This is a genomic window from Corynebacterium sp. UD i78, from assembly GCF_056280545.1.
Map to the genome: position 1 here is coordinate 2458523 of NZ_JBWCED010000001.1, position 113228 is coordinate 2571750.

Consider the following 113228-nt stretch of genomic DNA (forward strand, 5'->3'; position numbering starts at 1 on the left):
GTAGTCATGGTGACCAGGGTAGCCCCCTCCCGGTAGGAAGGTCAGGGACCCGTGGCTGCCGTGGACCGGTGGCTTCATCCCGAAAGTATTCTTCCCCGAAACGTTGCCATTCCAGTCGAACGGGTGTACTATCATTGTCAGAAGCACAGGATCCGGAAACCGCATCTCTGGGGAGGGGAAGACCATGGACGACACGACCGGAACAACCACCGCCGACCCCTGGTCCGATCTGCCTGATGGCCAGTTCATCCAGGAAGAAATCGCACCACTTCCCTTCGGCAGCACAGCCGACCTCGTCAATGCCGTCGCCGCACTCGACGATGCCGTGGAGATTATCCTCGCCCAGGGAGAGCACACATGGTCACGCATCAGCACAGGTGAGCGAGAGGAGCTCTACCGCCGACTGGAACGCTCCCGCCGGAAACTCACCGCCGCGGACGCAGCGATGGTCACCAGTCTCCGCACCGACTTCGCCATGCCGTGCGGACCCCGCGGTCCCCGCTGGCTCGCCCGCACCTTCGGGCTCACTCTCCGCGAAGCGAAGACCAGGGTGGCTGCCGCAGACCGGATAACCACCACCGAAATCACGAACCTCGCGGTACCGACCTCGACGCATCTTCCCGTCCTGGGCGACGCTGTCCGGGACGGCGTCCTCGACGCCGAGCCTGTCGCCCGCCTCGATCGCCTGCTGCGCGCCCTGCCCCACGAGGTCCAGGACCGCGTCGCCACCGCCGCCGACGCCCCGGTCGCCGAGCTGGTCCGCACTGCCGGCCCTGATGCAGTGGCCGACCTACGTCCGTTCCTCATGGGCATCGCCGGAATCGACGAACCCTACACCGACGATGACCGGGCCCGCCTCCGCGGTGTCACCATCGGCCGACAGCGTGATGACGGTATGTCCCCGATCTCCGGTGACCTGACACCGGAACTGGCCTCGATCCTGCAGCGGCTCATGGCAGACCACGCCAACCCCGGCGACCTCACCGCCGACGCCGATGCTGCCGATGCCGGAGAGCGTGGCACAGTGCAGGATCCCGCTGAGGCGGATAGCCGCAACCCCGCCCAGCGGCGTCATGACGCACTGTTCGCCGCCATAGCCGCGGGTTACGGGCGTGGTAAGGAACTTGCCCCTGGACGGGGTACCACCACCATCGTCGCCGCAGTGACTCTCGAGCAACTGGCCGCACGCGCCGGTACGGCAGTGACCGACGCCGGGGTCCGGATGACTGTCGACCAACTGGTGGAAACCTGCGATGCCCGTGACCTTTTCCTGCAGGTCATGGACTTCCACGGCCGGTCACTGTTCCTGGGCCGGTCACGACGGCTGGGGTCGGTCGACCAGTATCTCGCCCTGGTCGGCGAAGAAGGGGCGAGTTCCGCACCCGGACCGGCGACACCCCCGGCGTTCTCACAGATCCACCACATCACGTCCTGGCTCTTCGGAGGACGCACCGACCTGACGAATCTCACCCTCGTCGGCCCCGAGGCCCACGCCGGGATCGACGATTCCCGCACTGATCCACGGAAATGGCAGACCATCCCACCGCCGAAAGGGTGTCCCGACCGGGTGTTGTGGACCCCTCCGGAACAGGTGGACCCCTCCCGGGCACCGACGATCACCGTGCATCCGGCGAGTTGGACGACACCGGGGCAGGTCCTACGCCGACAGTCACGGGCATTGCTGGGCCTACTGACCCCGGCCCGACCCACCGGCTGACCACCCACCCGACCTCACTGCCTGTCTGTCACGGCCTGCCTGTCACGGCCTGCCTGTCACGGTTTGCCCTACCGACAACCGCGGGCTCCGGCGTCTCCCTCCAGCAGACCGCCCCGCGGCATACAGCCATGCCCGCTCCCGGAAACGACCCTTCACAACCCAAGGTTCAGCCCTCCGGAGCGGTAGCGGTGACCCGGAATGGCGTCCAGCAGTTTCTCCGTGAACTCATCCTGCGGGTGCTCGAAAATCTCCGAGGTCAGGCCGGATTCGACCTGCCGCCCGTGGCTCATCACCGTGACAGTGTCCGATATCTCACGCACCACCGACAGGTCGTGGGAAATGAAGAGGTACGTCAGCCCGAGGTCGCGCTGCAGCTCATCGAGCAGGCTGAGGATCTGCGCCTGCACGGTCACATCCAGTGCGGACACCGCTTCATCGAGCACCACGAGCTCCGGGTCGAGGATCAGGGCGCGAGCGATAGCCACGCGCTGGCGCTGACCACCGGACAGCTCCGCAGGACGCCGCTGCGCGACATCTCCGCTCACCGATCCCGCCCCGGAGCCCAGGGCCACCCGGTCGAGAATCGCGTCGACCTTCTCCCTGATCTGCGACTTCGACAGATCGGTGAGGTTGCGCAGCGGTTCGGCGAGAATCCTGCCCACGGTCTGCCGCGGGTCCAGCGAACTGTAGGGGTTCTGGTAGACCATCTGGACCCGACGCCGCAGGTCGCGGCGTCCTGCCCTGGAAAAGGTGCTGAACTCGTCGATACGCAGGTCAGCGGCATCACCGGAGGTTCCCGCCAGGGTCACATTGCCGGAGGTCGGCTCCTGGAAAGCGGTGATCATCCGGGCGAGCGTGGACTTGCCGGAGCCGGACTCCCCCACGATGGCGTGGGTCGTGCCGGGCGCGACGGTGAAGGAGACATCGTCGACGGCTACGAAGGAGTCAGAGTCTCTGCCACCGCCACCGAACTCGCGGCGCAGCGTGTCCACGGTGAGCAGTGGCGTGGCGTCCGGCGCGGGGCCGGTCCGGTAGGTCGACTGCTCCACCGCGCTGACCAGAGACGGTGCGTCCGACAGGAGGCGTTGCGTGTACGGGTCGTGCGGGTCAGTGAGGATCCGGTCGGTCGGGCCGGTCTCCCTGACCTCGCCGCCCTGCATGACGACGAGCCGGTCGGCGCGGTCACCGGCGACGGCAAGGTCATGGGTGATGAAGAGGATGCCGAGGTCGAGTTCGGTCCGCATCCGGTCCAGCAGATCCAGGATCGTGCGCTGCACGGTGACGTCCAGGGCACTCGTCGGCTCATCGGCGATGATGAGCTCCGGCTCGGTCGCGACGGCCGCGGCGATGAGTGCGCGCTGCTTCATACCGCCCGAGAGCTGGTGCGGGTACTGGTCGTAGCGCACCTCCGGGTTGTCGATCCCGACCTGTTCGAGCAGGTCAAGGACCTTCCTCTTGCGCGCGGACGCGGACAGCCGCACCGCCTTCGGCGCGATGCGCAGCCCCTCCCCCACGGACGCGCCGATGGTCTTCACCGGGTTCAGTGAGTTGTTCGGGTCCTGCGGGATCAGGCCGACACGGGTGCCGCGGATGCTGCGCCACTCGCGCTCGGAGAGGTTGGTGATCGACCGGCCGTCGAGCTTGATCGTGCCGCTGACCTCGGCGTTGCCGGGCAGCAGGCCGAGGGTGGCCATGGCGGAGGTCGACTTGCCGGAGCCGGACTCGCCGACAATGGCGGTGACCTTGCCACGCTCGACGGTGACGCTGACGTTCTTCACCGCGGGGACGCCACCACGGCGGGTGCGGTAGGTCACCGCGAGATCGCGGATCTCGAGCAGCGGGGCAGCATGGTCGGCCCCGGACGCCGCAGCAGTGCCGGAGGCCTCGTGGGTGTCCGGACGCCAGGAGCCGTCGTCCCAGTTCATGTCTGGCTTCTCAGTCATCGGATCGCCTTCCCGCCGGAGCGCTGCAGCGCCTGGCTGAGATAGTTGGTGGCCAGGACGACGAGGACGATCGCCAGGCCGGGCAGGACGGACAGCCACCAGGAGGTGGCGATGAAGTCGCGTCCCTCGGAGATGATCAGGCCCCACTCCGGGGTGGGCGGCGGTGCGCCGTAGCCGAGGAAGCCGAGGGTGGACAGCTGCAGGATCGCGCTGCCGAACTGCAGGGCGGCGAGGGCCAGCACCGGGGTCAGCGAGTTCGGCAGGATGTGTCGCCACAGCACCGACCAGGCCGTTCCGCCGGAACCGTAGGCGGCCTCGACGAAATCGGCGGCGGCCACACCGAGGACCTCGGAACGGGCCAGGCGGGCGAACATGGCGACATTGGTGACACCGACGGCGATGGCGGCGTTCATCGTGCCGTAGCCCAGCAGGATGATCACCGACAGGCTCAGCAGCAGGGCCGGGATGGAGAGCAGCACGTCGACGATGCGCATGATGAGCGTGTCGAGCCAGCCGTTGCGTCCTCCCCGGACCGAGCCGGCGACCAGGCCGAGCAGGGTGCCGACGACCATGCCGACGAGCACGGCGACCAGGGCGCCGGACAGGGAGTGCCGGGCACCCCAGACCACACGGGTGTAGAGGTCACGGCCGACGGCGTCGGTACCGAACCAGTGGTCCGCCGACGGGGCGAGCAGCGGTTCGGTGGTGCCGGATTCGGTGGGGTCACCGGAGGCGAACAGGCCGGGGACCAGGGCCCAGGCGACGGCGAGGAGGACGACGAAGCCGGCGAGCCAGACGCCGGGACGGATGCGTGTCAGGGTCTTCATGCCTTCACCTTCTTCCCGCTCTTGCCGGTCTTCTGCCCGGCTTTCTGCCCGGCCTTCTCACCGGTGCGGAGCCTGGCGTCCAGCACCGGGTAGAGCAGGTCGACGACCAGGTTGATGACGACGTAGACCGCCGCGGCGAGCACGACCACTGCCATGAGGACGGGGGTGTCTCGGTTGGCGACGGCGTCCACCGTCATCGCACCGACCCCGGCGCGGGAGAACACGGCCTCGGTGATGACCGCACCGCCGACGAGTTCGCCGAAGGTCAGCCCGGCGATGGTGATCGCCGGCAGCACCGCGTTGCGCAGAACATTCCGCCACAGCACCCACTGGGCACCGGCGCCGCGGGCCTTGACCACGGTGATGAAGGGCATGTCGGTGACATCGTCGATGCTGCGGATCAGCACCTGGGCCAGCGGTGCAGACAGCGGCACCGCCAGCGCGATCGACGGCAGGATGAGGTCCTGGACGCTGGACGCGTGGATCACCGGGATCCACTCCAGGGTGAAGCTGAACACCTGGATGAGGATGATGCCGAGCCAGAATGCCGGCAGGGAGACGAACAGGGGCGGAAGTGCACGCAGCGTCGTCGAGATCCAGCGGCAGACCCGGTTGTCCGGCAACGAGGTGGCGGTCACCGCCACGAGCACCGCGATGACCAGGGCAACCAGGAAACCGGTCACAGCCAGGGCAAGGGTGCCGGGCAGGGCGTCAGTCAGGGAGTCCATGACATCGGCACCGGTCTGCAGGGAGTTGCCGAAGTCGAGGTGGAGGACGCCGGTCAGCGAGTTCCAGTACCGCGACAGGACAGGCTCATCCGAGCCGTAGGCCTGCTGCATATCGGCGATCTCGGAGGCCGAGAGGCCGAGCTCGGGATCGGCGTAGCGGGTGGAGACGGCGTCCCCGGGCAGGGCGGTGAGCAGGATGAAGGCGAGGGTGAAGCTGGCCCAGAGGACCAGGACCGCTGCGCCGATGCGGCGGAGGACAGTCATGGTGGTCATCTACTCGTCCCCTTCCACGCTGGTGAGGTAGAACCAGGGCCGGCCGATGGACTCGGCGCGGAAGCCGTGGACATAGGACTGCACGCCGTAGACCTGCGGTTCCTCGAACATGGGCAGGACGTAGGCCTGCTCGGTCAGGTAGTCCTGGACGTCGCCGGAGGCGTCCGCCCGGTCCTCGGGTGTGGCCGAGGAGGACACCTTGCGCAGCAGTTCCTCGAGGTGTTCGTCGCCGATCGAGTCATCACCGAGCAGGTTGAGCAGCTGGTTGCGGTTGTCGGAATAGTACTGCGACTTGATGACGTCGTAGTCGGCGCGTCCGACCATGGTGACGTTGAGCTGGATCTTGTCGATGTCGGTCTGCGCGGCCTTCTGTGCCGCGACATCGCCGGGGTAGAGCTGCACGTCGATGCCGATCTTCTTCAGCTGCTCCTGGACCATGGTGACGACCTCGCGCGTGCGGGGCTGTTGTTCGGCGTCATTGGCGGTGAGGCTGAGCCGTTTCCCGTCCTTGACGCGGATGCCGTCGGAGCCCGGCACCCAGCCCGCCTCGTCGAGGAGCTCCTTCGCGCGCTCGGGGTCGAAGGTGTAGGCGTCCTTCTGCTCGCGGTAGCCCATGGCGGTGGACGCCAGGGCCGAGGTCGCCAACGGGTAGGACTCCGAGAACAGCGAGGTCAGGATGCGTTCCCGGTCGACTCCGGCGATGATCGCCTGGCGGACCCGGATGTCCTCGAGCAGCGGGTGGCGGAACCGCAGCGCGATCTGGTTGTTCACCCCGGAGGTCGGTGCGGAGAGGATGTCCACCCCGGCGTCCTCCAGGTGCTTCTCCTCGGGGGCCTCGATCTGGCGGGCGACGTCGCCCTGGCCGGACCGGATACCGCCGACGCGGACGCTGTCTTCCTTGGCGACCACGACGTGGATCGTGTCCAGGTCCGGACGTCCCGTGTTCTCGCCCCGGTTGCCGAGTTCCGGCGGAGCCCAGGCGTAGTCCTCCCGGGCGGAGAGCGTGAGCTCGGTGTTGCGCTCCTCGTCGGTGATGACGAAAGGGCCGGAGCCGATGACGCGGCGGGCGTTGCCGGGGGCGAATCCTTCGTCGGTCATGTCGAGGGAGGCGTCCGCCAGGAGTCCGGCATTGAAGGAACTGGTGGCCTGCGGGAAGCCGGGCTCAGGGTCGGTGAAGTGGAAGCGGACCGTGTGGTCGTCGAGGACCTCGCCGCGGTCGTAGGTGCTGATCTGCTCGGAGGAGGTCAGCTTCCGCTCCTTGTCACCCTTGCCGAAGAGGTCGAAGTTGCGGACCACGTTCTCGGCGGTGAGCGGGGTGCCGTCGGAGTAGGTGACGTCATCGCGCAGGTGGAAGGTGAATTCGGTGGCGTCCGCGTTGATCTCGGGCAGGTCGGTGGCGATCCACGGGTAGAGTTCGAGGGTGTCCGGGTCCTGCCAGAGGAGGCGGTCGGTGATGTTGTTCACCACACCGCCGTTCGGGTAGTAGCCCGCGGTCGGCGGGTAGAGGGTCTGGAAGGGCAGTGACTCGAGGTAGGTGAGTTCGCGCGGGGCGGGCCCGTCGCTGCTGCTGCAGGAGGCGAGGCCGGTGGCGGTGGCGAGAGCGGTGACGACCGCGAGGGTCTTCACTGCGGGCCGTCGACGTCCCCGGCGGTGACGATCGGGAAATAGTGACATGTACAGACCTGTCTGTTCTAGGCTCAGGGCGTCATCGTAGCACCGGCCCTGCCTGACTACGATGGGTGGCTATGAGATCATCGGGCACCATCGCGATCATCGGGGGAGGCCCCCGCGGCATCTCCGTCCTGGAACGTCTCGCCGCACAGCATGCGGCCGAGGCAGGAGGGCCCGGTGACGCCTCCGACTCCGGCCCTGTCACCGTCCATCTCGTCGACGACACCGAACCCGGCGCCGGCCGGGTCTGGCGCACCGACCAGACCCGCACGCTGTGCATGAACACCCTGGCGGACGCGGTGACGCTGTTCACCGAGCCCGGATCCACGGTCACGGCGCCGGTCGTCGAGGGTCCGACGATGTACGAGTGGATCCGCCTGATCCGCGGCGATTCCCTCCCGGACCAGGCCGATCCGAACGGCGCGAAGACCGCCCTGTTCCGCGGTCACCCGGCGATGGTCCGGGGCGAGTTCCACAGTGAGATCGCGGCGACGGAGCCGGAGTCCCACCCGTCGCGTGCGCTCTACGGTGAGTACCTGCGCTGGGTCCTGTCGGTGGTGCTGGCAAGCGCCCCCGAAAGCCTGAAGGTCGAGGTCCACCAGGCCCGCGCCACGGAGATCACGCAGGTCACCGGGGATGACGGGATCGTCCGCGACGAGATCACCCTGGAGCACCATACCAGCGGAGACGCCGCCCACCTGGCGTCCTCCCCTGTCACACTCACGGCGGACGCCACGGTGCTGGCGCTGGGCTGGACCGGCAATGAGCCGGACGCGCTGGAGGGGTTCACCGCCACCAGCGTGCAGATGCACCCCACGCTGCACTGGGTCCGGCCCGGCAACCCGGCCGACCAGGCGGTGGATGCCGTCGGCGCGGGTGAAGAGATCGTGGTCCGCGGCCTGGGTATGGGGTTCTTCGACCTCATGGCGATGGTGACCATCGACCGTGGCGGAAAGTTCGTCACGGACGCCACCTCCCGCTCGGGCCTGGCCTACCGGCCGTCCGGACGCGAGCCGAAACTGGTGGTCGCCTCCCACCACGGCTACCCCTACCAGCCGAAACCCGTGCTCCACGCACTGCCGTCGCCGGCCCCGATGCCCCGGTTCCGGGCTGCGCTGGCCGCACTTGCGGAGGACGCCCCGGCGGGGTCCGTCGATTTCGGCGAGACCCTGTGGCCGGCGATCCTGCGGGACGCCCAGGCCGCCTACTACACGGTCCTGTTCAGCGGACGCTGCCCGGGACATGCCGAGGACTCCGACCGGCTGGCCGAGGTCCTGGCCGTGGTCGACGATCCGGCACTGGACCCGTGGCGACTGCACACCTACCCGGAACTGCAGGCCCTGGTCCCGGAAGACGACCGCTTCGACCTGGGCTTCTACGCCGATCCGGTGGCGACCTTCTCCGGCTCCACGATCGCGGAACTGACGACCTTCCTCGGTGACCGGCTCGCCGCCGACCTCCACGAGGCGAACCTCGGCCAGGATTCCGCGGTGAAGGCGGGGCTGCAGGTCATCGGTGCGGCACGCAAGCCCGCCCAGGTCGCCGACGAGCCCGGCCGGTTCACCACCCGGTCACGGCGCGCGGAGTACGCCGAGCTGCGGCGCGTCGGCCAGATGGTCGGGTCCGGACCGCCTGCGTTCCGTACCGCCGAACTGCTCTGCCTGCTGGACGCCGGCTATGTGCGCTTCCTCGGTGCCCACCCGACCCTGGTCGTCGATCCGGAGCAGCCGGCCTTCGCCATGAGTTCGCCGACGACCGGTGACGAGGCGGTGTTCTCCACCACGCTGGTGGACGCCTGGCTGCACAAGCCGGACGCCCGGACCTCGGCCGATCCGCTGACCCGGCAGCTGCGGCTCGAGGGGCGGCTGCGTCCCTTCACTCTCGCCGACGGCTCGGTGACGACCGCGCCGGAGGTGGATCTGGCGACAGGTCTGCTGGTGCACCCGGACGGCGAGGTGGATCCGCGGGTCCACATGCTGGGTATTCCGCTGCTGGCTTACCGGGCGGACATGACGATCTCGCCGATGCCGCGCACCGATCCGCTGATGCTGCAGGAGACGGACGGGGCGGCGGTGTCTGCACTGCGGATCGCGCAGAGCTCGCCGGATGTGCAGGGCACGCAGGATTCTCGGAGCTGAGCATGCTCGACCTCACCGCGTCCCCCGAGGTTGTGGCGCCGCAGCTGCTCGGCGCAGTGCTGCGTCGGGTGACTCCTGACGGCGTCGGCGGCACCGGCACAGTCGCCGTGCAGCTCACCGAGGTCGAGGCATATCCGGGGGTCGGGGACCCGGCGTCCCACACGGCCAACGGGTGGACGCCCCGGTGTGCGACGATGTTCGGCCCACCGGGGCACATCTACGTCTACGCGAGCTACGGGATCCACCGGGCCGGAAATATCGTGTGCCGGCCGGCGGGGACCGGCGCGGGGGTACTCATGCGGGCCGGGCGCGTGGTCGAGGGGCTGGAGGTCGCGCGGCGCCGACGGAGGAAGGTGAAGGACGGGGTGGCCGTGGTTCCCACCGATGAGGCACTGGGGCGCGGGCCGGGGAATCTCGGCGCTGTGCTGGGCCTTGACCTGGATCTCGACGGCGCGACATTGGCGGTGGTCAGTGGTGATGCCGCCACCGACGCCACCTTCACCCTCACTCCCCCGGCGTCCCCGGCGGACTATGTCAGCGGCCCACGGATCGGCATCTCGAAGAATGTCGAGGCACCACTGCGGTTCTGGATCCCCGGCGACCGGACCGTGACCACGCCACGGGGGCGTCCGAAGGGTATCCGACCGCCACCACCCCCGGAGTCAGGTGAGGTATCCCACACTTAGGTTCTCCTGCCTTCATGTCGGTTATTATGAGCATGATCATCCTCATAAATAGCCGACTACATCGCCGACGGTGCCGTCGGCGCTACCGACGGAGGTTCCTGTGACCGACACTCTGCCCATGTCCGAACGGCCCATCGAGGATCTGCCCGGCCACTGGCTGCTGGCCCGGCTCGGTAAGCGCGTCCTGCGCCCCGGCGGCCGGGAGCTCACCGAACGGCTCATCACCGCCGCGTCCCCCGCCGGCAAGGACGTCGTCGAGCTGGCCCCCGGTCTCGGCAAGACCGCCAAGCTGCTGCTCGACACCCACCCGGCGTCCTACCGCGGTGTGGACGAGGACGCCGAGGCCGTGACCCTGACCAACCAGACCATCGGCAACACCGGAGAGATCACCGAGGCGAAGGCGGACGCCACGGGCCTGGACTGCGACTCCGCCGACGTGGTCCTCGGCGAAGCCATGCTCACCATGCAGGGCGCGAAGGGCAAGGACGCCATCGTCGCCGAAGCCCACCGCGTGCTGCGTGACGGCGGCCGCTACGCCATCCACGAGCTCTGCCTCGAGCCCGACACCCTCGACGACGACGCGAAGACCGAGATCCGCAAGGCCCTCGCCCGCTCCATCAAGGTCAACGCCCGCCCGCTGACCACCGAAGAATGGACCGACCTGCTCACCTCCCACGGCTTCACGGTCGAGTCGGTGCAGCACAACGGCATGGAACTGCTCAAGCCGCGGCGCAACCTCGCCGATGAAGGCCTGAAGGGTGTGGCCACCATCGTGGTCAACCTGCTGCGCAATCCGGGCGCCCGCAGGCGCGTCCTCGGGATGCGCAAGGTCTTCAACAGGTACAGCGACAACCTCGCGGCCATCGCCGTCGTCGCAACGAAGAACCCGACAGGAGAAGACAATGAGTGACACCCCCGGCAGTGTCCCCGCGGACGCTCTCGTCGACGACCGTTCCGGCGACGGCTGGACCCTCGTCGACGGCCTGCTGGACGCCCATCCCGGTACCGTCCCACTGGCCGGTGACCGCCCCCACCAGCGCCGCGAACGGGCGATCCCCGCGGTGAAGAAGCTGGGCGAGCTCGAGGGCGTCACCGCCGTCCGTCTCGCATTCCGCGCCGGTGACGTCATGGCCGACCACTCCGCGGTCTGGCCGATCCTCATCATGGGACAGTCCGGCCGTGTCGAGGTGACCGTCGCCGGTCCGGACAATGCCGACCTCTCCGGGGAGGACGCCGCCACCGTGGAGCTCGCCCCGGGCGCCGCGCTGAATGTCACCGCCCGGCGCGTCCACTCCCTCACCGCCACCGAGGCGTCCACCGTCACCCTGCTCGTGCTGCACGGCGGCGCAGATGCCCCGGTTTCCGACTCCGATGAGTGAGGGGGCAGGATCATGACATGAGTTCCGTCACCGAGCCGTCGCCCCGCGGTCGCGTCCTCGCCGCTGTCGAGGACACCCACACCCGCACCGGGGACGCCGTGACCGCCGCCGAGCTCGCCGACACCCTGGACCTCCATCCGTCGACCGTGCGGTTTCACCTGCGCAAACTCCTGGACGCCGGCCAGATCGTCGAAGAGTCGGCGGATACGACTGACGGGCGCGGCCGCCCTCGCAAGCGCTACCGTCCGGCTCCTGCGACACCGACCGACACCCTGCTGATCGCCCTTGTGGAAGCGCTCGCCGACACCGACGACGAGCGTGAGGAACGGGCCGCACAGGCGGGCCGGATCTGGGCGTCCAGTGTGGTGGGTTCTGCGGTCGATTCTCCAGTCGGTTCTGCGCTGGACGCCGCCGATCCGCTGGACGCCGCAGCTGCCGTCCTCACCGCGCTGGGCTTCGAGATCCAGTCGATGAGCAGCATCTTCGGTACCAGCGAGATCCGGGTGTGCTCCTGTCCGCTGCGGATCCTGGGGCAGCGTCATCCCGAGGTCGCCCGTGGTATCCAGCGCGGTGCCGTGGAGTTCGCTCTCACCGGCCTCGCAGGTTCCACCGGATCCACCGCGGCCGGAACGCCGGACGGCTGGACCGTGACATCCCGCCCCGACCCCCGTTTCGGCGACTGCGAGGTCACGCTCCGCCTCGCACCCACAGCCCCCGCGTCCACCGCCCCCACTGTTCTCCCTGTCCCCACCTCCCCCACCAGCTGACACCCCGGGTCCGAGCCCGGGGAGAACGGAAACCCCGATGCCCGGACCAGCCTCCACCGACCTGAAAAGCCGGACCACCGTCCTCGTCTCTGTCCTGTGCGCCGCACTGGTCACGGCAGTGATCCTCACCGTCGGCGTCATCGCCCTGCAGCGCTCCGGCGGGGACGGCGACACCACGGTGCCGGTCGGCTCCGACGGGCAGTCCGCGGAATCGCAGGCGCCTGCCATGTCCAGCTCCGCCACCTCCACATCCTCTGCAGCACCGTCGGCAACGCCCTCAAGGTCCGCCTCGGGATCGGCGTCCGCCCCGGCACCCGATGCATCGACCGGCGCAGCTACCGACGGGGCCTCGGCCGGCGAACCGGCGGAAGGCAGAGGAAGCACCGGTGATACAGCCGACGCAGGCACCACCGACGGCACAGACAGCGTACCCACCCCGGGCACCGACGAACTCACCGACATCGTCCACCTGCTCACCGCGTCCGACGCCACCGACGCCGAGAAGGAGAAGTACCTCGAGTCCACCGACGCCCTCATCGTCCCGCAGACCGTCTCACGCGTCGGACTCTTCCGCGCACCCCGCGGCGGATCCGAGATCACCGGCCCCGTCGAACGCGACGGCGACACAGTCACCGCCCACCTCAACGCCTGGTCACAGGGAATACCCGATGTGTCGTTGCCGATCACCTTCGTCTACCGCGACGGAACATGGCGACTGTCCAGCGCCTCGGTCTGTACCGGCGTCCGCACCGTCGGCCTGCCCGTCTACTGCAACGCCTGAGCCGCCATGATCACCACCACCGACCTGACCTGTACCTTCGGACGGCGCCGACCTGTCACCCCGCTGCGGGGCATCACCCAGACCTTCCCCGACGGCCGGGTCACCTACGTCCTCGGACTCAACGGCACCGGCAAGTCCACCCTGCTGCGTCTGCTGTGCGGGGTGCGGCGTCCCACCGCGGGGCGCGTCCTCGTCGACGGGAGAGCACCGGACGCCTGGCCCGCCCCGGGGCGCCGGACCGGCATGTTCCTCGACACCGCCGCCGTGCACCCCGGCCACACCGGACGCCGTCACCTCCGGTGGCTCGCCGCCGCCTCCGGGCTGGACGCCGCCGAGGTCGACCGTCGGCTCACCGACGTGGGGCTCGACGTTGTCGCCGATGACGCGGTGTCCGGGTACTCCCTGGGGATGCGCCAGCGTCTCGGCATCGCCGGCGCACTGCTCGGCGACCCGCCCAATGTGATCCTCGACGAGCCGCTCAACGGCCTCGACATCGCCGGGGTGCTGTGGCTGCGCCGTCTGCTCCGTGGACTGGCCGCCGACGGGCGGTGCGTCATCGTCGCGAGTCACCACCTCAGCGAGGTCGAGCTGTCCGCGGACGCCGTCATGCTGCTCGAAGCCGGACACACCGTGGCCGCCGGTCCGCTCGACGAGGTGCGCGGGGAACATTCCAGTCTGGAGGACGCCGTGGTCGCCCTCGTCCCCCGCGCGGCCGGTTCCGCGGAGGTGCGGCGATGAGTGCGTTCCTGCGTAGTGCCCGGGCCGAGGCCGTGCGTCTCGGCGGACGCCGGGGACCGCTGCTCCGGGCGTCCCTCCCCCTGGGCCTGGTCCTCCCGCTGCTGGTCAGTGTTGTCGTCGCCGCCGTCGCAGAGAAGCTGCACGGCGATCCGGGAGACGGGTCCGGTGGACTCGGCGAGGCCCTGATCCGGGTCCGCGAGGTAGGCACCACGAACTCGCTGTACTGGGTGATCTCGTTGGGGATCACGGTGCATGCGGTGGTCGCGGCCTACGCCCAGGCGACGTCCACCCGCGGTGCGGTCGGTGAGCTGCGACGGCACCTCCTGCCCCGTATCCGGTGGGATCTTCCCGCGCGCTGGGCCGTCACGGGTGCGGTCGCGGCCCTGTCTTCGCTGGTGGCGGTGGTCACCCTGCTCGTGACGCTGCCGGCACTGTTCCCCGGTGTGTACGGGACGGTGTCCATCGGGTCGGACGCCGGGCTGCGGTTCCTGTGGACGGTGCCGCTGTACGCGGTGGCCGCGTCCGGCATCGGGGTGGGGCTCGGCGCACTGGTGCGGGTGCCGGCAGCTGCGGTCGCTGTGCTGACACTGTGGTCACTGCTCGTCGAGAGCGCCCTGGTCTACATCCCGAAGGGTGCCGACCTGCTGGGGTGGATGCCCTTTCTCAACGGACAGTACGCGACGGGGCAGGATATCGCCCTGGAACCGGCCTGGGGACCGGACGGCGCGCTGCTCTATGTCTTCCTCGTTGCTGCAGTGCTGGTGGGCACCGGAACAGTGGCACTACGAAAAATACTGTGACGACATAACAGGTGACCGTTCGGCGGTACCTGATGGCGATACTGTCAGCAAAATCACCCCCGGCACCCCCCGGAGGCCAGAAGTGTGGAATGCATCACATCCACTGAAAAAGGTGGGTCTGACATGGTTCTTTGCAGGAAAGATCCGGCGTGGCCGGCGCAGATCCGATGCAGAATGCTCTGGTCGTCACAGCGGGGGTCTTGTTAGCGTCCCGTCACACCTTTTCCCCGACCGGAAGGATCTGCCCCATGACCGATACGTTCACCGGAGCTGTCGTCGAGGAGTTCGGCGCCCCCGTCGTCGTCAAGGACGTCGAACTGCCCACTCCCGGACACAACCAGGCTCTCGTCAAGCTCATCGCCTCCGGCATCTGCCACACCGACCTCCACGCCGCCCACGGCGACTGGCCGGTCAAGCCCGAGCCCCCGTTCATTCCCGGCCACGAAGGTGTCGGTGAGGTCGTCGAGCTCGGACCCGGCGACCACACCGTGAAGGTCGGCGACATCGTCGGCAACGCCTGGCTCTGGTCCGCCTGCGGGAACTGTGACCAGTGCCTGAAGGGCTGGGAGACGCTCTGCCCGAACGCGGAGTACGGCGGATACACCGTCGACGGTTCCTTCGGCACCTACATGCTCGTCGACACCCGCTTCGCCCCGAAGATCCCGGAAGGCGCTGACCCACTGGAGGTCGCCCCGATCCTCTGCGCCGGTGTCACCGTCTACAAGGGCCTCAAGGTCTCCGAGACGAAGCCCGGCCAGTTCATGGTCATCTCCGGTGTCGGTGGTCTCGGCCACCTCGCCGTGCAGTACGCCAAGGCCATGGGCATGCGCGTCATCGCCGTCGACATCGCCGATGAGAAGCTGGCGCTGGCGAAGAAGCACGGTGCGGAGTTCACCGTCAACGCCGCCGAGGTCGACCCGGCCGAGGCCGTGCAGGAGTACACCGACGGCGGTGCCCACGGCATCCTCGTCACCGCGGTGCACCCCCAGGCGTTCGGCCAGGCGATCAACATGGCCCGCCGCGCCGGCACCATCGTCTTCAACGGCCTGCCCCCGGGAGAGTTCCCCGCCCCGATCTTCGACATCGTGCTCAAGGGTCTGACGATCCGCGGCTCGCTCGTCGGTGACCGCCAGGACCAGGTCGAGGCGCTGGACTTCTATGCCCGTGGCCTCATCCACCCGACGGTGACCGAGTGCCGCCTCGATGACGTCAACGAGGTCTTCACCAACATGGAGAAGGGCAAGATCGACGGACGCATGGCGATCCGCTACTGATCCGCTGCTTACCCCCTCCTGCGGATGTCCACCGATGTCCACCGATGTCCGAGATGTCCGCAGTACGCAGCGTGAGGCTGTTCTGACCCGGGTCAGAACAGCCTCACGCTGCGCGTTGCCGACATTGCGTAGTGCCGATACGGCGGGACGGTCGCTGTCACGCCCTGCCCGTGCGCTCGCGGTGCTTGCAGCCCGGCCAGCAGCAGGGACGCCGCTTCCCCTCCTCCAGTTCCTCACAGGTCCGACGGATACGTCGGTTACGGGTCCTGGCCTGCTTGGCGTCCCCGACCCAGCAGATGAACTCGTTGCGCCCCAACGGGGTGCACGCCTCCCACAGATCGAGGACGCTGCGGGCGACCGCCGGGCTGCCGTCGTCGCCCTCGCCACGGTCGCCGCCGAGGATCGCTGCGCGCAGGTCATCGGGCAGTTCGTGGACGACACCACCGGAGACGACCACTTCACTCACGTCACTCATGGACACGACGCTACCGGATCCGGGCGGGATTCACTCACACCCAGTCACACACCCAGTCACACATCAGTGCACGCGGGAACGCTGGCGTGTAATCATTCACACACTCCGCAGATCTGCTGCACGGCGGAAGGCGGGGAGGAGTCACCGAGGAAACGGGAAACGGCAGGCGGAGGAAACACCTACACCCGGTAGCGCTGCACCGCGGTCCAGGTCGGGTCGACCTCATCATCGAGGGACGCCTCGCCGAGTTCCCAGGTGGAGACCGTGGCGCGCAGGGAGTTGAGGATGTGGTCGAGGTCGGCTCCACCAGCCATGTCGGCACTGTCACCTGCGCCGATACCCAGGTAGTAGTGCAGCGTCACCGCGTCCTGCCGGCCCACGCCATCCAGTCCGGCCCCGGGTTCACCGGTCCCGGCACCCTCCTGGTGGACCACAGCGACGAGCAGCCCCGCACGGTTCTCCCGGACGGTGGCCGACAGGGCGTCCTCCAGCGCAAGAACGGTGGAGCGGACCTGCGCGCCGGTGAGCTCCGTCGAGCGGAGCGGGTCGATATGCAGCGTCACCGCGACATGGTGGTTACGGCCCGGGGCGACCGTCGGCGCCAGCGGCACGATCGTGCGCACCACCGCGTCCGCCCCGTTGACCTCCATACGTAGCTCGGTGTGCGTCGGATGCCCGTCCGGATCCTTCGCGGAGGACGCCATGCGCGTCACGAGCCCGCGCAGGTCAGCCATGCTCACGGCGCGGTCCGGGCTATGGTCGGTGACCTCGATCGAACCGATCCAGGTCGCGACAGTCGCGGTACCCAGGGCGTCCTCCAGCAGCTGACGCGCCACCGCCGGGTCCGGGGTGGCGTTCTCGCCAGAAGACATGGCAGAGGGAGCGGCATCCGGAGAAACAGCTGCACCGAACAGTCCCGCACGCAGCGCCGCGGTCTTCGCCGAGCCCCACTGCGGGTGCCACACCGTCACATGGATGATGCTGTGTCCTGCTCGGATGCCGATGCAGCAGTCGGCGGGGTCATACAGGCGCTCACTCACAGAGCGTCGAGCGCCTGGGTGAGGTCGGCGATCAGGTCGTCGATGTCCTCGATGCCGATGGAGATGCGCACAAGGTCATCGGGCACCTCGAGGGCGGAGCCGGCGGCGGACTGGTGGGTCATCTTCGACGGGTGCTCCAGCAGGGACTCCACACCACCGAGCGACTCCGCCAGGCAGATCAGCCGGGTGGACTCGCAGAACTTCAGGGCGGCGTCCTCCCCTCCGGCGAAGCGGACAGAGACCATCGCGCCGAAGCCCTTCATCTGCTGCGCGGCGATGTCGTGGCCGGGGTGGTCCGGCAGGCCCGGGTAGAGGACGGTGTGGATCTCGGGCCGGGACTGCAGGAACTCGGCGACAGCCTGGGCGTTCGCACAGTGGCGGTCCATGCGTACGCCGAGGGTCTTGATCCCGCGGTAGGTGAGGTAGGCGTCGAAGGGGCCGGGCACCGCACCCACTCCACCCTGCAGGAACAGCAGTTCACCGTCGAGATCCTCGTCATTGGTGACGACCACACCGCCGACCACGTCGGAATGTCCGCCGAGGTACTTCGTGGTGGAGTGCATGACGACGTCCGCGCCGAGGGCCAGCGGATTCTGCAGGTAGGGGCTGGCGAAGGTGTTGTCGACGACAAGCTTCGCACCGTGGCCGGCGTCCTTGATCGCGGCGGCGGTGGCGGCGATGTCGGTGATGCCGAGCATCGGGTTGGTCGGCGTTTCCAGCCAGACCAGCTTCGTCTCCGGACCCAGTGCCCCGACAATCTGGGCGGTGTCGGCGGTGTCGACGATGGAGCAGGTGACGCCCCACTCCTTGTAGGTGGTGTCGATGAGGCGGAAGGTTCCGCCGTAGGCGTCGGATCCGAGGATCAGGTGGTCGCCGGGGCGCAGCAGGGCACGCAGCAGGGTGTCGGTGGCGGCCATGCCGGAGCCGAAGGCGCGGCCGAAGCGGGCACCTTCGAGGGCGGCGACGGCCTGCTCGACGGCGGTGACGGTCGGGTTGCCGCAGCGGGAGTACTCGAAACCGCCGCGGAGCTGCGCCACCCCGTCCTGGGCGTAGGTGGTGGAGGTGTAGACGGGCACGTTGACCGCACCGGTCTGGCCGTCCGGCTCGTAACCGGAGTGGATGGCGTTGGTGTTGAACCCGAAGGGGCGGCCGGTGGCGTCGGTCAGCCGGGCCGCGGCCGTGAGTGCGGCCTCGCGTCGCGCGGCGGTACCGGCGTCCGCCCGGTTCTCGTGCTCGGCGTGCTGTGCCTGATCGGCGCTGGTCATCGGGTGTTCTCCTGGGTGCTTCTCGTCGTTGCCCCGGGTCGACGTTCCGGGACAGTGCATGCGCAGGCCATCCTATCGGACAGAGCTGTCTGGCACGGCGTCCGGCATACTGTCTGGCATGGTTGAATCTGATCCTGCCGCCGTGCCCGCTGCTCCGGACGCCGCCCTCCGTGCTGAGGTGGACGCCGATCCGCGCTCCATGTGGGACCGCATGGTCGCCGGGGAGCTGTACCACGCCGATGACCCGGAGATCGCCGCCGCGGGCCTGGCCGCCCGTTCGGCATGCTGGAAACTGGGTCAGACCGACCCGGCGGACGTGGCGTCCTACGAGGAAATACTGAGCGACCTGCTCGGCTCGGTCGGGAAGGACGCCGTGGTCTGGCCCGGGCTGCGGGTGGACTACGGGCCGAACATCCACCTGGGTGATCGCGTGTTCCTCAACGTGGACGCCACGATCCTCGACGTCTGCCCGGTGCGTATAGGTAAGGACACGCGGATCGGGCCGGGCGTGCAGCTCCTCACGCCGCTGCACCCGCTGACCGACCATGCGCTGCGCGCGACGGGCTGGGAGTACGGGGCGCCGATCACCATCGGCGAGAACTGCTGGTTCGGCGGGAATGTCACGGTATGCGCCGGGGTGACCATCGGCGACAACGTGGTAGTCGGTGCGGGTGCCGTGGTGACCCGCGATCTGCCGTCCGGGGTGCTGGCCGTGGGGACGCCGGCGCGGGTGATCCGGGAACTGTAGGACAGCGGGCACCTGCGCGCCGAACGGTTAGGGGTAGCAACTTAACACCGGTGCCGACCCCCGGTAACAGGAGAACCGGGCAACCGGTTGGTGCGGGTGAAGTTTCTACTCCGCCACCGAAAGGCTCCCTGCATGAGCTCCGCCCGCCACCGCGCCGCTTCCCGTTCCACCCGATCCGCCCGCACCGGGCTCGCCACCACCGCGATGCAGCGGAAGAAGTGGCGTACCAGCATCCTCAGTCTCGGCGCGGTCACCGCACTGGGCGTCGGCGTGGCGGTCGGCCCGTCGGCATCTGCGGCGAACTCCTACACCGGCGACTTCAGCATGGATCAGCTCGATGACCTGCTGAACAACGACATGATCCTTGACTACCTCGAGGTCTGCCGCAACGCCGACGGCTCCACCCCGGTGCCCGAGGAGGGTTCGGAGGACGCCCGCCCGGTGGCGGTCGCGGACTGCTCCCGGGCGACCGGCGACGGCATCGCCATTGTCCTGCCGGACAACATTGAACTGGGGTCTGCCGCGGAGAACGTGACCGTTGACCTGGGTGATGACATCAAGATCCTCGGTTACACCTACGAGCTCGGCGAGCGGAACCTCTTCGAGATCCTCAGCGCGGCTGCGCTGGGAAGCGACACCATCAAGAGCGTCGTCGGCGCGCTCGGCCTGCCGCGGATCGACCCGTCGAAGCTCGGTGAGTACAGCTCCTACGAGCAGGTGCAGGCTGATGCGGCGTTGCCGTACGAGGCCGCCTACCGTAGTGAAAGAGGAGAGTGCAACAAGTGGTTTCTCGGGTTATGCATCGGCTGGGAAACCGTCAGCGTCGAGTACGACGCCAACCTCGAGAGGCGCGCCGACGCCCTGAAGATCGCCGAGTACCTCACCGGCCACACCTACGACGCGTCCCGCCCCGTCGAGCTGCCCGACCTGGCGTCCTCCGGCCCCCGCGGCACCGCCACGATCGCCGGCGACGGCATCAGTGTCGCCGCCGCGATGCGCGACGGCAATGCCCTGGCCGAGGCCAAGAAGCTCTTCGGCCTTCCGGCCGCTGCTCTCGCCGGTGCCGACCAGGGACGCAGCTCTATCGCGCACTCCACCCTCGGCATCTCCACCGCACTGAACATGGACACCAACGAGATCGGCCTGACCTGGTTCGGCCAGGCGCTCGACCTCACCAAGCTCCGCGATCTGGGCATCGAGAAGTACGCCGGCGACGAGGTCATGGACCTCCTCGACACCGCCGAGAACCTCGACATCCCGAAGCTCAAGGAGGTCTCCTGCTTCGGCATCTCCGCGTCCGCCACCGCTGAAGGCCTCGGCTCCTGCACAAACATCCTGGGCACCTTCGACCGCTACGAGGACCTGCGCGACCCGGTCGTCGGAGAATCCCGCCAGACCCAGTGGGGCCTGACCGACCTGTCCTCCCTCGTCCTCGGTAATGATGCCCTGGTCAAGCAGCTCACCGGGGACGCTGGATCCACCCCGTTCCTCGACGACCTGATGACCAACATCACCAGCGAGGAAGGACGCCTGAAGTTCGCCAAGGACTTTGTCCGTCTGACCAGGAACGTCACGACCGAGGAGGTCGAGGTTCCGGTGCTCGATGACGAGGGCAACCCGCTCCTCGACGAGGACGGTGACGCAGTCACCGAGAAAACCACGCGGCAGACCACGGCAGCCTGGTTGACCTCGGACTACGGTCTGCGCGAGCCGGTGACCGTGGAGTGGTTCGGCCACCGCGTGGTCTTCTTCCCGGGCGTCGACGTCAACGGTTCGACTCGTCCGAACCTGCTCAGTCTGCCGCAGATCGAGAAGATCGCCGACGATGCCGACACCGGCCTGCTCCCCAAGGTCAGCCTCGTGACCTGGGACAACGCCTTCGGCCTGGGCACGGTCACCCTGGACGATCTCACCCGTCCGGACCGGATCTTCACGAACTGGGCCAAGAGCGTCACGCTGCCGTCCGATCTGAAGTGGATCGGTGATCTGCTGGGTCTCGGCAAGGATGATGAATCCGCCGACGATGCAGAGGACGGCACCGGCACCTGCGACACCGCTGACGGTACAGACGAGTCCGGGGAGTCCGGGGAGTCCGGGGACAACGAGGACTGCGGAGAGGAAGCAGCCGGCCGATCGGCTGACGGCTCAGGTTCCGCTTCCGACGGGTCTTCCACGTCCACCACGCCGGCGGGCCAGGGCCTGGACGAGAACGACGCCACCAGCCGGCGCTCCGGTGAACCCACCGACACGACCGTGGCCCGTCCGTCCGCCGGGACTACGGCACCTGCGGAATCGGGCGGTGCCACCGACCCCTCTCCCGGGTCGACCGCCGCGTCCCCCACCCAGGATGACGAGCCGACTGACGAATCCGGTGCCACCAGCGGCGAGCCGGTCGACGATCCCGCTGAGGACACTGAGGACAGTGAGGACACTGAGGACACTGAGGGCGCCGACGAGGCCACCTCCTAGTCACTCCCCCTTGTCGGCACCAGAACCGAGCGTGCTGCAGTGTCGCTACCGGTACCGGTAGCTGCACTGGTGCCGACACGTGTACCTGCACAGATGTCAGAGAACCACCTCTCGTCCTTCACCGGCTTCCCGGCGGTCTCGTCGCAGTCCTCGGAGAAGGTGTGGCACACGCCGGTGACCTCGTCACCGTCGAGCGCCGGGTAGCCCTGCCCCGCCACTTCACGACTGGAGTAGTCAAGGCCGCCGGACGTCGTGTCCTCCGTCGACGCTGCCTCGGTGGAGTAACTGAGCATCTTCGTCGGCTGCCTGTCGGCGAGAGCACCTTCGACCGAGAAGCGGTCGTCGATGTCCGGCGTCCCGGCGGCGGCGACGGCGCCACGGGAGAGGACGTGTTTGATCGATGAGGTGAACGTCATGGGGAAGAGTAGATTATACGGCTGTTCATCTCATGTTAAGAACCTCGTACTTCTGCGCTCATAACCGATTCACCGGTCGCCCGTAGCGTCCTGCAGCATGACCGTTTCACGAACAGTTCTCGCCGCCCTCGGCGCCTCCACCCTCCTCGTCACCGCCGCCTGCAGCAGTGGGGATGACGACAGCACCGACAGCACTGCCACTGCGGCGTCCTCCGAAGCCGGCGCCCTCGCCGAGCGCTCCGCCGACGGCGACATCACCACCAACGGTGGTGCCCGACGCCTCGACGGCGACCAGACCGACTACATCCGGGACGCCATGCGCGACGCCGGCGCGAAGAACGTCATCCTCCTCATCGGCGACGGCATGGGCGATTCCGAGATCACCGCCGCACGTAACTACGCCGAAGGCGCCGCCGGCCAGTTCGCCGGCATCGACGCCCTCCCCGTCTCCGGCCAGTACACCCACTATTCACTGAACAAGGACGGCTCGCCGAACTACGTCACCGACTCCGCCGCGTCCGGCACCGCCTGGGCCACCGGGACAAAGAGCTACAACGGCGCGATCGGCGTCGACATCCACGGCGAGGCGCAGCAGAACCTCATCGAGAAGGCGAAGGACGCCGGCCTGGCCACCGGCAATGTCTCCACCGCCGAGATCCAGGACGCCACCCCCGCCGTCCAGGCCGCACACGTCGAACAGCGCAAGTGCTACGGCCCGGAGGACACCGAGAAATGCGGCGATGACCTGCTGGAGAACGGGGGCTCCGGCTCCATTTCCGAGCAGATCCTCGACACCCGCGCCGACGTCACCCTCGGTGGTGGCGCCGAAAGCTTCGGACAGACCGCCAAAGCCGGCGACTGGGAGGGGAAGACCCTCATCGAGCAGGCCACCGAACGTGGCTACCAGCTGCCGACGACCGCCGCCGAGCTCGACGAGATCACCGCCGCCGACCAGGACGCCCCGGTCCTCGGCCTGTTCAGCGACGGCAATATGCCGGTACGTTGGGAAGGTGAGAAGGCAGTGAAGGAGGGCTACCTCCAGCCCGCGGAGACCTGCACCGACAACCCGGAGCGCACCGCCGAGGTGCCGCTGCTCGCCGACATGACCTCCAAGGCCATCGACCTGCTCTCCGAGAACGACAACGGCAAGGAGAACGGCTTCTTCCTGCAGGTCGAAGGTGCCTCGATCGACAAGGAGGACCACGCGGCGAACCCCTGCGGACAGATCGGCGAGACCGTCGACCTCGACGAGGCGGTGCAGAAGGCCCTCGAGTTCGCCGAGGCCGACGGCGAGACCCTCGTCCTCGTCACCGCCGATCACGCGCACACCAGCCAGATCGTCGCCCCGGTGTCGGAGGAGGACATCGAGGGCATCGCCGAGGACGCCGGCGTCTCCGTCGAAGAGGCCCGCGCCTCCGTCTACCCGGGTCTGTCCCGCAATCTCACCACGAAGGACGGCTCGGAGATGACCGTCGCCTACGCCACCTCCGACAACCAGGACACCACCGACCAGGGTCACACCGGCACCCAGCTGCGCCTCGCGGCCTACGGCCCGGGCGCGGCAAACGCCACCGGCCTGACCGACCAGACCGACCTGCACTTCACCATCGCGGACGCACTGGGGCTCGAGGACTAGTTGTAGTTCCCCCGGACGCGGTCACCGACCCACACCGACCGCCACACTCTACCCCTGCCACCATGTGAACATCTTGTTTCACATGGTGGCAGCGTCCTACAGTCACCCCATGACGTTCAAGAAACTCAGCGGCATGCTGCTCTTCCGCATTGTGGTCGCCATCATCCTCGGCATCCTCTGCAGCCTGTTCTTCCCGGACTGGCTGGGCCGCGTGTTCGTGACCTTCAACGGACTGTTCAGCAACTTCCTCGGACTGTTCATCCCGGTCCTCATCTTCTCGCTGATCACCCCGGCGATCGCCAACATCGGCCGCGGCGCAGGCAAGTGGCTGGGCCTCACCGCCGGCATCGCCTACGCGTCCACCATCATCTCGGGTCTCGCCGCCTTCGGTGTCGCCTCGGCGTCCTACAACTGGCTGCTCGGCGACAAGTCACTCGACACCCTCGATGACATCGACGAAGGTGCGCTGACCACCTACTTCGACATCGAGATGCCCGCACCCTTCGAGGTGATGACCGCCCTCATCCTCGCCTTCTGCATCGGCCTGGCGATGACCGCGGTGCGCTCCGAGGTCCTCCGTGCCGGCGTGAACGAGCTCGAGGGCATCGTCATGAAGGTCATCAAGGTCTTCGTCATCCCGCTGCTGCCGCTGTTCGTCTTCGGCACCTTCCTCGGCATGGGCATGAACGGCACCCTGCTGGACGTCATCGGTGCGTTCATCAAGGTCCTCATCCTCGCCGTCGTCATGACGGTCCTTCTGGTCATCGCCCAGTACCTGGTCACCGGCGCGATCACGAAGACGAACCCCTTCAAGGCCCTGTGGACGATGATGCCCGCCTACGCCACCGCGCTCGGCACCTCCTCCTCGGCGGCGACCATCCCGGTCACCCTGGAAGCCACGAAGAAGAACGGTGTCTCCCCGAACGTCGCCGGCTTCACCGTCCCGCTGTGTGCGACGATCCACCTCGCCGGCTCGATGATGAAGATCAGCCTCTTCGCCCTGGCCGTGATCCACATGTTCGACATGGACGTCTCCGCCGGGAAGTTCATCGGCTTCCTGCTGCTGCTCGGCATCATGATGATCGCCGCCCCGGGTGTGCCCGGCGGTGCGATCATGGCCGCCGTCGGCGTCCTCGGTGACCAGCTCGGCTTCGACCAGGACCAGATCGCCATCATGATCGCGGCCTACATCGCCATCGACTCCTTCGGCACCGCCGCGAACGTCACCGGCGACGGCGCGATCGCCCTGATCGTCAACAAGATCTCAGGCGGTCAGCTCGGGATGGACTCCCGCGAGGCGGAGATCAACGAGGCCGCCGCCGAGTCCATCACGGACGCCCGGAACTGATCCAGAACTGATCAGGACGCCACGACTGCCCCGTCACGCAGCGTCACCACGGCATCCGCAACATCGAGCTGGCTACGGTCGTGGGTGACGAGGACGGTCGCCAGTCCGAGCTCGTCGGTGAGACCACGGAGCAGCTCGACGATCGTGCGGGAGAGCGCGGCGTCCAGTGCCGAGGTCGGTTCGTCGGCAAGCAGCACCCGGGGGGATCCGGTGAGCGCGCGGGCGATATTCACCCGCTGGCGCTGACCACCGGAGAGCTGGTGGACGCGGCGGTCACCGTACCCGCCCAGGCCGACGCGCTCCAGCAGTGCGTCAGCCTTCCTCTTCTCTGTGGCACCAGGACGCCTGCCCTGGATGTGGTCGACGATGAGCAGCTGCTCACGGACCCGTAGCGAACTGAAGAGATTCGCGGACTGGAAGACCATGCCGGTGCGGTCGCGGTGCACCTGCCCTGCGTCCGGGACGGTGAGTCCGGCGGCGACGGAGAGCAGTGTGGACTTGCCGCAGCCGGACTCGCCGACCACTGCCGTGACAGTCCCCGGCGCGGCGGTGAGAGAGACATGGTCGAGTGCGGTGACGGTGCGGTCACCGTCGGGGTAGCGGACACTGACGTCGGTCAGGGTGAGTGTGTTCGTCATCAGGATGTCGCCTCCATGGCGATGCGGGGATCGGTGGACAGGACGCGGCGGGTGGCGACGAGTGCGCCGACCACACCGAGGATGAGGACGCCGGTCGACGGCACCACCACGGTCGACGCGGACAGACTGAAAGGCACCATGGACCCGGCGACTGTGCCGAGCCCCAGCCCGGCGAGTGCGCCCACCGCCACTCCGGCGGCGAGGACCACGACCGCCTGGCCGAGAGCGTCACGGAAGACATAGGCCTTCGTTGCCCCCAGTGCCCGCAGCACGGCGATGTCGCGGGTCCGCTGAATCGTCCAGACGGACAGGAAGGCCACGATGACCAGCGCGGAGATGCCGTAGAGCAGCCCCTGGATCGCGACCAGGGAACCACGCTCAGAGGTGTAGGCGCTCAACCCGGAGAAGGAGTCCTTCACCGTGAGGGCGGTGGTGCCGGTGGCGGCTGCGGTGGCGTCCCAGTCGGCGGAGGAACCGTCGGCCATGAGCACGGTCGGGTCATCGGTGTGGGCGACGGCCTGCCAGGTGCCGAGATCCACCAGTGCCACCGGCAGGTGACTGTACTGCAGTTCAGGGGCGGTGGAGGGGGCGACCGGCACGTCGACACCACCCAGGTCGACGGAGGTGGCGTCCCCGGTGATGCCCCTGAGAGCCGGGGGCAGCAGCGCGGCGTCGGCGGACACCGTCGCCCCGCCCACCGTGGTCCCGGCGGGCAGACCGAAGACGGCGACGGTTCCGGTGGAGCGTGTCCCGCCGTCACTGGCGGCCATCCTGGTCTGGGTGATGCCCAACGGCGTCACGGCGTCCACCCCGGTGGTCCCTGCCCAGGTGGTCGCGGCGTCCTGTCCGACTGAGGATCCGGTGAAGGAGAAGGAGCCGTCTTCACCGGTGGTACCGATGAACCGGTCGGGGTGGAGAGCCTCGAGGGCGGAGGTGTTCTGCTTCCCCAGGCCCGCGGTGAGTCCGGTGAGCATGACGATGAGCAGGGTGACGAGTCCGACGACGGACCCGATGAGGACGAATCGGCCGGTGGCGGCGCGGATGTCCCGGAATGCCAGGTACACGGCATTCTCCTTTCTGTTGCCGAGTCCCATGCTTCGCCCCGGGACGCTGCGGCACATCGCCCCGGCGGGTGGTCTGTTTCTCAACCGATCGGTCGATCCCCCGGCCCCGTCGCCCGCCCTACGCTGGAGGTCGTGACCACCCCGCTCGCCCAGTTGCTGGAGACCCTCCGGCTCGCCCTGCACCTTGTCTTCGCCGCCCTGCTCGTCGTCTCCCTGGTGCAGTTCTTCGCCTCCGACGCCGCCGACGCCTCCCCCGCCCGCCGGATCGCGGTCATCGTCCTCACCGCCCTGCTGGCTGTCGTGTACCTCGCGGGGACGGTGGCCGGACAGACCAGTCCTGGCCTGCGACGGTTCGCGCTGCCCTGGCTGGCCGTGGCGCTGGGGCTGTGGGCGGTGCTCGTCGGTCTCTCCGCAGACGCCGTGTGGCTGCTCTTCCCCCTCGTCTTCGTCGTCCTGTCGCTCACCGGGTCGGTCGCCGGGGCGCTGGCCGTCGTCGGATGCTGGGTGGTGGCCGCCGGTGTTCCGCTGATCACCGGGCAGCGCAGTGGTGTGGGCGGCGTCCTCGGCCCGGCGATCGGCGTGCTCTTCGCCGGAGTGGCCTACTGGACCTACCTGCGGCTCACCCGGGAGGTCGAACACCACCGGCAGGTCGCCGAGCAGCTCGTCGCCACCCGCGACCGGCTGCTCGCCGCGGAGAACCAGGCAGGACGCCTCGCCGAGCGTGAACGGCTCTCCCGCGAGATCCACGACACCCTCGCCCAGGGCTTCAACTCTGTCCTGCTGCTCTCCCGCGCCGCCCGGACCGCCATTGACCAGGGACGGACCGGGGATGCCACCGACCAGCTCAGCGTCATCACCTCCACCGCCCACGACAACCTCATCCAGACCCGGGCGCTGGTCGCCGAATGTGCGGCCGCCATGACGACGACCCCCTTGTCTCAGTCATTGCGCCAGCTCACCCAGGACGCTGCCAGGCGCGCCCGGGCGCTGGGGGCGTCCACCACGGTCGACCTCGACGCGGAGGAGGCGGAGGCCACGGCACTCCCCGCCCCGGTCAGCGAGGTACTGCTGCGGGTGGCGCAGGAGGCGGTGACGAATGCGGTGGACCATGCCGGGGCGTCCCGCATCCGGGTGACTCTCGGGGTGTGGGACACCGAGGCGACCCTCGACGTCTTCGATGACGGCTGCGGCTTCGACCCGGCGTCCGTGCAGCGTACCGAGATGGGCGGCTACGGCATCGCCGGGATGCGGGACCGGGTGGCCGCTGTGGGCGGCGAGTTCACCGTGGACTCCACCGTGTCCGGCACGGTGGCCGGCACGGTGGCCGGCACCGTCGTCGCCGTGCGCGTGCCGACCGGGGATGTGCAGCCGTGAACGGTCCTGTGCGGGTGATGCTCGTCGACGACCACCCGGTGGTCCGCGCCGGTCTACGGGCAATCCTCGACAGCTTCGGCGATATCACCGTGGTCGCCGAAGGTGCGGACGGTGCCGCAGCGGTGGACGCCGATGCCACGACCCTGGATGTCATCGTCATGGACATCCAGATGGCGGGGATGGACGGCATCACCGCAACAAAAGCACTGGTCGCCGCCGATGGTCCCCCGGTGCTCATCCTCACGACCTATGACAGTGAGGCGGACATCGTCGAGTCGCTCGCTGCCGGGGCCCGCGGCTACCTGCTCAAGGACGCCCCGGAAACTGACCTCCACCGTGCGGTGATGTCCACGGCCCGTGGTGAACCGACCTTCTCCCCTGAGGTCGGCGCTGCCCTGGCCCGACGTGTCGGCCATCCGGACCTGGCCCTGTCGCGTCGGGAGACCGAGATCCTCCGGGCGTTGGCGACGGGGGCGTCCAACCGGGAGGTGGCGTCCTCCCTGTTCATCTCCCCGGCGACGGTGAAGACCCACCTGATACACATCTACCGGAAACTCGGAGTCGACAACCGCACCGCCGCAGTGACCGAAGCGCAGGTCAGGAAGCTGATCTAGCTGATGCCGCCGATGCGGCTCAGCGGCCAGACCTTGAACTGCGCCTTGCCGACGATGTCGTCGACCGGGACGGAACCGCCGTCCGCGGCGTCCTGGTGGTAGCGGGAGTCCTTGGAGTTGGTGCGGTTGTCACCCATGACCCACACGGCGTCATCCGGGACGGTGACCGGCCCGAAGTACGGGCCACCGCAGGCCTCGGAACCGGACCGGGGATCGACGTTGTACGCGGGGGGATCCAGGATGTAGGAGTCGTCGACCTGCTCGCCGTCGACCATCACACCTTCATCACCCTCGAGGCACTGGACGGTCTGACCTCCGGTCGCGATGACCCGCTTGACCAGGGTGTATTCGTCGGGGGCGAGCAATCCGACGGCAGAGAGCAGGTCCTGTCCCGCCTTGATCACCGCATTGTCGGAGCGTCCGGAGGTCCAGCCGTCCTCCCAGCCCTCAGGGGCGGCGAAGACGACGACATCGCCCTGCGACGGATCACTGAAGCGGTAGGAGACCTTGTCGACGACGATGCGGTCACCCGTGCAGCCCTCACAGCCGACCAGCGTGGGCTCCATCGACTCTGAGGGGATCTGGTAAAGGCGTCCGACGAAGGTGTTCACCAGGCCGAGGATCGCCAGGGCCACCACGATGGTGACGGTGTACTCGACCCAGGCGGGGCGCTTCTCTCTCCTTCGCGGGCTTGGCGGACCTGTCGGACGTGTCCGCCGTGGTCGCCTCAGCAGTGTCAGCGGTTCCGTCGGTGTCGGCGTCCGGCACGGTCTTGTCGTTGTCGTCACTCACCCGTGCCACCCTAGTCGGTGCCCGCGGCCGGAACGTGGCGGAACGCCTCAGGGGACTCGCGGGACGTCCCGACTCCGTCGCTGAACGCGAACCAGCGTCCGCGGACGCGTTCAAGCTGCACGTCCATGTCATAGAGGACGCCGAGGTTCTCCGCCGTCATGACCTGCTCCGTCGGACCGGAGGCGAGCACTCCACCGTTCTTGACCATGAGCACGTCGGTGGTCGACGCCGCGACCTCCTCCACATGGTGGGTGATCAGGACGGTGGTGAGCCCCGGCATCGCCGCACGCAGGTCGTCGACGACGCGCAACAGTGTCTCGCGTCCCGGCAGGTCGAGGCCGGTGGAGGGCTCGTCGAGCAGCAGCATCTCCGGCTCGGTGACCAAAGCACGGGCGATGAGGGTGCGGGCCTTCTCGCCCTGGCTCATCTGCCGCCAGGTGCGGTCGGCACGGTGGCCCATGTCGACGAGCGTGAGGAGCTCGGCGGTGCGGACGCGGTGCTCGTCGGTGTACTTGAAGCGCTGGATGTAACCGTTGGAGCCGGAGACACCGGAGAGCACGATTTCCTCGGCGGTGAGGTCGTCAAGCCGCTGTTTCGGGTCGACGTAGCCGATGCGCTTCTGCAGGTCCTGGACGGCGGTGCGGCCGAGTTCCTCACCGAGGATCTGCACCGTGCCGGTCGTCGGGTAGAGGCGCCCGCCGGCCATCTTGAGCATGGTGGACTTGCCGGCGCCGTTGGGGCCGAGGACCGCCCAGTGCGTACCTGTCGGGATGGTGACGCTGAAGCTCTCGACGAGGGTGTTCGGTCCGCGGCGGATCGTGACGTCGTCGATGACGATGGCTGCTGTGGCTTCGAGCGAGTCGGTGGGTGCAGGGGCGGGGGCATCGGTGGTGGTCTCAGTCATGCGGGGCAGGTTACTCCACCTGCCCTTTCCCGTCTAACGGACTCCTAATCTCATTGCTTGGTACGCGGCGGTGCGCATCGCGAGTCCTCCTCTCCAGGTCGGTTGCCTCGGGGTGGAAGGACACCGGCGAACCACCCCGCAGCTCCTGACCCAGGTGCGACCCGAGGGGGTGGAATCAGTCGACCCGACCAACCGGTCGAGTCGTTCCCGGCGCCCACCTTCGGACACGCCTTCACGCCACCACCAGACGGTCACGGAGGTCACCACAGAGGCGCCCGCCGCACTCGCACAGACTGTTACACCGACGTATTTCCCCATTTCACAGCGTCGCGCCAACATACCCGAAAGTATCTTTTCCGAATCGGTTGTTGCGCACAAAAATATCTCGTATGGTCTACAACACAATCTGGAACGTGTGCTACAGAACACAATCTGCAGCCCATCGGAGGTAAGGTCACACTCACCTCCGGAACGCACCACAACCCCCGGAGGGGAACATGACTACGACCGAATCCAAGCCGCTCGCCGGCGGCGGTGACACCGCCGGCGGCAACGGAAGTCCCGACGCCACCTACGAACACCACCTCACCGCCGACGAGCAGAAGTGGATCGACAAGAAGAAGTACGCCTGGATCTTCAGCATCGTCCCGGCCGCCATCCCGATCTTCATCTGGGCTCTCGCCGAGTGGATGATCGCCATCAACGCCCCGGCGTTCTTCCAGCATGCCACCTGGTTCCTCGGCCCCGTGGCCGTGTTCGTCCTCATCCCGATCGGCGACTTCGTCCTCGGCCGTGACGGCGAGAACGCCCCCGAGGAGTTCGTCCCCCAGCTCGAGGAGACGAAGTACTACCGCATCGTCTCCTACCTCTACTTCCCGGTGATGCTCGCCAGTCTCCTCCTCTGCTGCTGGAAGTGGACCTCCGGTGACCTGACCTGGTACGACAACCTCGGCCTGGCCTGGTCCATGGGTATGACCTCCGGTATCGGCATCGTCGCCGCCCACGAGCTCGGCCACAAGAAGACCGGCTTCGAGCGCTGGCTCGCCAAGATCGTCCTCGCCGTCCCCGCCTACGGCCACTTCTACGTCGAGCACAACAAGGGCCACCATGTGAAGGTCGCCACCCCGGAAGACCCGGTGAGCTCCCGCATGGGTGAGAACGCCTACGTCTACCTGATCCGCTCCATCCCGAAGCAGATCCCGCGTGCCTGGAACGTCGAGAAGACCCGCCTGGCCCGCTCCAAGAAGGGCCAGTTCAACCTGGACAACGACGTCTGGAACGCCTGGCTCATCACGGCCGTCCTGTGGGTCGCCCTGGTCGTCGGTTTCGGCTTAGGCATCCTGCCCTACATGATCCTCCAGGCCGTCATCGGCATCGCCCTGCTGGAGTTCGTGAACTACCTGGAGCACTACGGTCTGCTGCGTCAGAAGCTCGAGGACGGACGCTACGAGCGCTGCTCCCCCGAGCACTCCTGGAACTCCGACAACCTCACCACCAACATCTTCCTGTACCAGCTGCAGCGTCACTCCGACCACCACGCCAACCCGACCCGCCGCTACCAGTCGCTGCGCTCGGATGTCTTCGCCCCGGAGCTGCCCGCCGGCTACGCGACGATGATCGCCGCCGCCGCCGTCCCGCCGGTGTGGTCCTGGATCATGGACAAGCGCCTCATGCAGTACTACAACTACGACATCGAGCGGGCGAACCTGCACCCGCCGAAGGCCGCGAAGCTCCGCAAGAAGTGGAACCGCATCGCCGCTGAGCAGGCCCGGGCCGAGAAGGCGACGGTGGCCTGACATGACCACCTCCACTCCTGACCTCGAGGCCCTCCGCGCCGCCGGTGGCGGAAACATCCCCGTCACCGCCGCCCCGCCGCAGAAGAAGACCAACCCGACGTTCCACTACGCGATGTGCATCGCGCTGACAATACTCGGCGTCATCGTCATCGTGCTCGGCACCCTGGGCGCCACGGGCACCGCCTTCCTCGAGGAGGCCTACCCCTGGTTCCTGCTCATCTCGCTGTTCTTCCTCCTCCCTGGCGTCGTCGGCCTGTTCCGCGGACCGGGCGAGCCTTCCACGCACGTCATCCCGCGTCCGAAGAACCGCAAGCCGATCGACCCGACCGCCGGTGCCGGCGGCGCGGCCGGCCCGGCGCCGACGTCCTGACCGGACCGACCGGACCGACCGGACCGGCGTCACGGAACAGCATCCACACCTACGACTGAAGAGAAGAGATCACCATGGCCGTCTACCAGTGTCCCGGCTGCGACTACCGCATCGACACCGCTGTCGGCGACAGTTCCGAGGGCTTCGCACCCGGCTTCGACTGGGACGCAGAGGTCCCCGAGGACTGGTTCTGCCCCGACTGCGGCGTCCGCGACAAGGTCGACTTCGACCAGGTCAGCTGACCCGGCAGACATCAGTACCCCCCGGTACGCCCCAGCACTCCACGAGAAAGGAATCCATCATGAGCACCTCCACCATCACCGACTACAAGGTCTGGGAATGCGCACAGTGCGGCTACATCTACGACGAGTCCAAGGGTGACCCCGAGGAAGGCTTCCCGCCCGGCACCCGCTGGGAGGACATCCCCGACGACTGGGAGTGCCCGGACTGCGGTGCCGCCAAGGTCGACTTCGACATGGTCCAGATCGGCTGACCGGAGGCACTCATGACCCACATCGCGATCATCGGCGGAGGCGTCGCCGCCCACACCCTCGTCAAGTCCCTGCCCACGGCAGCGTCGGCACAGCCGGAAGGCCCCGGGGACGCCACAGACGCCCTCACCATCGACGTCTTCACCACTGAGGCGCATGCCCCGTACCGGCGTCCTGAGGTGAACAAGGGAATCCTCCTCGACGGGAAGTCGCCCGCCGATGTCGCACTGCCCGGCGGAGTCTTCGAGACCCCCGGCGTCACCCTCCACCTGAACACCCGCGTCACCGCGGTAGACGCCGAGGCCCGCACCCTCACCGCCGGGAACACCACACGCCACTTCGACCAGCTGGTCTTCGCCACCGGCGCCGGCCCCCGGCTACTGGAGGTCGAGTGGCTCGACGGTCGCGACGTGCACTACGTCCGCACCCCCGAGCACTCCACTGCGCTGCGGTCCCGTCTGCTCGAGCTCACCGCCGACGAGACTGTGGTGGTCATCGGTGGTGGCGTCCTCGGACTCGAGGCCGCCTCCGCGGCGTCCACCCTCAGCGAGGCGCAGGTCCACGTCCTGGAGCTCGCCCCCGAGGTCTGCGGACGCATCCTCCCGCCGTCGGCGTCCCGCTGGCTGCGGGACCGGCACGGTGAGCACAATGTCACCGTGACCTGCGGTGTCTCCCCCGAGGTGCTGCCCGGCGCGGTGGAAGAGCTGGCACCGTCGGTGGTCATCGTCTCGGTCGGCGCGGTGCGCGACACCATGATCGCCGAGGACGCCGGCCTGGCCGTCGGCGAGGGTGTCGGCGGCGGCATCATCGTCGACGAGCAGGGTCGGACCGGCGTGCCCGGCATCTTCGCCGCCGGCGACTGCGCCGAGATCCACACCGTTGACGGGCGGATCATTCGACCGGAGGACGACGGCTCCGCCCGCACCCTGGCCGGTATCGTCGCCACCCAGCTCACTTGCGGGGACAACGGGCAGGACGCCGCGTCCTTCCTCGACACCCCGCAGAAGGGCTGGACGAAGCAGTACGGTCACATGCTCAACGTCCTCGGCACCACCGGTGCCGGTGACGGCCTCACCGAGCACGTCGTGCTCGATTCACCCGAGGAGCTGGTGGTCTTCACCGTCAGCGACACAGGTGCCGGCCCCACGGTCGTCGGCGTCACCACGGTGGGACGCAGCCCCGAGGTCCGCTCGGCGAAGAGTGCCCTGGGCACCGTCCTCGCCGGGTAGAACACCAGACATCACGGCAAGAACCCCCGGTCCATGACGGACCGGGGGTTCACTCCTGCCATGTCGACGCTGCTAGACCGTGCAGGACACGCGGGCCTGCGAGGCAATGAGGCAGACCGACTCGTCGGTGAGGACCCACTTGCCGTCCTTCGCCACGTAGTAGAGGTCGGTCGGTGGCTTGCTTCCCACACCCACCATCGACATCTGGATGGTGGCGGTCATCTGGTCACCCTCGACGACCACCGGGTCGACCATCTCGTAGCGGAAGATCGGCACTGCGCGCATCGCGGCACCGGCGTCCCTGATCGTCTGCACGCCGGCCGGGTTCTCCAGGTTGGCGGCGATCGTGTCATCCGAGGCACCCTGCGCGAGGATGGTCTCCATCTGGTTCTTCAGCTCGCTGTTGGAGGGCTGGGCCGGGATGTCGGCGCCGCCGGACCGGGCGGAGGCACCACTGTCGCTGTCACCCCCGCTCTCGCCGGCGGAGGCGTCGTCGATCGGGGCGCTGCCGCCACCGTTGATGCGGACGGGCTCGCTGCCGGAGCTGCCGGAGCCCGAGCTTCCGGCACCGGCGGCGCTGGTGGAGGTCGGCTTCGCGCTGGTGGTGGCACGTTGCGCGGTGGTGGTGTTGTCGTCCTTCTTGGAGGTCACACCGGCGTTCGTGGTGCCGTCGCCCTGGACCAGGGTGACCTGCGGATCATTCGTGTTGGCGATCATCACGGCCGCCCCCACGCCGATGACCACAGCCGAGGCCAGTGCCGACAGCCCGACGGACAGTGCGACGGTGGGCCATGCCACCGACCTGCCGGACTTCTCCTGCTGCTCATCGTTGGCGTCGTCGTAGTCGGCGTTGTCGGCGCCGTCGTACCCGGTGTTCTCGGCCATTCAGTTCTCCTTGATGTGCGGGCACGTGCGCCGCAGTCTCCTCTTTCGGAGAGAATTGTAGTATAGCCTTGCCGAATCACAACACAGGGTGACCGATTTTCGGCCCGTGTTGCTGATCACATCGGCAGCGTTATTCTTGAATAATGCGTGACGTGCCCCCGAACCACATCTCCACCAGCGTCTCCGGCCGCGATTCCTGGACCGTCGAAACCTCCACCGGCGCCGTCCGCGGGCACCAGGTCAACGGTGCCGTCGCTTTCCGCGGCGTCCCCTACGCCGAACAACCCACCGGTGACCTGCGGTTCCGTCGGGCGACCCCGCGCGACCCGTGGCGCGGCGTCCTCATCGCGACCCGTCCCGGCGACTACTGCGCGCAGTGGCGCAACAAGAGCATCGGCTGGGTCGGCAGCGAGAACTGCCTCTGGCTCAATGTGGTGGTGCCGCGGCCGGACTCCCGCGGGCCGGTGATCGACCGCGGCGCACAGCGCCCGGTGGTGGTGTACCTGCACGGCGGGTCGAACATCCACGGCTCCGCAGCCGAACCACTGCTCTCCGGCGAGTACTTCGCCGCCGCGACGGACGCCGTCTACGTCGCCGTGAACTACCGGGTCGGCATCTTCGGCCAGCTCGCACTGGGCATGGCCGATGATCTCGACGAGCACCGCTTCGACTCGAACACCGGGCTCTCCGACATCATCACCGCGATCGAATGGGTCCACGAAAATGCCGGACAGTTCGGCGGCGACCCCCACCGGATCACCGTCATGGGCGAATCCAGCGGTGGTGCGATGGTCACCGCGCTGTCCGCGGTCCCGGCAGTCAAGGACCTGGTCCACGGGTTCATCGCCCAGTCCCCGGCCGCGGGGATGGTACACACCCCGGCGGACGCCGCCCGCATCTCGGACAAGGCACTGGAGATCCTGCGCGGACCGGACGGCGAGAAGCATCCGCGTCCCGAAGGCACCGGCCAGGACCTGCTCACGGCATCCGCCGACGGGCTGGCGTGGCTCACCGAGCGGGTCAACGAAGCCTCCTGGGGTCAGTCCGGCATCGCCGGCGGGTTCGCGCCGGTCATCGACGACCTGCTGCCGGCACACCCGTTGGTGCCGGGCGCGCAGTCCGACATCCCGATGCTCATCGGCACGAACCTCGACGAGTACGTGCTGATGCGGTGGGCGTATCCGCGGGCGCGCGTCTTCACCGCGGAGGCGCAGAAGTTCGCCGAGGATGTCGACCCGGCGCACGGTCCCGGCGTCCTCTCGGGGTTGTACGGCAGCGGGAAGCGACGGGCGGACGCCGGACGTTTCATCGGCGACGCCCTGTTCACCGCCCCCTCGATGCGGATGGCCGCGCAACACCCGTCGGGCCGGTCGTGGATGTATCGGCTGGACATGTCCACCCCGTCGCTCAATGTCTCGGGCATCGGCGCGACGCACGCCCTGGACCTGCCGGTTCTCTTCGGCCGCTACGATTCCGGACGCGGGCCCGGGGCTCTTCTGCTCGGCGGGCGCGACCGGATGGCCGCGACGACGGCCGTGATGCAACCGCGGTGGAAGCGGTTCATCCACGACGGCGACCCTGGGTGGGAGCCCTACCCGGGCGACTACGCCACGCAGCTCTTCGACGGCGACGAGAAGACGGTCGCGGACCCCTCCCCTGAGCTGCGCGAAGCCTGGGCCCCGGTGTCACTGACCGGGATGCCGGTGTAGTTCGTCCCGGCATCACGGTCACGCCGAGACGTGGGGGACACGTCTGGTCAGCGTGAGGTGACGTCCGCGGTGGCGGCGTCCGCGTCAGAGGCATCGGCGTCGGAGGTCTCATCGGACGATTCATCGCCGACCTCCAGGTCGAAGCCGTGTTCGCCGGCGGCGTCCCACACGTCCTCCTCCCAGATGCCGGAGCGCTTGGCGACGACCACCGCGACCAGGGACTGACCGGTGACGTTGACCGCGGTGCGGCCCATGTCGATGATCGGCTCAATGGCCAGCAGCAGACCCACACCGGCCAGCGGCAGGCCCAGGGTCGACAGCGTCAGGGTGAGCATCACGGTCGCGCCGGTGGTGCCTGCCGTCGCCGCGGAGCCGATCACCGAGACGAAGATGATCAGCAGGTAGTCGGTGAAGCCGAGGTCGAGGCCGTAGAACTGGGCCACGAACAGGGCGGCGATCGCCGGGTAGATCGAGGCGCAGCCGTCCATCTTCGTCGTCGCGCCCAGCGGCACGGCGAAGGACGCGTAGGCGCTCGGCACGCCCATGGACTGCTCGGTGACGCGCTGGGTGACCGGCATGACGCCCATCGAGGACCGCGTGACGAAGCCCAGCGAGGTCACCGGCCAGACGCGGCGGTAGAACCCGGTGACGGACAGGCCGTTGAACATCAGCACGGCCGGGTAGATGACCAGCAGGACGATCGCGAGACCGACGTAGATCGCCAGGACGAACTTACCGAGGGAGCCCAGGGCGTCCCACCCGTAGTCGGCGACGGCGTGGCCGATGAGGGCACCGGTGCCGATCGGGGCGAGGCGGATGATCCACCACAGGACCTTCTGCACCACGGTGAGCAGGGACTCGGTGATGTTGAGGAAAGGCTCGGCGGACTTACCGGCCTTCACCGCGGCGATGCCGAGGGCCAGGGAGATGATGAGCAGCTGGAGAACGTTGAAGCTCACCGAGATATCGCCGTCGGAGCTCGCCGAAGCGCCGAGGCCGAGGAAGTTGGTGGGCACGACCGAGTCGATGAAGCCCATCCAGGAGCCGGTGTTGGACGGCTCGGCGGCGGAGGACGCGTCGATGTCCGTGCCGGAACCCGGCTTCATGATGACGCCGACGAGGATGCCGACGATCACGGAGAAGAACGCCGTGATGACAAACCAGATCAGGGTGCTGATCGCCAGGCGGGCGGCGTTGGCGACCTTGCGCAGGTTCGCCACCGAGGTGATGACTGCGGTGATGATCAGCGGCGGGACCATGGTCTTCAGCAGGGAGACGTAGATCGAGCCGGTCTTGTCGAGGAACTGGGCGAGCCAGGGGGCGTCGGCGTCGGGGATGTCGGACGCCTGTGCGCGGGCGATGAAGCCGAGGACCAGACCGACGACGAGGCCGGCGATGACCTGCGCGCCGAAGCCGGTCAGCCAGGCGGGCAGGTGCCGACGCGGCGCGGCGGTGCTGGTGGACGCCGCTGCCGGGGCGTCGGTGGTGTCCTGGTGGGACATGGGATTCTCCTAGTGAACAGATCTGTCTATATCGGCCCGTCACTCTACGCCTCTACCTGCGGAGAGACAATACTGCCCGGCCGGTGTTCCTGAGGTCACGTCGGAACCGGACGATGATGCACATCATCCCAGGTCAGTGGGTTCGTGAAGCAATATGCTGGCAGCGACCTGTCAGTTCAGGACGAAGACGGTGATTCTGCCCGTATTCATTAGGTATGCAGGTCGCCGGGCCCGTAGCCTCATAAGGCAATGACCACCACGACTGCACACACCACAGCGGCCACCGGTGCTGACTCCACCGACGCCGCCCCCACCACCATGTCCGACACCATCTCCCTGGGAGGACGCTTCCGCGTCCGACGCGGCGACCTCATCAGCGTCGTCGCCGTCATCATGGGTCTGGCCACCATCAACGTCACCGCGCACCTGACCTCACTGTCGACGGTCGCGGCGATCGTCCCGGTCGGCGTGGCCTGCCTGCTCGTCATCGCCAAAGCACGTGGCATGACCTGGACCGATCTCGGTCTCGGCCGGGCCTATGTCGGCAAGGGCCTGAAGTACGGCATCGGCGCGGTCGTCCTCGTCGCCGCTGTCATCGCCGTGGCACTGGCGATCCCGATGACCAGGGGTTTCTTCTTCAATGAGTCCTATGCCTCGCTGCGCACCGCGCTGATCGCCGCGCTGGTGATCATCCCGCTGCAGACCGTGCTGCCGGAGGAGCTGGCCTTCCGTGGCCTGCTCCACGGCCGGCTCCGTCGCCTCGGCGGCACCAAGGCCGTTTTCATCGGCGGCTCGATCCTCTTCGGCCTGTGGCACGTCGCCAGCTCGCTGAGCCTCACCGCCACGAACGTGGGTCTGACCGCGTTCCTCGGCTCGGGTACCGCCGCCCAGTGGATCGGCGTCGGCCTGGCCGTCGTCGCCACCGCCGGCGCGGGTGCGGGGCTGACCTGGCTGCGTCACCACACCGGCAGCGTGCTCGCCCCCATCGGCCTGCACTGGGCCCTCAACGCCGTCGGCGCGCTCGCCGCTGCCGCCGCGTGGACCTTCCTGTGACCGCTGCATCCAGGTAGGATGCCCGGACGCCGGGGAAGCCCTGAGCAGTTACTCGCAGGCGACGCCGTCGTTGTCGCCGTCCATGCCCGAGCGGTAGCCGGGCTCGCCGCGGTACAGCGGGGTCACTCCCGCAGCACGGGCTGCGGAGCAGTTCGCGTAGTAGACACCGGCCGGGTCGGCCGGCACATCCTCCGCGGCGGGAGCAGCCGGCGCGGCAGGTTCCTCCACCGGAACCTCGGCCGGGGCACCGGCATTGTCCCCGGCCACCGGGGAACCACCCGCGGCGATCCCGTCGGCGCCACAGCCCGAGAGGATACGCACCATGGCGTCCTTCTCCGCCTGCGTGACCCACAGCGCATAGGCGGCCTTCACGTCGATCTGCATCGACACATAGGTGCAGCGGAAGGACTTGTTGGCCGGCAGCCAGGTGGCGGCGTCCCCGTCGCTCTTCTGCATATTCGCCGGACCGTCGACAGCGAGCAGGTTCGCCGGGTCATTCGCCAGCTGCTCGCGGCGCTCCGGGGAGAGCTGCTGTGCACCCTTCTGCCAGGCGTCCGACAGGGCGACGAGGTGGTCGATCTGCACGGCCGTGGAGGTGTCCTGACCACGGACGAAGTTGATGGTCCGGCCGGTGTACGGGTCATCCAGGGTGCCGGTGAGCACCCGGCAGGTCCCGTCCTTGTAGGTGATGTCGGTGAGGTCGCGGGCGAGGATGTCATTGCGGGTGTCGCAGCCGTTGCGGTCCACGTCCGCCCACGCCTGACCGAACAGTGCCCGGTCATAGCCGGTTTTCGGGGCGCGACCCTTGACCTCGAGGGTGGCCAGGGTGGCCAGTGCCGTGGCGACGGCGTCATCGGCGGAGGACGCGGCGCCCCCCTCATCCCCTGGATCTTCCGCATCCTCGGTAGGCTCCGCCGACGGGGTCCCGGCCGGGGACGTCACCACCTCAGAGGTGGAGGTGACGGTGACGACGGTGGCGTCCTCATCCGTCGAACAGCTGACGAGGGCGGACGCAGCGAGAACGGACGCCGAGAGACCGGCGACCGTCCGGAGGGTGTTACGCATCAGTGGTGTGGGGTTCCTTGACTTCAGCGGGTCCAGCATCTTCCGCAGGCCGGGCCCGCCACGCGGCGAGGCACAGCAACGCCAGGCAGATGATGCCTGAGATGCCCTGAATATTTCCGTAGAGGAAGTCTACAATCCCGATGTCGCTGAACGACCACGGGCCGTTCTCCGGGAACACCTGGTAGTGGTGGTTCGCGCTCGTCTGGTAGTCCTCGTCACTGAGCCGCCCGAAGGACAGGTTCGCGACCACGAGCAGCAGGGTCCCGGTCAGCGTCGGCCAGTCCCACCCGTCCCGGCGTCCGGTGACCAGGGCAGAGAGCTGGGCCGCGAGGAGCACGATCGCGACGATGATGCCGGTCCAGTGGTGTGTCACCGCGATCGGCGCCGAGATGCTCACCGCGAGTACCAGGGTCAGCAGGACGCTCACGGGGCGTCCGGCCGCCGACAGCCGCCACACCGCCCAGCCGGAGATCACGGCGATGACCAGCAGACCGGGGATCATCAGGGTCTGGGCGGTGTCGCCGTCCATGCCCGCGCGGGTCAGAATGCCGGTGAGCGCCTGGTTCGCCGCGTAGCCGGGTCCACCACCGCGCTCGCCGTTGAAGAACTCCTCGGTCCAGAAGAACGTCGAGTCCGAGGCTCGGAAGATCCAGCCGAGGCCCGCGGTCACGAGGAAAGCGACGAAAGAGCGGGCGAGGTCACCCCACTTCCTCGTCACGAGGAAGACAAGGGCGTAGGCCGCCGGGGTGATCTTGATGCCGGCGGCGATGCCCACGCCCGCACCGCGCAGCCACTTCGGTGTGTAACCCAGCAGGTCAGCGGCAACGAGCAGGACAAGGAAGACGTTGATCTGCCCGTACATCAGATGCACCTGCAGCGGCTCGATCAGCAGGGCGAAGCCCAGGGCAGCGAGCCCGGTGAGCGGGGCGAGACGACGCCAGAGAGTGGACACACCGGCCAGCACCGTGATCCGGTGGACCGCCATGGTCAGCACGGCCCAGGCCGCGGCCAGTGAGGCCAGCGTCCACACCATCTCCATCGTCTCCTCGCCCATCCAGGTCAACGGCACGAAAAGCACCGCGGCCAGTGGCGGGTAGATGAAGGCGAAGCCCGAGCGGGAGGGGAAATCGTCACCGTAGAGGGCGTTACCGTCGAGGATCGCCTGACCGGCGTCCACGAAGACACCGACGTCGAGCAGGTAGTTCTCCCGGACATGGGAGAAGACGCCGTCCAGCTGCCAGACGAGGCAGACCAGGCCGACGAGGGTGACGACAGCGAAAAGCCCCCGCACCAGCGGTCGGGACGCTGTGCGCGGGGTATCTGCGGTTGTGGTCGGGGATACGGTCGGGGCAGTCATTGCCGGGAGAGTTTACCTGCCCTGACTCCCGTTCCGGGCACCCGCCGAGCCCCGAGGATCTACTGACCGTCGGGCAGGTCGCCGGAGGCGTTCTCCAGGTGGGCGCGGATGAACCACTGGAACTGCTCCATGGCACCGATCTGGCCGATGAACATGTCCTCACTGACCGGGTCGAGCTGGTCGAGGGCGGCATCCGCCTCACGGGAGTCGATGATGACCTTGTCGTAGATCTCGTTGAGAGCGGTGAGGTGCTGGACCGTGCTGCCCTTGTTGACCGGGTACTGGAGCGGCTCGCGGCCCGGCGAGTGGGAGTCCGGGGTACCGATCGGCTCGCCACCGAGGGCGGCGATGCGCTCGGCGACGGCGTCCGCGTTGGCACGGATCGCCTCGACCTCCGGGTCGAGCATCTCGTGGACACCGATGAAGTTCGGGCCGACAACGTTCCAGTGCGCGTGCTTGAGGATGAGGTGGAGGTCGTTGTAGGCGGTGAGGCGCTCCTGCAGGATGTCGATGACCTGCTTGGCATCGCCCTCTGACAGGCCCGGGACAGTGAAGTTACCCATGGTGTCTATCGCTCCTTCGTATGACATGTGGTGATCTGCCGTGTCCGCTGTTCTCAACGGATCACGGCCCAGCCTATTCCAGATCACCGGGGAGCCGGTGGTTGTTCCACCCCCGAACAGGTCCATAAAAGGTAACGTGAACAGAACTATGTTGACTGTGCCGAAGAAGTTGAAGAAGCCGCTCCGCAAGCCGCTGAAGAAGATCGAGAAGACCGTCATGAAGAAGGTCTTCGGGTCCCCCCGTGCTTTCGAGCGTGGCCTGGCGATCTGGCCCCCACTGGCGGGCGACGGCGTGCGCGTCCACAACATCTCCGACGACTGGTCCTACGGCGAGGTCGTGCTGCATTCGGGGCCGTTGACACAGAACATGCACGGTGCAGCCTTCGGCGGAACCCTGTTCTCCATGACCGACTTCCTCTTCGGGACGCTGGTCATGAAACGTCTCGGCCGCGACTACGAGGCCTGGACCCGCACCGGCCAGTTCCAGTTCCTCGCCCCGGGTCGCGACGGTGCCCGGATGACGGTGCGCGTCACCGACGAGCTCTGCGAGGAGATCCTCGCCGGCATCGAGGACGACGGCTACTACAACGTCGCCTTCACCTGCGTCATCACCAACCGGGACGGAACGGTCGTCGGCGTCGGCCAGCAGGACCTGCACGTGCGTCCCCGCAAGGGCCGTGAAGCGTCGAGGACGCCCGGGGCGGCGCGCGAGACCGACGAGTCCATGGCGCCCCGGGAACCGAAGGGGATGACACTGGAGCACCTGGTCACCGCGGCCGCCTGGCGAGCCTGGGGACCGACCGGCAGCGGCGAGCACGGCCTGCTGACCTCGGTGCTCTCCGCGGCACGACGCATCCCCGAGCCCGAGGAGCAGGCCCGCTACGTGTGCGGCGAGATCCTGTCCCGCGACGCGCTGACCACCGGTGAACTGCTGGAGCTGGCGATCCCCCGGCGTCTGCTGGGATAGCACCTCTGCCGCGGGCCGGAGTTCCCCCGATGACCTGGCACGACGGGCCGAGGGCTACGGCCACGCCCGGCACCTCACCGAAGGGCTCCCGGACCTCCTGCCCGGCCGCGGCAACACCGGCCGGGGCGATCTCCCGACCACCTGCCGGCGGCGGGGCTCCTACACCGGTCCGCCAGGAGGTCCCCGAAGGGCCGGAAAACCCGGGCATCGTTCGGATCGGGTCAGACACCGCCCCCATGACGGCTGGTCCTGGTAGACAGGGACACATGGTCGACACAGGTATCCCCGACACAACAAATAACGCATTCGACACCGTCTTGGATGAGTGGTCGCGCAAACACCTCGGATTCACCGGCCGAGGTGGAGACGGCGCACCGTCCCCGATACGTCACCGGTGTGCTGCTGCGCCGAGAATCGACATGGTCACGGCCGGCCCGAGGCCCCGTCCGCCGTTCCGGAAGGCGCTTTCCTGCCACACCTCCACACCTGACGAGTGTCACGTGGAGTTTCGCATGGAGACTGCCACCGCTATCTGCGATGCCGTGATCTCGTCCGTAGGGGCCCCGTCATGAAGTCCCCGGTACCCGACTATCTCTGGGAGATCCTCGGGACCGTACGAACCCGTGACTCCGGGGAGCGGGCCGATTACATCCCTACCCTCGCCGAAGCTGAACCAGGGTATCTCGCCGCGGCATTCGCCACCGTGGACGGCCAGGTCTACGAGGCGGGAGACACGTCAGTTGAGTTCTCGATCCAGTCCATCTCCAAGCCCTTCGCCTACGCCCTGGCCCTGTCGTCCCACGGCAGCCGTCATGTGCTCGAGAAGGTCGGGGTAGAGCCGTCCGGGGAGGCATTCAACGAGATGTCGCTGGATGCCGACGGGCGACCGTTGAATCCGATGATCAACGCCGGGGCCGTCACCGTCCACTCCCTGATCGGGGACGCCGCACTCACCACCGCCGACCGCGACGAGATGGTGGTCGCGGGCCTGTCGGCCTTCGCCGGACGCGTTCTGCGTGTCGATGAGCAACTGGTCTCCGATGAACTGGGCAGCGCCCATCGCAATCTGGGAATCGGATACATGCTCCGAAGTCACGGCATTCTGGAAGAGGATCCCGCCGAGGTCGTCAAAGGCTACATCCGACAGTGCTCCGTCATGGTGACGGTGACGGATCTCGCGGTGATGGCGGCTACTCTGGCGAACAACGGAACCAATCCTTTGACCGGTGAGAACGTCGTGTCCGCAGGTGTCGTACGTCAGGTCCTCAGCGTCATGGCGACCTGCGGCATGTACGATGCCGCCGGCGACTGGTTCACACAGGTCGGCATCCCGGCGAAAAGCGGGGTCGCCGGAGGAATAATCGGAGCCCTGCCGGGACAGCTGGGCATAGCCACGTTCTCTCCCCGTCTGGATAAACACGGCAACAGTGCCCGTGGAGTGCAACTGTTCGAACGGTTCTCCGTTGACATGGGTCTTCATCTCATGGAGGTCCCTGCCCCGTCCAGATCCGTGCTCGGCGGGATGAGGGTGTTCGGTGACGGGGATTCAGCTGTCAGGGTCATCGGGCTGCAGGGCAGTCTGCGGTTCGCCGGCGCCGAGAGACTGGTCCGGGAGATGACCGCCGAGGCCTTCGATGAACCGAGAATCGCCCTGGACCTCACGGATGTGCATTCACTGGATGATGTCGCAAGGAGAATGCTGCTGGAGGTGGTGCGCCGCCTCAGCCTCGAGGACCGGACGGTGTACCTGATCGATCCGACGGCAGTGATACCCGACCCTGACCCGGGCGACGGGGGTCAGGTGACAGTCGTGGAGTCGGTGGCGGATCTCATCGGACGGCAGCCCGCACGGTAACATAGGTTTCATGCGCGAACCAAAGCTGGCACCGGAACCTGTCCGTGACCCCTGCACAGACCATCTGCTGACACCACAGAATTCCGCGGTGGTTTTCATCGACTACCAGGAGGCGCAGTATGCGACTGTGGGATCTGCCACCCGCGAGGAGATCAACCTCGGAGCCGTGACCCTCGCCAAACTCGCCCACTCCTACGAACTGCCCACGATTCTCACTACGGTCGCGGTGGGGATGGGCGTCAACGGGGCCACGGTTCCGGAACTCACTGCAGAGTTGCCCGGCGTTCCCGAGATCGACCGGACCGGTGTCAATTCATGGGAAGATGCCGACTTCCGCACGGCGGTGCATGCGACAGGACGGAGGAAGATCATCATGGCAGGCCTGTGGACGGAAGTCTGCCTGGCATTTCCCGCGCTCGACATGCTCCGGGAGGGCTTCGAGATCTACCCCGTCACCGATGCGGTCGGAGGAGTGTCCGAGGTGAGTCACCGGAGCGCGATAGAGCGCATGCAGGCGGCAGGCGCACAGCCGGTCACCTCCCTGGCAGTCGGATCCGAACTGATGCGTAACTGGGCTCGGGACGGCGCGGACCTGTACCGCGTCATCCTCAACGACCACTTCAGCAGAAGACGCGCCATCGGGGAATCCGGCGGAGGTCATCTCACGCGCTGAGCCGGTCCCGTCGTCAGCTGCGCCAGGTCGGAGTGGTCTTCACGCTCCGATGCATCTCCCAGACAAGTACCTCTGCCGGTCCCCGCCCCTCCTCGTCCGGGCTGGCCTCTATGACGACCGGTCCTTCGTCGGTGAGTCTGGCCGCATCCCCCTCCGTCATGTCGATCACCTCAGATGCCCGGACACGGACGTCGCCGACAACGACGAAAACATGGAGGTAAGGGGCCTCAGCCGTGGTCACCGACTCGCCCGGATGAAGTCGGGAGGCACGCAGTCGAGCTCCGGAGGTCCTGATCGCCATGGCGGCACCAGGGTCACCGTCCCCTGAAGCCACCGTGACCAGACCGCCTGCGTCCAGTGCCTCGTTGAGGTCCGCAACCGAGTGTGCGGGCTCCACACCCGCCGTGTCGGTGGGCAACCACATCTGGACGACGCGGACCGAGTCCCTGGTCGTCGACCCGGCAGCATTGGTCTCCGCATGCCGGACACCGCTGCCCGCGGTAATCGCTTCCGCGCTACCTGCTCCCAGAATCATCACCTCACCGGAGGAATCACGATGCTTGAGCCGTCCATGTGCGATCCAGCTGACGATTTCCACGTCGGCGTGCTGATGCATGTCGAAGCCTTCGCCGGGTTCCACGAGATCATCGTTGTGGATCAGTAGTAGTCCGAACGCGTAATCGGTCATCCTGGTGGACCCGGTGGCGGGGAACGACTGCCTGGAGACAATGTCGCTGCCCGGCCAGGTGCTTCTGTCCGCGGACCTGATGACTTTCACGGTCATGTCTGTGCTCCTCTGGGGGACAACCATCCCCTGCGTAGGTACGGAGTGGGCGCAGATGGCGGATCCCAGGTACTGCGCCAGTGACGCACACGCTACCTGCCCCCACGGGACGGGGCCACCGCATCAGGGCACACACCCTACCCCGCCGGCCCGGGAAGAACGACCGCGAGGATCCCGGACAGGACCACGACACGCGTGGGCATGCTCTCCAGGCTGCCGCTCACCCCGATGATCTGCTCGCCTTCCTCCCGCATCCGCCGGAGCACCTCGTGCACCTGCAGCTCCGGGTCAAGGACCAGCAACGGGCGGACAATACCCGCCTCACTGACCAGGGACGTCCGGTCCAGCGTGAGAGTGTCGCGGACATGGACGAAAGCGCCCGCGCCCACGAGGACGCGCATCTGACCCGAGGCGCGGGCGGCGTCCTGCACCTCACCGACCGTCGCCGCAGCCGGCAGGACCGGGACGGACGCCCCGGGCAGCTCGCCCAGCGTCCGACGCGTCAGATCCAGTGCACCGATCACCCGGTCACGGTCTGCGGCATCCAGTGCACCGGTCTGCGCGGAGTGCTCCACGAGGTGACGCAGTGAATCGGCATCGTGCCCACCGGCGGCGGCACGGTCCACCGGTTCCACGCCTGACCAGCGCACCAGCCGGTTCGCCGCCCGGTTCATGGCGATCAGCAACGGTCGCAGCAACCACGCCAGCCCACGGGCGGGCACGGCGATCAGGCGCACCGCACGCTCCGGGAAGGCGATCGCCCAGGACTTCGGCGCCATCTCGCCGATGACCAGGTGCAGGAAGGTCACGACGAGCAGGGCGAGGATGAAGGAGACGGGGTAGGCCGCGGACGACGGCAGTCCCACCGCCTCGACCAGTGGCTTGATCCACGAGGAGACCGCCGGCTTGGTCACCGCACCGAGGGCGAAGGTCACCGCGGTGATGCCCAGCTGGGCGGCGGCGAGCATGACGGTGAGTTCGTCCATGCCGCGCAGGGCGGCGCGGGCGGTGAGCCGGATGGACGCCTGCTCCTCCAGCCGGTGCCGCTTCGCCCCCAGCAGGGCGAATTCGATCATGACGAAAAAGGCACTTGCCAGTAACAGTGCCAGGGTGACGAGGATGACGGTCACGGTGGTCATCACAGCTCCTCCCCGGGATCGACGGTCTCCACGGACTCCACGGACTCCACGGACAGGGCAACCTCAGCGGGGACATGGCGCTCCACCGACCGGACCTCGGCGACGAGCACACGGACCGGAACCTCGTCCAGGACGTCGCGGGGGTCGGCGGGCAGGGCGATACGCACCACGTCACCGACCTCCGGGAGGTCACCGGTGTGCTCGATGACCAGGCCTGCGAGTGTCTCGGCGTCCGACTCCGGCAGCAGGATCCCCAGCAGGCGGGCGACTTCGTCAAGGTGCTCGTCACCGGGCAGGACGCCGGGCACCTCACCCGGCGTCCAGGCGACGGCGACCTTCTCGTCATGTTCGTCGGTGAGTTCACCGACGATCTCCTCGGCGAGATCCTCGGCGGTGAGGACGCCGGATACACCGCCGTACTCGTCGACGACGCACGCCAGCCGGTCATCACTTTCCACCAGCGCGACGAGGGCGTCCGGCAGGCTCATCGCCTCCGGCAGGACCACCGCATCCCGGACCAGGTCCACGACCGGGGTCGCCGGATCCAGCCCTTCGGCCAGGACATCCTCCAGGTGCAGCACTCCGTGGAGGACCTCGGCGTCCCCGGTACCGGAGACCACCGGGTAGCGGGTGTGCTCGACCGCCATACGTGCGCGGGCCCGGGCGACGGAGTCCGTGGCCGACAACTCACCGGTCTTCGACCTCGGCACCATCGCATGCTCGACCGTGCGCTCCGGGAAGTCCAGGATGCGCTCGACGACGCCGGAGACGTCGGCGGGGAGGTCGCCGGAGGTGCGGGCGTCCGCCACGATGCGTTCCAGCTCCCGTGGGGAGGCTGTCGAGTCGACGTCTTCCACCGGGGTGACGCCGACCATCCTCAGCAGGAAATTGGACGACCAGTCGAAGAAGGCGATGAGCGGGCCGAAGATCTTCAGGTACAAGGAGGTCGACCGGGCCAGGCCCAGCGCGAGAGGTTCGGGGGCCGCGATGGCCAGGTTCTTCGGGTAGAGCTCGGCGGCGATCATCTGCACGACTGTGGCGACCAGGAGGACCAGCAGCGCGATCGTCGCCGCGGAGACCCCGGTGAGTTCGGCGACCACGCCGCCGATCAACGGTTCGGCGAGTTCACCGACGAGCAGGCCGGTGACGGTGATTCCCAGCTGCGCGCCGGAGAGCATGAAGCTGGTGCGCCGGGTGACGGTCAGGGCACGTGCGGCCCTGCGGTCCCCGGCGTCCGCCCGGGCGGCGAGGCGCGACCGGTCGACGGACATGTAGGCGAATTCCTGGGCGACAAACCAGGCATTCAGTGCGATGAGAATGAGAACGGCGAGGACGCCGGCGGTGAGTGCCGCGACTGCGGTGGCGGTACTCACCTGGGTTCACCATCGTCCATGGTGGACGATCAACTCCTTGTGTAGGCGACGGTAGCGGTGAACGAAGTTTACACGATCTCTCCGCGTAACCTCGGATGCCATGAGCGAACCTGCGTACCCCGACATCTACCGCGCCGCCGACACCCGCTACACGGGCACCGACGAACACCCCGCTGTGCCCTACCGGCGCAGCGGTGTCTCCGGTCTGAAGCTGCCGGCGATCACGCTGGGCCTGTGGCACAACTTCGGTTCCGACCGGCCACTGCAGAATCAGCGGGAGATCCTGCGCCGCGCCTTCGACCGCGGTGTCACCCACTTCGACCTGGCCAACAACTACGGACCCGTCCCGGGGGCCGCGGAGGAGAACTTCGGGCGGATCATGGCGTCCGACTTCCGGCCTTACCGCGATGAACTGCTGATCTCCTCCAAGGCCGGCTGGTACATGCAGGACGGACCCTACGGTTTCGGCGGTTCGCGGAAGTACCTCGTGGCCAGCTGCGACGCCTCGCTGAAGCGGATGGGCCTGGACTACGTCGACATCTTCTACCACCACCGGCCGGACCCGGAGACCCCGGTCGAGGAAACCGTCGCCGCCCTGGACCACATCGTGCGGTCCGGCCGGGCCCTCTACGTCGGCATCAGTTCCTACTCCCCCGAGCTCACCCGGCACGCCCAGGTGATCGCGAAGGACCTGGGGACGCCGCTGCTCATCCACCAGCCGAGTTACTCCATGTTCAACCGCTGGATCGAGGACGAACTGCTGGAGACCTGCGCTGACCAGGGCATGGGTGTGATCGCCTTCTCCGCGCTGGCGCAGGGGCTGCTCACCGACCGATACCTCGACGGCGTGCCGGAGAGATCCCGGCTGGGGACGCACAAGATGAACTCCGGGTTCCTCGCCGACGACACCCTGCTCGCCGTCAGGGCACTCAACGACATCGCCGCGGGCCGCGGGCAGACGTTGGCCCAGATGGCGATAGCCTGGGTACTACGCCGCCCGGAAGTCACCAGTGCCCTGATCGGGGCATCCTCTGTGGAACAGCTCGACGATTCCCTGGATGCGCTGAAGAACCTCGACTTCACGGACGCTGAGCTGGCGGAGATCGACCGATACGCCGTCGACCGTGGCATCAACCAGTGGGCGAAAGCGACGGAGTCGACGAGGTAGGTGCGGTATTCGACCGGATGCGGCACTATACGACCATGCGTAGAACCCTTCTGACCCTGACCGTCGCCATCGGCATCGCCGTCGGCACAGTGGCTCCCGCCGTCGCCGGGGACGCGACCTCGTCGGGCGCCGAGCCGAGCAGCGCACCGGGCAGCACGTCAGGTGTTGATCTGCCGGGAATCATCGGCAGCTCCGACCCGATCTTCACGGAGGGGCCTCTCGGCTCCCTCTTCACTGACCCCGACTACACCGCGTTCCTTGTCTCCGCGCTGGCTGCCGGTGCCGGCGCGGCCGGCGTGACCTGGGCTGTCCAGCAGCGCCTCATCGCGAACCCGTTGCCCGGCATCATCCCGGACCCGCCCGTCCGACATCGGTGACGACCCGGGCGGCAGGTACAGGCCGGTAGGCCTCAGGCCTACCGGCCGAAGTTCCCCACGATCGCGGCATTGAAGGCGTCGACATCGGCCTTGGTCCGCGAGGTGATCAGCAGACCCGAGGTCGCGCGCGTCCTCCCCCACGTCGGAGCCGTCATCGACGCACACCTCCTCGTCGACCCAGGTCGCACCGGCATTGACCAGGTCGGTGCGCAAAGTCGGTGACGAAGTGAGGGTGCGCCCCGTCACCACGGCCGCATCCGTGAGAATCCAGGCGCCGTGGCAGATAGCGGCGATCGGCTTGCCCGCCGTCGCTATGCCACGGACCAGCTCGACGGCATGCTCGTCGAGGCGCAGCTGATCGGCGTTGCTCACACCACCAGGCAGGATGAGCCCGCCGAAAGACGCGGCGTCCGCGTCGGCGGTGATCATGTCCGGGGCGAACGCGGTACCGCGTTTACCGGTGATGATGCTGTCCTGAGGCGCGACAATAAGGACGCGGCCGCCAGCCTGTTCCACGGCGTGCTTCGCCCGGCTGACTTCCGTGTCCTCGAAGCCGGTGGTGGCCAGGATCGCGATGGTCCACTTACTGAGATCGCTCATGCCACCTGATGGTACGCCGGGGTCTGGTGATTCCCATCACCAGACTCCCGGGACGTCGCCCCGGACACACCCGGATCGGGGGCCGGGACAGCGGATCAGAAAAGACCGTTGGGGTTCTCGTCGTACGACCAGAGCAGGTTCTTCGTCTGCTGGTAGTGGTCCAGCATCATCAGGTGGGTCTCGCGACCGATACCGGACTTCTTGTACCCGCCGAACGCCGCGTGGGCCGGGTACGAGTGGTAGTTGTTCACCCACACTCGACCGGACTGGATGGCGCGTCCCGCCTGGTATGCGGTGCGACCGTCACGGGCCCAGACGCCGGCACCGAGGCCGTAGTCGGTGTCGTTGGCGATCGCGATGGCGTCGTCGAAGTCCTTGAAGGTGGTGACGGCGAGGACCGGGCCGAAGATCTCCTCCTGGAAGCAGCGCATGTTGTTGCTGCCCTTGAGGACGGTCGGCTCGACGTAGAAGCCGTTCTCCAGGCCCTCGACGGTGCGGACGCTACCGCCGATGAGCACCTCGGCACCTTCCTCGGGGCCGGACCTGAGGTAACTGGAGATCTTGTCCATCTGCTCCAGCGACGCCTGGGCACCGATCATGGTGTCCGGGTCCAGCGGGTTACCGACCTTGACCTGGCGGACGCGATCGACGGCGAGCTCGAGGAACTCGTCGGCGATGCTCTCCTGGACCAGCGCACGGGACGGGCAGGTGCAGACCTCACCCTGGTTGAGGGCGAACATCGAGAAGCCTTCGAGGGTCTTCTGACGGAAGGAGTCGTCGGCGTCCATGACGTCACCGAAGAAGATGTTCGGCGACTTTCCACCGAGCTCCAGGGTGACCGGGATGAGCTTCTCGGCGACGGCCTTGTTGATGATCTTTCCGACCTCGGTGGAACCGGTGAAGGCGATCTTGGCGATGCGGTCGGAGGCGGTGAGCGCCGCGCCCGCCTCCTCGCCGAGGCCGTTGACGATGTTGAGGACGCCGTCCGGCAGCAGGTCGGCGATGAGCTCGGCGACCACGAGGATGGATGCCGGGGTCTGTTCGGCCGGCTTGAGGACGATGGCGTTACCGGCGGCCAGGGCCGGGCAGATCTTCCACGCCGCCATGAGGATCGGGAAGTTCCAGGGGATGATCTGGGCGACGACCCCCAGCGGCTCGTGGAAGTGGTAGGCGACGGTGTTCTCGTCGATCTGCGAGAGGTGCCCCTCCTGGGCACGGAGCGCCCCGGCATAGTACCGGAAATGGTCCACGGCCAGGGGCAGGTCAGCGGCGAGGGTCTCACGGACCGGCTTGCCGTTGTCCCAGGTCTCGGCGACGGCGAGCATCTCGAGGTTCTCCTCGAGGACGTCGGCGATCTTCAGCAGGATGCGGGAGCGCTCCTGGACGCTGGTCCTTCCCCAGGCGGGGGCGGCGGCGTGGGCGGCGTCCAGGGCCTTCTCCACGTCAGCGGCCTTCGAGCGGGGAACCTCGCAGAAGACCTTGCCGTCGACGGGGCTGATGTTCTCCATGTACTGGCCGTCAGCGGGCTCGACCCACTGGCCGCCGATGAAGTTTCCGTAGCGGGGCTTGAACGAGATCAGGGATCCCTCGGTGCCGGGTGCTGCGTAGACGTTACTGCCCTGTGCGGTGATGGTCATGAGACTGGCTACCTCCGTAGTGGACCGGGCTTCTCCCGGATCGAATGGTGATGGATTGCGTGAACCAACCTATCGGGACCGGGATGTGATGGCGACCACTATAAGTTCATATACTCAGCGATATCACACAGGCTCACCTATCACCGCAGGACGCCACCCCTTAACTGTCAAGTTGGCAAAAGAACACCCCCGGAAGACCATCCCGCGACGGGGGTGGCAACCGGGGGTGAATCAGGGATTGCGCGGGCGATACCTAGGCAGTTTTCCGCCGACCGCGGATGAGGTGGTCCAGGCTGTACCGGCCACCGGCCACCGCGCCGACCAGGGCGACACCTGCGGCAATGACGAGAACCAGCTCATAGCCGCCACCGTCGACGAAGATCGTGCCGGCGTCGGAGTGGACGAACCACCAGGCGCCGATCATGTCGATGACGACGAGCACCGCAACCACCGGAGTGAACAGGCCGACGACGAGGAGGATGCCGCCGACGAGCTCGACGGTCGCCGCGAAGATCGCGGACGCGGTGGCCGCCGGGATGTCCATCGACTCAAAGAAGGTCGCGGTTCCGTCGATGGTGCTGGTGAAGAACTTCTGCCAACCGTGGGCCAGGAGGGTCACGCCCAGCGCGACGCGGGCGATGAGGATGACGATGTCAGAGGTGGTACGGGAGAGGGTGTTGCCACCGGCAGCGGAAGGCATGGCGTCCTTTCATAAAGTAAGTAATGATCGCGCACCACACTAGGCCCCAAACTGTTGACGTGTCAACTATGTGTCGGAAGGGTCACACCGGGGAACTTCCACGCACAGCTTTCCGACGCGCACCGTCACCGGCCACGACACCTGCCGCGGCCGACCGTTGTCCCCCCAGATCCGCACGATGTCGGTACTGAAGTTCTGGAACAGATCCGCCCGGCCAGCCTCCTCGGCCTTGCGCACCGCCGACCACGTGCCGATGTACCCGAGGAAGCCTTCCGGGTCGAGGTCCCGGTCGATGCTGAGCTCCGGGGTGTCCAGCTCCTCGAAGGGGAACCCGATGGTGCGGTAGCCCTCGTCGACGTAGCGTCGTTCCGGATCCCAGAACGGGCCGATCTCGTCGTAGTAGAAGCGGCCGAATCGCTCCTGCAGGTCAGCGTCCGCAATGCGCAGCACGCCGTAGCTGACCAGGGCGATCACCGCTCCCGGCGCGGCGATACGGCGGGCCTCGGCGTAGAACTCCGGCAGGTTGAACCAGTGCGCCGACTGCGCGGCGGTGACCAGGTCCACCGTGCCGTCGGCCACCGGGAGGTTCTCGGCGCGTCCGACTTCGTAGGTCACATTGGGCTTCGCCGTGGCCGCCCCGATCTGCGACTCACTGGGGTCGAAGGCCAGTACCTTGTCGAAATTGTCCGCGAGCTGGGTGGACAGCTGCCCTGTACCGCAGCCTACGTCCACCGCGGTACCGGTGGAGGGAGCGAGCCCCGCCAGGAAAGCGGAGACCTGCGTCGGATATTCCGGGCGGTAGATGGCGTACTCGGCGCCGCCGGTGAACCAGTTGCTGGGCACGTTCGCGGCACCCGAGGTCTCCGAGGCATTACCGGATGTGCCGCCGGTGGCGGATGAGTCAGTCATGCCGCCAGCGTACCGGTGGCTTCGACGAGGTGAGCACCGCACGCGGTGTCACCGTGCCGACCCAGTCCACCGGCCCTGTCCACCGGCCCTGTCCACCGGCCCTGTCCACAGGGGCTGATTCCACGTCCGGGTCACGCGTAGCCTCGGAACCATGACACACAGTGAGCTGCAGGCAACCTACGATCACATCATCGTCGGCGGCGGCGTGGCCGCTGACAAGGCCGCCCGTGCCATCCACGGGCGCACACCGGACGCCGCCGTCCTCATCCTCACCAGGGATCCCGAGGGCCCCGTGTCCCGACCGGACCTCACCAAGACCCTCTGGCTCGACGAGTCGACCCGCCTCGAAGACATCGACCTGGGCACCGCCGGGGACACCGGCGCCCAGCTGGTCACCGGTGTGACGGTCACCGCAGTCGACCCGTCCGCCCACACCGTCACCACCGACGGTGGGAACACCGTCACCTACGGGACGCTGCTGCTGGCGACCGGTGCGTCCGCCCGCACACTGGAGGACGCCAAGGGTGGCGACGACAGCCGGGTCACCTGCATCCGCAGCGTCAGCGACTACCGTGACCTGCGGAGCAAAGTCTCGGAGGGGACCCGGGTCGCCGTCGTCGGCGGCGGTTACATCGGTTCCGAGATCGCCGTCGCACTCAACGCCATCGGCGCCACCGTGGACGTCTACACCCCGGACGACCGGTTGCTCGGGCACATGTTCCCGGCCTCGGTCACCGACCATCTCGAGGAGGTTTACGCCGACAAAGGTGTCACCGTGCACCACGGGTTCCTCCTCGACCACCTCGACGCCTCCGGCGGGACGCTGAAACTCGTCCCGGAACACGGGGACGCCGCGTACGCCGATCTGGTGGTCATCGGCTTCGGCGCGGTGTTGGAGACCGGCCTCGCCCAGGACGCCGGGCTCGCCGTCGAGGACGGTGCCGTCGCCGTCGATGCCTCCCTGCGCACGAGCGACCCCGATATCTTCGCCGCCGGCGACATCATCGGATTCACCGATCCACTGCTCGGGCGTCGTCATGTCGAGCACGTGGACAATGCCGAGCAGTCCGGTGAGATCGCCGGAAAGAACATGGCCGGCGACACGGCCACCTACGACTACACGCCGCTGTTCTTCTCCGACATCTTCGACGACGGCTATGAGGCGGTCGGCACGCTGAGCACGGACCTCGACACCCTCGAGGACTGGAACGACGACCACACCGCCGCCGTCATCTACTACCTGGACGGCGGGATCGCCCGGGGCGTCCTGCTGTGGAACACCTGGGACAGCGTGCCGAAGGCCCGCGAGGTCATGACCGCCTCCGCCGCCGGGACGCTCACCGGCGAGGACCTGCGCGGCGCCATCCCCGTCGGGTAGGTGGAACCTATTCCGCAGGCAGCTCCGGCAGCTCCGGCAGCTCCGGCAGCGCGGTGCTGTGCAACCACGCCTGCCAGATGCCGTCGAGCGGTTCGGTGCTCACCGAGTCGGCCAGTGCCGTGAACTCGTCGGTTGTCGCCAGGCTGTGCTTCCTGGTCTCCGCCCAGGTGCGCAGCAGGGCCCGGAACGACAGGTCACCGAGGGTGCGTCGGAGTGTCTCGAGAAGCAGCGCACCCCGCTTGTAGACACGGTCGTCGAACAGGTCGGCGGCGCCGGGGTCCAGAAGCTGTAGATCCTGCGGCAGTTCCGCCAGCCGCGCATGGTGGAAGCCGGCGCACTCCGCGATCGACGGCCCGTCCGACTCCTGCGACCAGATCCACTCGGAGAAGCAGGCGAAGCCCTCGTTGAGCCAGATGTCCTCCCAGCGGGCGAGGCCGACACTGTTGCCGAACCACTGGTGGGCGAGCTCGTGCGCGATGAGTCGCTGCTCGGACTCCTCGCAGTGGTTCAGGCCGAAGGTCGTCATGCCCTGTGCCTCCAGCGGAATCTCCAGGTCCTCGTCAACGACGACGACAGTCAGATCCTCCTGCGGGTAGTCGCCGAACCAGTCCTCGAAGACCGCCACCATGTCGGGTACCGGGGAGAAGGCCTCGCGCACGAGGCCGGAGTGGGCAGGCGGGGCGATGAGCCTGGCGGATCCGGCGCCTTGCGGGGCGTGTCCGGTGAGCGACCGTGCCCCGGCACGCACCGCGCCGACGACGACATCGCCCACGGTCGTGAGGCGGAACGCGTACTCCGTGTACTCCCCCACGTGCGCGGCGAGCAGGTACGTCGCGGTCGGGACATGGCTCTCGAAGTGCCAGGCCTTCTTGCGTCCCGCGGAGGTCACGCGACCCGGCACACCGGTCACCGCGACGAAGAACTCCGGGTCACAGGTGAACTCGATGTCGTAGGTGCCTCGGTCGTCGACCCGGTCGTTGCAGGGGAACCACGTGGGCGCACCGCACGGCTGCGAGGCGACGAGCGCACCGTCGGTGAGTTCCTCCCAGCCGACCTCGCCCCAGTGCGACCGGCGCGGCGCCGGCTTGCCGGCGTAGTCGATGACGACGGTCAGCGAGGTTCCCGGCTGCAGAGACGGACCGAAGCGCACATGCAGCGCGTCCTTCCCGTGCTTGAGCTGCTTGTGCACCTTCCCGTCGACACGCACTTTGCCTACGCGCAACCCGACGAGGTCGAAGCGCAGGTCCCGGGTCTCCTCGAGCACCCGCACGTCGAACTCGGCACGTCCCTCGAGGCGGTTGGTGCGCGGGGTGTAGTCGATGGCGAGCGTCGTATGAGCGACGGAGAACCGCTGGTCACCGGAATGCGGGAGGTAGGGGTGTGGAGCAGAGATGTGGGGCATCGGACCGATCCTATGTCGTTGACTGGTAGGCGCGCACCTTCACGGCCTTCCAGGGGCCGATCGGGTTGCCGCTCCACCGGGAGCCGACGGGCACGCCCTCACCGCGCATCACCAGCGAGGCCGGACCGACCGTCGCATGCGCACCGATCGACGCGGCGGGCAGGATCACACTGTGCGGGCCGAGCGTCGCTCCGTCCTCGAGCTCGACACGGTCCATGCTCATGATGCGGTCGTGGAACAGGTGCGTCTGCACCACACAGCCCCGGTTGACGGTGGAACCGTCACCGAGGGTCACCAGATCGGGTTCGGGCAGCCAGTACGAGTCGCACCACACGCCCTTGCCGATGTGCGCACCGAGCGAGCGCAGCCAGACCGCCATCGCGGGCGTCCCTACGGCGGCACGGGCGAACCAGGGTGCGGCGAGCATCTCGGTGAAGGTGTCACTGACCTCGGTGCGCCACACGAAACTCGACCACAACGGCTTCTCTCCGGCCCGGATCGGCCCCACGATCGTCCACTTCGCGACAGTGGTGACCGCTGCGGCGACAGCGCCGGCGGCGAGCATCACGATGCCGGACAGCAGGAGCGTCCACCACGGCCCGACCGAGGACCAGAGCCAGGTGAAGACGCAGAGCACCGCTACACCGAGCAGGCAGGAGACGATCACCGGCACGATGCGGCACAGCTCCCACAAGGTGCGCGCGACCTTCAGCCGCGTCCCGGGGTTGTAGGTGCGCTCGTCGTCACCGGTCTGCGCCGCGCGGCGCAGGCGGGTCGGCGGGGAGCCGAGCCATGACGAACCCGACTTCGACTTGTCCGGGGCAACCGACAGCACGGCGACCAGCGAACGCTTGGCGACCTTGTGCCCGGGGCCGGCCATGCCCGAGTTGCCGAGGAACGCCCGTTTACCGATGCGCACCGGGGCGATCCGCAGCCATCCGCGATGCAGTTCATAGGATGCGACCATCGTGTCGTCGGCGAGGAACGCGCCCTCGTCGATGCGGGTCATCGTCGGCAGCAGCAGGACGGTGGACGCCTCGACGTTCTTCCCGACCCGGGCGCCCAGCATGCGCAGCCACACCGGGGTGAACAGGCTCGAGTAGATCGGGAAAAGGAAGTTGCGGGATGCATCGAGCAGGCGCTCCGTGGTCCACACCTGCCACCCGATGCGGCTGTGCACCGGGAATGTCCCCTCCGTCAGACCGACCGCGCACAGACGGACGAGCACCAGGACGATCCCCGCGTACACGAGGCCGACGGCGAGCACCGCCGGCACCAACCAGACAAGCGAGCCGAGCAACGCCTGCCAGGGGGTGTCTGCACCGGCGATCCCGATCGAGAGGACGGCGGCTCCCGCCGCGAACGCCACGAACGGCTGCAGGGCCAGACCGACCGACGAGACACCGTAGGCGATCTTCCACGCCGACGACTGCGTCGCCTTCTTCTCCGGCCATCTGCCGGCGATGCGCTTCGCACCACCGGTACGCACGGCGGGAGATCCGCTCCACCGCTGGCCCGACTTCACACGGCCGAACACCGCGGAACCGGGCGAGATCTCCGCCCCGTCGTCGATCCGGGTGCCGGGAGCGAGCGTCGACCGGGCGCCGACGGTGACATTGCGTCCGATGCGCACCGGGCCGACGCGCAGCAGGTCACCGTCGATCCAGTACCCGCTGAGGTCGGTCTCGGGCTCGATCGCCGAGTTCCGGCCGATCTCCAGCATCCCTGTGATCGGCGGCAACGTATGCAGTGACACATCGCGCTCGACCTTCGCGCCGAGCATGCGGGCGTACACCGTGATCCACGGTGCCCCGGCAAGACCGACGGCGTCGATCTGGGCCGCGAACTGCTCGGCGAGCCAGAGTCGCATGTGGGTGGCACCGCCACGCGGGTAGTCCCCCGGGACGAGTCCGCCCAGCAGCAGACGGGCCGCGGCCGCAGCGATACCCATGCGACCGAAGGGCGTCGCCACGACGACGATCATGACGATGAGCAGCCACCAGGGCACACTCGGCAGCACACTGAAGGCGTCGCCGTCGACCGAGGTGAGGATCGTTCCCGCGGTGAGGAGGTAGACGAGCCACCTCACCCCGCCCACGATGAACAGCGGGACGCCGGCGAGCGTCTGCAGCCACTGGGTACGACGCGGTGTCGGAACCGGGCGGTGGTAGGTGTCAGAGGTGGTCTGCGCGTCCGTCGCGGCGACCGCTGCCGCCATCGCCGCCAACCGCGGCACATCGTAGACGTCAGCGACGGCGAACTCGGGCACCCTGGTGCGGATCCGGCTGACGAGCTGGGCGGCGGCGAGGGACCCGCCGCCGAGGTCGAAGAAGTTGGCGTCGGTGCCCGGGACGGGCATGCCGAGGACAGCCTCCCACTGTTCCACCAGCCACTGCTCGGCCTCTGTCCGGGGTGCGTCACCCTCGCCCGTACTGTCGTGTCCCGCGCCGCCGGTCGCCGAGGGCGGCAGCGGCCACGGGAGTGCCGCACGGTCCACCTTGCCGGAGGTCCGCGTGGGCAGTTCCTCGACGACGGCGAGCAACGGCATCACCCCCGCCGCGAGACGGGAGGCGAGATGTTCGCGGGCCGCGGCGCGGTCGAGGTCACGGTCGCCCTCGACGACGAGGTAGCCGACCAGCAACGGCACCCCCGCCTCACTCTTCCGGACCGCAGCAGTCGCGGCCGTCACACCGGGCAGGTCCTGCAGCGCATTCTCCACCTCGCCGAGTTCGACACGGCGTCCACCGACCTTGACCTGGTCGTCGGCACGACCGACGAAGATCAGGCCGTCCTCCTCGTAGCGCACGAGATCGCCGGAGCGGTAGGCACGCTCCCAGCCGAGGGAGGGCATCGGTGCGTACTTCTCCGCGTCCTTCGCGGGGTCGAGGTAGCGGGCGAGTCCGACGCCGCCGATGATGAGTTCGCCCTGCTCCCCGGGCGCGACCCTCCCGCCTTCGGCGTCGACGACGGCGAGGTCCCAGCCGTCGAGGGGAAGACCGATGCTCACCGGTCCTTTCTCGTCGAGTCGGCAACCGCAGGCGACGACGGTCGCCTCTGTCGGGCCGTAGGTGTTCCACACCTCACGCCCCTCCTCCACCAGGCGCGCGGCAAGTTCGGGCGGGCAGGCCTCGCCACCGAAGATGAGCAGCCGGACGTTCTCGATCGCCTCGGCGGGCCACATCGCGGCCAGCGTCGGTACGGTCGAGACAGCCGTGACGTTCTGGCGGACGAGCCAGCCCGCGAGATCCACTCCGCTGCGTACCAGCGAGCGTGGCGCCGGCACCAGGCACGCGCCGTGCCGCCAGGCGAGCCACATCTCCTCGCAGGACGCATCGAAGGCGACCGAGAGCCCGGCGAGCACCCGGTCACCGGGGCCGAGCGGGTCGTCCTGCAGGAAGAGGTTTGCCTCCGCGTCGACAAATGCCGCGGCCGAGCGGTGTGTGACCGCGACCCCCTTCGGCACGCCGGTGGATCCGGAGGTGAAGATGATCCAGGCGTCGTCATCCGGGGTCGGGTCGTGGGACGCCTCGGCGTCCTGCGTACCCTGCTCGTCCCCGTTCTCACGCGGCGCATAGCCGCCGTTACCGACGATGCCGACGGCCTGTGCCTCCCCGAAGACGAGACGGGCCCGCTCATCGGTGTCGTCGACATCGACCGGAACGTAGGCAGCCCGGGCGAGCATCACGGCGAGAATCGAGATGTAGAGTTCCTTCGATCCGGAGTCGACCCGGATACCGACCCTGTCCCCCGGTCGTACCCCCGCCGAGCGGAGCACCGCTGCCTTCGCCTCGACGGCGTCGAGCAGTTCGGTGTAGCTCAACGCCCCCGATCCGTCATCGATGGCGGATGCCTCGGGATGGTCCTGTGCTGTCGCCCGGAGAATGTCGATGAGCGTCCGGGGTGGCGCCGCGAGGGCACCGCGAGTCAGGGGAGATTGAGAATCACCGGTGAGTTTCACGACGTCAGTCAAGCACACGCAGGTGAACTTCTGATGACGTGCACGGCAACTACAGTTCCAGCCGCGCCCCCGACCACCGTTCACGCAGCCACCGGTCGTGGGAGGCGACGACAACCGCCCCCGGGTACTCCGGAATCGCCTCCTCCAGTGCAGTGACCAGGGACAACGAGAGGTGATTGTCCGGCTCGTCGAGCAGCAGGACCTCCGGTGGATCCGCGAGCAGCACCGCCAGGGCCACCCTGCGCTGCTGGCCGAGGCTGAGGTCCACCAGCGGTCGGTTCTCGTCGCGCGGGTGGATCAGCCCGAACGTGGACAGTGGCACCTCCTCGGCCAGCTCCTCACCGACCAGGTCACGGTAGGCGCGCTCGACTGTGCGGTCGTCGCCGCGGTCGTGCGGGCCCGGCAGGTCGACGTCCTGGGTCAGGTAGCCGGTGCGTACCCCGGTGACCGTGAGAGACCCGGCGTCCGGAGTGAGTTGTCCGGCGAGGACCGAGAGCAGCGTGGACTTCCCCGACCCGTTCGGTCCGGTGACCAGGAGCTTCTCGGTGCCGTTGAGGGTCAGCGATGTCCCCGGGAGGCGTCCTTCCACGGAAATGCAGGACGCCACGACGACCGGCCCCTCGGCAGGTTCACGGGTGGTACCGGCCGATGCCGCCGTGAGACCGGCGAAGGTCAGCTCCTTCGGGGGCTTGCGGACCTGCTCCTCCTCGAGTTTCTCCAGGCGCGAGCGGGAATCGTTGACGCGGCGCGAGACGACCTTCGCGTTGCGGTCGGCGTAGAACTTCTTCGCCAGCTTCCCCTCGGTCCGGGGCGGGGCGCCGACGTGCCCGACGGTGTGGTTGTCGCGCACACCGGCACGCAGGCGCTTCAGTTCCGCCTGCTCATCGCGGTACCGGCGTTCCCAACGAACGCGGACGTCTTCGCGGGCGGCCAGATAGTCGCTGTAGTTGCCGGTGTAGCGGGTCACCCCGCCGTCCTGGCCGACCATGCTCGGCGCGGGGTCCAGATCCACGATGCCGGACGCCGCGATGTCCAGGAACGCACGGTCGTGACTGGCGAAGAGTACCGGCCCCTTCCACGCGGAAAGGACGCTGACCAGGTAAGTCGTCGCGGCGTCGTCGAGATGGTTGGTGGGCTCGTCGAGCAGGAGGATGTCCGGCCGGTTGAGCAGCAGCCACGCCAGGGACAGGCGCGCCTGCTGACCTCCGGAGAGTTCCCCGGTGGGGCGGTCGGTCGGGATGTGCGACAGGCCGAGGCCGGCGAGCGTGGCTGAGATCCGGGCGTCGGTCTCCCAGATGTCGAGGCGTTCGGCCAGGTCAATGGCTTTTGTGTAGGCCTGCTCGTCGTAAGGGTCGGCGGCGGACTCCAGGTCACGGGCGACCTGACGCTCGACGGCGACGGCGGACTCCAGAGCCTGCCCGATCGTGTCGGCCGGGGCGAAGGGCGCCTGCTGGTGCAGCAGACCGACGCGGGCCCGGTGACTGCCGGAACCGGTGTCGATGGTCCCGGCGGTCGTCGCACCGCGCGGCAGTGAACCGTGGACGGCGTGCAGCAGGGTGGACTTGCCCGAGCCGTTCTCACCGATCAGACCGATGCGCTGCCCTGGTGAGACGGTGAAGCTGAGGTTTGTGAGGATGTGCGTCCCCGCGATCTGGGCAGACAGGTCGTCGATACGCAGGACGGCGTCCGGGGTGGCGGTGTGCGTGGAGGTGTCGGACAACATGGCGGAACTCCCTGAGTGGAGAAAAGGTGTGCCCCGCCGGGCTGTGCTCACCGGCGTCCGGAGCTGTTCGCTCGACGGGGATCCGGGGGCGCCTCAGGCGCGGGACGGTTCAGGGGTTCTACTTCCGCATGTGACTCACGCTAGCAGCGGTTGTCCGCACCGCGCAACGGCAGGTCGGTCGCATGCCTGCTGAGACGGCCTCATGGTGCGTGATGCGGACGTCACTCAGTCGCGCGGCCGCTCAGCCCTCGACGAGTGACCGGAGAGTGTGGAGCGTCTCGGTGATGCCGTAGGTGGCGGCGTCCCGCCGGTCGGCTTCCTGGGCGGCGGCGTCCTCCCCGTACTTCTCGACGAAGAATGCCTCACCCTGCTCGGTGAAACGGGTGAACTCGGTGAGGACGGTGGCGTCGTCGCGGCGGTTCACCGGCTCCAGGCGGTAACCCCACACCGTGCCGGACGAGGTGACCTGCCAGGAGAACTCGCGGCCGGGCTCGCAGACCACGACCTCGGACACCGTGCTCCACTCCCGGTCCTCGGTCCGGTTGTGGCCGGTGAACGTCGCTCCGACGCCCCGGGCGGCCGGATCGGTGGCGGCGGCGTCGTTCCACTCCGCGTTGTAGCACTGGGCGCTCCATTCGCCGGTGCGGGTGATGTCGCTGACCAGGTCGAAGACCTCGGCCGGGGACGCGGCGATGGTGATGGAGTCGCTGAGTTCGTATGCCATGGCGTCGAGGGTAGTCGGGGCCTGTCCGGCCGGGCGCTTCCCCGCTACCGTGGACGCCATGACCACCACATCACGCCGTCGGCGACTTACCACCACAGCACTCGCCACCGGCCTTACCGGCGTGCTCGCCGTCACCACCGCCGGAACCGCCGGTGCTGCAGACCTCCCGTCCAGCTCGGAGGTGCAGTCACAGGTCAACGGCGCAGTCGAGGACTCGGTCGAGTACGGCGGCTACGTCGCCGGCAGTGTAGGGGCCTTCTTCCGACTGCCTGTCGACCAGGCCATCTACGGCAGTGCGGCCGCCGGAGCGCTCGCGCTGTGCCTGGTTCTCCCCTCCCCTGACGGCAACTGCGTGATCTGAGAACGAAGAGAACACAGAAGGACGCCATGTACATCAAGATGATGAACGAGTACTCGGTCGACTGGCCGTTCTGGAACCCGGCTGGCAGCAATCCCGACCTTGACCTGCCCTATCTGCTCTCCGACATGGATGATCCACTCCCCCACCTTCCGGATGATCTCGCAGCGCAGGTCCGATCCTGGACCAGGCAGTTCGCGGAGAACTATGAGCGGAACTTCCGGTGGCCGTCGCAGGAGATGGCCCGGGCTCACGAGGAGGAGGGACGCCGCCTCCACGCGGAAGTCACGGCAGCTCTCCCCGTGGACACAGTGGTGCTCGACTACTGGGAGACCGGCTACGCCGACGATGCCGAAGACACCGGTGATTCCTCCGCGGGCACCTACACACACTGACGCCACCACCCCCTGGCTCCAGGTCGGGTGCCTCAGGGTGGATCAGGCGGCAGGTGTCGAGTCAGCACCCTCACCGGCAGAAAAACGGGCGGTTCAGCTGCCTGTGAGGGGGCAGAGTCGACATCGGGAGACAACGGGGGCGACGGGAAGTGACGGGAAGTGACGGGAAGTGACGGGAAGTGACGGGGCAGCGCGGGGACGGGTCTACTCCGCGCCCCCTGTACCGGCCGCGTCAGCCGGGTCGACAGTGTCCACGTCATCCCCGGCACCACCGGCGGCGAACTGGCTGCGGTACAGGTCCGCATAGGCGCCGTCGAGTTCCAGCAGCTCCTCATGGGAACCCTGCTCCACGATCGCACCGTCGACCATCACGAGGATCCGGTCGGCGTCCCGGATCGTGGACAGCCGGTGCGCGATGACGAATGAGGTCCGGTCCGCCCGGATCGCGTTCATCGCCTTCTGCACCAGAACCTCGGTGCGGGTGTCCACCGACGATGTCGCCTCATCGAGGATCAGCAGCTCAGGGGCACGCAGGAAGGCGCGGGCGATGGTGATCAGCTGCCGCTCTCCGGCAGAGACCGAGCCACCGTCCTGGTCGATGACCGTGTCATAGCCCTCCGGCAGCGCATGGACGAACCGGTCGACATAGGCCGCCTTCGCCGCGTCGATCACTTCCTGGTCCGTGGCCTCCAGCCGGCCGTAGCGGATGTTCTCCATGATCGTGCCCTCGAACAGCACCGCGTCCTGCAGCACCATGCCGGTGCGCGAGCGCAGGTCAGCGCGGGTCATGGCGCGGGTATCCACACCGTCGAGCCGGATGGACCCACCGGTGACCTCGTAGAACCGCATGATGAGGTTCACCAGTGTCGTCTTACCGGCACCGGTCGGACCGACGATCGCGATCGTCTGCCCCGGCTCCACGGTGAGGTCCAGGTCCGTGATCAGGGGCTCGGCGTCCGCCCCGCCGTAGCCGAAGGAGACGTCCCGGAACTCCACCCGGCCCGGCTTCTGACCGGTGGCGAGCTCCGGCGTTACCGGATCGGCCGGGTCGGCGTCCTCCTCGTCGGCGTCGAGCAGCTCGAAGACACGCTCGGTGGAGGCGAGCCCGGACTGCAGCATCGTCATCATCCCGGCGACCTCCGACAGCGGCTGGTTGAACTCGCGCGAGTAGGTGATGAACGCCGTCGCCGCACCCAGGGTCATCGACCCGCCGGCGACCCGCAGCCCGCCGGCCACCGCGATGACCACGTAGGACAACCAGGTGAGGAACTGCATCAGCGGCATCATCGACCCGGACAGGAACTGCGCCTTCGCGCTCGCCCGGTACATCGACTCATTGCGGCCGGTGAATTCCTCGGCCATCTCCTCCTGCCGACCGTAGGCGACGACGAGGTCGTGCCCGGTGAAGGACTCCTCGACATGACCGTTGACCCGACCGGTCTCACGCCACTGGGAGCCGTACTCCTTCTGCGCCCGACCACCGATCACGCCGACGATCACGGCCGTCAGTGGCAGCACGAGCAGCGACAGCAACGTGAGCTGCCAGGACACGGTGAACATCATGACCAGCACACCGATGATCATCATCACCGAGTACACCAGCTGGCTGATCGCCTGCTGGAGCGCCTGCTGGATGTTGTCGACGTCATTGGTGGTGCGCGAGAGGATGTCGCCACGCTGGCGGGTGTCGTAGTAGTTCAGCGGCAGGTGGTGGATCTTGCGCTCCACCCGCGCGCGCAGCTGGATGACGACCGCCACGACCACCCGGTTGAGCACGAACCCCTGCAGCCAGTTGAACACCCCGGCCACGACGTACATGCCCAGCACGATGCCGATGAGCTCACCGAGCCGACCGTAGTCGATCCCGGCACCGGGCTCGCCGCTCCACATCGCCCTGACACCGTCGTAGATGACGTCCACGGCGTAGCCGAGCACCTTCGGCGCCCACACCGACAGGACCACACACACGGTGAGCAGGAAGAACACCCACGCCATCGCGGCCTTGCGTGCGCCCAGCAGGCCGAGCATGCGCTTCGTCGCCGACCAGAACGACCGGATCTTCTGGGGCTGCTGCATCTCGTCCATTACTCGTCACCTCCGTTCACGGCACCGGTCAACTGCGACTCGACGATCTCCCGGTAGGTGCCGCTGGATTCCAGCAGCTCCTCATGGGTACCGCGGGCGACGATACGGCCGGCCTCCAGCACGAGGATCTGGTCGGCCTCCCGGACGGTCGAGACGCGCTGGGCGACGGTCACCACCGCCGCGTCCGTGGTGCGCGGGGCCAGGGCCTCACGCAACGCCGCATCGGTGCGGACGTCGAGGGCGGAGAAGGAGTCGTCGAAGACGTAGATCTTCGGGGACGCCACGAGGGCGCGCGCGATACACAGGCGCTGGCGCTGACCACCGGAGACGTCCGTTCCGCCCTGGGAGATGGAGGACGCCAGGCCCGTCGCGGCGACCGCGTCCTCTGTACCGTCGGCGTCCTCTCCTTCCCCGGTGGAGCGCTCGGCGACGAAGCGGTCGGCCTGGGCGATGCGCAGGGCGTCCCACAGCTCGTCATCGGTGGCGTCCGGAGCGCCGAAACGCAGGTTGGAGGCCACCGTCCCGGAGAACAGGAAGGCCTTCTGCGGCACCAGGCCGACGCGCTCCACGATCGCGGCACGCGACATCCGGTCAACCGGTGCGCCGTCGAGGAGCACCTGACCGGCGGTCGGCTCCAGCAGCCGCGGAACAAGGTTGACCAGGGTTGTCTTGCCCGACCCGGTCGCCCCGATCACCGCGGTGGTCTGGCCGGGACGGACCGTGAAGGAGACGTCGGAGAGCACCGGCTTGTCCGCACCCGGGTAGGTGAAGGAGACATTGCGGAACTCCAGCTCGCCGCGCAGTTCCCCGGGATCCTGCGCCGTGGCCGGCTCCGCCACGGTCGGCTCATGGCCCAGGACCTTGCTGATACGCCCGGCGCAGACGATGGCGCGCGGCAGCATCATCGCCATGAACGCGCCCATCATCACCGCCATGAGAATCTGCAGCAGATACTGCATGAACGCGGTCAGCGACCCGACCTCCATATTGCCGTCGCCGACGCGGTGCCCGCCGAACCACAGCACCGCCGCGGTCGCGACGTGCAGCAGGATCATGATCACCGGGAACATCAGCACGAAGACCTGGCCGACCTTCTCGGAGACGCGGCCGATGTCCAGGTTCGCGTCCCGGAACCGGTCGGTCTCGTGCTTCTCGCGGACGAAGGCGCGGACGACACGGATGCCGGTGATCTGTTCACGCAGGACCCCGTTGATCCGGTCGACCTTGTCCTGCATGACCTTGAACAGCGGCACCAGCTGGGCGATGAGCAGGGCCACGACGGCGAGCAGCACCGGCACGGAGACCCACACCAGCCACGACAGGGCGGCGTCCTCCCGCAGGGCCATGACGATGCCGCCGATACACATGATCGGCATGGTGACCATGAAACTCAGCGCCATCGAGGTAACCTGCTGGACCTGCTGGACGTCATTGGTACCGCGGGTGATCAGCGTCGGCACACCGAATTCGCCCATGTCACGGGCGGAGAACCGGTCGACACTGCGGTAGACGTCCCGCCGGATGTCGCGTCCGATCCCCATCGCCACACGGGCTGCGCACCAGGTCGCGCCGACGGCGGCGATGACCTGACCGAAGGCGACGGCGAGCATGACACCACCGGTGGACCAGATGTAGCCGATGTCTCCGGTGGAGACACCCTTGTCGATGATCCGCCCGTTGAGATTGGGTAGGTAGAGGGTGGCCAGGGCGGAGATGCCCTGGAGGATGAGGACCGCGGTCAGCAGTCCCAGATAGGGCCGCGAGTAGGCGCGGAGAAGGCGTAGCAGCTGCACATCTTCGAGCATAGAGGCGGGACCGGACAGGTAGGACACGGTAACGGGCGGCAGCTACGCATCACCGCAGGTCAGAGACTCCAACTGTCGTCTGGTAATCTTCGCGTGCCTGCACACCTCCCGTCACCGCCCAGTCACCACACCAGTCACCGCACCAGTCACCGAGGAACACCATGGCCCCGTCCGCACAGTCCCGTCACCGCACCGCGTCCCGCACCCCGCGCTCCGTCCGCATCGCCGCCGCCGTCGTCGCCGCAGCCCTGCCCGTCACCGCGGTCGCGGTCAGCCTCGACGGTGGGACGCCGGGCGCCACGGCGTCCCCTGCCCCGGCCGCCCCGGCGACCGGCCCTGCCGTGATCAACGACGCCTTCCCCACCCGCGACGCCGCGGACGCCGACACCTACGTCCCCTCCGACGAGTCGGTCTGGCGCGACGCGGTCTACGACGATGCCGGCAACCGCCTGCCCAATGTCGAGGAACTCAAGGTCCACTCCCCCGCCATGGACCGCGACATCCCGGTCGTGACGATCCGGGCGAAGGAGGACGCCGCCAACGCCCCGACGATCTACCTGCTCAACGGCGCCGACGGCGGATCCGGCAAGGCGAACTGGCTGTCCCAGACCACGGCGATCGACTTCTACGGCAACCGGATCGGTAACGTCAACGTGGTCATCCCGATGTCCGGCGGCTTCTCCTACTACACCGACTGGCAGCAGGAGTCCGTGCTCGACGGCGACGGCAACGGCAACGGCGGCGTCCAGAAGTGGGAGACCTTCCTCACCTCGGAGCTTCCCGGCGCGATGGAGCAGGGCCACCTCGGGACCAGCAGCGACAAGCGGGCGATCGTCGGCATGTCGATGACCGGGTCGACCTCCCTGGTCTACGCCGAGCACAACCCCGGCATGTACGACGCGGTCGGCTCCTACTCCGGCTGCCCGGCGACCAGTGGTGCCGCCGCGACGGCGGTGGACGCCACGCTGGCCATGAAGGGCACCGGTGTCACCTACGAGCAGATGTGGGGTGACCGCAACGGTGCGACCGCCCGCTACAACGACGCACAGGTCAACGTCGCCGAACTGGGTGATCAGCAGAACATCTACGTCTCCTCCGGTACCGGACTGCTCGGTGAGCACGACGTGTGGTCCTCCCCCGACGTGAACCGGAACCTCATCAACGAGTCGACTGTCGCCGGTCAGGGTGGCCCGATCGAAGCAGTGACCAACGGCTGCACCCATATGTTCAAGGCGGCGGCGGACAAGGCGGGCGTCTCCGACAACATCACCTGGAACTTCCACAACACCGGCACCCACCAGTGGGCCTACTGGCGCGAGGACATGTACCAGTCCTGGCCCACCCTCTCCGCCGGCCTGTTCGGCCCGGAGTCTGTCGCGGATGCCCAGGCGGTCGGAGACCAGGCGTACGACGACTACCACGCCTCGCTCTGATCAGGAGTTGATCAGTCGCCGATTCTCTCCAGGACCACGGATTCCCGGGGTTCCGGTTCTCCACCGGTGACCGTCCAGGCGTCCTCGAGGGACGCCAGTGCCCGGTCGAACCGGGCGGGATCGTCAGTGTGCAGCGAGAACAGGGGCTGCCCGGCGCGGACCCGCTCGCCCACCACAGTGTGCAGCTCGATACCCGCCCCGGCCTGCACCGGGTCCTCCTTGCGCGCCCGGCCCGCCCCGAGTCGCCAGGACGCCACCCCGAATGCCAGTGCATCGGTGTGAGTCAGCCACCCGTCCCGGTCAGCAGTGACCTCGTGGGTGTGCGTGGCGGTGGGCAGGTCGGCGTCCGGATCCCCGCCCTGGGCGGTGACCATGGCCCGCCAGGAGTCCATGGCCCGACCGTCACACAGTGCGTCGGCCGGGTCAGCGTCCACGCGCACGGCAGTGAGCATCTCCCGCGCCAGCGCCACGGTCAGCTCCACCACATCCTCCGGCCCACCACCGGCGAGCACCTCGACGGCCTCACGGACCTCCAGGGCATTGCCGACGGTGCGGCCCAGCGGCCGGCACATGTCGGTGAGCAGCGCGGTGGTCGTGACCCCGGCGTCCTGCCCGATCTCCACCATCGTGGAGGCGAGCAGGCGGGCGCTCTCCCGATCCTTCATGAACGCACCGGAGCCGACCTTCACATCGAGGACCAGCGCGCCGGTGCCCTCGGCGATCTTCTTGCTCATGACCGAGGACGCGATGAGCGGGATGCAGTCGACGGTGCCGGTGACGTCGCGCAGGGCGTAGAGCCGTCGGTCAGCCGGGGCGAGGTCCTCCCCCGCCGCGCAGACCACGCCGCCGACATCACGCATGATCTCCCGCATCCGTTGTGTGCTGAACTGCGCCTGCCAGCCCGGGATCGACTCCAGCTTGTCGAGGGTGCCGCCGGTATGACCGAGGCCGCGCCCGGACAGCTGCGGTACCGCCACCCCGTAGGACGCCACGAGCGGCGTGAGCGCGAGGGTGATCTTGTCGCCGACGCCACCGGTGGAGTGCTTGTCTGCGGTGGGCTTACCCAGGTCATCGAAGTTCAGCCGGGTGCCGGAGTTCACCATGGCGGTGGTCCAGCGGGCGGTCTCCGCCCGGTCCAGGCCGTTGAGGTAGACCGCCATGGCCAGTGCCGCCATCTGCTCCTCGGCCACGACGCCACGGGTGTACGCGTCGATGACCCAGTCGATCTGCGCGTCGGTGAGCCGGCGGCAGTCACGCTTGGCGGCGATGATGTCGACGGCGTCGAAGGGATCTACATGCTGGTCAGGGTCAGTCATGCCACGATGGTGCCATGCCTGCGCCTTCGTCTGCTCCTTCCGACGCCACACTGCTCGACCTCGCCCGCGATGCCGCCACCCGAGCCTATGCCCCGTACTCGCATTTCAGTGTGGGGGCCGCACTGCTGCTGTCCGACGGCACGGTGGTGACCGGGTGCAATGTGGAGAACGCCTCCTACGGGCTGGCCATGTGCGCGGAGCGGGTGGCTGTGGGCCGGGCAGTGGCGGACGGACTGCCGGGTGCGGGTGCTGCCGATGCCACGATCGAGGTCGCCGCGGTGGTGGGCCCCGGGGCGGCGCCGTGCTTCCCCTGCGGGGCGTGCCGGCAGGTACTCCACGAGTTCGGGTGCGCGCGGGTGGTGGTGGAGGGTGAGGACGCCGCGCCTCACTCGCTGTCCTTCGCTGAGCTGCTGCCCCACGCCTTCGGGCCCGATGATCTGTGACACCGTCCTTCCCCTCCACCTGACGCCATCCACCTCGTTCCAGCGCCATCCGGCCGGGACGATCTGGACCTGGAATCGACACAGCCCGATGGCGCCCGGCTCCACCGGACGGCGCAGTTTCCTCCACCCCGGTGCCCTGACAAGGTGTGGGGGGATTAGCCACCCGCGTCGCTTTAATGTCGGTGCCGAGGCGACTAGATTCGTCACTTCAGTCACACCACGTATCCCACGCACCCAACGGAAGTCTTCGCTCGTCAGATGGCCCAGAAAACGCCGCCCGTCATCGTCCTGTCCGCCCAGGTCAGCGCACCGCCGGCACCCCGGTGGACACCGCCGCCGACCGCCGAGGTGAAGGACGAGACGACCCCCACCCCTGCCATCGTGCTGGCAGCGCCGACCGGCGCACCACTGCCTCCGGGGGTGACGCCGCCTGCCTCGGCGTCCGAGGTGGCCACCGAGGAGACGGCAGAGGACGCCAGGGACGCAGCGGACGCCGACGCCTCTGACCCCTCCGACGCGCCGACGGTCTTCTTCGCGATCCAGCAGGCCACGGTCCCCGGGGCCCCGGTCGCCCCGGTGTTCGCCGGTGAGTCTTCCGCGGAGTCGGACGAAGCGGACAAGGCAGACAAGGCAGACAAGGCAGACAAGGCAGACGATGCCGCGGACGCCGACAATCAGCCGACGGAACACTTCGCTGCCCAGCCTTCTGCCCAGGAACCGGCCCAGGAACCGGCCCCCGCCATCGGGCACGCCCCGTCGAGCATGTGGCCCGCGCAGAAGCCGGCGGCCGCAGCCGCAGAGGCAACCGAAGCAGAGCAGACCGGGGACGAGTACGCCTCCCAGGCCGAGCCCGCCTACACCGCCGAGGACCCGGCACCGGTCAAGCCGCTGAAGCCGGGCCGCATCCGCCGCGTCCCCGGTCTCGACGGACTGCGCGGCATCGCCGTGCTCGCCGTGGTCATCTACCACTTCTTCGGCGACGTCCTGCCCGGCGGCTTCCTCGGTGTGGACATCTTCTTCGTCCTCTCCGGCTTCCTCATCACCGCCCTGCTCGTCCGCGAACTCGGCGCGACCGGCCGGATCAGTCTCAAGGAGTTCTGGCGCAGGCGTGCCAGGCGCATCATCCCCGCGTCCGTCACCGTCCTCGTCGTCGCCACCGCCGTCGCCGGGTTCATCGGCGGAGATGTGCAGGTCGGGCTGGTCCCGCAGTTCCTCGGCTCGCTGTTCTTCGCCAACAACTGGGTGCAGATCTCGCAGTCGCACAGTTACTTCGCGGACACGACGCCGCAGATCTTCATGCACTACTGGTCACTGGCCATCGAGGAGCAGTTCTACGTCCTCTGGCCGCTGATCTTCCTCGGGCTGCTCTGGGTCGCCCGCCGCTTCGGCCGCCGCGATTCCTCCGGTGACCGGACCTTCCGCCTGCCGGCCCTGTTCGCGACGGTCGCGGGCCTCGCCTCGCTGCTGGTGATGATCCTGCTGTACAACCCGGACGAGGATCCGAGCCGCGTCTACTTCGGCACGGACACCCACGCCTTCGGGCTGCTCGCCGGTGTGGTCCTCGCACTGCTGGTCACCACCGCGTCCCCCAGGGCCGTGGACTCCTGGCCGCTGCTCAGTCCGACCGGGGCGTCCGGTGTCCCGACCAAGCGCTCCCGGCTGACCGGTGTCGCCGGGTGGACGCTCGGCTCGCTGGCCTTCCTCGGCCTCATCGCGATGCTCGTCCTGCTGCCGGACACCTCCCCGGTGACCTACCGCGGTGGCCTGTTCGGCGCGTCCCTGCTCGCTGTCGCCGTGATGATGACGGTCCTGCGGGACGCCGGCCCCGTCGCCTGGCTGATGCGGATCCGCCCGCTGCGGTACTTCGGCGAACGCTCCTTCAGCCTCTACCTGTGGCACTGGCCGGTCATCGTCTTCCTCGAGGCGAAGATGCAGAAGCCCGGCTCGGACACCCCGGACTGGCTCGTCGGCCTCATCGCCGTGGTCATCAGCCTGGTGCTCTCCGAGGCGTCCTACCGGTTCGTGGAGAACCCGCTCCGCCGTCAGGGCTACCGTCGCGTCGTCGCCGCGATGGGATCGACGAAGCTGCTCATCGTGCCGATCGCCATCCTCGTCATCGCCCTGTTCGCCGGGTCCGCGCTGGGTGGGTCACCGTCGAAGTCGGAGCTGGAGCGCCAGCTCGACGAGATCTCCGACCTGCAGGATTCCCCTGCCCCGCCGCCCCCGCCGAATGCGTCCACCCCGCCCGGGCTTCCGGACGGCACCGAGATCACCGGTGTCGGCGACTCGGTGATGCTGGCATCCACCGTGGCACTGCAGCAGCGGTTCCCCGGGATGCGGATCGACGCGGAGGTCTCCCGCCACTACTCCGGTGGCGAGGGCTCCATCCAGGCGATGGTCGACGACGGGTCCATGGGCGAGTACGTCGTCCTCGGCTTCGGGACGAACGGGCAGGCCTTCGAGGGCGAGCTGGACAAGATCCGTGACATGCTCGGCCCGGACCGGAAGATGATCCTCGTGGTGCCCTTCGGCTACGTCGACGGAATCCAGGACGCCGCGGACCAGGTCATCGCCTATGCGGCGGAGAATCCGGACGTCTACCTGGCACCGTGGTGCCAGCAGGCCGTCGACCACCCGGAGGACCTCATCGGTGACGGCGTGCACCCTGACGAGCAGGGGCAGCAGCTCTACGCCGATGCGGTGGAGGACGCCCTGCGCCAGGCCGTGGCCGGTAAGCAGGACACCTCGATCAGCTGCCCGATGTAGCCGGGCAGCGCAGGTCACAGCTGCGCGGCGAGCTGCGGCGCAGCGGTGACCGGGTCAATGCCGGCACCGCGCAGGGCGGCCATCGCACCCTGGGGGTCGGAACGGAACTGGTCGGCGGTCGCCTGGGGGATGCCCATGCGCACAGCGGCGGCGACAGTGGCGTCCGGGTTGGCGGCGAGCTTGTCGGCGGTCGCCTGGTCCACACCCTCGGCGAGCAGGGCGCTACGGATGCCTTCGTCACCGGCCGGGGCCGGGGCGGCTTCGGGAGCGGGCCCAGGGGCCGGGGCCTCCTCCACGGGCGCGGGCTCCTCGGCGGGGACCTCTTCCTGGGCTTCCGGAGCCGGGGCGGGATCCCCGCCGCAGAACACCGGGAGATTCTCTTCGCCGCCCTCAGCGACCTGACCGACCAGGGTGCAGGCCCAGGCCCGCGAGATCTTCCACTCGCCGTCCTGCTTGACGAACTCGGCGTTGTCCACGGTGATCGGCTCCTGCTCAGGGCAGGGTCAGTGTGGCCGTGGCCAGCGCGATCTCGGGGGTGTCACCGGGCAGCACCGGGTCGACGACCGCGAAGGTCGCTCCGGAGTCCTGGGCGGCCTGGGTCATCTGGGCGAAGAGTTCACCGGCCTCGGCTCCGTCCTGGACAGTGGCGGCCTTCTCCTCCACCGGCAGCTCGGGATCGAGCGCGCGGTTGAGCAGGTCACCGAGTTCCGCAGCGGTGGGCAGGGCGTCCTGCTGTTCCGTCGTGGTCGGGGCGGACGTCGCCGAACTGGTCGGGGCGTCCTCGTCCTCGTCAGAGGAACAGGCGGTGACCACCAGTGCGGCGGACACGGCGAGGGCAGCGGCAATGGTGCGGGTACGGTGACCCGCCGGCGAGGAAAACTTCATCTGGCGAGTCTAACTTAGTCAGCCAGTTTCTCGCGGACGACCGCGAATCCCTCCGCCCAGGCGAGTAGATCGGTGAGCAGGGGGCCGAAGGTGCCCGCGGAGACCTCGGCCGGGGGTGAACGTCCCGTCGGTGAAGTCCGTGAAGGTGGAGAAGGACGCGGTGCCACGCACGGTGGCGGCACGGAAATTCGCGAAGACCAGGCGCCACTGCTCGATGGCGCGCACGCCCTTGTCCGCGCCGTAGGACGCGAAGGCGACCGGCTTGTTGTTGAACTCGGAGCCGATGAAGTCGATGGCGTTCTTCAGCGGGCCGGGCACGCCGTGGTTGTACTCCGGGGTGACGACGATGTAGCCGTCGAAGGGCTCCACGGCCGCGCCCCAGGCCTTTGTGTGCTCGTTGGCGTACATGTGCGCGCCACCCGGGATCTCCTCGTCGAGGACCGGGAGGTCGTAGTCGCCGAAGTTGACGACCCCGTTCTCCACACCCGCCTCGTCGAGCCGGGTCTTCACCCAGGTCACGACCTGGGGGTTGAGGGCGCCGGGGCGGGAGGATCCGGCAAGGATGCCGATACGGGTCATGGGGAGCTCCTTGATCTGGTCACGAACTGGTCGTGCCCTGGTGGTGCGACGGTGGTTGAAACATCAACCACGTTAGTCGGCTACGCGTCGGCCTGCACCCGTCGCCGCGACCAGCGGTAGACGAGCACGATGATCAGCGCGAAGATCAGCGCACCGGCCCACCGGGAGGCGTCCGCCCAGCCGTCGGGCATGATCCCGAGCGCCTCGGAGTCTCCTGTGGCGGCGATGATACCGGCGTTGACCACGCCGAACAGGGACTCACCGACGATCAGACCGGTCGCACCGAGGACGCCGACCCGCTTGGCGTCGGTGGCGTCCTTCACCTTCCCGGACATCGCCGCACGGTCGGTCCAGCGGTTGTACAGCCAGCCGATGAGCGCGCCGAGCGGGATGATCAGGGTGAGCGACACCGGCAGGTACATGCCCATACCGACGGCGAGCGGCGGCAGGGCGAGGCGGCGCGGGCCGGCCTTCGTGGTCCGCGAGAGTACCTCGTCGATGATGATGACGCCGAGGCCGATCAGCACGCCGAGGCCGATCTTGGACCAGTCGAGGGAATCACCGAAGATGCCCTGGGCGATCGAGGACAGCAGGCCCGCCTGCGGGGCGGCCAGGGCGTCCGGACCGGCGTCGGGGGCGCCGACGAAACCGAAGGCGGACGCCATCAGCCCCATGATCGGCGGGATGATCAGCGAGCCGAAGAAGACACCGATGATCAGGCCGACCTGCTGCTTCCACGGTGTCGCGCCGACGAGCTGACCGGTCTTGAGGTCCTGGAGGTTGTCGTTGGAGATCGTGGCGACGCCGAAGACCACTGCAGCGGTGAACAGGGTGTAGGCGACCAGGGAGGTCGGGTCGCCGCCGTTGTCGTTGCCGGTGACAGCCTTGATGAGAAGCGCTGCGAGCAGCACGATGATGACGCCGATACCGGAGATCGGGCTGTTCGACGAACCGATGAGGCCGGCCATGTAACCGCAGACCGCGGCGATGACCAGTCCTAGGACCAGCACGAAGAGGACAGAGAGGGTGATCAGTGAGCCGGTGTGGTGGCTGATGCCGGTGCCGTCGAGGAAGACCCACAGCAGCAGGCCGATCGGGATCATCAGGGCGACGATGACGCCGACGACGGTCTTCACCGGGATGTCGCGCTCGGTGATGTCGACCTCCTGACCGGCACTGCGGGCGCGGGAGGATGCGAGCGATTCGCGGATGCCACGGATCACCGGGCCGAGGATCTTCGCCAGCGTCCACACCGCGGCGACGGCCATGGTGCCGGCACCGACGAAGCGGACATCGTCGGAGAAGGTGCCGGAGACGACCTCGGAGATGTCACCGGTGCTCGGCAGGTCGCCGCTGGTGAAGACCGGCAGCAGGACGCCGAAGGAGATGAGCAGGCCGACGATCATCGCGATACCGACGGTGATGCCGACGAGGTGGCCCACACCGATGAGTGCCAGCGAGAGGCTGGAGCCGACCATGGTGCCGCCCGCGCCGAGTTTGAAGGTGGTGGACAGTTCCGCGGCGCTGACCTTGAGGGCGGCGAGCAGCGCCATCACGGCACTGCCGATACCGCCGACGACGAGGGCGAGGAAGCCGTCGCGGTTGGACTTCGCGGCCTCGGAGTCCGCGTGATCGCCACCCTCGTTGTTGGCGGGGTCGCCGACCTTGAGCACCTCAGCGGCGGCGACACCCTCGGGGAAGGGCAGGTCGGAACCGGTGACCAGGGCGCGGCGCAGCGGGATGGAGTACATGACGCCGAGGATTCCGCCGATGAGGCAGATGAGCATCGTGGTCCAGTAGGGGAAGCCGGTCCACCAGCCGATCATGATCAGTCCGGGGAGGACGAAGATGATCGCGGAGAGGGTGCCGGCCGCCGAGGCGATGGTCTGGACGATGTTGTTCTCGGCGATGGTGTGGTTGCGGACCTTGCGCAGGATCGCCATGGAGATGACCGCGGCGGGGATCGAGGTGGCGAAGGTCAGGCCGACCTTGAGTCCGAGGTACACATTCGCGGCGGTGAACACCAGGGTGATGAGGCCACCGATGATGACCGCGCGGATCGTGAGTTCCCGGACCGGCGAGGGCGGGGTCGGGGACGCCGGGGTGGCGTCGGTACGTGATGTCATTGGTGTGACCTTAGTAGTCCACCTGGTGGGACGCATCACCCCGTCGTCCTCCGCAACTCACCCTCACCGGTAGTCGGAATGGCAGCGAGCCTGCCGGTGAGGGTGAGTTGCGGGCGCCGGAGGCGGCGAAGGGAGCCGGATCAGTCGGCGATGGCCTCCAACGGTGGCGTCCGCGACGCCTTCGCCGCAGGCCACGCCGCTGCGAGGACGCCGATCACACCGGACGCGACGACCATGCCGACGACCTGGCCCCAGGGCACCGCAATGGTGTCGAGGCCTTCACCGGCGAGCACCCTCAGGAAGGCCCAGCCCAGCGCCAGTCCGACAACCACGCCGACCACCGCGCCGTAGAGCGAGATCTGCACGGCCTCCAGGGTGATCATCCGGCGCACCTGACGCCGCGACGTACCGACTGCGCGGAGCATGCCGATCTCCTGGCGTCGTTCGATGACGTTGAGCGCCAGCGTGTTGACGATGCCGAGCACCGCGACGATGACCGCCAGGGCGAGCAGCGCGTAGAGCACGTTGAGCATCTGGTCGACGAACACGGCCTGCGTCCCCGCGAACTCGGACGGGGTGAGGACCTGCACCACGATGAACTGGTCCGTGGCATCCTCCAGGCGGTCACGCAGGTCGTCCAGGGGGATGTCGCCGTTGACGAAGGCGGCGAAGAGCATCGGCTGGGAGTACATCCCGGAACCGAACTCGCCGGCGTCCATGTGGGGTGCGATGGATTCCCAGGAGATGACCTGGTCACCGAGGAGGTCGTTGTCCTCGTAGGTGCCGAGCAGTGCGACGGTGCCGATGTCGCGGGCGTCCGCCCCGGGCACCTCTGTGACCAGCGGAACCTCCTCGCCGATCGTCCAGCCGTTGCGCTGTGCCGCGGACTCGGAGGCGATGAAACCCTCGCCGGTGAGATCCACCGACCCCTGGACTTCGGTGACCTCACCGGTGACCCGCGGGTCACCGACGAAATAGCCGGAACCGAAACCGGAGCTGACGATCGAGTCACTGGCCGTGCCGCCGAGGGTCACCGGGGCCAGGCCGAAGCCGGAGACCTCGGTGACGCCGTCGACATCGCGGGCGGCATCCAGCGCCTGGGTCGGGATGGGGAAGGAACCGTCGGACGGCCCGTAGAGCACCAGGTCAGAGCTGACGGTGTTGTCGACGAGGCCGCTGATCGAGGCCTTCATCGACGCGCCGAGCATCCCGAACACCGCCACCAGGGCGACCCCGAGGGTCAGCGCGAAGGCGGTGGTCGCGGTACGACGCGGGTTGCGGGAGGAACTGGTGGACGCCAGGCGTCCCACCGAACGGAACGGTGCACCGATGACACGGCCGATCGCCGGGACAACCGGCACGGCCATCGCCGCAGAGACCAGGAACGCTCCCAGCAGGACGCCGAGTGCACCGAGCCCGACCAGTGCCGCGCGGGTGCCGGTGCCGGAGCCGTCGAGCAGCACGCCGGCCAGTGCGGCGACCACGCCGAGAACCAGCAGAACCGCACCGGTGACGGTCCGTCCACGCAGGGAGGACGCCGAAGACATGTCACCCGAACGCATCGCCTCCACCGGGCGGACTGCACCGGCCCGCCGGGCCGGTGCCCACGCGGAGACGACGGTGACGAGGACTCCGAGGATCAGCGGGGTGACCACTGAGCTGACGGTGACCTGCACTCCCGTGTCCGGCAACCCGGCGCCGGTGGAGCCGATGACGGTGTAGATGAGTTTCGTCAGGCCGGCGCCGGCGACGACGCCGATGGCCGATCCGAGGACGCCGACCACGACCGCCTCGCCGACGACCGAGCCGGTGAGCTGCCGGGAAGAGACACCCAGTGACCGGAGCAGCGCGAACTCGCGGGTGCGCTGGGCGACGATCATCGAGAAGGTGTTGGCGATGATGAAGGTGCCGACGACCAGGGCCACCAGGCCGAAGGCGATGAGGAAGTAGTTGACGAAGCTGAGGGCCTCGTCGATGGCGTCCGACTGTTCGTCGGCGGTCTGCTGACCGGTCTTGACCTCGACACCGTTGACGCCGGCGTCCGCGAGGTGTGTGGTGACGTCTTCCTTGAGCTGTTCCTGGCTGATGCCGGGGTCGGCGGCGAGGGAGAATCCGGTGGCGGTGCTCCCGTCGGTGAAGGTGGCCAGGTAGGCGTCCTGCTCCATCAGGAGACCGATGAAGCCGCCGCCGTCGACGTCGATGTCGTAGACGCCGGAGACGGTGACTTCGTGGACGCCACCGGTGTCGACGACGGTGAGGGCGTCCCCGACCGAGATGTCCTGGTCATCGGCGACACTGGAGTTGACGACGACCTGGTCGTCGCCGACCGGGGCGTCGCCGTCGGTGACCGTGGACACGGGACCGACCTGGTCATTCCCGGGGTACCAGGCCATGGCGAAAGCGGGCGCCGCCGCCGGTCTGGAGGGTGGTGCCGTCGTGGGCGACGACGACGGTGGTCTGGGTCGAGTTGTTGACCTTCGCGACACCCGGCGCGTCGGCGAGGATGTCGCCGAGCTCGAGCGGGAGGGAGCGTCCGGTGGCCTCGTCAGGGGTGACGGTGACGTCGACGCCCTTCGTGGTGGATTCGGACAGTGTGTCGAAGGTCCTGGACAGCGACGCGGTGAACATCAGCGCGCCGGAGATGAAGGCGGTCCCGAGGACGACCGCGAGGACGGTGAGGACCAGGCGGACCTTGTGGCCGGCGAGGTTGCGCAGGGAGACCCGGCGCATGGTGGCCGCGGCGTTGGACGCCGCGCGGGTCGTGGACATGGCGGTTACAGCTCCTCGATGCGGGACATCACGGAGAGAATGGATTCGACGGTGGGTTGACGCAGTTCCTCGACGATCCGACCGTCAGCGAGGAAGAGGATGCGGTCGGCGTAGGACGCCGCCTTGGCGTCGTGGGTGACGATGACGACGGTCTGGCCGTCGCGGTCGACGGAGGTGCGCAGGATGGCGAGGACTTCTGCGGACGAGTTCGAGTCGAGGTTGCCGGTGGGCTCGTCGCCGAAGATGATCTCGGGGCGGGAGACCAGGGCGCGGGCGCAGGCCACGCGCTGCTGCTGGCCGCCGGAGAGCTCGGCGGGGCGGTGGGACAGCCGGTCGGTGAGCCCGAGACGTCCGGTGACCTCGTCGAACCAGGTGCGGTCGACCTTCCGGCCGGCGATGTCGGTGGGCAGGGTGATGTTCTCCTCGGCCGTGAGGGTCGGCACGAGGTTGAAGGACTGGAAGATGAATCCGAGCCGGTCGCGGCGGGTCTTCGTCAGTTCCTTGTCCTTGAGGGACGCCAGGTCGGTGGTGCCCAGCCAGGCGGCCCCGGAGGTGGGGGTGTCCAGTCCGGCCATGCAGTGCATGAGGGTGGACTTTCCGGAGCCGGACGGGCCCATGATGGCGGTGAATTCGCCGGTGGCGAAGGAGACGGAGACGTTGTCGAGGGCGGTGACCCTGGTGTCTCCGGCCCCGTAGATCTTGGTGAGGGCGTCCGCGCGGGCGGCGGCGGTGCCGGTGGTGCTGGAGGTCGTTGTTGCGGCGGGCATGATCGGTCCTCTCGGGAGGTCTGGAGGGCGCGTCCGCCCGTGGTCATGTACCCACCGTAAGGCCCGGGGGTGGGGGTGCGCCTCAGGGAAGTCCCCTATTCTGACCCCCGTTCCTACCCTGACCTCTCCTATCCTTGTCGGATGAGAATGTCCGGTCCTTCCGCCGCCGTGGCCGTCTCCGCAGCCGTCGCCACGGTATGCCTCGTTCTGGCCGCGTCCTCCTGCTCCACCGGGAGCGGGTCGGATGCCCCGGGGCTGCCGCCGTCGGGCGGGGTCGACTACCAGCTCGGCGGGGCCTATGAGCCGTCGGCGGGGACGGCCGTCGTGGTCCGCGACGCCACGGCCGAACCGGCGCCGGGGATCTACAGCGTCTGCTACCTCAACGCCTTCCAGTCGCAGCCCGGAACGGAAGATTCATGGGGTGAACTGCTGTTACAGGATGCGACGGGGGCTCCGGTCGCCGACCCTGACTGGCCCGATGAGTTCCTGCTGGACACGTCCTCGGCGTCCCGGCGCGCGGAGATCGCCGACCGCCTGGCCCCGGCGATCAGGGGCTGCGCGGACGCCGGTTTCGATGCGGCGGAGTTCGACAACCTCGACTCCTACCTTCGTTCGGGTGACGCTGGCACGGCACTGACCCCGGCGGGCAACCTCGCCCTCGCCCGGCTGCTGACGGGCGTCGCGCGCAACGCGGGGCTGGCGTCCGCCCAGAAGAACGCTCCGGAGCTGGCCGAGGAGGGGAAGGATGCGGGCTTCGACTTCGCCGTCACCGAGGACTGCGGCGCCTACGGGGAATGCGCGGCGTACACCACCGTCTACAGCTCGGTGCTGGACATCGAGTACGCGGACGCCGCGGAGTTCGCCGGGCTCTGCCGGTCCGGTGACCTGCCGGAACAGGCGGTGCGTCGGGATCCCGGGCTGGTCACACCGGATGATCCGGGCTACGCGTTCGACCGCTGCTGAGCGGGGCGGACCCGGTCAGTGATCCGGGTTGAGCACGGCGAAGACCAACGTGTCCGTCCATTCCCCCTTGGAGTACCAGTTGGACCGGAAGTGCGCCTCCTGCGTCATGCCGATGCGCTCGGCCAGCTTCGCGGAGGCGGTGTTGCGGGCGTCCATCTGGGCGACGACGCGGTGCAGACCGCGGTCGAAGGCGTGGGCGATGACGGCCGTGACCGCCTCGGAGGCGATGCCCCGGCCACCGGCGTCCGGGTCGAGGACCCAGCCCACCTCGGCGTTGCCGTAGGTGGTGGTCCAGATCATGACATCGCCGACGGGCGTGCCGTCCTCCTCGATGACCAGCGCGAGCGTGCCGGCGAACCCCAGCAGGTCGGTCTTCATGAGCCGGTCGCCGAGCCGGTTGAGCGTGTACTCCCGGTTCCACGGCTCGTCCAGCAGCAGCTCAGTCACCTCGGGGCGGGAGTAGAGGTCATGCATCCATGTCTCGTCGCCGGGGAGGTAGGTGCGCAGGGTGAGGCGGTCGGTGCGGATCGGCTCCATGCGTGCCACGGTAGGTGACACGGGGCCTGTGCGCAGGTCCGGAGCAGGAGAATTCACCACCTCTTGCATTTAGTTGACACGTCATCTAAATTGAAGGCATCGAACACCGACGGGGCGTACAGCCCCACTAAGGACACACATCATCATGGCCACCACCGCTTCCACCGTCACCGTCTTCGGCAAGGGCAACATGGGCTCCGCCATCGCCGGCGTCTTCACCGACGCCGGGGCGGACGTCCAGGTCCTCGACTCCCACGCCGACGCCGACACCACCGTCACCGGCGAGATCATCGTCCTCGCCGTGCCCTACCAGGCACTGTCCGGCATCGCCGGCACCTTCGGCGCCCAGTTCGCCGGGAAGACCGTCGTCGACATCACCAACCCGCTCGACTTCACCACCTTCAGCCTCCTGCCCGCCGCCGACTCCTCCGCCACCGCCGAACTCGCCGAGCTGCTGCCGGAGGCCCACGTCCTCAAGGCCTTCAACACGAACTTCGCCGCCACGTTCGCCGCGAAGACCAACGGTTCCGAACCGACCACCGTGCTCGTCGCCGGTGACGACGAGGCCGCCAAGGCGTCCTTCTCCGCCACCGTCACCGCCGGTGGCCTGCGCGTCCTCGACGCCGGCGCCCTTTCCCGTGCCCGCGAGCTCGAGGCCGTCGCCCTGATGCAGATGAGCCTGGCCGCCTCCGAGCAGATCTCCTGGACCGCCGGCTTCGCGGTCGTGAAGTGACCACCTCGCCAGCTCCCGCGGCGGCCTTCGACGCCTGGGCACTGGAAGCCATCCAGCGAGGCGACCTCGACACGCTGGCGAGCTTCCGGACGCTGACCCCGGGTATGCCCTATGCACACCCGACAGCGGACCACTTCCTGCCACTGTTCATCGCACTGGGCGCGGTCGACGGACGGACAGACAAGCTGATCGACGGGATGGACGGCTACGCGGTCGGGTTCTCGCGGAGGTCCTTCGCGCTGTACTGAGGTGGTGTTAGTCGCGTCACAAGGGGGTGCAGGTGGGCGGACCGGTCCGGTTACACTCACCGACGGTTGATCCGTCAACCATCTCCCCTACCACGATCACGGACCCCGGAAGGATCCATGACCTCTCCGACAACCACCCTCACCAGCAACGATGACGACTCCTCGGAGGCGGCCACCGACGCAGCCACCAAGAATGCCGCGTCCTCCCGGTCGCGCTTCCCCTTCATCGCCGGACTGCTCGTCGCGGTCATCGGCCTGGCATTCCTCGCCGGCGGCGTCGTCGGCTGGTTCACCGTCAAGGCCGAGCTCGAAGACGAGCACGTCACTGTCTCGGAGGACGCCGACCACTTCGGCGGCGAACCGGCCGACGGGCCCTTCAGCGCCTACTACCAGGCCCAGGCCGTGAAGGGACATGTCTCCGCAGCCACCGGCGGGAAGACCTACGCCGAACTGGAACAGGACGACCCGAACCGGGACATGGCACTCCAGGGCGCGACGGTCCGCTCCTCCCTGATGACGGCCACGCTGTCCTTCGGCGTCTCGGCACTGGCCGCCGGTGCCGGCGTGGTCTCACTGCTCACCGGTGCCGCACTGATGGTGCGCAACCGGAGCTGAGCATGAGCCCTGGGCGTGCCTGTGTCCCTGTACCCTACTGCGGACGCGCCCAGGCAAGCAGCTTCATCGTCGAGTGCTGCCGTTCCGCGCCGTCCTGGTTGACGGTGCGCGAGTTGACGGTGAGCGTGACGCGGTCCGGCTGGGACCGTGACCAGTGGATGTCGTCGATGACGACCGGCATGAGGTCGGTGCCGGCATCGGTGAGGACGAACTCCTGCCGGACCCTCTCCCCTTCTTCCTGGTAGGGGCGCCGCTTCAGCAGTCCCGCTCCGGTCAGCGCCTTGAGGTCGGTGTACGCGGTCGCCGGTGACATGCCGACCCGGCACAGCCTCGCGCCACTGAAGGCGAACACTGTCGGGCACGGAAGCGGTGCCCGGCCAACCCACCAGCGGCAACAGAGCCGCGACTGTTCAGAGCTCTGCATCACCACTGCGATAGCGGAATCAACAGGTAGCAGGTACATGTGACATGATTTCCCCATACCGCCGTTCAATGTATTCAGTGACAACATCCAGGCAGAAAGGGCTTTCGGAAAGTGCCGGCTACCCGAGGCGACAACTACCATCACGGAAATCTTCGACAGGCACTTGTCGAGGCAGCCGTCGCCATGATTGAACGTGGCGACAACTTCTCACTCAGGGCCGTCGCTCGCGAAGCTGGCGTATCTCAGACCGCACCCTACCGACACTTCCCTGACCGTAGCCGACTGGAATCCGCAGTTGCCGCCGAAGGATTTCAGGATTTGAACACGGTTCTGCTCAGCGGAGGAGAGCTCCCCTCAAGCCCCGTAGAGCTGCCAGAGTTCGCGGTCCGCTACGTCCGGTTTGCACTCACAAGGCCACGCATGTTCGGGCTTATGTTCGGAACACAATGCGATGACCGTACCGACGAGAGGGTCCGTGCCTCGACCCAACTGCACGACAACCTGGCATTGGCGCTCCGCTGCGCGTACCCCGGAAGATCAGAAACTGAACTCTCGACCCTGTCGACCGGCCTGTGGGCAACCGCCCACGGACTGGCCTGCCTGCACGTCGACGGCAAGCTCTCCGCCGACGACCTCAGTGAGGTAGAGGACCGCGTGCGCGCCACGTTCGGCGCCGTCGTTCCCCTTTCCTGAACCGGCCCCCGCCGCACAAAGTCCGACCTCTCGGCCAATGTTGACAGTGTGTACTTCCGGACCTAGTGTCAGTGGGGCCAGCGATACCTGCAGTTATCGCGCAGGCCACTGGTACGGACGGCTTCAAGCCTCCTGGCACCACAGGTGCTGTTGCAAAGTGGTGCGGGCAGTGCCCAAGTGCTGCCCACGGTGGGGATCCCCAACCCTGTGGCACTGGCCCCTCAGACGCCGGCGAAGGCCTTGGCAACGATCACCGCATCCGCGTTCGGGCGCCCGAAGGCGAACACTCTGCCCTGGCCCTTGCGCAGCGCATGCATCGCCTCCATGCCCTGCAGTGTCCTGTAGGCCGACACCGGGGTCTTGAACCCACCACCTTTAGGACCCAGGATGCGCTTGAGTCGGCCGTGATCGCCCTCGATCACGTTGTTCAGGTACTTCACCTGACGATGCTCTACCGTCCTCGGCAGTTTCTGCTCTGTGATCAACTTCTCGATCGCGCCAGCGTACGTGGGCGCTTTGTCGGTACATATCACCCGGGGACCGTTGTGAGGACCGCGGTGACCAGCACCGCGCAGTGCTTTACCCAGGAACCGTGTCGCTGCCGTCGTGTTACGTCGGGTGGACATGTAGAAGTCCACGCTACGGCCGTCCTTGGTCACTGCCCGGTAGAGGTAGCACCATTTCCCTCCGACTCGAATGTATGTCTCATCAACCCGCCAGGAATCGGAGGACCAGGGTGAGATTTGACGGTACCAACGGGTTCTTTTGTCCAGCTCTGGGCCGTACTTCTGTACCCACCGGTAGATGGTGGTGTGATCGACCGGCACACCACGCTCGCTGAGCATCTCCTCAAGATCCCGGTAGGACACCCCGTATCGGCAGTACCACCGTACGGCCCAGAGGATCACATCTTGGGGATAATGCCTACCGGAGAAAATGCCCATGCGGGCCGATCCTGATCGATTGCCCCCAACTTTGCAACAGCACCGTCTGAGGGGCCAGTGCCACAGGGTTGGGGATCCCCACCGTGGGCAGCACTTGGGCACTGCCCGCACCACTTTGCAACAGCACCCCGAAGGAGCCCTGGCAGACCGTTGCCGCGATCATTGGTGACGAGGAACCCATCGGATGGGCCAACGACCTTGCCCTCCGGTCCTCCCTGGAATGAGAACCTACGTATCGTGCCTTCCGACCGCAACCTGTCGGTCCAGGAGCGCGTGCAAGCAGACAACTCCGAGCAGCGACTGTCGATGTCACTGGAAGACCTGCCTGAGCAACTAGTTATCATCGACTGCCCGAACCGCCAGGGCGGGATGCTCACCCAGAACGCCCTCGGCGCCGCCGATGGGGTGATCTACGCCGCTAGCGCCTCCCAGGACGGTGTGGACGGCGTCCTGGGAGCCCGCGACTCCGTTGACCGATTCGTTCGATCTCGTCAGCGCATCGGTGCCCCGGTTCCCCTGACTGAGACTGGGATCGTCGTCGGCAATGTCGCCGACACCATCCTCACCAAGGTAGCTAAGGCGTCTCTCGAAGACCTCGCGGAAACCGGTCTGATGCTCTACCCGCCGATCCCACGGCGGACCATTGTTGACCAGGCGCGTATGACCGGAACGTGGTACGGCAACTACGACAAGGGAGCTCCCGTTGCTGCCGCCTACGACCAGATTCTCGACCAGATCCTCACCAAGGCTGGCCTGTCCGCCACCGCCCACTAGCTAGATTGAACGCTAGCAAGCGTGCTAGCGTGCTAGATAGTACGCACGCTAGGACGAACGACTTAACCAAAGGAAACATGAACCATGAGTGACAACGCCCCGGATCTGACCTCCCGACGGACCCGACGAAGCCCTAAGCCGCCGGCAGACTATGGCACGGACTCAGCGGAAGTCACCGGCCACACCAGCCCGACCACTGCGCCAGCGACGCCCCAAGCTGACGACCCGGCCGTCCAGTTCAACACGCGCGTCGCATGGTCGATCAAGAAGCGCATCGACGCCATCAAGGCTGACACCGGCAAGTCGATCCGCGAGATCGTCGAACACGCCATCAACAACACCTACCCTGAGAAGTAGAATCATAGAACGCTAGCATGCTAGAACGCTTGCTAGTGATCACTCTAGCTAGCTTTCTAGCGCGCACTCAAGCATGCCTCGCTAACGCTAGCCACAACCCCGCAACAACGCGGAGAACAAGGAGCAACCACCATGAAGTACATCGGCACCGTCCTTAGCACCGTCGAGCGCAAGAACCGCGCAGAATCCCTCATCCGCATCGAGGGCCTGGACCGGCCCCAACAGATTGCTGTCCTCTGGTCGATCCCACGCTCACCCGACGCACTGGCAGACCTCACCGCCGGCACCCGCATCATCTTCGCCGCCCGCGAGGAAACACTGACCCAGCGCATGCACACCGACGAGACCACCGGAGCGACCTCCACCATTCTCGTGGCCATGGGGAAGTTCTACGACGTCATCGACGATGACGCCCCGGCCGAGGACATCTACGCCACGATCCAGGACCACGACCTGGAGTTCACTGGAACGGTCGCTGACATCACAGACACCGCACGGGGCAACGGGCTGGCCACCCTGGTGATGAAGCGGCATGGCCAGCTCCAGCCACTGACGATCCGATGGCCTGACGATGCGCCCGGATCCGCCCGGAATCTCTGTATCGGTGAGGAGGTGACCATCCGCGCTGCAGAGCGCTCACTGTCCTGGCGCACCGACATCGCACCGACCGGGGTGAGGGCAATCATCCCGCAGGTCACCGTCACCGAGGTCATGGAAGGCGTATCCGACACCGACATGGGCAGGAACGAGCAGCTGTAGTGCCAGAGCGTGGGGGAAGTGGGGGAGTGGGTAACAACAGGGCTGCCGCGGCGCCGCTGCGCTACGCCTTGCCTCATATTCTCCAGGTGGGTCGACGCCGACGGTGGGGGATGAGGAACCGAGGTCAACCGGTAGGAGTGACGAGACTAGGTCAAAACTCAGGTCGGTGATCCGGGGACTGTTGTCTGCCTGGTGCGGTCCAATCCGATGGTTCGTGCGTCACTGGCGAGCTGAGGTCCGCCGAATCGAACAGATCCAAGGCCTGTTGGGGACTCGGCGCCATCGATGTCGGCAGGTCTTGCTCACCGCTGAGGACCGCGCACAGGAGATCGTGGTGTTCGGGAAGGTCTGCAGGTGGGAGAAGTCGCTGAGCGTCGGCGGTCAGCCCGGTGAGCACTGTACGGGTCTGGTCTGTGATCATGTCCGGGTCCAGAAGGCGGGGGACTGCCTCGGCATAGTCCGCCGCCCAGGTGGCTATCGCCGCGGAATCCATACTGGCCTCCCGTCCGGCAATGACCGCTTTAGCAGCGGCCACACCGTCAGCGCCGTGGTAGAGCCGCTGACCTGACCGGTCAAACACATCGAGGGTATCGACAACCCCGTCGACTGCCGCAAGGCCAGCGAGCATCCCGGTGTAGGCGCCGGTGTGGGAGTTTTCAGTGGTCCATCTGGGGAAATCGTCGTGATCAATCCCCGCGAGATACCGGCTGACGATGCCGAGGCGACTGATCGACTCATCAACAGCAAGAGCGGCGACTGAGACCTCGAAACCGGCCTGCCTGAACTTTTCCGCAGTGTTCGCCACCTGGTCAGGGGCGGTCAGAGTGTTTTCGATGATCGTGTTGTACCCACGGCGGGCCGAGTGCTCGATCAGGCCACGCATCCACTCACCGACAGGGCCGTTGGACAGGACATCCATGCGCTGCGGATCAGTGTTCATGATCAGCGGCATGCTCGGATGATTCAGGCGCAGAACATCGGAGTCTAGGACCACCGCGGGAGTATCCAGCTGCGCCGACAAGCGGTCGACAGTTCGTGACTTCCCCGCGGCCGGCTGGCCGGTGACGAACACCAGCTGCGGTGACGATGACGGTTGAAAGTCGAAGTCTATCGTCTTGGTCAGGTCCGCCAGGATCTCTGCGCGGACATCAGCTGGTACCGGGAAATCATCGGCAGTGAGACGACGTGCGCTCACTTGTTTGGCGCTGCCAGCCCGCCGATGCGGTGGTACTCCTCGCGCATCTGCCGGGTCCGGGAAACAAGGTCATCGCGATCAGTGTCGACCGCGGCTCGGAGGAAATGCGGGAGGTTATGGCGCTTGGCGTCCCACCAGTCTCGTTCAGCCTCGGTCGTTGCCGCGCGCACGCGATTGCCGTAGGCGGCAGTCAGGCTTGCGGCGACGGACTTCATCACGTCGTACTCGGCGAAAAAGATTCGTTCCTTGGTCGGGCTGAGCATCACAGGGGTCCTCCTTGGTGGCCTGTAGTGGGCATCATCCTACCACAGAGGGCAGGGGAAGGACAGTGAAAAAGGTGCATTGTGCTGCATATATGTCAGGTTCTTGGCGGGGTCTACGACGGCAGGTGATGAGGTCGAGGACGCCAGTTCCATGTGTCTCGGGAGTGTCGGTCAGGACGATCGGCGACTACGGTGGATCCGGTAGTCACCACACTGAGATTCATACTGAGATCCTTGGGGAAGAAGGCACCTCACCATGACCACCACACATCCGCGCCCGCTGGACAGCAGCCCAACCACCGGCGTCCAGGACACCTTGTTCGACGTCGAGGCCACCACCGCCGGCGCCGAGGCGCCGGCTGGCGGATATCGCGGCCCGCAGGTCTGCCAGATCACCGGTGTGACCTACCGGCAGTTGGACTACTGGACCCGCACCAACCTGATCCACCCCTCAGTCGCCGAGGCCACCGGATCGGGCAGCCAACGTCTCTATGGCTTCCGCGACCTGGTGATCATCAAGATCATCAAGGGACTGCTGGATACCGGCATCAGTCTCCAGAACGTGCGAAAGGCACTGGTCCAGCTCGACGAGCTCGACGCGACGGAACTGTCCGGCATCAACCTGTTCTCCGACGGAAAGACCGTCTACCAGTGTCGTTCGACGGAAGAGGTCATCGACCTGCTCGCTGGCGGTCAGGGCGTGTTCGGTATCGCGGTTCCGGGCCTGGTCGCCCAGCTCACCGGTGATCTCACCAGCATCCAGGCCCACACTGCCGGTGAGGGATCAGCACTCGCCGGCGATGAGCTCGCGGCGCGCCGCACAGCGCGCACCAGCGCCTAGAGGAGGACCCCGGTGCCCAGAAATCCCGATGGAACCGTGACAGAACGGCGGCCCGCGGCCTGCCCGGACGGGCACCCCTGGGACCGTCCGGGAACGTTCCTCGTCGGGTGGACCGGATCCAACCTGCATCGCGGACACCGCTACTGGATCTGCACCACCTGTGACGCTGAGATTCATGCCAAACCCGGCCGATCCCTGCTCGACGCCAACAGGTCTGACTGACGGCTACTCACTTTCGCAGGGCTAGATCGACTCGGCAACGAGGTATCGGCGATCGTCATCCATCGAGGGCACAAGACTAGAGTGCCGGTGGCGCAGGCAACATCTCTTCGCCCCACGCGAGCAGGTCATTGACATCACGAAGCAGGATTCGGCTACCGATAGCCGCCAGTGACCCTTCCCACTGCGCAGTGGTCTGCCGGGCAGTGGCAATGGCCTCTGCGACCTCATCTGGGCGCCTACCGAGTGGATCGTGACCTCCGCCGCGAGGTGCGCGCTTATGCATGATTGCAGCGGGTATCATGTCGCTGTATCTACGCAGTAGGAGCGCCCGGGCGACATTGACGACAAAAATCTTGTCGGCGTCCGCAGGGTCGACCATATCGGCCAGCCGATCCAGATCGGCCAGAGGCACTGTCCAGGACGCATGAGCGGCCCTGGCCTGTGCTATCGCGGCTGGAGAGCATCCTAGGAGATCTGCGGCTTGCTCCGCATCGACGAGCTTCCGGGCTGACTCGGGATCGTCTGACGGAGCTGCCGCGCGCACCACAGCACCGAGGATCCACTCATCGTCGACGCTGTAGCGAGACCGGCGCATGACGGGCTTGTCATCAGGCCACTCTAGACCGTCGTAGATGATGCAGTCGATGAGTGCCTGGTCAGCATCCATCCGTGACCCCCCGCGGTGGTCCCAGAACTCCCGAAAGGCCGCTACCCGGTCCAGGCCAGGTAGAGACGCACCCGATAGTGCAGTGAACGGGCGTGCTGCCACATCGAGGATGACCCTCTTGCGTCGGCCGAGCAAAGAAGCCACCCCGCTTCGAGAAGCGCCGTTGAGGATTAGGCCTTTCACAACAGGGTGGTAAACGAGGTCAAAAAATAGGTCTTTGACCTGGCCTGATTCGTGCTCCGAGATGCTGATGGTGGTCATGATCCGACTGACCGTTGATTCGGTGATTGGGTCCATGGTGCAGACACTACACTGCCGGTTCCCGAATGGGAACCATTGTCTGGGCGGAGGCCAATCTTTGCCTAAGTGGACGGGCGGACGACCGGCTGCCTGTCGACGCGGATGAGTCAGGGCAAGCGTTCGGAGTCGCTGGGAGCGTACTCAAGTGTGACTCGACCTGGAGGCTCGGCTGCAGAGTGTTACTTCGGAAGCTGAACAAGAGCGAAGCGCAGTCGGTCGGTTCCCCCCATTCCCTTCATGGTGATGATCACGGTCGCCTCGGTCTCTGACGTGAACTCGATACGCCCGTGAGTCGTCCACATCTTATCTTGTTCCTGGGCGGCAACACCGAGAACCGTGTGGGGATCGGACAGTAGCTCCGCCGTGGGGATCTCGCGGCCAGAGTATGCGACCTTCTCGGTTGTGGGGAGCAGCCAGGAGCGCAGCTCGGACGTGGACAGAGACGCTTGCCGCGGGTAACTATTCATGACCTCATGATTCCACAGTTCGAGGAACGGGGGTGTGCATGTTGTTGCGGTTGACGATCGTCTGCGGCAACGGCTACGGCACGGTCCTGATCTGCCGAACGGTGCGGACCAGTGCGAGCTGCTGCCTGATAATTACCGTCTGACTACTGACGTTGACATGACCATTCTGTCAATAGTGCTCAACTAGAGATCGCGCTCACTCCGATGCCCTTGCTTAGCATCTCGCTTGGCCTTCTCCGAATGCACGTAACCCTGCACCTCCTCGCCGCGGTACTCGGTACGGTAGTAGGCGTCCGCGGCGTCGTCGCGTCCTTCCGTGAGGCCGGCGAGCATGGAGTTGTAGGCGTCGAGGTCGGCGTCATTGTCGCGCTCGGCCTTGCGGTCGTAGCGGGCAGCCTCCTTGCGGTCCTGGCGCAGCCACTGCACAGCGTGCGCCGTGCTGACCAGCAGCAGGGGAAGCTCGCTGAGCCCCCAGGCGATCGCGCCGCCGGTGTGCTGCTGCTCCATGAGGTCCACGTCGAAGGGCAGCTGCAGCGACAGGTAGTAGGACTCCGCCAGCGGCTGCGCCATCTGCATCATCGCGATACCGAACCAGGCGTGGAAGGCCATGGACGCCAGCGTCATCAGCAGTTTCATAAACGGGCTGAGCTGGCGCGGCGCGGCGTCCACGCCGATGACCACCCAGTAGAAGAGGTACCCGGAGATCAGGAAGTGGGTCATCATGAACAGGTGCCCGGCGTGTTCGGAGGCCAGGTCGTTGAACAGGTCCGACAGGTACAGCGCGTAGAAACCGACGACGAACTGGAAGGACGCCACGATCGGGTTCGTCAGGAACTGTGAGACGGGGTTGTTGATGAAGACCACGAGCCATTCACGGGGGCCCTGCAGACCGTTGCGTCCGGCGGGGCGTAGCGCGCGCAGCAGCAGCGTCATCGGTCCGCCGAGCACCCAGAACACCGGGATCAGCATGGTCAGCGCCATGTGCTGGAGCATGTGCGGGGCGAACATCGCCATGGAGTACATGCCGAGTCCGGAGCAGGTGACGAAGATCAGCACGAGGTTGCCCAATGTCCACCACCCCAGCCGGCTGGTCTTCCACTCCACGCCGCGGCGTCGCAGCGTGATCCACGCCCACATGTACACCACCTGCAGCAGCAGGGCGACGGTGCCGAAGACCAGGTCGAAGCGCCAGTTGGTGAGCACCGCGGCCAGGCTGAAGGGTTCGGAGACGTCGAAGCCCATGATCAGCTCGGCCGGGGTGACGTCGGCGACGGCCTCGACGGGCGGCGGAATGCGGGTCAGCGACAACGCGACGCCGACCGTGGCGGCCATGACGAAGATCTCGACCAGCGCCAGACGGACGAAGGGACGCCGCCACCAGGCGGTGGTCTTCGCGCCGGACGCCTCGGCCGCCTCGAGCTGCGGCAACGTCCAGCGCCGGTGGGCGAAGCCGAAGAAGGCGAGGATGAGCGTGAGCACGGCCTTCGCCACGATCACACGGCCGTAGTCGGTGGTGAACCACTCGGAGAACGACAGGCGGATTCCCGCGTTGATCAGGCCGGACGCCGCAATGCCGATGATCGCGCACAATGCCACGAAGCTGTAGCGCCGGGTGATCTCGGCGAGGAAGGGGCCACGTCGGGCGGCGTGCGCGACCAGGGCCATCAGTCCGCCGATCCAGATGGCGGACAGGATGATGTGCCACAGCAGCGAGTTCACGCCGTAGTCGTGGTTGCCGCCGGCGGCGGAGTGCCCTTCGAGGGCGATCGGGATCAACGACGCCACGGAGAGGACGAAGAACACCGGCTGCCAGATCCACCGCCTGGTCAGCAGTGACAGGACGGCGACCGCGCCGGCGATGGCGGCGATCCAGAGCATTGCCTTGGCCGTCGACACCTGCGCGATGGCGACACCCCACATGTCGGGCTGCAGCGTATCCTTCAGCGGCTGACTCGAGGCATCGGAGAGGTAGAGCGGCACCAGCAGCAGGGCGCACAGCGCCCAGCCGGCCATCGCCCAGGTGCCCGTGCGGGACGCCCGGTAGCCGTCGAGGCCGAGGTAGCCGTCCTTCCCCGGTTGCGCGCCGAAGGCGCTCATAAGGAACGAGCCGACGCCGAAGCACGCCAGTACCGTTCCGGTGCCACGGACGAGCGGAACTCCCGAGGTCGTGACGGGGCCGGGATCTGAGATACCCAGGACGTCCAACGACTGACCGAGGAAAGCATCGCCGATGACGGCGGCGACGAGCCCGGCCATGACTGCGGCGATGACGTAGATGGCGACTGGCGAGCCGATCCGTCCGGAAGGACGGGAGGGGCGGGACGGACGTTGCGGATCCCCTGTCGGGGATCCGCTGACTGATTCGGTGGCGGTGGCCGCGTCGGACATGCCCTGAACGTTACTAGCCGGGACCCCTGTACCCCGATTCTCTGTGCCATCTCCCGCTAGCATCAGCGACTTGCATACCCAGAACTATGTGCGCTGACCGCCGAACCAACTCTACGTCCCTACGTCTTGCCATTGGCCCATTATGGGGGGGGTTGACAGCTTCACTTGATTGCAGCGATAGCCCGCCCGTACTGGCAGTGTGCTATACATGTCCTGAAGGCACATCGTTCTCGACTCTCATGGGAGCAGTAATCACATGATTAGAAAGACTAATGCAGCTCCAGTTTTTTTGGCTGGCCTCGTTGCAGTTACTATCGGCTGTGCGCCAGCAAGTGCGTCAGTCCCTGAGTTCTCCTCTCCGGCCAGTGTGTCCGGAGTCGAATCTTCTGCTGAGCAAGCGATCACCACCAAAGCAATGCATCAGCGCTATTCAGCACCCTTCAACACCAGGACAGAGTGCAGGGGTATGTATAATTGGATGAAGGGGAAGGGTTACCAAATGGCTCGCGAGTGCCGCCAGCATGCTGACGGAAAGTGGTGGTTTAAGTACTGGTACGCCAGGTAATCGTCTCGAAAAATAGTATCACAATCCGGGCTCACCAACGGTTCGCAAACCTCTGAACGCCCTTCTCGAGGATCGGGACCTCGCCTTGGCGATACGGTTGGGAAACTAAAGTATTTAGTTCCCCAACCGGGTCAAGATCTGGGATGCCGCGCTGGCATCAGGTTTCGCAGGAGTCCGCCGTGAGGCGGTGTACCGCTACGCCCACGAACTGCGGTGGATGAGGAACCGTGCTGCACACCTGCGCCCCATGCTCAACACCGACGATCTCTGGGCCACCCACCGCTACGCGATACGGATGCTCCGCTCCATGGACACTGACTTCGCACAGATCATCGCTGGACAGGCCACCCTTCCGAGGATCATCAAGGCAAAGCCTTAGATGGGTTCTGTTGACGATCGTCAACGGACCTGGTTGCCGCACTCCTCGATCCTCGGCTAGCCGTCTAGTGGAGGTCTATGACTGTTGATGCTAGGGTCGACGGCAGCGAGGCCCTATACGGCCTGTTGGTCGTCCACAGGGTCTCGCACCTCGCGAACCCCTGACCATATGGTCAGGGGTTCTTGCGTTCCTCGACCCACAGAATCCCTTGATCAGAATCTGGGATCCAGAGCCTCTTTGTACGCAGGTAGGCGCGGATCGCGTCTGCGGCGGGGGTATGCTTCGATGACCAGCGCTCGGGGTGTTCCTGCGTGTGAAGCTGGTAGGCGCCGTAGGCGACGAGATCGGCCGCCTGGATGAGTTGATTGTATCTACTGTCCTGCATCACGACGTCTTCTATGACGTGCCGTGTACTCAGATTCAGTGAGCGATGTACATCGCGATAGGGTGCCGAACCACGAAAGGCAGCATCCCACTGCGCTCGTATCTGTTCCGGGGTGCGGGAAGAATCATCGGGACCGTAGCCTTGCTGGCCATCGTAGAAAACCATGGCAGTGGTCTGCATCTTCGCCGCCCAGGCGTCGAGCCAGCGGATGAACGTAGCGTAGGCCTGAGTTGATGATCGATGAGGTGTCGCGATCGTCGCGATTGTCAAGCCGTCGGCTTTGGCTAGCCACGACAGCATGATGCGGCCGGTTGCTGCGCGGCGTCCCGACGAGAACGCGTCCTCGGCCTCGGCGGAGTCGCAGAAGTGGCCGCGGCCCTTGTAGAGGTTGTTGGCGTGGAGCTCTTGGGTCTTCGGAACATCGAACTCGCGGTGGATCTCGCGACGGCCCTGGAGCCATGAGGCAAGCACGTTGTTCCAGTGTCGATCCTCTACTAGGAGCGCTGTCAGCATCGTGCCATGTTTGGAGTCCCCTGAATCGTCGACGTAGGCAAGATGCACGTGGGGGACTCCGGAAGTAGGTTGGCGATCTGGTGGGAACTGAACTCGGGTCGAGTCTAGTGGGGGAAGCGGAGCATCGTGTACCTGTCCTGGTCGCATATAGAAGACACCTATTAATGGGCCGTTCTGTGTGCGCTGTGTCAGAAACGATCATTTGTGACACACTCCCACTCTTGGGAAACTATCGGGGTGTTTGTCCTGCTGGGCGAGTGTCACAACCCTGTGCCATAATCAATGTGTCACGACATTGTCCAATGACGAGTAACGACGCAGTATTTGATGATATGAACAACTAGACAGGTTGACGTGTTGGTCTACCGATGATGGGAACTATGATTGTGGCGGTAGGGACTATTTCGATGAAGAAACAGTTAGCTGATGCACGGATGTCACGCAAGGCGACGGTGCTCCGCGTCGTCGATCTTGTTTCCTCCATCAACTCACCGGAGGGTCGTCGTCGTGGGTGAGGTGTTGGGCTATGCCCGGGTGTCAACGACCGATCAGGATGCCCGACTGCAACACGACGCCCTGACAAAGTACGGCTGCGTCCGGGTGTTCACCGACACGGCCTCGGGGACGCTGGCCCACCGGGAGCAGTTCGCCCGGCTGCAGGATCAGTTGCGCGACGGTGACACGCTGGTGGTGTGGCGCCTGGACAGATTGGGCCGCTCGGTCAGCCACCTCATCAAGCAGTTGGAGGATCTGCAGGCCCGTGGGGTGGGGTTCGTCTCCATCCAGGAGGCCATCGACACCACCACCCCGGGAGGCCGGTTGGTGTTCCACGTGTTCTCTGCGCTGGCGCAGTTTGAACGTGATCTCATTGTCGAGCGCACGACTGCGGGCCTGGCGGCGGCCAGGGCGCGGGGTCGGGTGGGTGGTCGGCCGGCGAAGCTGTCTGAGCAGCAGGTTGACACTGCCCGGTCGTTGTATGAGTCCGGGTCGGTCAGTGTCGCGCAGATCGGGCGGATTCTGGGGGTGAGCCGCTCGACGATCTACCGGGCACTGGATCGTAGTGCGCGCACGCACGCCCCCGACACATCGTTGCAGGAGCAGTGACGACCAATGGGCAACCACGGGACCCAGTGTCAACAGAGGGAAGCCTCGGGGCCTCTTGCATGGATAGGTGGAAACCGCCCTGGCATGCACTGGCCGACGAGCTGGCCAGATGTCTACTCCCCATGTGGAGCCGACCGTACCCGATAAACCAGCAGGTTCTGAGATTGTTCTAGTCGTCTGTCCGACGACGCCATCTAGCAAAAGACCCTCATCAATGGTTAACTAGAAAAATCTAAAGGTGACTATTCGGTCGCGTCCCGCTAGCACGAGGTTCACACATGCTCCGTTGTACCCGCACACTCCTTGCGACGACACTCGCCGCGCTGCTGGGCGCTACTGTTGTTCCGATCGCATCGGCACAGGACGCTCCCATCGAGTCCGCCCAGCCAGCACCGGCACAGTTGGATGAGGTACCGCAGCAACCCGTCGAGGACTACGTGCCCAACAGAGATGAGCCGGCTCCTGCCGACGAAGTCGAGCAGCTCTCTGAAGATGATCAGCGGGTGAGCGAGTACTACCGGGAGGAGCCGCCGACGGAGGCGCCACCCGAGAATCTGCCGAAGGCGAAGGATAAAGTGACGCCCGGGCAGATGCGGTCGGACACTCTGGCTGTACCGGAAGGCTTCAGCAACCAGGAAGCCGATCAAGCTGAGGTTGCCGAAGCACGCCTAGAGTCCGCGCCGAGGGCTATTGCGGCAGGACAGACATGTAAGGTCTTCTGGCCCTCTCCGAATCGTGTGTGCGGGGTGATCCTAGAACGCTATGAGAGGATCGGGGGGCCCGTTAGTTGGCTGGGCCTTCCTCGGAGCAACGAACTGGTCAACCCTGACGGAATCGGTCGGCGCTCCGAGTTTCTGGGGGGAAACATCTATTGGCACCCCAGTCACGGAGCCCACAGCGTGGCGCCGGATGCCTCCAAGCAGTGGCAGATCCTGGGGTACGAAACCGGGAAACTGGGCTACCCGACCTCTGAAGCATTTTCGACCCGTCAGAATCTCACTTTCGGACAGCGTTACTCTGGCGGTGATATCTACTACTCGCCCCTCACCGGCGGATCAGTCACGGGCGACATCAAAGCGCGTTACGACCGAATGGGGGCCTCCGAGCATCCCATCGGCGTCCCGATCGCCAATGAGGCCACTAACACCAACGCATTCCGATATACGAACTTCTCGAATGGAACACTGAGCTGGCGTGGAAGCGACAGAGCCACGAGGTTCATGTACTTCAACACTCAAAAAATATGGGATGCGCTTGGGCGCGAAACTGGCGCTTATGGATTCCCTGGTAGCGATGAACAAGCGAACATTCCCGGAGTTTTCCATACTGTACCTTTTGAAGAAAAAGGGGTAATCGTCTGGTCTAGTCTTTTCGGTGCCCGAGAAATTAGCGGACAAGCCTTCCTATACTGGAGTTCTCTCCTAAATACAGCAGACGATATCGGCTATCCTTTAGCTGACCCGGTATCGTTCGCGGATTCTAGCATTCAAGAATTTGCGAACGCCACAGTTCTCGGGTCCGGTGATAATATTTCAGTCATACGTAAATCCGAATCATCAAGTCCCTCAGAAGTGTCTTCAAGATTCGCTCATGATTTAGAAAGTGCACCACTTAGTAACCCATATCAGGCCAGGGCGAACATTTCGGCTGGAACGCGCATGAGTAATGATGCACCTGGCATCCTGGAAAAGTTTGACTTCCCAGCCGGGGGCGTCCGCTTTGTTGTCAGAAAAGGGTTCTATTCGGTATATGCAAATGGTAACGATGACGGTTGGGGACATGATAAATTAACACAAAAGCACAACTTCTACAACTACAACCTTCTATATAATGCAATAAAGCAAGGCGCGAGGAATACCTCTATTTCGACTGCTCCCGACAATTACGCATATACCCAGGATGTCTTCTTTGTGAAATGCGGAGGTTTCTCACTTCAGCCAACGTGTGATGAGGTTGAGCCGAAGCAATGGGTCACGGCGATCTATCGGCCAATACCTAATAATACGTACAAGGGATACGAATCTAAAGATCCAAAAATCAGCAACGACAACTGGCCGGTCGGCGTGGTGACAGCCTATTGCCACAATACTAAATCTGAGGCCAGCGGAAATGGAAACAAAAGTTCCAAATGTCCCGCGTACGTAAACAACTATAGCAAATTGGCATGATTAGTATGACGGATGTGAATCCTGTCCTCACCGAGCCAATTTTTCAGAGTTTTATAAAAGGACTCTCGAGTGAGTATCCTGCAGTTCGACTTTCTTGTATTGAACATGCCTTCTGGCTCATGGATCGACTTTCATCCTCGGGTAGTGAGCTGGACAAAAATGCAGTGCAGAAAATATTCCAGATAGTAAATCTGCATCTTCGATCTGAAGACTCAATGCCGCAAGTAAGTCCAAAATCACTCAGTAAGACAGTCTCGCAAGAGATCCTCCGTTTGATCGGAGATCGGCTGCGTCCGACTGAAGTGGTCAGCCCTTCGGAGTTCGCGGGAAACGGCACTCTCTCACAGCATTTTTACTCGCCAATGCATTTAGAAAGTAAAGATGATTTACCTAGGGTATTCATGTTGGGTGCGAGGTTGAATTTCGAAGGGATAAATCTTTCTGGTTCCTGTCTCTCTGGTATGAATTTTTCCGAGGCAAGTTTCGCAATGTCGTCATTCGATAAATGTGATTTCGATAGATCATGTTTTGTCGGATCTTCTTTTAATGACGCAATTGTGGCCGGTAGTGCCTCAGGCGTAGATTTTCGCTCGTCCGACTTTAGCTTTTCAAGAGTCGACCTGAGAGTAGAAAAGGCTTCTTTCTCGACTTCTGATTTCTCGGGAGCTCGTTGCATTCTGAGAGAAACGTCCGGAACTAACTTTTTCGAGTGTAGCTTTAGGGGAGCGGACCTATCGGGAAGCGACTACGCGATCGACTTGAGCGGATCTATAATAGATCCTGAAACAGTGTTCCCGGACGGAACACGTATTGACGGAAATATCGAAGAATCGACCCTTTGGGTTGAGACGACCTGGGGAAAGGTACGCTTAGTCTCGGGACACTCTCTAGCCGGGCAGTCCAGATAGTTTGGTTGAGTTCGGGGAAGTGGAGTAGCGGAGGTGGCGCCAAGTTGTTGCTGGCCATACAAGATCGGGCGGTACGAGCATCTTCTCCGGCAGGCGCTTCCCATCGTGTCATCCTGTGGGCTGTGCGGTGGTAGGAGCCGCGACGAATTGTCCTTATAGAAGCTGCGCGGTTCTGTTCAGTGCGGTCCTGATAGTGGCCCTCGGGCGGTCTGCTTATTCTTCACTCGACGGGAGCGCACTCTCTAGCGCTGCAGACGTTAGCCGTTGCCTTCACCTCGTAGCTCGACAACCTGGCTCCGTCGATACCAATGCATCACAGTGACGATGCTAAGTCCTAGTCCGACCAAGAGCGAAGGGTTGATCCTCTCGATCGTCAACGGAACTCCTGTCGAGCACAATGCGACACAAGCTCAGAGTAGGTTCCTATACCTATTGCGTAAATAATGTGCGAGCAGGTACCCTATCGGTAACTTATCGAACGTATGAGTCATAGGTACCACACGGCGCTGCGAAGCGGCCGGTAGCTCGGCACTGAATAGGGATACGGACCATGAAAATCGGCTACGCGCGATGCTCGACGCAGAAGCGGGACCTTCGGGCGCAGAAGAAGCAGCTCCGAGACCTCGGGGTAGACACTGCTCGGATCTACGTTGACCACGGAATCAGCGGACGCAAACGAGAGCGCCCAGGTCTGGACCAGGCGCTCGCCGCGTGCCGGGCCGGCGACACACTGGTGGTCACGAAACTGGACCGGCTCGCCCGGTCCATTTCCGACGCGGCCGCCATTGCCGACCAGCTCGCCGACGCTGGTGTGACTCTGCAGACCGGACTGACCGTCTACGACGCTAATGACCCGGTCGGAAAGGCTTTCTACTATTTCGCCGCGATCTTCGCAGAGTTTGAGTCGGATCTTATCCGGCAGCGGACTCGCGAGGGTATCGAGATAGCCCGGGCCGAAGGGAAGATGCAGGGAAAGTCCTCGCGGTTCACCCCATACCAGCAGAAACGGATGCAGGAAATGCTTGCCTCCGGTGAGTATTCGCAGCGCGAGATTGCCGAGCTCATGGGGACCTCGCGCTCGTGGATCTCCAGGCTTGCGAAACGATGGCGCGCGCAAGGGCTCCTTGACCCGCCGCTGCCCGTCTTGATCCCCGAACCAACTGACGCCGAAACGAAGGAATAGACGATGACCACACTCTCCGACCTCACCGCCCAGCTGGCCGATCGCCGGACAGTCGATCGCGCGACCGCAGCTGACCTGATCCTCGACCAGATCGTTTCCCAGGACCTGATCCTGGGTCAGATGACCGACCCGCAAGACATGGTGCTGTTGCAAAGTTGGGGGCAATCGATCAGGATCGGCCCGCATGGGCATTTTCTCCGGTAGGCATTATCCCCAAGATGTGATCCTCTGGGCCGTACGGTGGTACTGCCGATACGGGGTGTCCTACCGGGATCTTGAGGAGATGCTCAGCGAGCGTGGTGTGCCGGTCGATCACACCACCATCTACCGGTGGGTACAGAAGTACGGCCCAGAGCTGGACAAAAGAACCCGTTGGTACCGTCAAATCTCACCCTGGTCCTCCGATTCCTGGCGGGTTGATGAGACATACATTCGAGTCGGAGGGAAATGGTGCTACCTCTACCGGGCAGTGACCAAGGACGGCCGTAGCGTGGACTTCTACATGTCCACCCGACGTAACACGACGGCAGCGACACGGTTCCTGGGTAAAGCACTGCGCGGTGCTGGTCACCGCGGTCCTCACAACGGTCCCCGGGTGATATGTACCGACAAAGCGCCCACGTACGCTGGCGCGATCGAGAAGTTGATCACAGAGCAGAAACTGCCGAGGACGGTAGAGCATCGTCAGGTGAAGTACCTGAACAACGTGATCGAGGGCGATCACGGCCGACTCAAGCGCATCCTGGGTCCTAAAGGTGGTGGGTTCAAGACCCCGGTGTCGGCCTACAGGACACTGCAGGGCATGGAGGCGATGCATGCGCTGCGCAAGGGCCAGGGCAGAGTGTTCGCCTTCGGGCGCCCGAACGCGGATGCGGTGATCGTTGCCAAGGCCTTCGCCGGCGTCTGAGGGGCCAGTGCCACAGGGTTGGGGATCCCCACCGTGGGCAGCACTTGGGCACTGCCCGCACCACTTTGCAACAGCACCATGTGTTCCGCCTTCTTCCATGCCGGGGGTTAGTGAGGCATGATGGAGGGCATGAGACTGTTGGGCTACACCCGGGTATCCACCGTCGGTCAGGATCCGACACTTCAACACGACGCCTTGCACACCGCCGGGGTCCAGAACCGTGATGTCTTCAGCGACGTCACCTCCGGGGCGAAGAACGCGACCGAGCGTCCGGGAATGAAGAAACTTCTCGCCTATGCCCAACCCGGTGACACGGTGGTGGTGTGGCGCATCGACCGGCTGGGCCGATCATTGCTCGACGTACTCAACACAGTGAACCTGCTGCGCGAACGAGAGGTGAAGATCAAGTCCGTCTCTGACGGCATCGACCCGGAGACCTCGTCGGGCCGGTTGATGCTCGGGATGCTGGGCACCCTGGCTGAGTACGAACGAGAACTGATCACCGAACGTGTCAACGCCGGCATCGCCGCAGCGAAAGCCCAGGGCACTCGCTTCGGCCGACCACCTGTTGATCCTGAGGTGGTTGACCGCAAACTCGCCATCGTCGCCGAGGAACGAGCCAAAGGCCGTAGCGCAGAAGACGCCGCGAGCATGGTCGGCTGGTCGAGGGCAACACTGTACCGGCATCTGCAGGGTGCTAAACGACGACAGTCAGCACTGCCCGCCTGATGCGGGCACAATGACCAGGTCGTGAGGTGATGGTGATGGACGAGATGCAGCGCTGGGAGATCCTTCGCCTGCACATCGAAGACGGCATCACCCTGACCGACCTGGCACGGTCCACCGGCATCAGCACCCGCACTCTATCCCGGTGGTCGGCCCGCTACCGGGCCGACTGTGGCGAGACAGGCGGCATAGACGGGGCGGTTGAGCGGCAAGGAGTTGAGTAGAAGGCCTGCCAGAGCGGTATCACCGTCTGTCGTTGATGCGTTTGTGAGACAGGCGGGTTTCATACCTGTTCACCCTACCTGCGACGCGTCTCACGAGTGGACACTCTGAGGACGCCACACAGCGATCAAGATGTCACGCCATTTAGCGGACAAAGTCACAGCCGAGGCGCTGTTAGAGCCGCTGGGCACCGGCCCGCTCGGCATCCCGCTGCTGGCCGATGTGACGGCTGACACGCACTGGAAAGAGGATTGAGCTGGAGGACCTACCGCGACGACCGCACCGGTGCTGTTACAGGCTGCAGAGCACCGTTACCAGCGGTCTGTCCTCCACCAAGAGGGTAGTCGATTCCTCCTCAAACACCGTACGGAACCAAGGACACACTGTTATCCTGAAGCGGGCAGCACTGAGATATCCACGAAACCAAGGAGGAATGACATGACCACATTCGCCACCGTCACATCCATTTTTCTTGCACTATCTCTTGGCGGAGATGCAATTCTTTCGCTCAGACCTCCCAAATTCATAGTTAACTGCCTCTCTGGCGTTAATTTCCCCAGGAACTGGTGGTGGGTGCTTATTGTTATCAAAGCATCCGCTACGGCGGGGCTGGTTATCGGATTGATTAGGGATGAGCCGGCCATTACCGCAACCGTCTCTGCAGGTGTTTTGGCATACTTCTTGTGCGCTATCGTGGCCCACATTCGCGCCAGATTCCTCAAGAGTGAGTTCTGGGTAAATTGCCTTGGAATGACCGCCCTAGCTGTCGTGACGCTTATCGCGACTTTACTGTCCCTCTAAGGGGGGTTGCAACGAAATGTTCGCGCAATCTAACATCGACCCAGATGTCTATCTGGGCAGCATATTTTCTAGCCAGCCTGACTGTCCGACAGTGTTTGTTACGGATACTTCTACGCCAGCATTACCCGATCTATCTCGTCGTTACACGGCGCGCGATCTGGAGCGGTTGTCAACTCGAATGGGCTCAGCAATATATGCGGCATTCGAAAGATTAGAAAAAGGCTCCGTGGTTGCTGTTGTTAAAGACAATCACTTTGACAACTTGGTAATCTCCGTCGCAATATCCAAACTCGGAGCAATACCAGCACTGATCTCAGATTCCGCAACCGATGAGACAATTCTTAGATTATTGCGAAAGCTTAGTCCAGCCGGAGTTGTTCTCGGTGGACGATTTGAGGGTGAGAACTACCCCCAGACACCGAACTTATTCAGCTCTTATGAGTGTCACCAAACAAGCGAATTATTCTCCGGACTAAGTGAAGTGTCCCACAGGCCGCTACCTTCAACACCTGATGTGTGCGATCCTGACGCTCTAATGCTTATTACGCATAGTTCTGGGACGACGGGCGATCCAAAGCTCGTCGAGCATTCCGCAAACTCACTCAGGGGAGCAACCGCTGTAGAGTTGTCGCGTATACCGTTTTTCAAATTAGTAAAGGCGACACTACCCTTGCAAACATTTCATTTTTCCATTCGCGCTCATTCTGCTGGCTATTCGCTCAGATCAAGTGGGAACCCAAGTTAGCAATTGCTGTGGGCTCTTTTGATTATAAAGTCATGATCAATGCATTAGGCGATTTGAGACCTACAGTATTCGAGTCGCTGCCCAATATTATGGGTGTTAATTTACGCGTAGCGAAGAGGTTCCCAGAGTTCTTTGCCAACGTCCGCACATTCATAAACACCTACGACATGATGCATCCCTCCCTTGCCCGAGAGTACGTGGCCATGTCGAAAGTCCGATCCTTGGTCTGGATTCATAGTTGGGGCCAAAGTGAAGTCGGCCCCATATCTGCAGGAATCTTCCCTCGTTTCGTACTTGAAAGCAGGAAACGTGCAGTGCAGAACATGAACAATATGGGTTGGCCTTGGCCCGGGAAAGTGCGGGTAAAGATAGTGGATCCTGATGATACTTCAGTTATTTTGCCACGAGGACGACAGGGTATCGCCATGGTAAAGAGTGACTCTATCTGTATAGGGTACTTAGGTGATGAAGGGCGTTACTCTAAAAAGTGGGTAGATGGGTGGTGGAATACTGGAGATATTGCCTATCGGGATAGGCTAAATCGTGTTGTATTTGTTGATCGTAATGTCGATCTCATCTCTGATCGGAGCCTGACTCAGCTAGAGTCAGCACTTCTTTCCAAAATCCCGACGGCGGAAGAGGTGGTTCTTTTGAAAGCCGGTGGCCGAACCATCGTGCCCGTAATAGTAACCAGCGACGTTGAAATGTCCGGACGCTACTTCCACTCCGTGTCGAAAATATCAGAACAGCTAGCCCCTCCGGTGTATCTTAGATGGGAAGAGCTCCCTCTTACCTCAACCTGGAAAGTAAAACGAAGTGAGCTCAGAGACAAGCTAGCGATTGTAACGGATGAGGTTGATGATCGATATGCCTAAACAAGACAGTTCAACACTAAATTTTCTGCACCATGCACAGTGCGCGCTTACGGAAACGCTACTCCATATGCCCTATTCTTCCGCGACACCGTACCGGAGGGAGTTTGAGACAGGTTTCTCGATCGACCATCGGTACGGTGACGTATGCGTGTTCCAGACGTTTGCTGCAGCAGAGGAAATTGCGCGGAGGACAGGAGTCTACCCCAAGTTTATTCGGGATGACAGGCACATAGGTGCTGTATATGACCTAGAGGGTTTTTACGTCATCATCGACCCGTACCTCAGCCACCTCACACCAGTCATCGTCTCTACTCACGAAGTTGCACCCCAAAAGACGGTAGCTGTACCTGCCGCGCCCACAGCCTATACCCCTTCTGCTAAGCCTGGTGTTTTCTCGGCAAACTACGACGAGAGCCTTGGTAGTATTGAAATCGAACAGCATGTATGGTCAGTCAGTAAACGTGAGTATTTTACATATAGAAAGTTTTGTCTAGACCTATCTTCTGAAGTAAGCAAAGATCTGAGCGGAATAAATGTTAAAGCACTGCTCTTTCACCCAGAACAGAAATCTGTATCTATCCGCGTAGTTGACCCGGTGGATATGCAGTACATCGAGGCTCGACTTAGTCTCCCAGCGGGGTATGAACCCGCTGTATCAGATGATATTGTTGTTTCCGACTCAAGCGGACCAGGATTTTCGCGGAGTGGTAGCGCAACGAACCGTCTTTGTGAGCTTACTGGTCTCTCGTGGAGAGACATCGAGGACCATTTGAGACTCGCGAAAGATCTGTATGTGGAAAACTGTCCTCAGTGGGGAGAAGAGTATTGGGGGCGTGGCAAATGAGTACCAAGGTCTTCTCCATAATAGGCCCCATACAAGGAGATAACGAAAGGGGAGTTATTGATAATCAAGCCTACAGAAACTCTATTTCCGAGCTACTCAGGTCATACCTCCCCTCCTGGACCGAGTATGAGCCGCATACCGAGGTTATGAAAAAAGGGAAAGCGCTTGCAGAAAGAGGGATGGCCCCCCTGGAGCCCACCCCTTATGAGGGGGTTTTTACCCCCCGTAAGCTTCTGCGAGAGGTATCCGCGGATTTTCTGGAGGCCACCAGAAAGGTGGGAAGTTCAGACCTTGTTGTATGCCACCTTCCAGGAAGAAAACTGAGTATGGGGACCGCCATGGAGCTCTACTCGAGTAAACTACATGGCGCTAAAGTTATTGCGATCACTGACCTGACAGATAACCTAGCCTTGCTTTCAACAGTCGATGTATTTGTGAAGGATCGTGGACAACTAGGCAATGCACTAGGTGAGATCGGCTTAGCCTAGCGACCCGTCGGACCGAACATGAGGTTTTCACATTCTAGGTCACTGTCGGCATGGTGCTGGGCACAACGTGCACCGCTGCTGGAGCGACTAGGCGCCGAGGTTGAGCCCTTCCACCGCCGCAGCCCCGGATGTGGGCAATGGAGGTATCCAAAGATGTGGACTATCTCCTTGACGAGATGTAGGCCTTTCACCCTCATCTATGCACCTATATCGAGGACGAGATGCAGCGACTCGGCCACCTCATGGACGACGGGCAGCTACACTTCGAGATTTGCGAAACTGCGTAGGGTGAGCGGTTTGTCTACCTGGCCATTGTTCATGAAGGCGAGACCTGGCTGCTGGCTTTGAGCGCTAAGGTACCGCAACGAGTCTCTGAGATCAGGCGGGTCCAGCCTCCTTATTCGCTCTGTGGGACTCTCCGGGCGCTGCTGAACCTGCTGCCCGAGCTGATGATCGAGCACCCGGCCGATAGCGCCGCCCGTGTCCGAACGACTGCGGCAATCGCAGCTAGGGCGCGGAGGGGCTAGAAGGACGCAATCCAGAGCTGCCAGAACAACGGCCCGCCCGTCTCGACCATCCGCCGCACTGTGACCTCGACGGATACGCCTGCGGACAGGGGGACCTGCCGGGTGACCTCAGGGCCCGGCACGGGGTCGTGCAGCATGTCGGCCAGAACCGCAGGGTTGAGATGGGCCAGCAGCGACTCAGCCTTCCACGGCTCCCCGGCTGCATTGATCGCGGCATCCTCCAGGAGCTGAGCGACGGGGAACGGCGGAGCCACCGGCTCGCCCGTCCCCTCGAAAAGGGCCGGGGCTCGATCCAGCGCAGCGTATACATGCTCACCCTCCGCTCCCCTGAACCAGCTGATGCTGCGCGCTGGAGTGGCCTCTGAAACTGCGGTTATGCTCATGCTGACAGCCTACGGCGGTGTCCCCTAGACATGAGGAAACCCCGCACCGATCGGTGCGGGGTTTCCTGGGTTAAGCGGCTCTTCCGGTTTCAGAGTGCGTTGATTGCCCCGCGGAGCCCTCCCGAGTGGATCAGTGACCGCAAGATGTAGTTGGCCTTGTTCCTGAACCCCAACGCGATACCGCGCAGGTGCTCCAGCTTGCCGTTGATGTTCTCCACCGGCCCGTTGGACGCACCGGTGTCGAAGTAGGCGAGGATGTCGGCTCGTCGCCGCCACAGCGTCTGGCCCAGCACCCGCAGTTCCCGCAGGTCGTTGGGGATCTTCACGTGTAGCGCCTTGATTACCTTGAACATCCGCAGCTTCCCGTCCCGGGGACGGTCCTGTTGATACGCGGCGATGATCTCCTGGTAGAAGTGCCACGTCACCTGCACCGGAAGGTGCGCATCATTGGTGAGCACGTCATCGAGCTTGACCGCGTTTTTCGGGGTGACCAGCGTCTTCCTGGTCAACAGGATCCGTCTGATGCCGTACAACGGGTCCCCGGACCGTCCGCGGTGTCCCATCGTCTCGTTCTGGACCCGTTGCCTGCATGCGGTGAGCTTGTCGATGGCCAGGTGAACGACATGGAAAGGGTCCATGACCTGCCTGGCCTGGGCCAGGTGCTGGGTCGCGGCTTTCGCGTAGCCGGTGAACCCGTCCATGGTCACGACCCGGATCCGGTGGCGGAACGTGCTGCCGCGGGCATCGAGCCAGTCGCCGAAGGCGTCGGCACTGCGGCCGGGCACCATGTCCAGGAGCCGGGCCGAGCCTACCCCGTCGACCAGTGGGGTCAGGTCCACGATGACGGTGACGAAGCCGGGGGACCCGTCGCCGCGGACGTGCTTCCATTTGTGCTCGTCCACGCCGAGGATCCGGACCCGGTCCAGTCGGGTGGGATCTCCGTAGGACAAGTGCCGGCAGGCTGTCAGGGCCAGCTGGTTGGTCTTGTCCCAGCCGATGCCCAGCCCGCGGGCGCAGGCTTTCACGCTCATGCCGTCAGCCGCCATGCGTTGCAGAATCCAGCGGGTCACCCGGTGGGTTACCGTCTGACGGTCGTCGGCGGCTTGTGGGATCGAGGCCCGGAAGATGGTGACCTCGCAGTCGTCATTGACGCAGACCAACCGGGCTCTTCGCGGTTGAGAGTGCGTAGCTGACGTTCGGGCGGGGTCGACGAGGACCCGGGGTGCCACAACATACAGAGGCCCTGGCCGGTACAAGATGAGAGTTACCACACCTTCATCTGACCGAACCAGGACCCTACCGTGCGCCCTACTGGCAACCTCGTCGCCGACACTTTTCACGCCGCACTGCGGAACTCGGACTGACGATCACCGGTGCTGCCGACGCCGGCACACTCACCATCATCGACGCTGCCCCGGTGGCAGTCGCCGATTCCTGCCCGGACTGCGCGATGCCTGGGGCGAAGCGGGACCACGTCCGACGTCGACTCGTCGACCTGCCGGTCGTCGGGTTCCCCACTCGCCTGCACGTCCGGGTACCCCGCTTCACCTGCACCAACCCCACCTGCAGCAGGAAGATCTTCCAGGCCTCCCTGCCGTGCGCCGACGATGGAGCCACGCTGACCCGTCGGGTGACCCGCTGGATCCTCCAGCGCCTTGCCATCGACCGGATGAGCGTCGCGGCAACCGCCAAGGCCCTCGGCGTGGGCTGGGAATTGGTCAACAAGGTCGCCGTCACCGCCACCCGGAACCTCGTCTACGCCGACCCGTCGCACCTGGCCGGAGTACGGATCCTCGGAGTCGATGAGCATGTCTGGAAGCACACCCGCCGGCCCGGCGAGCCGTCCTCAATGGTCACCGTCCTGGTGGACCTGACCCCACTGGTCGACGGGGCGGGTCCGGCCCGTCTGATCGACATGCGGCCGGGCCGCAGCGCGGAGGTTCTGCGGACCTGGCTTCGTGAACGTGACTCGCAGTTCCGGGCCGGGGTACAGGTCGTGACGATGGACGGATTCGCCGGTTACGCCACCGCCGTGGACCACGCCCTGCCCGCGGCGAGGAAGGTGATGGACCCGTTCCATGTCGTCCACCTTGCCGCCGAGAAGCTGACGGGGTGTCGGCAACGCCTGCAGCGCGAAACCACCGGGCGGCGGGGGAGGAAGGACGATCCGTTGTACAAGCACCGCCGGGCGCTGCTGACGAGGACGAACTTCCTCACCGACCGGCAGAAACAACGTCTGGATCTGCTGTGGGACACCGACGACGACTACGTAGCGTTGCAGGTGACCTGGGAGTTCTACCAGGACTTGATCGGCGCGTACGGGCACCCGGACAGGTCTCGGGGCAAGAAGTTGATGACCAGGGTGATCCACACTCTGCATAAGGGTCTTCCCGAGGGCCTGGAGGAGTTGGCACAGCTTGGACGGACCCTGTGGCGCCGACGGGCCGACATCCTCGCGTACTTCGACCTTGGCGCGTCCAACGGGCCGGTGGAGGCGATCAATGGACGGCTGGAGCATCTGCGCGGCATCGCCCTGGGGTTCAGAAACCTGAACCACTACATCCTGAGGTCACTGATCCACTCAGGTCAGCTGCAGGACCGGATCAACGCACTCTAGAACGCGAAGAGCCGGTGAACCTCCAGAAATGGGGACTTCGCCCCGCAACTCCCCTCACTGTCAGTTCTCAGACCACCTCGCCGCCGGACAACGAAAAACCGGAGGTCACAAACCCTTTCGAGTTTGTAACCTCCGGCCGGTTCAGTTCGTGAACCACTCACTGTGAGCGGTTCACGAGCGCAGTACCTGGTACAAATCCAGCGACCGGCTCCCGACCATTTCTGTGTCGACTCCCGAGGGTTTCCACCGTCCCTACCCGCCGCCGGGAACCCCTCTGGATCGCGCCTCGGGGCCCGCTGAGCGATGACCGCGCTCAACACGGATCTGGGTAAGACACTCGACGTGACCAGTGCAGACTCCCCATGAATGAGACCGGCCCCCTCGGGCCGCCGAAACTCCCGAGGGTTTCCCGGAACACGGACGCACCAAGCGCCCTGAGGCCACCCGCATGATGCAGGTGGCCTCAGGACGGGAAGAAATGGCGTGTCAGGTGCGTGGTGGGATCCGTGTCGGCGGCTGGCCAAGGTCCTCCTCGAGCTGACGCCACCGGTACGGCGTCGATGACGGTGCCGGCCCACGGGCGAGGAACGTGTCCTGCGTGGACATGTTCATCGAGGCGATCCACAGCCCGATCAGAAGCGTGATCATCGGCTCACGCTTCGGCGCCCAGGTCAGATGCTCAAACCCGGTGATGTGCGGACTCTTCAGCTTAGAGAACTGGCGCTCGGTCGCCGAGCGCACCGCCTCGTGGTAGATCGCATGCTCCCAGGACCCCGGGACCAGGCCACCCCACTGAGCCATCCGCCACTGATGATCCGACAACGTCACGGTCAGCTGCGACTGGGAACAACACCGGTAGCGATCCGCAGTCCACGTCGGTTCGATCGCCGGCACCTCGGGATCCGAGGTGTCCATGGATTCGGGCTTCAGCGGGCAGCAGACCCGGCCCTGCACCGCCGGGCACACCAGGTCCATCCGGACCTTCTCCTCAACCTGCCTCTCCCCTACCTTCGGCCGGCCCGGCTTCGCCCGCTTCCGATAGGGCCTAGAATTCGTCCCCATCAGCAGAGGGAACAGCCGGGCCAGCAGTCGGTCGTGCTGATCGAACCCGTCGGCCTTCATCTCCTGGAGTTTCCGCGTCGGCTGGATCAGCTTGCGGTTGCCGATGACCTGCTTGGCGACCGGACAGTAGAAATCACCGGAGATCTGCACCGGCCCGGCCGGCACCCCACGGTAGGTGTGCTCCGGGCCCTCACTGGCGAAGACGGTGCGATGCTGTGCCGGGTACCTCACCACCGGCGCATAGCCCAGATCCCAGCACACGCTGGAGAAATGCTTCTTGGGGCTGTAGCCCATGTCCACCACCAGATACGGCGCCCGCGCCCGTGGTCCACGCTGGTCACGGCCCTGTTTCTTGTGGTACTCGATGGCCGTACGCATCCCCTCCAGCGAGCCAGAGGTCGGGCGATGGACCGCAGCCCCGGTGATCACCGCCGGGACACTGTTCGGGTTCCCCGGCGGGCCACACACGCTCACGGCGGTGATACCGATGCTGTAGCCATGCTTTTTCGGCTTTGAAACCTTCTTACCAGCTGGCCGTTCCACGGAATTGTCCACCTCGTCCCGGACAATGTAGCGCCCCATCGGGGAAGCGCCGCGAGACTTTTCGTCCCTGGATCCCAAGCCACGGCCGGGTCGGGTGAGGTCAATGATCGTCTCATCGACCATGCGGCCAGCCTGATCACCTTCCTGGATCGGGATCGTGATCGAGCCCGCGATGATCCTGTTGAACACGTCGTGGAGTCGCCGATGGGCCAATTCCGCCTTCAGCTGCTCAGCTTCGGTTCGGGCGGCGAGCTGATCCTTGTGCTTCTTGTTG

Annotated in this window: 105 protein-coding genes and 2 pseudogenes (2 of these 107 running past the window's edge); 57 read left to right on the forward strand and 50 right to left on the reverse strand. The window is 66.0% G+C overall.

The features are described from left to right. A protein-coding gene (locus ACZ9GM_RS11500) for an alkylhydroperoxidase domain protein (RefSeq protein WP_476037897.1) crosses the window boundary here: on the reverse strand, positions 1 to 8 show its start. The gene continues 1426 nt to the left of window position 1, outside the view; 8 of the gene's 1434 nt are visible here — the first part of the coding sequence; its start codon is at positions 6 to 8; its stop codon lies beyond the left edge, outside the window. 176 nt (positions 9 to 184) lie between these two features. On the opposite strand from ACZ9GM_RS11500, the gene ACZ9GM_RS11505 reads away from it, so the two are divergent. Continuing rightward, positions 185 to 1717 carry an HNH endonuclease signature motif containing protein gene (locus tag ACZ9GM_RS11505; RefSeq protein WP_476037898.1) on the forward strand — a complete coding sequence of 511 codons (1533 nt, stop codon included), beginning with the start codon at positions 185 to 187 and terminating at the stop codon, positions 1715 to 1717. A 152-nt stretch (positions 1718 to 1869) separates the two neighbouring features. On the opposite strand, the gene ACZ9GM_RS11510 is transcribed toward ACZ9GM_RS11505, so the two are convergent. From ACZ9GM_RS11510 to ACZ9GM_RS11525, 4 genes are read right to left on the reverse strand one after another with little or no spacing between them, the layout of a single operon-like run. Continuing rightward, positions 1870 to 3642 carry a dipeptide ABC transporter ATP-binding protein gene (locus ACZ9GM_RS11510; RefSeq protein ID WP_476038356.1) on the reverse strand — a complete coding sequence of 591 codons (1773 nt, stop codon included), beginning with the start codon at positions 3640 to 3642 and terminating at the stop codon, positions 1870 to 1872. 14 nt (positions 3643 to 3656) lie between these two features. Beyond that, on the reverse strand, positions 3657 to 4487 hold the full coding sequence (locus ACZ9GM_RS11515) for an ABC transporter permease (RefSeq protein ID WP_291475806.1): 831 nt from the start codon (positions 4485 to 4487) through the stop codon (positions 3657 to 3659). Further along, positions 4484 to 5488: an ABC transporter permease gene (locus tag ACZ9GM_RS11520; protein WP_291475808.1), complete on the reverse strand. Its 1005-nt coding sequence runs from the start codon at positions 5486 to 5488 to the stop codon at positions 4484 to 4486. Before ACZ9GM_RS11520 ends, ACZ9GM_RS11515 begins: the two co-directional genes overlap by 4 nt. After that, positions 5489 to 7162 (reverse strand): TIGR04028 family ABC transporter substrate-binding protein, encoded by a 1674-nt coding sequence (locus ACZ9GM_RS11525; RefSeq protein WP_291475810.1) that lies wholly within the window; start codon positions 7160 to 7162, stop codon positions 5489 to 5491. 71 nt (positions 7163 to 7233) lie between these two features. On the opposite strand from ACZ9GM_RS11525, the gene ACZ9GM_RS11530 reads away from it, so the two are divergent. The 9 genes from ACZ9GM_RS11530 to adhP all read left to right on the forward strand — a co-directional run bounded on the left by ACZ9GM_RS11530 (position 7234) and on the right by adhP (position 15722). Then, on the forward strand, positions 7234 to 9297 hold the full coding sequence (locus ACZ9GM_RS11530) for an FAD/NAD(P)-binding protein (protein WP_476037899.1): 2064 nt from the start codon (positions 7234 to 7236) through the stop codon (positions 9295 to 9297). Between the two features lie 2 nt (positions 9298 to 9299). Then, positions 9300 to 9983 carry a DNA-3-methyladenine glycosylase gene (locus ACZ9GM_RS11535; RefSeq protein WP_291475814.1) on the forward strand — a complete coding sequence of 228 codons (684 nt, stop codon included), beginning with the start codon at positions 9300 to 9302 and terminating at the stop codon, positions 9981 to 9983. A gap of 118 nt (positions 9984 to 10101) precedes the next feature. Beyond that, complete coding sequence (locus ACZ9GM_RS11540; RefSeq protein ID WP_476037900.1) at positions 10102 to 10893, forward strand: class I SAM-dependent methyltransferase; 792 nt, start codon at positions 10102 to 10104, stop codon at positions 10891 to 10893. Further along, a complete protein-coding gene (locus tag ACZ9GM_RS11545; protein ID WP_291475818.1) occupies positions 10886 to 11362 on the forward strand; it encodes a cupin domain-containing protein in 477 nt (158 codons plus the stop codon). Before ACZ9GM_RS11540 ends, ACZ9GM_RS11545 begins: the two co-directional genes overlap by 8 nt. Positions 11363 to 11379: 17 nt before the next feature. After that, complete coding sequence (locus ACZ9GM_RS11550) at positions 11380 to 12129, forward strand: helix-turn-helix transcriptional regulator (protein WP_476037901.1); 750 nt, start codon at positions 11380 to 11382, stop codon at positions 12127 to 12129. 37 nt (positions 12130 to 12166) lie between these two features. Next, entirely contained in the window at positions 12167 to 12910 is a 744-nt protein-coding gene (locus tag ACZ9GM_RS11555; RefSeq protein ID WP_476037902.1) for an MTB12 C-terminal domain-containing protein, read from the forward strand. A gap of 6 nt (positions 12911 to 12916) precedes the next feature. After that, positions 12917 to 13648 (forward strand): ABC transporter ATP-binding protein, encoded by a 732-nt coding sequence (locus ACZ9GM_RS11560; protein ID WP_291475518.1) that lies wholly within the window; start codon positions 12917 to 12919, stop codon positions 13646 to 13648. Further along, positions 13645 to 14448, forward strand: coding sequence for a hypothetical protein (locus ACZ9GM_RS11565; protein ID WP_291475519.1), 804 nt, complete (start codon positions 13645 to 13647; stop codon positions 14446 to 14448). The genes ACZ9GM_RS11560 and ACZ9GM_RS11565 overlap by 4 nt, the downstream gene beginning before the upstream one ends. A 248-nt stretch (positions 14449 to 14696) precedes the next feature. Next, positions 14697 to 15722, forward strand: a complete 1026-nt coding sequence (gene adhP, locus ACZ9GM_RS11570) for an alcohol dehydrogenase AdhP (RefSeq protein WP_291475520.1) — start codon at positions 14697 to 14699, stop codon at positions 15720 to 15722. A gap of 157 nt (positions 15723 to 15879) precedes the next feature. On the opposite strand, the gene ACZ9GM_RS11575 is transcribed toward adhP, so the two are convergent. From ACZ9GM_RS11575 to ACZ9GM_RS11585, 3 genes are all read right to left on the reverse strand, one after another. After that, positions 15880 to 16188, reverse strand: coding sequence for a YdeI/OmpD-associated family protein (locus ACZ9GM_RS11575; protein WP_291475601.1), 309 nt, complete (start codon positions 16186 to 16188; stop codon positions 15880 to 15882). A gap of 188 nt (positions 16189 to 16376) precedes the next feature. Then, positions 16377 to 17237 carry a hypothetical protein gene (locus ACZ9GM_RS11580; RefSeq protein WP_476037903.1) on the reverse strand — a complete coding sequence of 287 codons (861 nt, stop codon included), beginning with the start codon at positions 17235 to 17237 and terminating at the stop codon, positions 16377 to 16379. Beyond that, the gene (locus tag ACZ9GM_RS11585) at positions 17234 to 18502 is read right to left on the reverse strand and encodes a cystathionine gamma-synthase (protein WP_476037904.1); all 1269 of its coding nucleotides are present in this window, start codon (positions 18500 to 18502) and stop codon (positions 17234 to 17236) included. Before ACZ9GM_RS11585 ends, ACZ9GM_RS11580 begins: the two co-directional genes overlap by 4 nt. 118 nt (positions 18503 to 18620) lie before the next feature. Here ACZ9GM_RS11585 and ACZ9GM_RS11590 point away from each other — a divergent pair, with 118 nt between their 5' ends. Together ACZ9GM_RS11590 and ACZ9GM_RS11595 are read left to right on the forward strand one after the other, a co-directional pair. Then, the gene (locus ACZ9GM_RS11590; protein ID WP_476037905.1) at positions 18621 to 19250 is read left to right on the forward strand and encodes a sugar O-acetyltransferase; all 630 of its coding nucleotides are present in this window, start codon (positions 18621 to 18623) and stop codon (positions 19248 to 19250) included. A gap of 132 nt (positions 19251 to 19382) precedes the next feature. Beyond that, positions 19383 to 21719, forward strand: a complete 2337-nt coding sequence (locus ACZ9GM_RS11595; RefSeq protein ID WP_476037906.1) for a hypothetical protein — start codon at positions 19383 to 19385, stop codon at positions 21717 to 21719. Here the strand turns inward: ACZ9GM_RS11595 and ACZ9GM_RS11600 are convergent. Further along, the gene (locus tag ACZ9GM_RS11600) at positions 21716 to 22135 is read right to left on the reverse strand and encodes a hypothetical protein (protein WP_476037907.1); all 420 of its coding nucleotides are present in this window, start codon (positions 22133 to 22135) and stop codon (positions 21716 to 21718) included. The two genes, ACZ9GM_RS11595 and ACZ9GM_RS11600, sit on opposite strands and share 4 nt — an antisense overlap. A 97-nt stretch (positions 22136 to 22232) precedes the next feature. Between ACZ9GM_RS11600 and phoA the strand changes: the two genes are divergently transcribed. Together phoA and ACZ9GM_RS11610 are read left to right on the forward strand one after the other, a co-directional pair. Further along, the gene (gene phoA / locus ACZ9GM_RS11605) at positions 22233 to 23771 is read left to right on the forward strand and encodes an alkaline phosphatase (protein ID WP_291475525.1); all 1539 of its coding nucleotides are present in this window, start codon (positions 22233 to 22235) and stop codon (positions 23769 to 23771) included. Positions 23772 to 23880: 109 nt separating this feature from the next. Beyond that, positions 23881 to 25119, forward strand: coding sequence for a dicarboxylate/amino acid:cation symporter (locus ACZ9GM_RS11610; RefSeq protein ID WP_476037908.1), 1239 nt, complete (start codon positions 23881 to 23883; stop codon positions 25117 to 25119). 11 nt (positions 25120 to 25130) lie between these two features. Here the strand turns inward: ACZ9GM_RS11610 and ACZ9GM_RS11615 are convergent, their stop codons facing one another. Together ACZ9GM_RS11615 and ACZ9GM_RS11620 are read right to left on the reverse strand one after the other, a co-directional pair. Then, positions 25131 to 25757, reverse strand: a complete 627-nt coding sequence (locus tag ACZ9GM_RS11615) for an ABC transporter ATP-binding protein (protein ID WP_291475527.1) — start codon at positions 25755 to 25757, stop codon at positions 25131 to 25133. Next, a complete protein-coding gene (locus tag ACZ9GM_RS11620; protein ID WP_476037909.1) occupies positions 25757 to 26821 on the reverse strand; it encodes an ABC transporter permease in 1065 nt (354 codons plus the stop codon). The genes ACZ9GM_RS11615 and ACZ9GM_RS11620 overlap by 1 nt, the downstream gene beginning before the upstream one ends. 132 nt (positions 26822 to 26953) lie before the next feature. Between ACZ9GM_RS11620 and ACZ9GM_RS11625 the strand changes: the two genes are divergently transcribed. Together ACZ9GM_RS11625 and ACZ9GM_RS11630 are read left to right on the forward strand one after the other, a co-directional pair. Next, the gene (locus ACZ9GM_RS11625) at positions 26954 to 28195 is read left to right on the forward strand and encodes a sensor histidine kinase (protein ID WP_476037910.1); all 1242 of its coding nucleotides are present in this window, start codon (positions 26954 to 26956) and stop codon (positions 28193 to 28195) included. Between the two features lie 17 nt (positions 28196 to 28212). Continuing rightward, positions 28213 to 28809: a response regulator gene (locus ACZ9GM_RS11630; protein ID WP_476038357.1), complete on the forward strand. Its 597-nt coding sequence runs from the start codon at positions 28213 to 28215 to the stop codon at positions 28807 to 28809. Here ACZ9GM_RS11630 and lepB read toward each other — a convergent pair. Together lepB and ACZ9GM_RS11640 are read right to left on the reverse strand one after the other, a co-directional pair. Beyond that, positions 28806 to 29540 carry a signal peptidase I gene (gene lepB / locus ACZ9GM_RS11635; protein ID WP_476038358.1) on the reverse strand — a complete coding sequence of 245 codons (735 nt, stop codon included), beginning with the start codon at positions 29538 to 29540 and terminating at the stop codon, positions 28806 to 28808. The two genes, ACZ9GM_RS11630 and lepB, sit on opposite strands and share 4 nt — an antisense overlap. A gap of 71 nt (positions 29541 to 29611) precedes the next feature. Further along, positions 29612 to 30505, reverse strand: coding sequence for an ABC transporter ATP-binding protein (locus ACZ9GM_RS11640; protein WP_291475532.1), 894 nt, complete (start codon positions 30503 to 30505; stop codon positions 29612 to 29614). A gap of 497 nt (positions 30506 to 31002) precedes the next feature. Here ACZ9GM_RS11640 and ACZ9GM_RS11645 point away from each other — a divergent pair, with 497 nt between their 5' ends. The 5 genes from ACZ9GM_RS11645 to ACZ9GM_RS11665 all read left to right on the forward strand — a co-directional run bounded on the left by ACZ9GM_RS11645 (position 31003) and on the right by ACZ9GM_RS11665 (position 34391). After that, the gene (locus ACZ9GM_RS11645) at positions 31003 to 32301 is read left to right on the forward strand and encodes an alkane 1-monooxygenase (RefSeq protein ID WP_476037911.1); all 1299 of its coding nucleotides are present in this window, start codon (positions 31003 to 31005) and stop codon (positions 32299 to 32301) included. A 1-nt stretch (position 32302) separates the two neighbouring features. After that, entirely contained in the window at positions 32303 to 32671 is a 369-nt protein-coding gene (locus ACZ9GM_RS11650; protein WP_291475538.1) for a hypothetical protein, read from the forward strand. Positions 32672 to 32745: 74 nt separating this feature from the next. Then, positions 32746 to 32913: a rubredoxin gene (locus ACZ9GM_RS11655; protein WP_291475539.1), complete on the forward strand. Its 168-nt coding sequence runs from the start codon at positions 32746 to 32748 to the stop codon at positions 32911 to 32913. Positions 32914 to 32972: 59 nt separating this feature from the next. Further along, positions 32973 to 33164 (forward strand): rubredoxin, encoded by a 192-nt coding sequence (locus tag ACZ9GM_RS11660; protein WP_291475540.1) that lies wholly within the window; start codon positions 32973 to 32975, stop codon positions 33162 to 33164. Between the two features lie 12 nt (positions 33165 to 33176). Further along, a complete protein-coding gene (locus ACZ9GM_RS11665) occupies positions 33177 to 34391 on the forward strand; it encodes an FAD-dependent oxidoreductase (RefSeq protein WP_476037912.1) in 1215 nt (404 codons plus the stop codon). 72 nt (positions 34392 to 34463) lie between these two features. Here ACZ9GM_RS11665 and ACZ9GM_RS11670 read toward each other — a convergent pair whose 3' ends face one another. Further along, positions 34464 to 35276 carry an MTB12 C-terminal domain-containing protein gene (locus ACZ9GM_RS11670; protein ID WP_291475543.1) on the reverse strand — a complete coding sequence of 271 codons (813 nt, stop codon included), beginning with the start codon at positions 35274 to 35276 and terminating at the stop codon, positions 34464 to 34466. Between the two features lie 143 nt (positions 35277 to 35419). On the opposite strand from ACZ9GM_RS11670, the gene ACZ9GM_RS11675 reads away from it, so the two are divergent. Beyond that, positions 35420 to 36985, forward strand: coding sequence for a carboxylesterase/lipase family protein (locus tag ACZ9GM_RS11675; RefSeq protein WP_476037913.1), 1566 nt, complete (start codon positions 35420 to 35422; stop codon positions 36983 to 36985). Positions 36986 to 37032: 47 nt separating this feature from the next. Here ACZ9GM_RS11675 and ACZ9GM_RS11680 read toward each other — a convergent pair whose 3' ends face one another. Continuing rightward, positions 37033 to 38487 carry a dicarboxylate/amino acid:cation symporter gene (locus tag ACZ9GM_RS11680; protein ID WP_476037914.1) on the reverse strand — a complete coding sequence of 485 codons (1455 nt, stop codon included), beginning with the start codon at positions 38485 to 38487 and terminating at the stop codon, positions 37033 to 37035. 249 nt (positions 38488 to 38736) lie between these two features. Between ACZ9GM_RS11680 and ACZ9GM_RS11685 the strand changes: the two genes are divergently transcribed. Beyond that, positions 38737 to 39540 carry a CPBP family intramembrane glutamic endopeptidase gene (locus ACZ9GM_RS11685; protein WP_291475549.1) on the forward strand — a complete coding sequence of 268 codons (804 nt, stop codon included), beginning with the start codon at positions 38737 to 38739 and terminating at the stop codon, positions 39538 to 39540. A gap of 48 nt (positions 39541 to 39588) precedes the next feature. Here ACZ9GM_RS11685 and ACZ9GM_RS11690 read toward each other — a convergent pair whose 3' ends face one another. Genes ACZ9GM_RS11690 through ACZ9GM_RS11700 form a run of 3 tightly spaced genes read right to left on the reverse strand, consistent with a single transcriptional unit; the run spans position 39589 to position 42525 of the window. Continuing rightward, positions 39589 to 40605 carry a GmrSD restriction endonuclease domain-containing protein gene (locus ACZ9GM_RS11690; protein ID WP_291475550.1) on the reverse strand — a complete coding sequence of 339 codons (1017 nt, stop codon included), beginning with the start codon at positions 40603 to 40605 and terminating at the stop codon, positions 39589 to 39591. Continuing rightward, positions 40598 to 41962 (reverse strand): glycosyltransferase 87 family protein, encoded by a 1365-nt coding sequence (locus ACZ9GM_RS11695; RefSeq protein WP_301530563.1) that lies wholly within the window; start codon positions 41960 to 41962, stop codon positions 40598 to 40600. The genes ACZ9GM_RS11690 and ACZ9GM_RS11695 overlap by 8 nt, the downstream gene beginning before the upstream one ends. Positions 41963 to 42021: 59 nt before the next feature. Next, on the reverse strand, positions 42022 to 42525 hold the full coding sequence (locus ACZ9GM_RS11700) for a Dps family protein (RefSeq protein ID WP_476037915.1): 504 nt from the start codon (positions 42523 to 42525) through the stop codon (positions 42022 to 42024). Between the two features lie 148 nt (positions 42526 to 42673). Between ACZ9GM_RS11700 and ACZ9GM_RS11705 the strand changes: the two genes are divergently transcribed. The 3 genes from ACZ9GM_RS11705 (at position 42674) to ACZ9GM_RS11715 (ending at position 46020) form a co-directional block, all read left to right on the forward strand. After that, complete coding sequence (locus ACZ9GM_RS11705; RefSeq protein ID WP_301519223.1) at positions 42674 to 43492, forward strand: PaaI family thioesterase; 819 nt, start codon at positions 42674 to 42676, stop codon at positions 43490 to 43492. Between the two features lie 568 nt (positions 43493 to 44060). Continuing rightward, complete coding sequence (locus ACZ9GM_RS11710; protein ID WP_476037916.1) at positions 44061 to 45347, forward strand: glutaminase; 1287 nt, start codon at positions 44061 to 44063, stop codon at positions 45345 to 45347. A gap of 10 nt (positions 45348 to 45357) precedes the next feature. Next, complete coding sequence (locus ACZ9GM_RS11715; RefSeq protein ID WP_476037917.1) at positions 45358 to 46020, forward strand: hydrolase; 663 nt, start codon at positions 45358 to 45360, stop codon at positions 46018 to 46020. Between the two features lie 13 nt (positions 46021 to 46033). Here ACZ9GM_RS11715 and ACZ9GM_RS11720 read toward each other — a convergent pair whose 3' ends face one another. From ACZ9GM_RS11720 to ACZ9GM_RS11730, 3 genes are all read right to left on the reverse strand, one after another. Then, on the reverse strand, positions 46034 to 46804 hold the full coding sequence (locus ACZ9GM_RS11720; RefSeq protein ID WP_476037918.1) for a pirin family protein: 771 nt from the start codon (positions 46802 to 46804) through the stop codon (positions 46034 to 46036). Positions 46805 to 46941: 137 nt separating this feature from the next. Beyond that, positions 46942 to 47943, reverse strand: a complete 1002-nt coding sequence (locus tag ACZ9GM_RS11725; protein WP_476037919.1) for a CNNM domain-containing protein — start codon at positions 47941 to 47943, stop codon at positions 46942 to 46944. Further along, positions 47943 to 49316 carry a hemolysin family protein gene (locus ACZ9GM_RS11730; RefSeq protein WP_476037920.1) on the reverse strand — a complete coding sequence of 458 codons (1374 nt, stop codon included), beginning with the start codon at positions 49314 to 49316 and terminating at the stop codon, positions 47943 to 47945. Before ACZ9GM_RS11730 ends, ACZ9GM_RS11725 begins: the two co-directional genes overlap by 1 nt. A gap of 100 nt (positions 49317 to 49416) precedes the next feature. On the opposite strand from ACZ9GM_RS11730, the gene ACZ9GM_RS11735 reads away from it, so the two are divergent. Continuing rightward, on the forward strand, positions 49417 to 50484 hold the full coding sequence (locus ACZ9GM_RS11735) for an aldo/keto reductase (RefSeq protein WP_291475567.1): 1068 nt from the start codon (positions 49417 to 49419) through the stop codon (positions 50482 to 50484). A gap of 158 nt (positions 50485 to 50642) precedes the next feature. Here ACZ9GM_RS11735 and ACZ9GM_RS11740 read toward each other — a convergent pair whose 3' ends face one another. The 4 genes from ACZ9GM_RS11740 to ACZ9GM_RS11755 all read right to left on the reverse strand — a co-directional run bounded on the left by ACZ9GM_RS11740 (position 50643) and on the right by ACZ9GM_RS11755 (position 54707). Further along, entirely contained in the window at positions 50643 to 51461 is an 819-nt protein-coding gene (locus ACZ9GM_RS11740) for a DJ-1/PfpI family protein (protein WP_476037921.1), read from the reverse strand. Between the two features lie 95 nt (positions 51462 to 51556). Further along, positions 51557 to 53098: an acetaldehyde dehydrogenase ExaC gene (gene exaC, locus ACZ9GM_RS11745; protein ID WP_476037922.1), complete on the reverse strand. Its 1542-nt coding sequence runs from the start codon at positions 53096 to 53098 to the stop codon at positions 51557 to 51559. 253 nt (positions 53099 to 53351) lie between these two features. Next, the gene (locus tag ACZ9GM_RS11750) at positions 53352 to 53798 is read right to left on the reverse strand and encodes a DoxX family protein (protein WP_476037923.1); all 447 of its coding nucleotides are present in this window, start codon (positions 53796 to 53798) and stop codon (positions 53352 to 53354) included. A 66-nt stretch (positions 53799 to 53864) separates the two neighbouring features. Further along, entirely contained in the window at positions 53865 to 54707 is an 843-nt protein-coding gene (locus ACZ9GM_RS11755; RefSeq protein WP_476037924.1) for a class I SAM-dependent methyltransferase, read from the reverse strand. A 151-nt stretch (positions 54708 to 54858) separates the two neighbouring features. On the opposite strand from ACZ9GM_RS11755, the gene ACZ9GM_RS11760 reads away from it, so the two are divergent. Continuing rightward, on the forward strand, positions 54859 to 56085 hold the full coding sequence (locus ACZ9GM_RS11760) for an NAD(P)/FAD-dependent oxidoreductase (RefSeq protein ID WP_476037925.1): 1227 nt from the start codon (positions 54859 to 54861) through the stop codon (positions 56083 to 56085). A 7-nt stretch (positions 56086 to 56092) separates the two neighbouring features. Here the strand turns inward: ACZ9GM_RS11760 and ACZ9GM_RS11765 are convergent, their stop codons facing one another. The 4 genes from ACZ9GM_RS11765 to ACZ9GM_RS11780 all read right to left on the reverse strand — a co-directional run bounded on the left by ACZ9GM_RS11765 (position 56093) and on the right by ACZ9GM_RS11780 (position 63892). After that, positions 56093 to 57487 (reverse strand): M1 family metallopeptidase, encoded by a 1395-nt coding sequence (locus ACZ9GM_RS11765; RefSeq protein WP_476037926.1) that lies wholly within the window; start codon positions 57485 to 57487, stop codon positions 56093 to 56095. A 10-nt stretch (positions 57488 to 57497) separates the two neighbouring features. Continuing rightward, positions 57498 to 61463 (reverse strand): Pls/PosA family non-ribosomal peptide synthetase, encoded by a 3966-nt coding sequence (locus ACZ9GM_RS11770; RefSeq protein ID WP_476037928.1) that lies wholly within the window; start codon positions 61461 to 61463, stop codon positions 57498 to 57500. Between the two features lie 31 nt (positions 61464 to 61494). Continuing rightward, positions 61495 to 63168 carry an ABC-F family ATP-binding cassette domain-containing protein gene (locus tag ACZ9GM_RS11775; protein ID WP_476037929.1) on the reverse strand — a complete coding sequence of 558 codons (1674 nt, stop codon included), beginning with the start codon at positions 63166 to 63168 and terminating at the stop codon, positions 61495 to 61497. Positions 63169 to 63409: 241 nt separating this feature from the next. Then, positions 63410 to 63892 carry an SRPBCC family protein gene (locus tag ACZ9GM_RS11780; protein ID WP_476037930.1) on the reverse strand — a complete coding sequence of 161 codons (483 nt, stop codon included), beginning with the start codon at positions 63890 to 63892 and terminating at the stop codon, positions 63410 to 63412. A gap of 58 nt (positions 63893 to 63950) precedes the next feature. Between ACZ9GM_RS11780 and ACZ9GM_RS11785 the strand changes: the two genes are divergently transcribed. Both ACZ9GM_RS11785 and ACZ9GM_RS11790 read left to right on the forward strand, forming a co-directional pair. Then, positions 63951 to 64253, forward strand: coding sequence for a hypothetical protein (locus ACZ9GM_RS11785; RefSeq protein ID WP_291475586.1), 303 nt, complete (start codon positions 63951 to 63953; stop codon positions 64251 to 64253). Between the two features lie 26 nt (positions 64254 to 64279). Next, positions 64280 to 64645: a hypothetical protein gene (locus ACZ9GM_RS11790; RefSeq protein ID WP_014008648.1), complete on the forward strand. Its 366-nt coding sequence runs from the start codon at positions 64280 to 64282 to the stop codon at positions 64643 to 64645. Between the two features lie 204 nt (positions 64646 to 64849). On the opposite strand, the gene ACZ9GM_RS11795 is transcribed toward ACZ9GM_RS11790, so the two are convergent. Both ACZ9GM_RS11795 and ACZ9GM_RS11800 read right to left on the reverse strand, forming a co-directional pair. Next, the gene (locus ACZ9GM_RS11795; RefSeq protein ID WP_476037931.1) at positions 64850 to 66730 is read right to left on the reverse strand and encodes an ABC transporter ATP-binding protein; all 1881 of its coding nucleotides are present in this window, start codon (positions 66728 to 66730) and stop codon (positions 64850 to 64852) included. Continuing rightward, positions 66730 to 68523: an ABC transporter ATP-binding protein gene (locus ACZ9GM_RS11800; RefSeq protein WP_218024590.1), complete on the reverse strand. Its 1794-nt coding sequence runs from the start codon at positions 68521 to 68523 to the stop codon at positions 66730 to 66732. Before ACZ9GM_RS11800 ends, ACZ9GM_RS11795 begins: the two co-directional genes overlap by 1 nt. A gap of 173 nt (positions 68524 to 68696) precedes the next feature. On the opposite strand from ACZ9GM_RS11800, the gene ACZ9GM_RS11805 reads away from it, so the two are divergent. Then, on the forward strand, positions 68697 to 69968 hold the full coding sequence (locus ACZ9GM_RS11805; protein WP_476037932.1) for an alpha/beta hydrolase: 1272 nt from the start codon (positions 68697 to 68699) through the stop codon (positions 69966 to 69968). Between the two features lie 11 nt (positions 69969 to 69979). On the opposite strand, the gene ACZ9GM_RS11810 is transcribed toward ACZ9GM_RS11805, so the two are convergent. Further along, positions 69980 to 71284: a thymidine phosphorylase gene (locus ACZ9GM_RS11810; RefSeq protein ID WP_476037933.1), complete on the reverse strand. Its 1305-nt coding sequence runs from the start codon at positions 71282 to 71284 to the stop codon at positions 69980 to 69982. A gap of 14 nt (positions 71285 to 71298) precedes the next feature. On the opposite strand from ACZ9GM_RS11810, the gene ACZ9GM_RS11815 reads away from it, so the two are divergent. Together ACZ9GM_RS11815 and ACZ9GM_RS11820 are read left to right on the forward strand one after the other, a co-directional pair. Beyond that, a complete protein-coding gene (locus ACZ9GM_RS11815) occupies positions 71299 to 71727 on the forward strand; it encodes a cytidine deaminase (protein ID WP_476037934.1) in 429 nt (142 codons plus the stop codon). 258 nt (positions 71728 to 71985) lie between these two features. Continuing rightward, the gene (locus tag ACZ9GM_RS11820) at positions 71986 to 74493 is read left to right on the forward strand and encodes an acyltransferase family protein (protein ID WP_476037935.1); all 2508 of its coding nucleotides are present in this window, start codon (positions 71986 to 71988) and stop codon (positions 74491 to 74493) included. A gap of 14 nt (positions 74494 to 74507) precedes the next feature. Here ACZ9GM_RS11820 and ACZ9GM_RS11825 read toward each other — a convergent pair whose 3' ends face one another. The 7 genes from ACZ9GM_RS11825 to ACZ9GM_RS11855 form a co-directional block, all read right to left on the reverse strand. Next, positions 74508 to 74969 carry an MTB12 C-terminal domain-containing protein gene (locus ACZ9GM_RS11825; RefSeq protein ID WP_476037936.1) on the reverse strand — a complete coding sequence of 154 codons (462 nt, stop codon included), beginning with the start codon at positions 74967 to 74969 and terminating at the stop codon, positions 74508 to 74510. Positions 74970 to 74985: 16 nt separating this feature from the next. After that, entirely contained in the window at positions 74986 to 75378 is a 393-nt protein-coding gene (locus ACZ9GM_RS11830; protein WP_476037937.1) for a WKL family lipoprotein, read from the reverse strand. Positions 75379 to 75396: 18 nt separating this feature from the next. Continuing rightward, positions 75397 to 75957 (reverse strand): NADPH-dependent FMN reductase, encoded by a 561-nt coding sequence (locus ACZ9GM_RS11835; RefSeq protein WP_476037938.1) that lies wholly within the window; start codon positions 75955 to 75957, stop codon positions 75397 to 75399. 80 nt (positions 75958 to 76037) lie between these two features. Then, entirely contained in the window at positions 76038 to 78083 is a 2046-nt protein-coding gene (locus ACZ9GM_RS11840) for an OPT family oligopeptide transporter (RefSeq protein WP_476037939.1), read from the reverse strand. A gap of 140 nt (positions 78084 to 78223) precedes the next feature. After that, positions 78224 to 80440: an ABC transporter permease gene (locus tag ACZ9GM_RS11845; RefSeq protein ID WP_476037940.1), complete on the reverse strand. Its 2217-nt coding sequence runs from the start codon at positions 80438 to 80440 to the stop codon at positions 78224 to 78226. Between the two features lie 13 nt (positions 80441 to 80453). Continuing rightward, positions 80454 to 80852, reverse strand: a complete 399-nt coding sequence (locus ACZ9GM_RS11850) for an ABC transporter permease (RefSeq protein WP_476037941.1) — start codon at positions 80850 to 80852, stop codon at positions 80454 to 80456. Positions 80853 to 80857: 5 nt separating this feature from the next. Next, positions 80858 to 81619, reverse strand: coding sequence for an ABC transporter ATP-binding protein (locus ACZ9GM_RS11855; RefSeq protein WP_476037942.1), 762 nt, complete (start codon positions 81617 to 81619; stop codon positions 80858 to 80860). A gap of 147 nt (positions 81620 to 81766) precedes the next feature. On the opposite strand from ACZ9GM_RS11855, the gene ACZ9GM_RS11860 reads away from it, so the two are divergent. Continuing rightward, positions 81767 to 82582 carry an endo alpha-1,4 polygalactosaminidase gene (locus ACZ9GM_RS11860; RefSeq protein ID WP_476037943.1) on the forward strand — a complete coding sequence of 272 codons (816 nt, stop codon included), beginning with the start codon at positions 81767 to 81769 and terminating at the stop codon, positions 82580 to 82582. A 15-nt stretch (positions 82583 to 82597) separates the two neighbouring features. On the opposite strand, the gene ACZ9GM_RS11865 is transcribed toward ACZ9GM_RS11860, so the two are convergent. Next, the gene (locus tag ACZ9GM_RS11865; protein WP_291474262.1) at positions 82598 to 83119 is read right to left on the reverse strand and encodes a GNAT family N-acetyltransferase; all 522 of its coding nucleotides are present in this window, start codon (positions 83117 to 83119) and stop codon (positions 82598 to 82600) included. 145 nt (positions 83120 to 83264) lie between these two features. Here ACZ9GM_RS11865 and ACZ9GM_RS11870 point away from each other — a divergent pair, with 145 nt between their 5' ends. The 3 genes from ACZ9GM_RS11870 to ACZ9GM_RS11880 all read left to right on the forward strand — a co-directional run bounded on the left by ACZ9GM_RS11870 (position 83265) and on the right by ACZ9GM_RS11880 (position 84715). Then, complete coding sequence (locus tag ACZ9GM_RS11870; RefSeq protein ID WP_476037944.1) at positions 83265 to 83852, forward strand: NADPH-dependent F420 reductase; 588 nt, start codon at positions 83265 to 83267, stop codon at positions 83850 to 83852. Further along, positions 83849 to 84100, forward strand: a complete 252-nt coding sequence (locus ACZ9GM_RS11875; protein WP_476037945.1) for a hypothetical protein — start codon at positions 83849 to 83851, stop codon at positions 84098 to 84100. Before ACZ9GM_RS11870 ends, ACZ9GM_RS11875 begins: the two co-directional genes overlap by 4 nt. Positions 84101 to 84217: 117 nt before the next feature. Further along, positions 84218 to 84715 (forward strand): hypothetical protein, encoded by a 498-nt coding sequence (locus ACZ9GM_RS11880; protein ID WP_476037946.1) that lies wholly within the window; start codon positions 84218 to 84220, stop codon positions 84713 to 84715. Between the two features lie 34 nt (positions 84716 to 84749). Here ACZ9GM_RS11880 and ACZ9GM_RS11885 read toward each other — a convergent pair whose 3' ends face one another. Next, on the reverse strand, positions 84750 to 85028 hold the full coding sequence (locus ACZ9GM_RS11885; RefSeq protein ID WP_476037947.1) for a winged helix-turn-helix transcriptional regulator: 279 nt from the start codon (positions 85026 to 85028) through the stop codon (positions 84750 to 84752). Between the two features lie 294 nt (positions 85029 to 85322). Between ACZ9GM_RS11885 and ACZ9GM_RS11890 the strand changes: the two genes are divergently transcribed. Then, positions 85323 to 85832, forward strand: a complete 510-nt coding sequence (locus ACZ9GM_RS11890; protein ID WP_476037948.1) for a TetR/AcrR family transcriptional regulator — start codon at positions 85323 to 85325, stop codon at positions 85830 to 85832. Between the two features lie 221 nt (positions 85833 to 86053). Here ACZ9GM_RS11890 and ACZ9GM_RS11895 read toward each other — a convergent pair whose 3' ends face one another. Beyond that, on the reverse strand, positions 86054 to 86776 hold the full coding sequence (locus tag ACZ9GM_RS11895) for an IS6 family transposase (protein WP_394287897.1): 723 nt from the start codon (positions 86774 to 86776) through the stop codon (positions 86054 to 86056). Between the two features lie 273 nt (positions 86777 to 87049). Between ACZ9GM_RS11895 and ACZ9GM_RS11900 the strand changes: the two genes are divergently transcribed. From ACZ9GM_RS11900 to ACZ9GM_RS11910, 3 genes are all read left to right on the forward strand, one after another. Then, positions 87050 to 87550, forward strand: a complete 501-nt coding sequence (locus ACZ9GM_RS11900) for a ParA family protein (protein WP_476037949.1) — start codon at positions 87050 to 87052, stop codon at positions 87548 to 87550. A gap of 84 nt (positions 87551 to 87634) precedes the next feature. After that, positions 87635 to 87907 (forward strand): hypothetical protein, encoded by a 273-nt coding sequence (locus ACZ9GM_RS11905; protein WP_476037950.1) that lies wholly within the window; start codon positions 87635 to 87637, stop codon positions 87905 to 87907. Between the two features lie 132 nt (positions 87908 to 88039). Further along, positions 88040 to 88666 carry a hypothetical protein gene (locus ACZ9GM_RS11910; protein WP_476037951.1) on the forward strand — a complete coding sequence of 209 codons (627 nt, stop codon included), beginning with the start codon at positions 88040 to 88042 and terminating at the stop codon, positions 88664 to 88666. A 151-nt stretch (positions 88667 to 88817) separates the two neighbouring features. Here the strand turns inward: ACZ9GM_RS11910 and ACZ9GM_RS11915 are convergent, their stop codons facing one another. Together ACZ9GM_RS11915 and ACZ9GM_RS11920 are read right to left on the reverse strand one after the other, a co-directional pair. Next, positions 88818 to 89861: a zeta toxin family protein gene (locus ACZ9GM_RS11915; protein ID WP_476037952.1), complete on the reverse strand. Its 1044-nt coding sequence runs from the start codon at positions 89859 to 89861 to the stop codon at positions 88818 to 88820. Further along, a complete protein-coding gene (locus tag ACZ9GM_RS11920) occupies positions 89858 to 90124 on the reverse strand; it encodes a hypothetical protein (RefSeq protein WP_476037953.1) in 267 nt (88 codons plus the stop codon). The genes ACZ9GM_RS11915 and ACZ9GM_RS11920 overlap by 4 nt, the downstream gene beginning before the upstream one ends. A 256-nt stretch (positions 90125 to 90380) precedes the next feature. On the opposite strand from ACZ9GM_RS11920, the gene ACZ9GM_RS11925 reads away from it, so the two are divergent. Beyond that, positions 90381 to 90965, forward strand: a complete 585-nt coding sequence (locus tag ACZ9GM_RS11925; protein ID WP_476037954.1) for a MerR family transcriptional regulator — start codon at positions 90381 to 90383, stop codon at positions 90963 to 90965. Positions 90966 to 91263: 298 nt separating this feature from the next. Here the strand turns inward: ACZ9GM_RS11925 and ACZ9GM_RS11930 are convergent, their stop codons facing one another. Both ACZ9GM_RS11930 and ACZ9GM_RS11935 read right to left on the reverse strand, forming a co-directional pair. Next, entirely contained in the window at positions 91264 to 92151 is an 888-nt protein-coding gene (locus tag ACZ9GM_RS11930; protein WP_476037955.1) for a hypothetical protein, read from the reverse strand. 653 nt (positions 92152 to 92804) lie between these two features. Further along, complete coding sequence (locus tag ACZ9GM_RS11935) at positions 92805 to 95009, reverse strand: bifunctional copper resistance protein CopD/cytochrome c oxidase assembly protein (RefSeq protein ID WP_476037956.1); 2205 nt, start codon at positions 95007 to 95009, stop codon at positions 92805 to 92807. 752 nt (positions 95010 to 95761) lie between these two features. Here ACZ9GM_RS11935 and ACZ9GM_RS11940 point away from each other — a divergent pair. Then, positions 95762 to 95953, forward strand: a complete 192-nt coding sequence (locus tag ACZ9GM_RS11940; protein ID WP_476037957.1) for a hypothetical protein — start codon at positions 95762 to 95764, stop codon at positions 95951 to 95953. Between the two features lie 172 nt (positions 95954 to 96125). Here ACZ9GM_RS11940 and ACZ9GM_RS11945 read toward each other — a convergent pair whose 3' ends face one another. Next, positions 96126 to 96899: a DUF3800 domain-containing protein gene (locus ACZ9GM_RS11945; RefSeq protein WP_476037958.1), complete on the reverse strand. Its 774-nt coding sequence runs from the start codon at positions 96897 to 96899 to the stop codon at positions 96126 to 96128. Positions 96900 to 97358: 459 nt separating this feature from the next. Between ACZ9GM_RS11945 and ACZ9GM_RS11950 the strand changes: the two genes are divergently transcribed. From ACZ9GM_RS11950 to ACZ9GM_RS12010, 13 genes and pseudogenes are all read left to right on the forward strand, one after another. Next, the gene (locus tag ACZ9GM_RS11950; protein ID WP_476037959.1) at positions 97359 to 97955 is read left to right on the forward strand and encodes a recombinase family protein; all 597 of its coding nucleotides are present in this window, start codon (positions 97359 to 97361) and stop codon (positions 97953 to 97955) included. A gap of 278 nt (positions 97956 to 98233) precedes the next feature. After that, positions 98234 to 100123, forward strand: a complete 1890-nt coding sequence (locus tag ACZ9GM_RS11955) for an LGFP repeat-containing protein (protein WP_476037960.1) — start codon at positions 98234 to 98236, stop codon at positions 100121 to 100123. Between the two features lie 14 nt (positions 100124 to 100137). After that, the gene (locus ACZ9GM_RS11960; protein ID WP_476037961.1) at positions 100138 to 101031 is read left to right on the forward strand and encodes a pentapeptide repeat-containing protein; all 894 of its coding nucleotides are present in this window, start codon (positions 100138 to 100140) and stop codon (positions 101029 to 101031) included. A 550-nt stretch (positions 101032 to 101581) separates the two neighbouring features. Beyond that, complete coding sequence (locus ACZ9GM_RS11965; protein ID WP_476037962.1) at positions 101582 to 102214, forward strand: recombinase family protein; 633 nt, start codon at positions 101582 to 101584, stop codon at positions 102212 to 102214. 3 nt (positions 102215 to 102217) lie between these two features. Further along, a complete protein-coding gene (locus tag ACZ9GM_RS11970) occupies positions 102218 to 102418 on the forward strand; it encodes a hypothetical protein (protein ID WP_476037963.1) in 201 nt (66 codons plus the stop codon). Then, positions 102399 to 103121 carry an IS6 family transposase gene (locus tag ACZ9GM_RS11975; RefSeq protein ID WP_394287897.1) on the forward strand — a complete coding sequence of 241 codons (723 nt, stop codon included), beginning with the start codon at positions 102399 to 102401 and terminating at the stop codon, positions 103119 to 103121. Before ACZ9GM_RS11970 ends, ACZ9GM_RS11975 begins: the two co-directional genes overlap by 20 nt. A gap of 129 nt (positions 103122 to 103250) precedes the next feature. After that, positions 103251 to 103850, forward strand: a complete 600-nt coding sequence (locus ACZ9GM_RS11980) for a recombinase family protein (RefSeq protein WP_145943069.1) — start codon at positions 103251 to 103253, stop codon at positions 103848 to 103850. 35 nt (positions 103851 to 103885) lie between these two features. Further along, entirely contained in the window at positions 103886 to 104071 is a 186-nt protein-coding gene (locus ACZ9GM_RS11985; protein ID WP_476037964.1) for a helix-turn-helix domain-containing protein, read from the forward strand. 436 nt (positions 104072 to 104507) lie between these two features. Then, a complete protein-coding gene (locus ACZ9GM_RS11990) occupies positions 104508 to 104870 on the forward strand; it encodes a DoxX family protein (RefSeq protein WP_476037965.1) in 363 nt (120 codons plus the stop codon). A 16-nt stretch (positions 104871 to 104886) separates the two neighbouring features. Next, complete coding sequence (locus ACZ9GM_RS11995) at positions 104887 to 105615, forward strand: AMP-binding protein (RefSeq protein WP_476037966.1); 729 nt, start codon at positions 104887 to 104889, stop codon at positions 105613 to 105615. Next, positions 105516 to 106490, forward strand: a pseudogene (locus tag ACZ9GM_RS12000) (AMP-binding protein); the annotation flags it as partial. The gene ACZ9GM_RS11995 and the pseudogene ACZ9GM_RS12000, both read left to right, overlap by 100 nt. Continuing rightward, positions 106474 to 107334, forward strand: coding sequence for a hypothetical protein (locus ACZ9GM_RS12005; protein WP_476037967.1), 861 nt, complete (start codon positions 106474 to 106476; stop codon positions 107332 to 107334). The pseudogene ACZ9GM_RS12000 and the gene ACZ9GM_RS12005, both read left to right, overlap by 17 nt. Further along, positions 107331 to 107822, forward strand: a complete 492-nt coding sequence (locus tag ACZ9GM_RS12010) for a hypothetical protein (RefSeq protein WP_476037968.1) — start codon at positions 107331 to 107333, stop codon at positions 107820 to 107822. The genes ACZ9GM_RS12005 and ACZ9GM_RS12010 overlap by 4 nt, the downstream gene beginning before the upstream one ends. 523 nt (positions 107823 to 108345) lie before the next feature. Here ACZ9GM_RS12010 and ACZ9GM_RS12015 read toward each other — a convergent pair. Together ACZ9GM_RS12015 and ACZ9GM_RS12020 are read right to left on the reverse strand one after the other, a co-directional pair. Then, positions 108346 to 108732, reverse strand: a complete 387-nt coding sequence (locus tag ACZ9GM_RS12015) for a hypothetical protein (protein ID WP_476037969.1) — start codon at positions 108730 to 108732, stop codon at positions 108346 to 108348. A gap of 89 nt (positions 108733 to 108821) precedes the next feature. Beyond that, a pseudogene (locus tag ACZ9GM_RS12020) lies at positions 108822 to 109895 on the reverse strand (ISL3 family transposase); the annotation flags it as partial. Between the two features lie 197 nt (positions 109896 to 110092). Here ACZ9GM_RS12020 and ACZ9GM_RS12025 point away from each other — a divergent pair. Next, positions 110093 to 111349 carry an ISL3 family transposase gene (locus ACZ9GM_RS12025; protein WP_476038359.1) on the forward strand — a complete coding sequence of 419 codons (1257 nt, stop codon included), beginning with the start codon at positions 110093 to 110095 and terminating at the stop codon, positions 111347 to 111349. Positions 111350 to 111835: 486 nt separating this feature from the next. On the opposite strand, the gene ACZ9GM_RS12030 is transcribed toward ACZ9GM_RS12025, so the two are convergent. Beyond that, a protein-coding gene (locus ACZ9GM_RS12030) for a hypothetical protein (RefSeq protein ID WP_476037970.1) crosses the window boundary here: on the reverse strand, positions 111836 to 113228 show its 3' portion. Its footprint extends 224 nt past the window's final position; 1393 of the gene's 1617 nt are visible here — the last part of the coding sequence; its start codon lies off the right edge, out of view; it ends in the stop codon at positions 111836 to 111838.

Excerpts from the sequence above, each read along its gene's own strand:
- ACZ9GM_RS11505 (WP_476037898.1), top strand. The coding sequence starts at position 185 with ATGGACGACACGACCGGAACAACCACCGCCGACCCCTGGTCCGATCTG.
- ACZ9GM_RS11510 (WP_476038356.1), bottom strand. The coding sequence starts at position 3,642 with ATGAACTGGGACGACGGCTCCTGGCGTCCGGACACCCACGAGGCCTCC.
- ACZ9GM_RS11515 (WP_291475806.1), bottom strand. The coding sequence starts at position 4,487 with ATGAAGACCCTGACACGCATCCGTCCCGGCGTCTGGCTCGCCGGCTTC.
- ACZ9GM_RS11520 (WP_291475808.1), bottom strand. The coding sequence starts at position 5,488 with ATGACCACCATGACTGTCCTCCGCCGCATCGGCGCAGCGGTCCTGGTC.
- ACZ9GM_RS11525 (WP_291475810.1), bottom strand. The coding sequence starts at position 7,162 with ATGTCACTATTTCCCGATCGTCACCGCCGGGGACGTCGACGGCCCGCA.
- ACZ9GM_RS11530 (WP_476037899.1), top strand. The coding sequence starts at position 7,234 with ATGAGATCATCGGGCACCATCGCGATCATCGGGGGAGGCCCCCGCGGC.
- ACZ9GM_RS11535 (WP_291475814.1), top strand. The coding sequence starts at position 9,300 with ATGCTCGACCTCACCGCGTCCCCCGAGGTTGTGGCGCCGCAGCTGCTC.
- ACZ9GM_RS11540 (WP_476037900.1), top strand. The coding sequence starts at position 10,102 with ATGTCCGAACGGCCCATCGAGGATCTGCCCGGCCACTGGCTGCTGGCC.
- ACZ9GM_RS11545 (WP_291475818.1), top strand. The coding sequence starts at position 10,886 with ATGAGTGACACCCCCGGCAGTGTCCCCGCGGACGCTCTCGTCGACGAC.
- ACZ9GM_RS11550 (WP_476037901.1), top strand. The coding sequence starts at position 11,380 with ATGAGTTCCGTCACCGAGCCGTCGCCCCGCGGTCGCGTCCTCGCCGCT.
- ACZ9GM_RS11555 (WP_476037902.1), top strand. The coding sequence starts at position 12,167 with ATGCCCGGACCAGCCTCCACCGACCTGAAAAGCCGGACCACCGTCCTC.
- ACZ9GM_RS11560 (WP_291475518.1), top strand. The coding sequence starts at position 12,917 with ATGATCACCACCACCGACCTGACCTGTACCTTCGGACGGCGCCGACCT.
- ACZ9GM_RS11565 (WP_291475519.1), top strand. The coding sequence starts at position 13,645 with ATGAGTGCGTTCCTGCGTAGTGCCCGGGCCGAGGCCGTGCGTCTCGGC.
- adhP (WP_291475520.1), top strand. The coding sequence starts at position 14,697 with ATGACCGATACGTTCACCGGAGCTGTCGTCGAGGAGTTCGGCGCCCCC.
- ACZ9GM_RS11585 (WP_476037904.1), bottom strand. The coding sequence starts at position 18,502 with ATGACCAGCGCCGATCAGGCACAGCACGCCGAGCACGAGAACCGGGCG.
- ACZ9GM_RS11590 (WP_476037905.1), top strand. The coding sequence starts at position 18,621 with ATGGTTGAATCTGATCCTGCCGCCGTGCCCGCTGCTCCGGACGCCGCC.
- ACZ9GM_RS11595 (WP_476037906.1), top strand. The coding sequence starts at position 19,383 with ATGAGCTCCGCCCGCCACCGCGCCGCTTCCCGTTCCACCCGATCCGCC.
- ACZ9GM_RS11600 (WP_476037907.1), bottom strand. The coding sequence starts at position 22,135 with ATGACGTTCACCTCATCGATCAAACACGTCCTCTCCCGTGGCGCCGTC.
- phoA (WP_291475525.1), top strand. The coding sequence starts at position 22,233 with ATGACCGTTTCACGAACAGTTCTCGCCGCCCTCGGCGCCTCCACCCTC.
- ACZ9GM_RS11610 (WP_476037908.1), top strand. The coding sequence starts at position 23,881 with ATGACGTTCAAGAAACTCAGCGGCATGCTGCTCTTCCGCATTGTGGTC.
- ACZ9GM_RS11615 (WP_291475527.1), bottom strand. The coding sequence starts at position 25,757 with ATGACGAACACACTCACCCTGACCGACGTCAGTGTCCGCTACCCCGAC.
- ACZ9GM_RS11630 (WP_476038357.1), top strand. The coding sequence starts at position 28,213 with ATGCTCGTCGACGACCACCCGGTGGTCCGCGCCGGTCTACGGGCAATC.
- ACZ9GM_RS11640 (WP_291475532.1), bottom strand. The coding sequence starts at position 30,505 with ATGACTGAGACCACCACCGATGCCCCCGCCCCTGCACCCACCGACTCG.
- ACZ9GM_RS11645 (WP_476037911.1), top strand. The coding sequence starts at position 31,003 with ATGACTACGACCGAATCCAAGCCGCTCGCCGGCGGCGGTGACACCGCC.
- ACZ9GM_RS11650 (WP_291475538.1), top strand. The coding sequence starts at position 32,303 with ATGACCACCTCCACTCCTGACCTCGAGGCCCTCCGCGCCGCCGGTGGC.
- ACZ9GM_RS11655 (WP_291475539.1), top strand. The coding sequence starts at position 32,746 with ATGGCCGTCTACCAGTGTCCCGGCTGCGACTACCGCATCGACACCGCT.
- ACZ9GM_RS11660 (WP_291475540.1), top strand. The coding sequence starts at position 32,973 with ATGAGCACCTCCACCATCACCGACTACAAGGTCTGGGAATGCGCACAG.
- ACZ9GM_RS11665 (WP_476037912.1), top strand. The coding sequence starts at position 33,177 with ATGACCCACATCGCGATCATCGGCGGAGGCGTCGCCGCCCACACCCTC.
- ACZ9GM_RS11670 (WP_291475543.1), bottom strand. The coding sequence starts at position 35,276 with ATGGCCGAGAACACCGGGTACGACGGCGCCGACAACGCCGACTACGAC.
- ACZ9GM_RS11675 (WP_476037913.1), top strand. The coding sequence starts at position 35,420 with ATGCGTGACGTGCCCCCGAACCACATCTCCACCAGCGTCTCCGGCCGC.
- ACZ9GM_RS11680 (WP_476037914.1), bottom strand. The coding sequence starts at position 38,487 with ATGTCCCACCAGGACACCACCGACGCCCCGGCAGCGGCGTCCACCAGC.
- ACZ9GM_RS11685 (WP_291475549.1), top strand. The coding sequence starts at position 38,737 with ATGACCACCACGACTGCACACACCACAGCGGCCACCGGTGCTGACTCC.
- ACZ9GM_RS11690 (WP_291475550.1), bottom strand. The coding sequence starts at position 40,605 with ATGCGTAACACCCTCCGGACGGTCGCCGGTCTCTCGGCGTCCGTTCTC.
- ACZ9GM_RS11695 (WP_301530563.1), bottom strand. The coding sequence starts at position 41,962 with ATGACTGCCCCGACCGTATCCCCGACCACAACCGCAGATACCCCGCGC.
- ACZ9GM_RS11700 (WP_476037915.1), bottom strand. The coding sequence starts at position 42,525 with ATGGGTAACTTCACTGTCCCGGGCCTGTCAGAGGGCGATGCCAAGCAG.
- ACZ9GM_RS11705 (WP_301519223.1), top strand. The coding sequence starts at position 42,674 with ATGTTGACTGTGCCGAAGAAGTTGAAGAAGCCGCTCCGCAAGCCGCTG.
- ACZ9GM_RS11710 (WP_476037916.1), top strand. The coding sequence starts at position 44,061 with ATGAAGTCCCCGGTACCCGACTATCTCTGGGAGATCCTCGGGACCGTA.
- ACZ9GM_RS11715 (WP_476037917.1), top strand. The coding sequence starts at position 45,358 with ATGCGCGAACCAAAGCTGGCACCGGAACCTGTCCGTGACCCCTGCACA.
- ACZ9GM_RS11720 (WP_476037918.1), bottom strand. The coding sequence starts at position 46,804 with ATGACCGTGAAAGTCATCAGGTCCGCGGACAGAAGCACCTGGCCGGGC.
- ACZ9GM_RS11725 (WP_476037919.1), bottom strand. The coding sequence starts at position 47,943 with ATGACCACCGTGACCGTCATCCTCGTCACCCTGGCACTGTTACTGGCA.
- ACZ9GM_RS11735 (WP_291475567.1), top strand. The coding sequence starts at position 49,417 with ATGAGCGAACCTGCGTACCCCGACATCTACCGCGCCGCCGACACCCGC.
- ACZ9GM_RS11740 (WP_476037921.1), bottom strand. The coding sequence starts at position 51,461 with ATGAGCGATCTCAGTAAGTGGACCATCGCGATCCTGGCCACCACCGGC.
- exaC (WP_476037922.1), bottom strand. The coding sequence starts at position 53,098 with ATGACCATCACCGCACAGGGCAGTAACGTCTACGCAGCACCCGGCACC.
- ACZ9GM_RS11750 (WP_476037923.1), bottom strand. The coding sequence starts at position 53,798 with ATGCCTTCCGCTGCCGGTGGCAACACCCTCTCCCGTACCACCTCTGAC.
- ACZ9GM_RS11755 (WP_476037924.1), bottom strand. The coding sequence starts at position 54,707 with ATGACTGACTCATCCGCCACCGGCGGCACATCCGGTAATGCCTCGGAG.
- ACZ9GM_RS11760 (WP_476037925.1), top strand. The coding sequence starts at position 54,859 with ATGACACACAGTGAGCTGCAGGCAACCTACGATCACATCATCGTCGGC.
- ACZ9GM_RS11765 (WP_476037926.1), bottom strand. The coding sequence starts at position 57,487 with ATGCCCCACATCTCTGCTCCACACCCCTACCTCCCGCATTCCGGTGAC.
- ACZ9GM_RS11775 (WP_476037929.1), bottom strand. The coding sequence starts at position 63,168 with ATGTTGTCCGACACCTCCACGCACACCGCCACCCCGGACGCCGTCCTG.
- ACZ9GM_RS11780 (WP_476037930.1), bottom strand. The coding sequence starts at position 63,892 with ATGGCATACGAACTCAGCGACTCCATCACCATCGCCGCGTCCCCGGCC.
- ACZ9GM_RS11785 (WP_291475586.1), top strand. The coding sequence starts at position 63,951 with ATGACCACCACATCACGCCGTCGGCGACTTACCACCACAGCACTCGCC.
- ACZ9GM_RS11790 (WP_014008648.1), top strand. The coding sequence starts at position 64,280 with ATGTACATCAAGATGATGAACGAGTACTCGGTCGACTGGCCGTTCTGG.
- ACZ9GM_RS11795 (WP_476037931.1), bottom strand. The coding sequence starts at position 66,730 with ATGGACGAGATGCAGCAGCCCCAGAAGATCCGGTCGTTCTGGTCGGCG.
- ACZ9GM_RS11805 (WP_476037932.1), top strand. The coding sequence starts at position 68,697 with ATGGCCCCGTCCGCACAGTCCCGTCACCGCACCGCGTCCCGCACCCCG.
- ACZ9GM_RS11810 (WP_476037933.1), bottom strand. The coding sequence starts at position 71,284 with ATGACTGACCCTGACCAGCATGTAGATCCCTTCGACGCCGTCGACATC.
- ACZ9GM_RS11815 (WP_476037934.1), top strand. The coding sequence starts at position 71,299 with ATGCCTGCGCCTTCGTCTGCTCCTTCCGACGCCACACTGCTCGACCTC.
- ACZ9GM_RS11820 (WP_476037935.1), top strand. The coding sequence starts at position 71,986 with ATGGCCCAGAAAACGCCGCCCGTCATCGTCCTGTCCGCCCAGGTCAGC.
- ACZ9GM_RS11830 (WP_476037937.1), bottom strand. The coding sequence starts at position 75,378 with ATGAAGTTTTCCTCGCCGGCGGGTCACCGTACCCGCACCATTGCCGCT.
- ACZ9GM_RS11835 (WP_476037938.1), bottom strand. The coding sequence starts at position 75,957 with ATGACCCGTATCGGCATCCTTGCCGGATCCTCCCGCCCCGGCGCCCTC.
- ACZ9GM_RS11840 (WP_476037939.1), bottom strand. The coding sequence starts at position 78,083 with ATGACATCACGTACCGACGCCACCCCGGCGTCCCCGACCCCGCCCTCG.
- ACZ9GM_RS11850 (WP_476037941.1), bottom strand. The coding sequence starts at position 80,852 with ATGTCCACGACCCGCGCGGCGTCCAACGCCGCGGCCACCATGCGCCGG.
- ACZ9GM_RS11855 (WP_476037942.1), bottom strand. The coding sequence starts at position 81,619 with ATGCCCGCCGCAACAACGACCTCCAGCACCACCGGCACCGCCGCCGCC.
- ACZ9GM_RS11860 (WP_476037943.1), top strand. The coding sequence starts at position 81,767 with ATGTCCGGTCCTTCCGCCGCCGTGGCCGTCTCCGCAGCCGTCGCCACG.
- ACZ9GM_RS11865 (WP_291474262.1), bottom strand. The coding sequence starts at position 83,119 with ATGGAGCCGATCCGCACCGACCGCCTCACCCTGCGCACCTACCTCCCC.
- ACZ9GM_RS11870 (WP_476037944.1), top strand. The coding sequence starts at position 83,265 with ATGGCCACCACCGCTTCCACCGTCACCGTCTTCGGCAAGGGCAACATG.
- ACZ9GM_RS11880 (WP_476037946.1), top strand. The coding sequence starts at position 84,218 with ATGACCTCTCCGACAACCACCCTCACCAGCAACGATGACGACTCCTCG.
- ACZ9GM_RS11885 (WP_476037947.1), bottom strand. The coding sequence starts at position 85,028 with ATGTCACCGGCGACCGCGTACACCGACCTCAAGGCGCTGACCGGAGCG.
- ACZ9GM_RS11890 (WP_476037948.1), top strand. The coding sequence starts at position 85,323 with ATGATTGAACGTGGCGACAACTTCTCACTCAGGGCCGTCGCTCGCGAA.
- ACZ9GM_RS11895 (WP_394287897.1), bottom strand. The coding sequence starts at position 86,776 with ATGGGCATTTTCTCCGGTAGGCATTATCCCCAAGATGTGATCCTCTGG.
- ACZ9GM_RS11905 (WP_476037950.1), top strand. The coding sequence starts at position 87,635 with ATGAGTGACAACGCCCCGGATCTGACCTCCCGACGGACCCGACGAAGC.
- ACZ9GM_RS11910 (WP_476037951.1), top strand. The coding sequence starts at position 88,040 with ATGAAGTACATCGGCACCGTCCTTAGCACCGTCGAGCGCAAGAACCGC.
- ACZ9GM_RS11920 (WP_476037953.1), bottom strand. The coding sequence starts at position 90,124 with ATGCTCAGCCCGACCAAGGAACGAATCTTTTTCGCCGAGTACGACGTG.
- ACZ9GM_RS11925 (WP_476037954.1), top strand. The coding sequence starts at position 90,381 with ATGACCACCACACATCCGCGCCCGCTGGACAGCAGCCCAACCACCGGC.
- ACZ9GM_RS11930 (WP_476037955.1), bottom strand. The coding sequence starts at position 92,151 with ATGGACCCAATCACCGAATCAACGGTCAGTCGGATCATGACCACCATC.
- ACZ9GM_RS11935 (WP_476037956.1), bottom strand. The coding sequence starts at position 95,009 with ATGTCCGACGCGGCCACCGCCACCGAATCAGTCAGCGGATCCCCGACA.
- ACZ9GM_RS11955 (WP_476037960.1), top strand. The coding sequence starts at position 98,234 with ATGCTCCGTTGTACCCGCACACTCCTTGCGACGACACTCGCCGCGCTG.
- ACZ9GM_RS11965 (WP_476037962.1), top strand. The coding sequence starts at position 101,582 with ATGAAAATCGGCTACGCGCGATGCTCGACGCAGAAGCGGGACCTTCGG.
- ACZ9GM_RS11970 (WP_476037963.1), top strand. The coding sequence starts at position 102,218 with ATGACCACACTCTCCGACCTCACCGCCCAGCTGGCCGATCGCCGGACA.
- ACZ9GM_RS11975 (WP_394287897.1), top strand. The coding sequence starts at position 102,399 with ATGGGCATTTTCTCCGGTAGGCATTATCCCCAAGATGTGATCCTCTGG.
- ACZ9GM_RS11980 (WP_145943069.1), top strand. The coding sequence starts at position 103,251 with ATGAGACTGTTGGGCTACACCCGGGTATCCACCGTCGGTCAGGATCCG.
- ACZ9GM_RS11985 (WP_476037964.1), top strand. The coding sequence starts at position 103,886 with ATGGACGAGATGCAGCGCTGGGAGATCCTTCGCCTGCACATCGAAGAC.
- ACZ9GM_RS11990 (WP_476037965.1), top strand. The coding sequence starts at position 104,508 with ATGACCACATTCGCCACCGTCACATCCATTTTTCTTGCACTATCTCTT.
- ACZ9GM_RS11995 (WP_476037966.1), top strand. The coding sequence starts at position 104,887 with ATGTTCGCGCAATCTAACATCGACCCAGATGTCTATCTGGGCAGCATA.
- ACZ9GM_RS12005 (WP_476037967.1), top strand. The coding sequence starts at position 106,474 with ATGATCGATATGCCTAAACAAGACAGTTCAACACTAAATTTTCTGCAC.
- ACZ9GM_RS12010 (WP_476037968.1), top strand. The coding sequence starts at position 107,331 with ATGAGTACCAAGGTCTTCTCCATAATAGGCCCCATACAAGGAGATAAC.
- ACZ9GM_RS12015 (WP_476037969.1), bottom strand. The coding sequence starts at position 108,732 with ATGAGCATAACCGCAGTTTCAGAGGCCACTCCAGCGCGCAGCATCAGC.